Genomic DNA, 115,343 nt, shown 5'->3' on the forward strand with positions numbered 1-115,343 from the left:
TGATTCGTACATCGACTTTGACCGGCACGTGGCCGCCGACCCGATAAAACTCGCCGTCAGCCAGCACGCGCAGCAGGCGCGTCTGGGTGTCGGCCGGCATGTCGCCAATTTCATCGAGGAACAGGGTGCCGCCGTCCGCCTGCTCAAAGCGCCCGCGCCGCAGGTTGGCCGCGCCGGTAAAGGCGCCTTTTTCGTGGCCGAACAGCTCTGACTCCATCAGGTCCTTGGGGATTGCCGCCATGTTCAGTGCAATAAACGGCGATGCTGCCCTTGGGCTGTGGCGGTGAAGGGCGTGGGCGACCAGCTCTTTGCCGGTACCCGACTCGCCGTTGATCAGCACGGTAATGTTGGAGTGGCTCAGGCGACCAATGGCACGGAACACCTCCTGCATCGCCGGTGCTTCGCCGATGATTTCCGGGGTGCGGGTCAGGCTGGGTGCCACATCCATGCCCTGTTGCTCCTGGGCATGCTGGTTGGCACGTTTGACCAGTGATACGGCTTCGTCAACGTCGAAAGGCTTAGGCAAGTACTCGAAGGCCCCGCCCTGATAAGACGCAACGGCGCTGTCGAGGTCCGAGTGGGCGGTCATGATGATGACCGGCAGGCGAGGGTACTGCTCGCGAATCTGCGCGAGCAGGTCCAGGCCGCTGGCCCCAGGCATGCGGATATCAGAGATGATTACATCCGGCTGCTGCCGGGACAAACGACCCATGACGCCATCAGCGCTGTCGAAGCTCTGGGTGGTCATGCCTTCCTGCTGCAAGGCTTTCTCCAGAACCCAGCGGATGGAGCGATCGTCATCGACGATCCAGACAGTTTCACTACGGCTCATGAGGACATGGCTCCTTGTTCCAGCGGCAGGAAGATCGAAAAGTTGGTGTGACCAGGGTGGCTGTCACACTCGATCAGCCCTTGGTGCTGGCTGATGATGTTCTGGGTAATGGCCAGGCCCAGCCCGGTTCCGTCGGGACGGCCGCTGACCATTGGATAAAAGATGGTTTCCTGCAGTTCGGCGGGAATGCCCGGGCCGTTGTCGATGATTTCGACCTTGGCCACCAGGCGATGGCGTGTATGGCCAATGGTGAACTGGCGCATGGCTCGGGTACGCAGGCTGATACGGCCCAGGCGCAGTTCGTTCTGGGCGCTGATGGCCTGCATGGCGTTGCGAACGATGTTGAGCACGGCCTGGATCATCTGCTCGCGATCGATCAGGACGTCCGGCAGGCTTGGGTCATAGTCCCGCACCAAGGTGATGCAGCCTTGGCTTTCTGCTTCGACCAGGCTACAGACCCGCTCCAGCACTTCATGGATGTTGGTCATGGCCAGTGACGGCAGCTTGTTCGAGCCCAGCATGCGATCAACCAGGTTGCGCAGGCGATCTGCCTCTTCAATGATGACGTTGGTGTAGTCCTTCAGGCTTTCTTCGGGTAACTCGCGAGCCAACAACTGTGCCGCGCCGCGAATACCGCCAAGCGGGTTCTTGATCTCGTGGGCCAGGCCACGGACCAGCATCTTGGTGGTCTCTTGTTTGGAGAGCTGAGCCTCCTCCTTGGTGATCCGCAGCAAGCGGTCCCGCGGATGGACTTCAAGCAACAGCAGGGTCTTTCCGTTGCTCAGGATGGGCGTTACCGCGTAGTCGACGGTCAGGGTCTGGCCAGCCAAGGAGGTGAGCTGGGCTTCGCGCTTGGTGAACGGGTGAGCGTGTTCCACGGCCTGGCGCAAGGAGTTCAGCGCTTCGGTCGATTCCGTGAACAGCTCGCTGATGAACTGGCCATGGCTGCGCTGACCACTGATGGCGAGCAGCATCTCCGCCGCCGGATTCATGTACTCAAGACGCAGTTCGGCATTGAGCAGAATGGTGGCAGTGGTCAGGTTGTCCAGTAGCAGTCGGTGCAGAGCATCGCTGATGGTCATGGGGCGTCGTTGACCTCTTTTGGTACATGACAACCGTGGCTGAAGCCAGGGTCGCGCGCACTGGTAATCCGCTGATACGAAGAAAATGCAAAAAACAAACCAAGGCTCCGAAAAGAAGCGGATTCGCCTGAAAAAGACCTGTATATGCCCAAAAAAGGACTACAAAGCCCTAGGCTTGCGATTTTCTTGAACCAAAATGGGCTGTGAACAGCGGATGCAGGTGGCCCATCGCACCAATATAGAGCATTGAGCCGGGATCGGTTCTGCATTAAAGGCGTTGCCCGGAAAGAGGCTTCCGAGGGCGCTTCAGGCTGCGTTTTCTGTGGGATGCAGGCTTGCCTGCGTTGGCGTCGACGGGTGTGTCGGTGAGTACGTGGTGCCTGCATCGTTGGCAAGCCAACTTCCCGCAGGGCTCAGTGCCAGGCGTCTGGGCTTTGCGTAGGTGACACGTCAGAAACAAGAAAGGCCTCCCGAGGGAGGCCTTTCTTACGCCGCTTGCGCGAGCGTCACGGGATTAGCAGCTGTAGTACAGCTCGTATTCCAGTGGGTGTACGAAGGTGCGAACCTTGATTTCTTCTTCGCTTTTCAGGGCGATGTAGGCGTCGATGAAGTCGTCGCTGAAAACGCCGCCTTTGGTCAGGAACGCACGGCCCTTGTCCAGCTCTTCCAGGGCTTCTTTCAGGCTGCCACAAACCTGTGGGATTTCCTTGGCCTCTTCAGGCGGCAGGTCGTACAGGTTCTTGTCGGCGGCATCGCCTGGGTGGATCTTGTTCTGGATACCGTCCAGACCTGCCATCAGCAGCGCTGCGAAGCACAGGTATGGGTTGGCAGCCGGGTCCGGGAAGCGCGCTTCGATACGACGGGCTTTCGGGCTGGAAACGTATGGAATACGGATCGAGGCAGAGCGGTTGCGCGCCGAGTAGGCCAGCATTACTGGGGCTTCGAAGCCTGGGACCAGACGCTTGTAGGAGTTGGTCGAAGGGTTGGTGAAGCCGTTCAGTGCCTTACCGTGCTTGATGATACCGCCGATGAAGTACAGGGCGGTGTCGGACAGGCCGGCATAGCCTTCGCCGGAGAAGGTGTTCTTGCCTTCTTTGGAGATGGACATGTGAACGTGCATGCCCGAACCGTTGTCACCGTACAGTGGCTTCGGCATGAAGGTAGCGGTACGGCCGTAAGCGTCGGCAACGTTGTGTACGCAGTACTTCAGGGTCTGAACTTCGTCGGCTTTCTTCACCAGGGTGTTGAAACGCACGCCGATTTCGTTCTGGCCGGCAGTTGCCACTTCGTGGTGGTGAACTTCGATGACCAGGCCCATTTCTTCCATGGCATTACACATGGCAGTACGGATTTCGTGGTCATGGTCGAACGGAGGAACTGGGAAGTAACCGCCTTTGACGCCTGGGCGGTGACCTTTGTTGCCGCCTTCGACGTCCTGGTCGGACATCCACGAACCTTGTTCGGAGAAGATCTTGAACATCGAGCCCGAGATGTCGGACTTGAATTTCACTTCGTCGAAGATGAAGAACTCTGGCTCCGGGCCGACCAGTACGGTGTCACCGATAGCGGTGGACTTCAGGTACTCCTCGGCACGCTTGGCGATGGCGCGTGGGTCGCGGTCGTAGCCTTGCATGGTCGAAGGTTCGATGATGTCGCAAACGATGATCAGCGTTGGCTCTTCGGTGAACGGATCGAGCACGGCAGTATCGTCGACCGGCATCAGGATCATGTCGGACGCTTCGATGCCTTTCCATCCAGCGATGGAGGAGCCGTCGAACATCTTGCCGGCTTCAAAGAAGTCTTCATCCAGCGCATCACGGGCTGGCATGGTCACGTGGTGCTGAGTGCCTTTGGTGTCAGTGAAGCGCAGATCAATCCATTTAACGTCATGATCTTTGATGAGTTGAACCGACTTCGACATAGTGTCCTCCGGGTGGGGTAGAGCTTGCCTGTGCAGCCCTTGAATTTGGGTGATGCCGGGCGCGAATAGTCCGCCAAGGCAACCTGCCTCACAAGGGAGCAAATTGCATGCCAGTGCCCCGACTTGGGTTTTTTGCCCCAAACATAGGCGTTTGCGCCGTAAATACTGAAAAAGCGGATTTTTTTCGCACTCTTATGATGCGATTTTTAATCAAGATGACCTGTTTTGGTGCGTTAGATGCCGTCCGTACAATAGTTGGTCAAACCTTGAGCAATTTCCGCTATAATCCGCGCCCCCCTTTTTCGCTTGGCACATTGCACGCAGTTTTTCATGAAACTAATCGTCAAGATTTTCCCAGAGATCACCATCAAGAGCGGCCCGGTGCGCAAGCGCTTCATTCGCCAGCTCTGCCGCAACATTCGTGTCGTGCTCAAGGACCTCGATCCAGAGCTCGTGGTCAAGGGTGTCTGGGATAATCTCGAGATCATCACTCGCCTGGACGATGAAAAAGTGCAGCGCGAGATGATCGAGCGTCTGTCCTGCACGCCGGGCATTGCGCATTTCCTTCAGGTCGACGAATACCCGCTGGTCGATTTCGACGATATCGTCGCCAAGTGCAAGCTTCATTATGGTGCGCAGCTGGCCGGCAAGCATTTTTCGGTTCGCTGCAAGCGTGCCGGCAAGCACAGCTTCACCTCCATGGATGTCGATCGTTATGTTGGCAGCCAACTGCGCCAGCAGTGCGGCGCCGCCGGGATCGATCTGCGCAACCCTGAAGTGGTGGTGCGTCTTGAGCTGCGTGATGAGCGCCTGTTCGTGGTGCACAGCCAGCACCCGGGCATCGGCGGCTACCCGCTGGGCGCGCTGGAACAGACCCTGGTGCTGATGTCGGGTGGTTTCGACTCTACCGTGGCGGCCTATCAGATGATGCGTCGCGGCCTGATGACCCATTTCTGTTTCTTCAACCTCGGTGGCCGTGCTCACGAGCTTGGCGTAATGGAAGTCGCGCACTTTCTCTGGAAAAAGTACGGCAGCAGCCAGCGTGTGCTGTTTGTCAGCGTGCCGTTCGAAGAAGTGGTCGGCGAAATTCTCGGCAAGGTCGGTAACAGCTATATGGGCGTTACCCTCAAGCGTATGATGTTGCGTGCTGCAACCCGCATTGCCGATCGCCTGGAAATCGACGCACTGGTGACCGGTGAGGCGATTTCCCAGGTCTCCAGCCAGACCCTGCCGAACCTGGCAGTGATCGATTCGGCGACCGAGAAACTGGTGTTGCGCCCGCTGTTGGCCAGCCACAAGCAGGACATCATCGATCAGGCCTACCAGATCGGGACCGCCGAGTTCGCCAAGCACATGCCAGAATACTGCGGCGTGATTTCGGTGAACCCGACTACCTGTGCCAAGCGTCACCGCGTCGAAAGCGAAGAGCGCAGTTTCGACATGGCGGTGCTGGAGCGTGCGCTGGAGCGTGCCCGCCTGATCTCGATCGACAATGTCATCGATGAGCTGGGCCAGGATATTCAGATTGAAGAAGTCAGCCAGGCGTTGGCCGGGCAGGTGGTGATCGACATCCGTCACCCCGACGCCCAGGAAGACCAGCCACTGGTACTCGACGGTATCGAAGTTCAGGTGCTGCCGTTCTATGCCCTGAACAGCCGTTTCAAGGAACTGGATGCTACCCGCCAGTACCTGCTTTATTGCGACAAGGGCGTAATGAGCCGCCTGCATGCCCACCACTTATTGAGCGAGGGACATGCCAATGTGCGTGTTTATCGCCCGGCATAAGACGCCAGGGCTGTATGGCGGCAGCATCCGCCACCGCCCTCCCGACCGGCGGGCCCGTTGAGCGTTTTTCATTCATATTCGCCGCCTAAACTGGCGGCAACCCGAATCCTCTGCTCGAGATACACAAGTGATCGAAAATCTCCGTAACATCGCCATCATCGCCCACGTTGACCATGGTAAAACCACCCTGGTAGACAAACTCCTGCGTCAGTCCGGCACTCTGGAGCGCAACGAGCTCAACGACGAGCGCGTGATGGACTCCAACGACCAGGAAAAAGAGCGCGGCATTACCATTCTGGCGAAGAACACCGCCATCAACTGGAACGGCTACCACATCAACATCGTGGATACCCCCGGCCACGCCGACTTCGGTGGCGAAGTTGAGCGCGTAATGTCGATGGTCGACTCCGTGCTGCTGCTGGTTGACGCTCAAGACGGCCCTATGCCGCAAACCCGTTTCGTGACCAAGAAGGCCTTCGAAGCCGGCCTGCGTCCAATCGTGGTCATCAACAAGGTTGACCGTCCAGGCGCGCGTCCTGATTGGGTTCTGGACCAGATCTTCGACCTGTTCGACAACCTCGGTGCTACCGATGAACAGCTGGACTTCAAAGTCGTCTACGCCTCGGCCCTGAACGGCATTGCCGGTCTGGACCACACCGACATGGCGGAAGACATGACCCCGCTGTACCAGTCGATCGTCGACAACGTACCCGCGCCTTCCGTTGACCGTGACGGCCCGTTCCAGATGCAGATCTCTGCCCTGGACTACAACAGCTTCCTCGGTGTTATCGGCGTTGGCCGTATCGCCCGTGGTCGCGTCAAGCCGAACACCCCGGTTGTAGCCATCGACGTTGACGGCAAGAAGCGCAACGGCCGTATCCTGAAGCTGATGGGTCACCACGGTCTGCACCGCGTTGACGTTGAAGAAGCACTGGCGGGCGATATCGTTTGCGTCAGCGGTTTCGACGAGCTGTTCATCTCCGACACCCTGTGCGACCCACTGAACGTCGAAGCGATGAAGCCACTGACCGTTGACGAACCAACCGTTTCGATGACCTTCCAGGTCAACGACTCGCCGTTCTGCGGTAAGGAAGGCAAGTTCGTCACCAGCCGTAACATCAAGGAACGTCTGGACAAAGAGCTGCTGTACAACGTTGCACTGCGCGTTGAAGAAGGCGACTCGGCTGACAAGTTCAAGGTTTCCGGCCGTGGTGAGCTGCACCTGTCGGTTCTGATCGAAACCATGCGTCGTGAAGGCTTCGAGATGGCTGTAGGCCGTCCTGAAGTAATCATCCGTGAAGTCAACGGCGTCAAGCAGGAGCCGTTCGAGAACGTCACCATCGACATCCCTGAAGAAGCTCAGGGCAAGGTCATGGAAGAGATGGGTCTGCGTAAAGGCGACCTGACCAACATGTCGCCGGATGGTAAAGGTCGTGTGCGTCTGGAGTACAACATTCCAGCCCGTGGTCTGATTGGTTTCCGTAACCAGTTCCTGACCCTGACCAACGGTGCAGGCATCCTGACCTCGATCTTCGATCGCTACGACACCATGAAGTCCGGCCACATGTCCGGCCGTCAGAACGGTGTACTGGTATCGGTTGAGACCGGCAAGGCACTGACCTACTCCCTGGAAACCCTGCAGGCACGTGGCAAGCTGTTCATCGAGCACGGTCAGGACATCTACAACGGTCAGATCGTTGGTCTGAACAGCCGTGACAACGACCTGGGCGTCAACCCTACCAAGGGCAAGAAGCTCGACAACATGCGTGCTTCGGGTAAAGACGAAACCATCGCTCTGGTTCCACCGGTTCGTTTCACCCTGGAACAGGCTCTGGAGTTCATCCAGGACGACGAGCTGTGTGAAGTTACGCCGAAGTCGATCCGTCTGCGCAAGAAGATCCTCGACGAAGGCGAGCGTACCCGCGCTGCCAAGAAAGCCAAGGCTAACTAAGCTCGGCTAAATGAAAACGCCCCCGGTCGAAAGGCCGGGGGCGTTTTTTTATGTGCGTTTGTCGCCAGCCAGGCCGACGACTACCCGTTGGTAGCGCTTAGCGCGCTGGAGGCTTTGGCTTGTAGGCGCAATAGCCCGGCCGAGGGCCGATTTTCGGGTGGTTGCGGCAGGTGTCCGGGCGCTTGTCGTAGATGGTGCAGAGGCGGCTCTTGCGGTCCAGGTACAGGCAATCGTCGTTGCTCATCCGCGCCAGGGTGAAGATGCCCGACTTCTGATTGAAGCGCTCGACAATCCCTTCCTTTTGCAGCCGCTTGGCAACGTTCTTCGGCGGCTCGTCCTTTTCAAATTCGTCGACCACCCCGATACGGATCAAGTCCTTGATGCGCACTTCCACTGGCAGGGTGCAGCAACTGGACATGCAGCCTCCACACATGTGGCTGGCATATTTTTGCCAGGTATCCAGGCGGTCTAGTTCAGCTGCTGCGATCAGGGTCGGTTTCATCGGGTTCGACTTTCGGCGGTCATACGGGCGCGCGATGATACCGGGGTTGGTGAAAGAATGAACAACCATTTGCCGGTTTTTCTCGATGAAAGTTTCTGGCGTCACGCAGAAAACCACGAACCAGGGCTGTCGGTCTGTGCTGGAGCGTCTAGGCTGATAGATCGCACCCGAACGTCAACCTGCTTGAGGACGACGAATGTCTCAGGAAACGCTTGCTCGTGACGAAGAGGTGGCGGCCTTCCGCGCCGCTGTATTGGCCAAACTGACGTATGCGGTTGGCAAGGACCCGGAGCACGCTTTCGACCATGACTGGTTTGAAGCCATTGCCCTGGCGGCCCGTGATCATATGGTCAACCACTGGATGGACCATACGCGGGAGATCTACCGAAGTAACCAGAAACGGGTCTATTACCTGTCACTGGAGTTCCTGATCGGTCGCCTGCTGTATGACAGCCTGAGCAACCTGGGCTTGCTTGACGTTGCACGTGAAGCCTTGACCGGGTTGAACGTTGACCTGGAGCGTATTCGCCTGCTCGAACCGGATGCTGCCCTTGGCAATGGTGGCCTGGGGCGCTTGGCAGCCTGTTTCATGGAAAGCATGTCAACGCTCGGTATTGCGGCGCACGGCTACGGCATCCGTTATGAGCACGGTCTGTTCCGTCAGGCGGTCGTCGATGGCTGGCAACAGGAGCAGACTGAAAACTGGCTGGATTTCGGTAACCCCTGGGAATTTGAACGGGCCGAAGTCATTTACCCCATCAGTTTTGGTGGCAGCGTGGAGACCGTCAAGCAGGCTGACGGATCTTCCCGGCAAGTATGGTGGCCGGCCGAGACGGTACGCGCGGTGGCGTACGACACGCCGGTCGTCGGTTGGCGTGGCGCCAGTGTGAACACGTTGCGCCTCTGGCGGGCGCGGGCGCTGGAAGAACTGCACCTGGAGCGCTTCAATGCCGGTGACCACTTGGGTGCCGTGGCTGAGGTGGCGCGCGCCGAGAGCATTTCGCGGGTGTTGTACCCTGCCGACAGCACCGAAGCCGGTCAGGAGTTGCGGTTGCGCCAGGAGTACTTCTTCGTTTCGGCCTCGCTGCAGGACCTGCTGCGCCGCCACCTGAACATGCATGATGACTTCCTTAACCTGCCCAAGCAGGTGGCGATCCAGCTCAACGATACCCACCCCTCGATTGCCGTGGCTGAGTTGATGCGGCTGTTGGTCGATCAACACGAAGTGCCTTGGGATACCGCCTGGCAGTTGACTGTCGATACCCTGGCCTACACCAATCACACGCTATTGCCCGAAGCGCTGGAAACCTGGCCGGTGGGCCTGATGGAGCGGATGCTGCCACGGCACATGCAGATCATTTACCTGATCAATGCCTTCCATATCGACGCCCTGCGGGCCAAGGGCATCCATGATTTCGATGTACTGCGGGCGGTCTCGCTGATTGAAGAGGACAACGGGCGCCGTGTGCGCATGGGTAATCTGGCGTTTCTAGGGTCACACAGCGTCAACGGTGTTTCGGCGCTGCATTCCAAGCTGATGCGCAGCACGGTGTTTGCCGAACTGCACAAGTTGTACCCCGACCGGATCAACAACAAGACCAACGGCATCACCTTTCGCCGCTGGCTCTACCAGGCCAATCCACGCTTGACCGGCATGATGGTGGAGGCACTCGGTGCCGACTTGCTCGACAATCCGGAGACACGTTTGAGGGGGCTTGAGCCTTTCGCTGAACAGGCCGGCTTCCGCAAGCGTTTCGCCGAGCAGCGCCTGCACAGCAAGCGGGTACTGGCGCAAATGATTCAGGACCGCTTGGGTATCACCATCAGCCCTGAGGCGATGTTCGATGTGCAGGTCAAGCGCATCCACGAGTACAAGCGCCAACTGCTCAACCTGTTGCATACCGTGGCGCTGTATCAGGCGATCCGTGCCGAGCCCGAGACCAACTGGGTGCCAAGGGTGAAACTGTTCGCGGGCAAGGCGGCAGCCAGCTACCACCAGGCCAAGCTGATCATCAAGCTGGCCAACGACATTGCCAAGGTGGTCAATAACGATCCGACGGTGCGGGGCCAGCTCAAGGTCGTATTCCTGCCCAACTACAACGTCAGCCTGGCGGAGAGCATCATTCCGGCGGCAGACTTGTCCGAGCAGATCTCCACTGCTGGTTATGAGGCGTCTGGCACCAGCAATATGAAGTTCGGCCTCAATGGCGCCTTGACCATCGGCACGCTGGATGGCGCCAACGTCGAGATGTCCGAGCAGGTCGGTGCCGAGCACATGTTTATCTTTGGCCTCACCGCCCAGCAGGTCGAGGCACGCAAGCGCAGTGGCGATTTCAGCGCCCATGCCACTGCAGCCGCCTCACATCGCCTCAATGATGTGCTTCATGCCATTCGTGGCGGAGTGTTTTCGCCGGATGATCCATCGCGGTACGTCGGGTTGATCGACTCGCTGCTGGCCTATGACCGCTTCCTGGTGTGCGCTGATTTTGACGCCTACTGGGAGGCGCAGCGGCGCGTAGAGGCGTTGTGGCGCGAACCTGAGCTGTGGTGGCGTTCGGCGGTACTCAACAGTGCGCGCATGGGCTGGTTCTCTTCGGATCGGACCATTCGCGAGTACGCCACCGAGATCTGGCATGCGCTGGAGTGAGTGGCTGCATGTGGCCCGAGGGGGTGAACTCTCGGGCCAATGTGCCGTCTGATCAGACGAGCCCGTCCTATTGCTCGCTAGCGCTTCACTCTCCCTGTAAACTGCGTGGGTTTTTTACTACCCCCTTCCTTCGGAGCCTTACATGTCCCGCGTTACCCTGAGTCGCTATTTGATTGAGCAGACCCGCAGCAACAGTACCCCTGCCGATCTGCGCTTCCTGATCGAAGTGGTGGCGCGTGCGTGCAAGGAGATCAGCCACCACGTCTCCAAAGGCGCCCTGGGCGGCGTCCTCGGCAGCATGGGCACTGAAAACGTGCAAGGCGAAGTCCAGAAGAAACTGGACGTGATTTCCAACGATATCCTGCTTGAGGCCAACGAGTGGGGCGGCCACCTGGCCGGCATGGCGTCCGAGGAAATGGACAACGCCTACCAGATCCCGGGCAAATACCCGAAGGGTGCCTACCTGCTGGTGTTCGACCCGTTGGACGGCTCTTCGAACATTGACGTCAACGTGTCGGTCGGCACCATCTTTTCGGTACTGCGTTGCCCGAATGAGTACCTGAGCCAGAACGAAAGCCTGAACGAGAAAGCCTTCCTGCAGCCAGGCACCAAGCAGGTTGCTGCCGGTTACGCGATCTATGGCCCGCAGACCATGCTGATCCTGACCCTGGGTGATGGCGTCAAAGGCTTCACCCTGGATCGCGAGCTGGGCAGCTTCGTCCTGACTAACGAGAACATCAGCGTGCCGGAAAGCACCGCCGAGTTCGCCATCAACATGTCCAACCAGCGTCACTGGGAAGCCCCGGTACAGCGCTATGTCGGCGAGTTGCTGGAAGGCGAAACCGGCCCGCTGAAAAAGAACTACAACATGCGCTGGATCGCGTCGATGGTTGCCGATGTGCACCGCATCCTGACCCGTGGCGGCCTGTTCATGTACCCACGTGACTCCCGCGAGCCTTCCAAGCCGGGCAAGCTGCGCCTGATGTACGAAGCCAACCCGATGTCGTTCATCATCGAGCAGGCCGGTGGTGCTGCCACTGACGGTCATCAGCGTATCCTCGACATTCAGCCAGACAGCCTGCACCAGCGCGTTGCAGTGTTCCTCGGCTCCAAGCAGGAAGTCGAGCGCGTGACCGGCTACCACAAGGAGTAATTCCATGCTCGCACCTTGGCAGCCGTTACTGGAGTGGTGGTTCGGTTGGGGCACCAGTCCTCAAGACGTGGCTGACGAGAAGAGCACCTTGTGGTTCGGCAAGCACCACGATGCCGAGGCGCATGAGCGCTTCGGTGATCTGGTCGAGCAGGCACTGGCTGGCGGCCTGGATGAGTGGTTGCAAAGCCCTCAGGGCTGGTTGGGCCTTGTGTTGTTGCTGGATCAACTGCCGCGGATGATCTATCGCGATACGCCGCGAGCCTTCGATGGCGACCGGCGCGCACAGGTGCTGGTGATGCAGGGCCTGGACAAGGCCTGGGATTATCAGCTGTTGCCGATCCAGCGGGTGTTCATCCTGCTGGTACTGGAACATGCCGAAGTGCTGGACTGGCAGAATATCTGCGTCGAGCGTTACCGGCTGTTGCTGGCGGCCCAGCCTGAGTCTGATCGTCGCCTGTTCGAGGGTTTTCTCGATTATGCCGAGCAGCATCAGCGCGTCATAACCCGTTTCGGGCGCTTCCCGCACCGCAACCTGGTACTCGGTCGGCCCAGCACCGACGAGGAAATGGACTTCCTGCTGGAGCCGGGCTCTCGGTTCTAAGGCACATCGCCGGCCTGGCCGGCGATGCAGCGCTCTTTAGATCCTGAAACTGCCGACCAGATGTTTCAAGCGTGTGGCCTGGTGTTCCAGGTCATTGCACGCCTGCAGAGTGGTTTGCAGGTTTTGCACCCCTTCCTGATTCAGCGTGTTGATCTCGGTGATGTCGACGTTGATCGACTCCACCACGGCGGTCTGCTCCTCGGTGGCCGTAGCGACCGATTGATTCATGCCATCGATCTCGCTGATCCGCTGGGTCACACTGCCCAGGCGCTCACCGGCCTGATTGGCGATACCGACACTGCGTTCACTCTGGCTCTGGCTTTCGGTCATGGTGTTGACCGCATCCCGCGCCCCGCTCTGCAGTTCTTCGATGATCCGTTGTACCTGCTGCGCTGAGTCCTGGGTGCGATGGGCAAGGTTACGCACTTCATCGGCCACCACCGCGAAACCACGCCCGGCTTCACCGGCACGCGCTGCTTCGATGGCAGCGTTAAGCGCCAACAGGTTGGTCTGCTGGGAAATGCCACTGATGACGTCGAGGATTTGCCCGATGTTCACCGTGTTGGCGTTCAGGGTTTCGATATTGCCGCAGGAGTCGCTGATCTTCGTCGACAGCTGATTCATCACCGAAATGGTTTGATCAACCACCTGCTGACCGTCTTCGGCCAGGTTGCGCGCTTCGCTGGAGTGTTGCGACGCTAGCGCGGCGTTTTGCGCGATCTCCTGTGCGGCGGCGCCGAGCTGGTTGATGGCCGCAGCAACACTGTTGGTCCGGCTGGCCTGCTGGTCGGCATTCTGAATCGAGGCGTTCGAGGCGCTGACCACGCGGGTGGCTACTTCATTGACCTGACCGGTAGCCGAGGACACTTCGCGGATCGACTCGTGGATACGTTCGACAAAGCGATTGAACGACTGCCCCAATGCACCGAATTCGTCCTGAGCATGGATGCGCAGCCGCTTGGTCAGGTCGCCTTCACCTTCGGCAATGTCGTGCATCGCACGGCCCATCACATGCAACGGCTCCATCAGCACGCGAATCAGCATGCCGAGCAGGCCGATGATGATCAGCACGGCAATCGCCATGGCAATCATCGCCGAGGTGCGGAACTCGCCGAGCATGGCAAAGGCCGCCTCTTGGTCCAGTTCCAGTGCGACGTACCAGTTGACCGACGGAATGCCGCTGACCTGTGTGAAACTGATGAACTTCTTGTGCCCATTGACTTCAACCTCCTTGAGCCCGCTGCCAATAGTCGGTGCACCTTGTGGGTACACATCGGCCAGTGTCTTCAGGTTCAACGAGCTGTCCGGGTGGATCAGGATCTTGCCGTCGCTGCCGACGATGAACGCGCGGCCATGCCCATCGAAGTTCAAGGCGTTGATGATCGAGCTGATGGTGTCCAGGCCTGTATCGGCACCCGTCACCCCAACCCGCCGGCCATCATGCTGCACCGGGGTCGCAATGGTAATGACCAGCTTGCCCATGGAGGCCGATACATAGGGCTCGGTGATAATGGTGCTGTTGGCGTTGCTGGCAGCCTTGTACCAGCCACGGGCGCGTGGGTCATAGTCGGCAGCACGGTTTCCGGCAGGCACTGACAACATGCTGCCATCCTCGCCGCCGAAGTAGGTCATCAAGAAGTTATCGCCATAGACCGGCAGCTCAATGCTGCGCGTCAGGCTGTCTTTTTGGGTGCCGTCCACGGCAATTTGCTGAGCCAGAGAATTCAGGATCTGAATACGGCTGCCTAGCCAGTTCTGGATGTTGCTGGTGGTCAGGCTGCCCAGTTCCTGCATCGATGCTTCGGTGCTGTCGCGCAGGGCCTCGCGTTGCCGGTAATCGTTGAACAGGATGAAGCCGGAGAAGGCGACGACGACCACAAGGGCGGCAGCGAGAAGGATCTTGTGGCTGAACTTCAGGTTTTTGGTCATTACGAGGTCTTTTTACGCAAGGCGAATCAATGGTGAGGGCGCGGCAAAAGGTCGCAGCGCACTCTAGGTGTCGTCCAAGCGGCAAAAAAGATTAATGCTCATTTCACCTGAGCCGACCAACGTCATCGATCAATGTTCTACTGCGGGGAACCACAGGGGCTTTTCCCCTTCTAAGCTGATGGCAGGCTATCCGCCCAGCCCCCTCATGTTCAGGAGTGACCTTTCATGTCGTTGCGTTCCCTCGCTCTGTTGTCCTTGTGCGTGTTTCTGACTGCGTGCAACAAAATCAATCAGGAAAACTACTCACGGCTCAAGGCGGGCATGGCAAAGGTCGACGTTGAAAAGCTGCTCGGCAAGCCAACTGATTGCTCAGGTGCGTTGGGCATCTCCAGCTGCACCTGGGGTGACAAAGACACCTTCATCAGTATCCAGTTTGCGGGTGACAACGTGTTGATGTACTCAGGACAGGGGCTCAAATGAAACGACTCTCTCACCTGCTGGGATTGAGCGCGGCTTTGCTTCTTGGCGGTTGCGCGCACTCTGATAGCGGGCCACTGCCGCCCAAGACAGTCGAGCGTGTCGACCTCAAGCGCTACCAGGGCACGTGGTATGAACTGGCGCGTTTGCCCATGTTCTTCCAGCGTGATTGTGCGCAATCTGAAGCGCATTACAGCCTCAAGCCAGATGGCAATGTCGGCGTTCTCAATCGCTGTCGCACGCTAGAAGGGGAATGGCAGGAGGCAAGCGGTACCGCCACGCCACAGGTGCCAGGCAAGACCGACAAGCTCTGGGTCGAGTTTGATAACTGGTTCTCGAGACTGCTGCCGGGCGTCGCCAAGGGCGACTATTGGGTGCTGTACCTCGACGATGACTACCAGACCGCACTGGTTGGCAACCCGAACCGGCGTTACCTCTGGCTGCTCTCGCGCAAGCCGACGGTGCCGGCCTATGAGCGCGAAAGCCTACTGGCCAAGGCACGCCAGCAGGGGTACGACACGACGCGCTTGATTTGGCGGGTGTCTGATCGGGATATTGCCAGGCAGCCGTGATTGCTTGCCTGGCTGGCCCCTCAACTCCAGCCTCAGCCCAACAGTTCTCTCAGCACACGGGTAAAGGCCTGGGCGGTCTGTTCTTCGGCGGCATGATGGCCTTGGCGTACCACCCATTTGCCGTTGACCATCACATCGCGGACCTGACGATCGCCTCCGGCAAACAGCCAGCGATTGAGGATGCCGTCGCCCTTGGCCGTTGCCAGGTAGGGGTCGTTGCCGTCGAGCACCAGCCAGTCGGCGCGGTGACCTTCTGCCAGCGAGCCCACCGGTTGCCCCAGCGCTTGTGCTCCGCCACTGAGGGCTGCATCGAACAGCGTGCGCCCGACCATCGGCTGCTCCGCGCGGTAAAGCCGGTTGCGTCGCTGGTCGCGCAGGCGTTGGCCGTATTCGAGCCAGCGCAGTTCTTCCACCACGCTGAGCGAAACATGGCTGTCCGAGCCAATACCCAGGCGACCGCCACGGGCCAGGTAGTCGACTGCAGGGAAGATGCCGTCGCCCAGATTGGCTTCGGTGGTCAGGCACAATCCAGCTACCGCGCCGCTGGCCGCCATCAGCGCGACTTCGTCGGCTTCGGCGTGGGTGGCATGGACCAGGCACCAGCGCTGATCAACCTCGGTGTTCTCGTACAACCATTGCAGTGGGCGTCGGCCGCTCCAGGCCAGGCAGTCGTCGACTTCTTTCTGTTGCTCGGCAATGTGTATGTGCACAGGGCCGTGTGGGTCGCTGGCGGCCATGACCTGAGCGATCTGTTGCGGGGTGACGGCGCGCAGCGAGTGGAAGCACAGCCCCAAATGTTGCGCGGGTTGCTGCGCCAGCAGCGGTGCCAGGCGCTCGTGTAGTCGCAGATACTGCTCGGTGTTGTTGATAAAGCGGCGCTGCCCATCGGTGGGCGCTTGGCCACCGAAACCTGAATGGCTGTAGAGCACGGGGAGCAGGGTCAGGCCGATGCCGCTGTGGCTGGCAGCCTGGCTGATACGCTGGGACAGTTCAGTCGGGTCGGCATAGGGATTGCCATCAGCATCGTGGTGCACGTAGTGGAACTCGGCGACCGAGGTGTATCCGGCCTTGAGCATCTCGATGTACAACTGGCGTGCAATCACTTCCAGTTGTTCCGGGCTGATCTGGCCGACCATGCGGTACATCAGTTCGCGCCAGGTCCAGAAGCTGTCATTGGGGTTGCCAACCACTTCAGCCAGGCCGGCCATGGCGCGCTGGAAGGCATGTGAGTGCAGGTTTGGCATACCCGGCAGCAGTGGGCCTGCCAAGCGTTCGGCGCCCTCGGCCGAGGAATCGGTATGGACGCGGCCGATTCGGCCGTCGGTACCGACCTCGATGCGGACATTGTTGGCCCAGCCGGTAGGCAGCAAAGCACGTTCGGCAAAGAAGACGGACATCGACACGGCACCTCGTTTTGTTTATTTGTATATACATATACAGACGTTTGCCTGCTGGGTAAACTCCGGCAATCTATGGAGTACTCATTTTGAACAAGGATCTCGACGTGCCGACACCACCTGTCTCCGCGCTGGTTGCCCAGATGGGCGAGGGGCCGGCGCCGCTGTATGCCCGGGTCAAGCAAATGATTGCCCAGCAAATCAAGAACGGTAGCTGGCCGCCGCACCACCGTGTGCCGTCGGAAAGCGAACTGGTTAGTGAGCTGGGCTTCAGTCGCATGACCATCAACCGCGCACTGCGCGAGCTGACAGCCGAGGGGCTGTTGGTGCGCATGCAGGGCGTCGGGACCTTTGTTGCCGAGCCCAAGACCCGTTCCGCATTGTTCGACGTCAATAACATTGCAGACGAGATCGCCGCGCGGGGGCACAAACACACCTGCAAGGTGGTGACCCTGGCTGAAGAGGCCGCCGGCTCCGAGCGGGCGCTGGCACTGGATATGCGCGAAGGTCAGCGGGTGTTCCATTCATTGATCGTGCATTACGAGAACGACATTCCGGTGCAAATCGAAGACCGCTTCGTCAATGCCCAGGTTGCACCGGACTACCTCAAGCAGGATTTCACCGTGCAGACCCCTTATGCCTACCTGTCCCAGGTGGCACCCCTGACCGAGGGCGAGCATGTGGTCGAGGCGATTCTGGCTGAGCCGGAGGAATGTCGCCTGCTGCAGATCGAGCAGGGCGAGCCGTGCCTGCTGATTCGACGTCGCACGTGGTCCGGCCGTCAGCCGGTGACGGCGGCACGTTTGATTCACCCTGGTTCCCGTCATCGTTTGGAAGGACGTTTCAGTAAATGAGTCAGATGCAGGTACTTCGCGCGGTCAATTACCCCCGCATGCCCTGGAAGAATGGTGGTGGCAGCACCGAAGAAATCGCCCGTGACGCCGGAGAGGGGCTTGAGGGCTTTGGCTGGCGCCTGTCGATTGCCGATATTGCCGAGTCGGGTGGCTTCTCCAGCTTTGCCGGATACCAGCGGATCATCACCGTGCTGCAAGGTGATGGCATGGTGCTGCAAGTCGATGGCGAGGCAAGTCGTGCACTGCTGCCCTTCGATGCCTTCATGTTCTCGGGTGAAAGTCAGGTGAGCTGCCGCTTGTTGGGTGGGCCGATCCGCGATTTCAACCTGATCTATGCGCCGCAGCGTTACCGCGCTCGCCTGCAATGGCTTGAGGGTGAGAGTCGTCTCTTCAGTTCGGCGCAGACGCTGTTGGTCTTCGCTGCTGGCGAGCAGGTTCGCGCCGCGCTGGGCGGGCATGCGGTGCAGACGCTGTCACGCCACGACTGCCTGCAGGTCGAAGGAAACGCGGGGTTGCAGGCGCTTGAGCTGAGTGGTCACTGCTGCCTGATCGAGCTGAGCCACTGCTGAGATTGTTACCGCGGTTACTGATGAGTTGCGCGCGGGTGTGTTACTGATTGACCCAAGGTGGTGCAACGCCACCTTGTCTGACGGCGTTGTTCTGCACCCTTGTCCCCCTCCCATACGTTTTCTTTTGCTGCCAGAACCCCGGATTTCTTGCGCTGCGTTGGCCTTGGCGTGCCTCTGTGGCAGTTCGTCGGAGAAGTTGGCACTTCAATTGCCTATGCTTGTACATACAAGTAAATATGTGTTTGTATGAGTGTGCATGGCAGCCCTGCTGCCATCCCGAATTTGCCTGCCACCACTGGCACGCTCGCCCACAGCCTGGGTTGGGCGGGATCGATCGCTTGAGGAGCCGTTACCGTGACTGACAAGAATATGAACAAATTCCGTGACGTCGAAATTCGCGCACCGCGCGGCACTACGCTGACCGCCAAAAGCTGGCTGACCGAAGCGCCGCTGCGCATGCTGATGAACAACCTCGACCCTGAAGTCGCGGAAAACCCGAAAGAGCTGGTGGTGTACGGCGGCATTGGCCGTGCGGCGCGTAACTGGGAGTGCTACGACAAGATCGTCGAGAGCCTGACCAACCTGAACGACGACGAAACCCTGCTGGTGCAGTCCGGCAAGCCGGTCGGCGTGTTCAAGACCCACGCCAACGCCCCACGCGTGTTGATCGCCAACTCCAACCTGGTACCGCACTGGGCCACGTGGGAGCACTTCAACGAACTGGATGCCAAGGGCCTGGCCATGTACGGCCAGATGACGGCTGGCAGCTGGATCTACATCGGTAGCCAGGGCATCGTTCAAGGCACCTATGAAACCTTCGTCGAGGCCGGCCGCCAGCACTACAACGGCAGCCTCAAGGGCAAGTGGGTACTGACCGCCGGCCTGGGTGGCATGGGTGGCGCGCAGCCGCTGGCCGCAACCCTGGCCGGTGCCTGCTCGCTGAACATCGAATGCCAGCAGAGCCGCATCGACTTCCGCCTGAGCACCCGCTATGTCGACGAACAGGCCAACGACCTGGACGACGCCTTGGCGCGCATTGCCAAGTACACCGCTGAAGGCAAAGCCATCTCCATTGCCCTGCACGGTAACGCGGCTGAAATCCTGCCTGAACTGGTCAAGCGCGGTGTGCGTCCAGACATGGTCACCGACCAGACCAGCGCCCATGACCCGCTCAACGGCTACCTGCCAGCAGGCTGGACCTGGGAGCAGTACCGTGACCGCGCACAAACCGAGCCGGCTGCCGTGGTCAAGGCGGCCAAGCAGTCGATGGCCGTACACGTGCAGGCCATGCTCGATTTCCAGAAGCAGGGCATTCCGACCTTCGACTACGGCAACAACATCCGTCAGATGGCCAAGGAAGAAGGCGTAGAAAACGCATTCGACTTCCCAGGCTTCGTACCGGCCTATATTCGCCCGTTGTTCTGCCGTGGTATCGGCCCGTTCCGCTGGGCGGCCCTGTCGGGTAACGCCGAAGACATCTACAAGACCGACGCCAAGGTCAAGGAACTGATCCCGGACGATGCGCATCTGCATAACTGGCTGGAAATGGCCCGTGAGCGCATCAGCTTCCAGGGCCTGCCAGCACGTATCTGCTGGGTTGGTCTGGGGCAGCGCGCCAAGCTGGGTCTGGCCTTCAACGAGATGGTTCGCCGCGGCGAGTTGTCGGCACCGATCGTGATTGGTCGTGACCACCTGGACTCCGGCTCGGTGTCGAGCCCGAACCGCGAAACCGAATCGATGATGGATGGCTCCGACGCTGTGTCCGACTGGCCATTGCTCAACGCACTGCTCAACACCGCCAGTGGCGCGACCTGGGTCTCGCTGCACCACGGCGGCGGTGTCGGCATGGGCTTCTCGCAGCACTCCGGCATGGTCATCGTCTGTGACGGTACCGACGAGGCCGCCGAGCGAATCGCTCGCGTTCTGACCAACGACCCGGCCACTGGCGTGATGCGCCATGCCGATGCCGGTTATCAGATCGCCATCGATTGCGCCAAGGAACAAGGCCTGAACCTGCCGATGATTACGCGCTGATTGGCGCGCAATGGTTGATACTGAATTAACGACAGGCGTAATCGCCTCTCTGTAGCGGAGCAACAACGTGACTGAATTGACCCTGAAGCCTGGCACCCTGACCTTGGCTCAGCTGCGTGCCATCTACAAGAACCCGCTGAAACTGAAGCTGGATGCCAGCGCCGACCAGCAGATCGACGACAGCGTTGCCTGCGTCGAGCAGATTCTTGCGGAAAACCGTACCGCCTACGGCATCAACACGGGTTTTGGCCTGTTGGCGTCGACCCGTATCGCCAGCCATGACCTGGAAAACCTGCAGCGCTCGCTGGTGCTGTCTCACGCCGCAGGTGTCGGCGAGCCGATCTGCGATGAGCTGGTGCGCCTGATCATGGTGCTCAAGGTCAACAGCCTGAGCCGTGGTTTCTCGGGCATCCGCCGCAAGGTTATCAATGCGCTGATCGCGCTGATCAACGCGGAGGTTTACCCGCACATCCCGCTCAAGGGTTCGGTGGGGGCATCCGGTGACCTGGCGCCGCTGGCGCATATGTCGCTGGTTCTGCTGGGCGAGGGCAAGGCTCGTCATAAAGGCCAGTGGCTGTCGGCGACCGAAGCACTGGCAGTAGCCGGGCTTGAGCCGCTGACCCTGGCTGCCAAGGAGGGCCTGGCCCTGCTCAACGGTACCCAGGCGTCCACGGCCTATGCGCTGCGTGGCCTGTTCCAGGGTGAAGACCTGTTCGCAGCGGCCATGGCCTGTGGTGGCCTGACCGTTGAAGCCGTGCTCGGTTCGCGTTCACCTTTCGACCCGCGGATTCACGCCGCTCGTGGTCAGCGCGGTCAAATCGACGCAGCAGCCTGCTACCGTGACCTGTTGGGTGACGGCAGTGAAGTCTCGGCGTCCCATGAGCATTGCGGCAAGGTCCAGGACCCATACTCGCTGCGTTGCCAGCCTCAGGTCATGGGGGCTTGCCTGACCCAGTTCCGTCAGGCGGCCGAAGTACTGGTCATCGAAGCCAACGCCGTATCGGACAACCCACTGGTATTCGCCAAAGAGGGCGACGTGATTTCCGGCGGCAACTTCCACGCCGAACCGGTGGCCATGGCTGCCGACAACATGGCCTTGGCCATTGCCGAGATCGGCTCGCTGAGCGAGCGCCGTATCTCGCTGATGATGGACAAGCACATGTCGCAGCTGCCACCGTTCCTGGTGGCCAATGGTGGGGTCAACTCCGGCTTCATGATCGCGCAGGTCACGGCAGCAGCGCTGGCCAGCGAGAACAAGGCCCTGGCCCACCCGCACAGTGTCGACAGCCTGCCGACCTCGGCCAACCAGGAAGACCACGTGTCGATGGCGCCGGCTGCTGGCAAGCGCCTCTGGGAAATGGCTGACAACGTTCGCGGCATCCTCGCCGTGGAATGGCTGGCCGCCTGCCAGGGCCTGGACCTGCGTGAAGGGCTGAAGACCTCGCCGAAGCTGGAAACGGCTCGTCAACTGCTGCGCAGCAAGGTCGCTTATTACGAAAAGGACCGGTTCTTCGCGCCGGACATCGAGGCAGCCAGCGCCTTGCTGGCTGAAGGGCACTTGAACGGTCTGCTGCCGGCTGGCGTTCTGCCGAGCCTCTGATCCGTTGGGCTGATATCGCCTTTGCCGTACGGGCCCGAAAGGGCTCGTACCGCTTTTCGCCTACAAAAATAATCAGGACCGCGAAATGCAATCTCAATCGCAAGGACTCAAACGCGGGCTAACGGCTCGCCATATTCGTTTCATGGCCCTGGGCTCGGCCATTGGTACGGGCCTGTTCTACGGCTCTGCTTCGGCGATCCAGATGGCGGGCCCGGCAGTGCTGCTGGCCTACCTGATCGGCGGTGCTGCCGTCTTCATGGTCATGCGCGCCCTGGGGGAAATGGCCGTACACAACCCGGTTTCGGGCTCGTTCGGTCAATATGCCTCCACCTATCTGGGGCCGATGGCCGGGTTTGTGCTCGGCTGGACCTACGCATTTGAAATGGTCATTGTCTGTTTGGCCGACGTGACGGCCTTCGGCATATACATGGGCTTCTGGTTCCCCGAAGTCGCGCGCTGGATCTGGGTGCTGGGTATTGTCTTCCTGATCGGCGGGCTGAACCTGTGCAACGTCAAGGTCTACGGCGAGATGGAGTTCTGGCTGTCGCTGCTCAAGGTCGTTGCCATCGTCGCGATGATCCTGGCCGGCTTCGGCATCATGCTCTTCGGGCTGGGCAGCGCCAATGGCGACACGGTCAGTGGTATCGCCAACCTGACGGCCCACGGCGGCTTCATGCCCAATGGCGTGAGCGGCCTGATCGCCTCGTTTGCTGTGGTGATGTTTGCCTTTGGCGGTATCGAGATCATCGGTATCACTGCCGGTGAAGCGAAAGACCCTCAGCGCGTGCTGCCCAAGGCGATCAATGCTGTTCCGCTGCGGATACTGCTGTTCTATGTGCTGACCCTGTTCGTCCTGATGTGCCTCTACCCGTGGCCGCAGATCGGTACCCAAGGTAGCCCGTTCGTACAGATTTTCAGCAATCTGGGGATCGGTTCGGCTGCAGCTGTACTGAATATTGTGGTGATCTCGGCGGCGGTATCGGCGATCAACAGCGATATTTTTGCCGCTGGGCGCATGATGTACGGCTTGGCTCAGCAAGGTCAGGCACCGAAGGGGTTCGCCAAGGTTTCCCGTCAAGGTGTGCCATGGATGACCGTACTGGTCATGGGTGTGGCACTGCTGAGCGGCGTCGTGCTGAACTACCTGATCCCGGAAAACGTCTTCCTGCTGATCGCCTCCATTGCCACGTTCGCCACGGTATGGGTCTGGCTGATGATCCTGGTGACCCAGGTCGCCATGCGTCGCAGCATGAGCCGTGAAGAAGCCGCACAACTGAAGTTCCCGGTACCGTTCTGGCCCTATGGTCCAGCGGCAGCGATCGCCTTCATGGTGTTCATCTTCGGTGTGCTGGGTTATTTCCCGGATACACAGGCAGCGCTGCTCGTCGGCGTGGTCTGGGTGGTGTTCCTGGTTGCCTCTTACCTGCTCTGGTGCAAGCCGCGCGTGGCTGTGGCGCCTGCTCAGGTATTGTCCAACACTCAACGATAGTCACGGAGACGGTGCATGAAAACCCTCTGGCAGCACTGCCATGTGGCAAGCATGGCGCAAGGTGTTTACTCGATCATCGAGGATGCGGCGATTTTGACGTCCGGCGAGCGGATCGAATGGATCGGCCCGCGCCAGTCCCTGCCGGTCACGGCAGATGCCAGGGTGGTCGAGCTTAACGGTGCCTGGGTAACCCCGGGCCTGATCGACTGCCACACCCATACCGTGTTCGGCGGTAACCGCAGTGGCGAGTTCGAGCAACGCTTGCAAGGTGTCAGCTATGCCGATATCGCCGCCCAGGGTGGTGGTATCGCCAGCACCGTGCGCGCTACGCGCGCCGCTACGGAAGAACAGTTGTACGCCAGCGCTCGGCAACGCCTGCAGGCCTTGTTGCGCGATGGCGTGACCACCGTCGAAATCAAGTCCGGGTATGGCCTGGACCTAGCCAGTGAGCGCAAGTTGCTCCGGGTCATTCGTCGGCTGGGCGCTGAGTTGCCGGTGACGGTGCGCGGTACCTGCCTGGCGGCGCACGCCATGCCGCCGGAGTTCGCCGGTCGGGCAGACGACTACATTGAACACATCTGCACTGAAATGCTCCCGGCTCTGGCCGCTGAGGGGCTGGTCGACGCCGTGGATGCGTTCTGTGAATACCTGGCGTTTTCCCCGGCCCAGGTCGAGCGGGTGTTTATAAAAGCCCGTGAATTGGGCCTGCCGGTCAAATTGCATGCCGAACAACTGTCGTCGCTGCACGGCTCCAGCTTGGCGGCGCGCTATCAGGCATTGTCGGCGGATCACCTGGAGTTCATGACCGAGGAGGACGCCATCGCCATGGCGGCAGCCGGCACCGTTGCGGTGCTGTTGCCCGGCGCTTTCTACTTCCTGCGTGAAACCCAGCTGCCGCCGATGGACGCTTTGCGCAAGCACGGTGTGAAGATCGCCATCGCCACCGACCTCAACCCCGGGACCTCGCCAGGGCTGTCGTTGCGTCTAATGATGAACATGGCCTGTACGCTGTTCCGCATGACGCCGGAAGAAGCCCTGGCCGGGGTGACCCTGCATGCTGCCCGCGCCCTTGGGCTGGGCGACAGTCACGGGTCGCTGGAAGTGGGCAAGGTCGCCGATTTCATTGCCTGGGACATCGAGCGTCCTGCCGACCTGTCCTATTGGTTGGGCGGCGACTTACCCAAGCGGGTCATTCGCCATGGCCTTGAAACCCATTTTTGAAGAGCGTCTTTATGGATAAGGTTCTGAACTTTCACCAAGGCACCTTGCCGCTATTGATCAGCATGCCCCATGCCGGCGTGCGTTTGACACCGGCAGTCGAGGCCGGCCTGATCGAACCGGCACGCAGCCTGCCGGATACCGATTGGCACATTCCACGGTTGTATGACTTTGCGGTGAGCATGGGCGCCAGCATTGTTTCCGCCGAATATTCGCGGTTTGTCATCGACCTCAACCGTCCAGACGATGACCAGCCGCTGTATACCGGTGCCACCACCGGGCTGTACCCGGCCACCCTGTTTGACGGTACGCCGTTGTTCAAGGACGGGCTGACGCCATCGGCCCGCGAGCGAGCTGACTATCTTGAGCGTATCTGGCGCCCGTATCACGACACCTTGCGCCAGGAACTGGCGCGTCTGCGTGAGCAGTTCGGCTACGCGCTGCTGTGGGATGCCCACTCGATCCGCTCGCACGTCCCGCACCTGTTCGACGGCACGCTGCCGGACTTCAACCTGGGCACGTTCAATGGGGCCAGCTGCGACCCGCAACTCGCCGAGCAGTTGCAAGCGGTGTGCGCTTGCGCCGAGGGTTACAGCCATGTGCTGAACGGGCGCTTCAAGGGTGGGCATATCACCCGTCACTATGGTGACCCGGCCAGGCACATTCATGCGGTACAGCTGGAGTTAGCGCAGACTACCTATATGGAGGAAGTCGAGCCGTTCCATTATCGCGAGGATCTGGCGCAACCCACCCAGCAGGTGCTGGAACGCCTGCTCAACGCAGCAGTGGCCTGGGGCAAGGCGCACTACGCAGTGTGAACGGTTTTATGCGGTGTCAGATGTTGCGGGGGGCATGCTCAAAGCGCAATTCGGGTTTATGATGCCCAACGGCAGAATAATTCCCCCACACGGAGTGCGTAATGCAGACCTTGTACCCGCAGATCAAACCCTACGCCCGACACGATCTGGCCGTGGAGGCGCCGCATGTGCTGTATGTTGACGAGAGCGGTTCGCCCGAGGGGTTGCCGGTGGTGTTTATCCACGGTGGGCCGGGAGCAGGGTGTGATGCACAGAGTCGCTGCTATTTCGACCCGAACCTGTACCGCATCATTACCTTCGATCAGCGCGGCTGCGGGCGCTCGACACCGCATGCCAGCCTTGAGAACAACACCACCTGGCATTTGGTCGAGGACCTTGAGCGCATTCGCAAGCACCTGGGTATCGACAAGTGGGTGGTGTTCGGTGGCTCCTGGGGGTCGACCCTGGCCTTGGCCTATGCCCAGACTCACCCCGAACGCGTACAGGGTTTGATCCTGCGCGGTATCTTTCTGTGCCGCCCGCAGGAAATCGAGTGGTTCTACCAGAGTGGCGCCAGCCGCTTGTTCCCTGACTACTGGCAGGACTACATCGCGCCGATTCCGGCCGAGGAACGCGGCAACCTGGTCCAGGCTTTCCACAAGCGCCTGACCGGCAATGATCAAATTGCCCAGATGCATGCCGCCAAGGCCTGGTCGACCTGGGAAGGGCGTACCGCTACCCTGCGGCCCAACCCGTTGGTCGTCGACCGCTTCTCCGAGCCTCAGCGCGCGTTGTCTATTGCGCGGATCGAATGCCATTATTTCATGAACAATGCATTCCTTGAGCCCGACCAACTGATTCGCGACATGCCGAAGATCGCCCACCTGCCTGCAGTGATCGTGCATGGTCGTTATGATGTCATCTGCCCATTGGATAATGCTTGGGAGCTCCATCAGGCCTGGCCAAACAGCGAGCTGAAGGTGATTCGCGATGCAGGGCATGCGGCGTCTGAGCCGGGTATCACCGATGCGCTGGTGCGTGCTGCCGACCAAATGGCCCGGCGTTTGCTGGACTTGCCACTGGAAGAAGCGTGAAGGGCCTGTTGCAGCGCGTGCGTAGCGCACGCGTTGAGGTGGGCGCAGAGATTGTCGGGGCGGTCGACCAGGGATTGCTGGTGCTGGTTGCAGTCGAGCCGGGCGATACCCGCGCCCATGCCGACAAGCTGCTGCACAAACTGCTCAATTACCGCGTGTTCAGTGATGAGCAGGGCAAGATGAACCTGTCGCTCAAGGACATTCAGGGCGGCTTGCTGCTGGTCTCGCAGTTCACCCTGGCGGCTGATACACAGAGCGGATTGCGCCCGAGCTTCTCCAGCGCTGCACCACCGGCGCTGGGTGCCGAGCTTTTCGAGTACTTGTTGGGGCAGGCGAGGGCGTTGCACGGTACAGTTGAAAGCGGGCGTTTCGGTGCCGACATGCAGGTACATCTGGTCAATGATGGCCCCGTAACATTTATGTTACAAATATAAGGCTGAAAACCTCCTTTTTTGCAGGAAAAAAGGGGGGTTCTAGCAGAAATAGTTGTGTTGCCCTGATGCGTTGTAGCGCTGCCTGCTAGATAATCGCGCGCTACCAAGATCGGCGTTCGCCGATTTGTTTTACTTTAACTTGAGAACTGTCTGACGCCGTTTAGGGAATCATTACGCCCTTTCGGAGTCCGAACAGTGCTCGCCAACCCGGCAAACGATGGCTGGCCGTTGGTTCTTTGATCTGTTTTCGGCGAGGGTTGCTCGTGATTGTAAGTCCCTGTAATGCACCAAGAACTCCTGGCAATCGGCTGCGCAAGGCTCTGGCAGCCGGCTCGGCGCTCGTCTGCCTGCTCGGCGCAGGCCAGCTCTGGGCGTTCAACCTTGACGATGTAGCGGCCAAGGCGAAGGATCTTGCCGGGCAGAAGTACGAGGCGCCGAAGAGCAACCTGCCAGCAGTGTTCCGCGAAATGAAATTCGCGGACTACCAGCAAATTCGCTTCCGCGAGGACAAGGCCGAGTGGGCCAAGGCCAAGACGCCGTTCAAGCTGTCCTTCTATCACCAGGGCATGCACTTCGACACCCCTGTGACGATCAACGAGGTTGTCGGCAGCAAAGTCCACGAAATCAAGTACGACGCCAGCCGCTTTGACTTCGGTGACCTGAGTTTTGACAGCAAGGCCACTGAAAAGCTCGGTTACGCCGGCTTCCGCGTGCTGTACCCGATCAACAAGGCTGACAAGCAAGACGAAATCATGACCTTGCTGGGCGCCAGCTATTTCCGCGTGGTCGGCAAGGGGCAAGCCTATGGCCTGTCTGCCCGTGGTCTGGCTATCGACACGGCACTGCCGTCTGGCGAAGAGTTCCCACGCTTTACTGAGTTCTGGATCGAGCGTCCAAAGGCGACCGACAAGCAACTGGTCATCTATGCGTTGCTCGACTCGCCACGTTCCACCGGTGCTTACCGTCTGACCCTGCGTCCGGGTAGCGACACCATCGTTGACGTCAAGTCCAAGGTGTTCCTGCGTGACCGTGTCAGCCGCCTGGGCATTGCCCCGCTGACCAGCATGTTCCTGTTCGGTGGCAACCAGCCATCGAAGGTGCTCAACTACCGTCCTGCCCTGCACGACTCTGAAGGCCTGTCGATTCATGCCGGCAACGGCGAATGGCTGTGGCGCCCGCTGAACAACCCGAAACACTTGGCCGTCAGCAACTTCAGCGTGGAAAACCCACGTGGTTTTGGCCTGTTGCAGCGTCAGCGCGAGTTCAGCCAGTTCGAAGACCTGGATGACAACTACCATAAGCGCCCAAGCGCCTGGATCGAGCCTGTTGGCGACTGGGGCAAGGGCACGGTCGACCTGGTGGAAATTCCAACTGCCGATGAAACCAACGACAACATCGTTGCGTTCTGGAGCCCGGAAAAACTGCCTGAGCCTGGTACTGCTGCCGAGTTCGAGTACCGCCTGCACTGGACCATGGATGAGTCCGAACTGCATTCGCCGAAGCTGGGTTGGGTTAAGCAGACCCTGCGTTCGACCGGTGATGTCAAGCAATCCAACCTGATCCGTCAGCCTGACGGTAGCGTGGCCTTCCTGGTCGACTTTGAAGGCCCGGTGCTCAAGGCGTTGCCGGAAGACACCGCTGTACGTAGCCAGGTCAGCCTTGGCGACAACGGTGAGCTGGTCGAGAACAGCCTGCGCTACAACCCGGAAATCCAGGGCTGGCGCCTGACCTTGCGGTTCAAGGTCAAGGACCCGAACAAGTCCACTGAAATGCGTGCTGCGCTGGTACGTGACGTTCCTGTTGAGCCGGCCAAGCCGACCAAGCAGGAAAAAGCCGCTGCCAAGCAGGCCAAAGACAAGGCCGAGAAAGCGGCCGCACAGCCAGCCGCCGATGCGGCATCCACCACCACGGCTCCGGCCACGACCGAACAAGTCCTGACCGAGACCTGGAGTTATCAGTTGCCTGCCGATGAGTAAACACTCTGCACAACCAGGGTCGCTGAGCGAATACCTGGAACACCTGCCACTGAGCGACGAGCAGCGGGCCGAACTGGCCAGCTGCACCTCGTTCAGCGAGCTGCATCAACGCTTGTCCGCACAACCGTCTGCCGGGGAGGCCGAGGCCGCCCAGGCGTCGGTTGCAGGTCGCCTTACCTTGGGTACGGCTGAGGAACTGGAGGAGGCCGAGATGCTCGGCCTCGATGCCAGCGGTCGGTTGTGCCTGAAGGCTACCCCGCCAATTCGTCGCACTCGGGTGGTTCCTGAGCCGTGGCGGACCAATATCCTGATTCGCGCCTGGCGTCGTTTGACCGGCCGGACAAACGCCCCTGCGCCCGAAAAGCGCGAGCTACCGGCTGCACGCTGGCGCTGGGTCGGTTCGGTGCGCCGCTACATCCTGCTAACGCTGATGCTGGGGCAGACAATCGTCGCCGGTTGGTACATGAAAGGCATCTTGCCTTATCAGGGCTGGTCATTCGTCGACCTCGACGAGGTCCTGAACCAGCCGCTGCTGACCACCGTCCAACAGGTCTGGCCGTATGCATTGCAGACCAGCATCCTGGTCTTGTTCGGTATCCTCTTCTGCTGGGTATCCGCGGGTTTCTGGACGGCCTTGATGGGCTTCCTTGAGCTGCTGACCGGGCGCGACAAGTACCGTATCTCTGGCAGCAGCGCTGGCAACGAGCCGATTGCGCCGCAGGCGCGTACTGCGATCGTCATGCCGATCTGTAACGAAGATGTCCCGCGTGTATTTGCAGGGTTGCGGGCGACCTTCGAGTCGGTGGTTGCGACGGGCGATCTCGACCGTTTCGATTTCTTTGTGCTCAGTGACACCAACGACACCGATATTGCCGTGGCCGAGCAACAGGCCTGGCTGGAGGTTTGCCGCGAGGCCAAAGGCTTTGGGCGGATCTTCTATCGCCGCCGTCGTCGCCGTGTGAAGCGCAAGAGTGGCAACCTGGACGACTTCTGCCGCCGTTGGGGTGGGGACTACCGTTACATGGTGGTACTCGACGCCGACAGCGTAATGAGTGGCGAATGCCTGACCAGCCTGGTGCGGTTGATGGAAGCCAATCCGGACGCCGGTATCATCCAGACCGCGCCAAAAGCCTCGGGCATGGACACGCTGTATGCACGCATGCAGCAGTTCGCCACCCGCGTCTATGGCCCGCTGTTCACTGCCGGACTGCACTTCTGGCAGCTCGGCGAGTCGCACTACTGGGGGCACAACGCAATTATCCGGATGAAGCCATTCATCGAGCACTGCGCCTTGGCGCCGTTGCCGGGTAAGGGTGCCTTCGCCGGTGCGATCCTCTCCCACGACTTCGTCGAGGCCGCACTGATGCGGCGTGCGGGGTGGGGCGTGTGGATTGCCTACGATCTTCCGGGCAGCTACGAAGAACTGCCGCCTAACCTGCTCGACGAGCTCAAGCGCGACCGGCGCTGGTGCCACGGCAACCTGATGAACTTCCGTCTGTTCCTGGTCAAGGGCATGCACCCGGTACACCGTGCGGTGTTCCTCACAGGTGTGATGTCCTACCTGTCGGCGCCGCTGTGGTTCTTCTTCCTGGTGCTGTCGACGGCGCTGCTGGCAACCAACACCTTGATGGAGCCGCAGTACTTCCTCGAGCCACGTCAGCTCTACCCGCTCTGGCCTCAATGGCACCCGGAAAAAGCCATTGCGCTGTTTTCGACGACCATTGTGCTGTTGTTCCTGCCCAAGTTGCTCAGCATCATTCTGATCTGGGCCAAGGGCGCCAAGGAATTTGGCGGTCGCTTCAAGGTGACGCTGTCGATGCTGCTGGAGATGCTGTTCTCCATGCTGCTGGCACCTGTGCGGATGATTTTCCACACCCGTTTCGTGCTGGCCGCGTTCCTGGGCTGGGCGGCAACCTGGAACTCGCCACAGCGTGACGACGACTCCACGCCATGGAGCGAGGCTGTTCGCCGGCATGGCCCGCAAACCCTGCTGGGCGTTGCCTGGGCACTGTTGGTGGCATGGCTGAACCCGAGCTTCCTCTGGTGGCTGGTACCGATTGTCGGTTCGCTGATGCTGTCGATTCCGGTTTCGGTGATCTCCAGCCGGGTCAACCTGGGCCTGCGCGCCAAGGATGAACGCCTGTTCCTGATCCCTGAGGAATACGCGACACCGCATGAGTTGCTGGCGACTGATCAGTACACCCATGAAAACCGTTGGCATGCACTGAATGACGGTTTTGTCCGGGCAGTGGTCGATCCACAGCAGAATGCCCTGGCCTGTGCCCTGGCGACGGCGCGTCATGGTGTTGCCGCACCGATCGAGGCCCTGCGTGCCGAGCGTATCGCCAAGGCGTTGGAGGTTGGCCCTGGCGCACTCGACGGCAGTACCCGATTGGCACTGCTCAGTGACCCGGTAGCGTTGTCACGCTTGCATGAGCGTGTCTGGGCCGAGCAGAGTGCCGCCTGGCTGGACGTCTGGCGGCAATCGATTGCCAGCAACCCGCATTCGCCGTTGTTGCCGTTACACCCGCAGTCGCAGGAGCTGTCATCGCTGGCTAATGCCTGATCGTTGAACTGCGCTGCAACCATCGCCGACAAACCTGAGTGCCCTACATGGGGCTTGGGCTTGCCGGCGATGTCGTTTCTGCCGACAACACATAACAAAGTGCTTATCGCCTATATGTGCCTTGCGGCGCATGGGGTAGCATCGCGCACTTCGATACAGTGCGTCGTCCATCAGGGCGATCTGCGATCACAATAAAATTCGAGCTTTCCTGTTGGGGGATCTGGTGATGATGAAAAAGTACCTGTCGATGCTGCTGGCCGGCGTCGCAGCACTGGCTACAGTGGCAACGGCCCAGGCCGGGGCAATTGACGACGCAGTCAAGCGCGGCACCCTGCGCGTGGGTATGGACCCTACCTACATGCCGTTCGAGATGACCAACAAGCGTGGCGAAATCATCGGCTTCGAAGTCGACCTGCTCAAGGCCATGACCAAGGCCATGGGCGTCAAGCTGGAGCTGGTGTCCACCAGCTATGACGGTATCATCCCGGCGCTTCTGACCGACAAGTTCGACATGATCGGCAGCGGCATGACCCTGACCCAGGAACGCAACCTGCGTCTGAACTTCAGCGAACCCTTCATCGTGGTCGGCCAGACCCTGCTGATCCGCAAGGAGCTCGCAGACAAGGTCAAGTCGTACAAAGACCTGAACACCGACGAGTACCGTATCACCTCCAAGGTGGGTACTACCGGTGAACTGGTCGCCAAGAAGCTGATCGGCAAAGCCAAGTATCACGGCTACGACAACGAGCAGGAAGCCGTGATGGACGTGGTCAACGGCAAAGCCGATGCGTTCATTTACGATGCCCCCTACAACGTGGTTGCGGTGAACAAGGCCGGTGCTGGCAAGCTGCTGTTCCTGGACGAGCCGTTCACCTATGAGCCGCTGGCCTTCGGCCTGAAGAAAGGCGACTACGACAGCATCAACTGGATCAACAACTACCTGCACCAGATCCACAACGACGGCACTTACAAACGTATCCATGACAAGTGGTTCAAAGACACCGCTTGGCTCAAGGACATGGAATAAGGCCGTCGTTCGACTGGCTTGAAACCTGACGCGCAGGCTAGCCCTGCGCGTTCGCTTTTACGGAACTACCTTTCGTGATTAAACACAAGAAAGCTCAGTGGCCTTGGCACGGGCTGACCGCATTGGTGTTGGTCGGCCTGGCCGTCAGCCTGTATTACGCGACCTCGGTGATTTCCTACGAGTGGCGCTGGAGTCGGGTGCCACAGTATTTCGCTTACCAGGCTGAAGAAGCGCAGCGCGCGGCCGGCTACGGCAAGGTCGAAGCCATTGTGCAGCAGGGCAGCATGGCCAAGGTCACCCTGCGCGACGAAGACGGCGGCGAACAAGTGCTGGACGTCGAGCAGAACAGCCTGCAGCTGTCCAAGGGCGACGATGTTGCTGAAGGCGATCTGGTGGGTGTCACTCGGCACTGGACCGCAGGGCCGCTGGCCTGGGGCCTGTGGACCACCGTATGGATTTCGCTGGCCTCCGGTGTGCTGGGCCTGCTGGTCGGCCTGGTGGCCGGTTTGTGTCGGCTCTCGAACAACCCGACCCTGCGCGACCTGTCGACGGTGTACGTCGAGTTGGTGCGTGGTACGCCGTTGCTGGTGCAGATCTTCATTTTCTATTTCTTCATCGGCACGGTGCTCAACCTGTCTCGAGAGTTCGCCGGGGTGGCGGCCCTGGCGCTGTTTACCGGTGCCTACGTGGCCGAGATCGTGCGTGCGGGGGTTCAGTCGATTGCCCGTGGTCAGAGTGAAGCCGCCCGCTCGCTGGGGCTGAGCGCGAGCCAGTCGATGCGCCATGTGGTGCTGCCACAGGCATTCAAACGTGTCCTGCCGCCGCTGGCAGGGCAATTCATCAGCCTGGTCAAAGACACGTCGCTGGTCTCGGTCATTGCAATCACCGAATTGACCAAAAGTGGCCGTGAGGCAATTACTACCTCGTTCTCGACCTTCGAGATCTGGTTCTGCGTTGCCGGCCTGTACCTGCTGATCAACCTGCCGCTGTCGCATTTCGCCAGCCGGCTTGAGCGGAGGCTCGCGCAAAGTGATTGAAGTTCGCGATCTGGTAAAAGTCTTCGATACCCGTGGTCAGGTGGTACGAGCTGTCGACCACGTCAGCACCGACGTAGCCAAGGGCGAAGTATTGGTAGTGCTCGGTCCTTCGGGGTCGGGCAAGTCGACCTTCCTGCGCTGCCTCAATGGCCTGGAAAGTTTTGATGAGGGCTCGGTGGCCATTGACGGCTTGCAGTTGAACGACCCGAAGACCGACATCAACGCCTATCGTCGTGAAGTCGGCATGGTGTTCCAGCACTTCAACCTGTTCCCGCACATGACCGTGCTGGAGAACCTGTGCCTGGCACAGAAGGTGGTGCGCAAGCGCAGCAAGCAGGAGCGCGAGGCCAAGGCGCGGGCATTGCTGGAGAAGGTCGGTATCGGTCAGAAGGCCAACGAGTACCCCTCCAGGCTCTCGGGTGGCCAACAGCAGCGCGTGGCGATTGCCCGGGCACTGTCGATGGACCCGAAGGTGATGTTGTTTGACGAGCCGACCTCGGCACTCGACCCGGAAATGGTCGGTGAAGTGCTGGACGTCATGAAGACCCTGGCTGTGGAAGGCATGACCATGGTCTGCGTCACCCACGAGATGGGCTTTGCCCGCGAAGTTGCGGACCGGGTGCTGTTCTTCGATCACGGCAAGCTGCTGGAGGACTCGCCACCCGAGGCGTTCTTTACCTCGCCAAAGGACCTGCGTGCCCAGGCGTTCCTGCGCCAGGTGCTGTAGCGCTTGTGTCATGGGCGCTGGTTCGCCAGCCCCCATGCTCGGGTCATTCCTTGCGCAAGGCTCAGATGCCGAATCGGCCGACCATCGTCGTCAATTGATTGCCCAGTTTCTGTAGCTCCACGCTCGATCGGGTGATCTGTGTGCTGGCCGATGCGGTTTCCTCGGCAACATCGCGCACATTGATCACGTTGCGGTTGATCTCCTCGGCGACTGCGCTTTGCTCTTCGCTGGCTGTCGCGATCTGCTGGTTCATGCCCTGGATGTTCGAGACGCTGTGAGCGATCTGGGCCAGGGCCGCGCCAGCTTTTCTGCTGAGGGCAACGCTGTCCTGGGTCAGGTTCCTGCTGCTGTCGAGCAGTTCAACGACCTGAGCGGTACCGTTGTGAAGGTTGGCGATCAGTTCCTCGATTTCCTCGGTGGACTGCTGGGTGCGTTGTGCCAACCCTCGTACCTCATCGGCAACTACGGCGAAGCCTCGTCCAGCCTCACCTGCCCGGGCCGCCTCAATGGCGGCATTGAGTGCCAGCAGGTTGGTCTGCTCCGAGACCGACTTGATCACATCCAGAATGCTGCCAATGCGCTCGCTTTCCTGCGCCAACTTGCCCATTGCCTGGATTGAACGGTTGACTTGATCCGCCAGCTGTTCGATTTGTGCGACGGCTTCCGCGACGACCTGATCGCCCAGTTGGGCCTGATGGTCGGCATCACAGGCTGCAGCCGAAGCCTGTTCGGCATTGCGAGCCACCTCCTGTACCGTTGCGGCCATCTGGTTCATGGCGGTCGCCACCTGATCGGTTTCCTCCTTTTGGCTGCTGACACCGCCGTGTGTCTGAGCGGCTACTGCCGAAAGCGTTTGTACGGCGTCCGACAGCTGGGAAGTGCTATGACCAATACCGCCGATCAACTCGCGCAGGCTTAAGGTCATGCGGTGCATGCTGCGTTGCAACTGGCCCATTTCATCCCGGCGCGTCACCTCGCTATCGCCGCTCAGGTCACCCTGAGCAATCCGTGCGGCCAGCTCAAGGGTGTGTCGCAGGGGCGTGGTGATCTGCAGGGTGATAATCCACGCAGCCAGAATACCGACCAGCAGTGCCAGCGCGGAGACGCTGCTGAGGGCGGCTTGCGCGGTGTGCGCCTCTTGCTCTTGAACACTGAGTTGATGGTCTGTCAGGCGTTGGCCGACTTCACGCATCTGCTTGCCAAGGGTTTCCAGATCATTCTGTACATTTTCGACTGCAATGGCTGCATTACGGTACTGATCCAGCGCCTGGCCATAGCGGCTCAGTGCTGAGCCGCTCGCCTGCAGTGCCGAGGTGTCCGTCAGCCGGAGTTGAGCCAGTGCCGTGCCCAACTGACCGAGTGCCGACTCGGCAGCGGTCATCGCCTGCTTGCCGACATTGGCAAAGGCACTGGTAGGGTTGGACATGTAGGCTGGCACCTGACGTTGCTGACTGACATTGTCGATCTGCCGCCCCAGGTTTTCCAGCAGCGTCAGCGCCTTGGAGCGAGCCGTCTGGTTATGCTCCGTATCCTGCAGGAGCAGGAGCTGCTTCTCGATGGCATCAATCGTGTCGAGAACTTGCTGCTCCTGAACCTCCAGCGCTTGAAAGTGCGTCATGCGCAACGTGACGGCTTTTTGCAGGGTGTCGAAGTCGCGCTGGTAGGCGTGCACGAGCTGTTGCTCGTCGTTCAGCAATTTCAGTTCTACGGGGTCGTCGAACTGCGGCAGCATGAGCTCCAGCATGTGCTGCATGTCGTTCAAGGCCTTGAGTACCTGGCCCTTGCTCTCATCGTCAGCCAACACCCGGAAGGTGATGCGCTCGGCGCGCAGATCCTTGTTGAGCTCACTGAGTCGGGCAATGCTGGACAGTCGCTTTGAGCTCTCAATGGCATCACCCAGCGCGGTCCAACCGAACAGGGTTATGGCCAGTGTCAGCGACAGAACCATGGCAAAACCGGCGGCGAGTTTGAGCTTGACGCTCAGGTTGCTAAGCAGGCGGGACAAGGGTCCGAACATGGCGGTTCTCCTGAATGATGAAGGGCTTCGCACCTGAAGGGGGAGGCGCGGCCATTGTGCTCATCGGCCGGAGAACGAGGACCTGAACCTGTGAGTGATGTAGGAAATTTCGCCTAAGTTTGCGTGAAATTGGAGTTTTTTACGTTATTTGTAGGGCTTTTCTTTCATGCATACATGCGCGCGCCGCCCGAGGCCAGAAAGCCAGGGGCGGCGCGCGTTTACAGGGTGTTTAATGACTACAGGCGAAACTTGCCGACAAGCGTCTGCAGGTGAGTGCCCAGGCGCGCCAGCTCGACGCTGGAGGCTGCGGTCTCTTCACTGGCAGCGGAGGTCTGGTCAGAGACGTCACGCACATTCATCACGCTGCGGTTGATCTCTTCTGCCACGGCGCTCTGTTGTTCTGCCGCGGCTGCGATCTGCTGGTTCATCGACTGGATGGACGACACGGTACGGGTGATCGTCTCCAGCGAGGTGCCGGCACGACGGGTCAGTTCGACGCTGCTTTCGGTCAGGCCACGGCTGCTGTCCATCACGCTGGCCGCTTGCTGGGTGCCATGTTGCAAGCTGGCGATCAACGCTTCGATCTCCTCGGTCGAGTGCTGTGTGCGTTGTGCCAGGCTGCGCACTTCGTCGGCCACTACGGCAAAACCACGCCCGGCTTCACCTGCTCTGGCAGCCTCGATGGCTGCGTTGAGGGCTAGCAGGTTGGTTTGCTGGGCCACGGCCTTGATCACGTCGAGGACACTACCGATCTTGTCGCTTTCGGTCTTGAGCTGGCTCATGGCTTCGCTGGAGTGTTCCACTTCGGCCGCCAGTCGCTCGATCTGGGCGATGGCCTCGCCCACCACCCGATCTCCTTCGCGGGCCTGCTGGTCGGCCATTACTGCCGCTTCGGAGGCTTCCTCGGCGTTGCGTGCCACTTCTTGCACGGTTGCGGCCATCTCGTTCATGGCCGTTGCGACCTGATCGGTTTCAACCTTCTGGTTGTTGACCCCAGCGCTGGTCTGCTCAGTGACAGCCGACAGCTGTTCGGCCGCGCTGGCAATCTGCGTAACCCCGTCGCCGATACCGCCGATCAGTTCGCGCAGGTTGTGGGTCATGCGTTGCATGCTGTGTTGCAACTGGCCCAGCTCGTCGCTGCGTTCGACGTTGACGTGTTGGCTCAGGTCGCCGTCGGCAACACGGTCGACCACGGTCAGCGTATGGCGCAAGGGCACGATGATTTGTCGCGTGATGACCCAGGCGGCGATAACACCCAGCAGCAGTGCCAGGCCTGTGGCGAGCGTGAGCATCAGCTTGGCGTGCTGCGACTCGTCATCGCGCTGCTGGGTTTGCGACAGCGTCAGCTCGCGACTCAGGTCGAGCAACACCTGGCCCTGCTGTGCCATGCGCTGCAGGGCGTGTTCGCTGGCCAATTGGGCGTCACGGTAGAGGCCAACGGCTGCTCGGTAGCCGGCTAGCGCCTGGCCGGCGTTGGTCAGTGACTCAGTGTGCTCGGTCGGCAATTTGTCGATCAGGGCGTTGAGCTGGGCTGCGGCCTGATCGATGGCGGCGGTGGCGGTTTGTTCAAACTCTGGCTTGCCGCTGTAGGTGTAGCCGCGCACTTGAAAGCGCGCATTCTGCAGCAGCTTGTCAACGGTCATTGCGCTGTTGAACTGGCTCAAGCTTTCACTTTTGAGCAATTGCTGCTCAATCTGCTCGAGCAGGCCGGCAGCGCGGTCAGCGCTCGTACCCAGTTGCCCACGGCTATGCTCGCGATCTTGTGCCGCCTGTTTGAGGTCGGTAAAGGCTCGCTGGTACTCGGCTACGGCATCGATCTGGCGACTGAGGCGGTCGTTGTCCTGGCTGTCGTTGATGCGCTTGCGCACCTGCTGCAGGTTGTCATCCAGGGCCGCCAAGGCTTTTTCTACATTGGCTGCTGCCTCTGCCGTGCGCTCTTTTTCATAGTTCAGGCGCTGATTGCGTAGCTCCTGGGTCTGCTGGCTCACGCGGGAGATTGCTGCAAGCTTGTCGCCGCGGTCGATAACCCCCTGCAAGCCCTGCCAGCCGGTGAAGGTGATGATCAGGGTTAACAGCAGCACCAGGCCAAAGCCAATCCCGAGTTTCAGGTTAACGCTGAGATTGCCGAGTTGATGGGAGAACCAACGGTACATGGTGCGACTCCTTGCCAGCGGTCGAGGCGATTCATTGTTCTAATGCCAATGCATCGGCCTCGATCATTGAACCTGAAGTCAGAAAAGTCTGGCGAGCAATGCGGTTACTGCCGTTTCCACGCGTAGGATTCGGTCACCGAGCTGTACCGGCGTCAGGCCTGCCTTGTTCAGTAGGTCGATTTCATAGGGGATCCAGCCACCCTCCGGGCCAATGGCCAGGGTTACCGGCTCGTCCAGGCCACGTGGGCAGGGGGGATGATTACCGGGGTGACCGACCAGCCCGAGGGTGCCGGCACTGATGGCCGGCAGGCGATCTTCGACAAACGGCTTGAAGCGCTTCTCGATGATCACTTCGGGCAGCACGGTGTCGCGTGCCTGTTCAAGGCCGAGAATCAACTGCTCGCGAATGGCGTCGGGCTCAAGGAACGGCGTTTGCCAGAAGCTCTTCTCGACCCGGTAGCTGTTGACCAGGATCAGTTTCGGTACGCCCATGGTCGCAACGGTCTGGAACACACGGCGTAGCATCTTGGGACGAGGCAGTGCCAGCACCAGGGTGAGCGGCAGCTTGGCCGGTGGCGGCTGGTCGAAGGTGACCTGCAACTCCGCCTCATGCCCTTCCAGTCGCAGTACCTGAGCCTGGCCCATTTGCCCGCCAAGCCGGCCAACCCGCAGGTTGTCACCGACCGCTACCCGGTGAATTTCCTGCATGTGGGTAAAGCGGCGGTCGCCCAGCACCACCCGGTCAGCCGCAACGAAGTCGGCTTCCTCAAGTAACAGCAGGTTCACGCTTGGGTCGCTGGCGGCTGGTCGTTGTGGTCTTGCTCGGGTGCCTCAGGGTGTTCGCTGCGCTTGCGGATCAGGCCGCCGAACAGTACGCCAATCTCGAACAGCAGCCACATGGGCACTGCCAGCAGCGTCTGCGAGAAGATATCTGGCGGGGTCAGGATCATGCCTACGACGAAGCAGCCGATGATCACGTAAGGGCGTATCTTCTTCAGGTACTTGACGTCGACCACGCCGATCCAGACTAGCAGCACCACCGCCACCGGAATTTCAAAGGCAACGCCGAAGGCGAAGAACAGGGTCATGACGAAGTCCAGATAACTGGCGATGTCCGTCATCATCGAGACGCCTTCCGGTGTCGCGCTGGCAAAGAAACCGAAAATCAGTGGGAACACCAAAAAGTAGGCGAATGCCATGCCGGCATAGAACAGCAGGATGCTCGATACCAGCAGGGGCACGGCGATGCGCTTTTCGTGGCGATACAGGCCGGGCGCGATAAACCCCCAGATCTGATGCAGGATCAGCGGGATCGCCAGAAACAGCGAGACGATCATGGTCAGCTTGAACGGCGTCAGGAACGGCGAGGCCACATCGGTGGCGATCATCGTTGCGTTGGCCGGAAGGTGTGCGCGTAACGGTGCCGACACCAGGGTGTAGATCTGCTGCGCGAAGGAGAACAGCCCGGCGAAGATCAGGAAGATGGCCGCAACACAACGCAACAGGCGTGTGCGCAGTTCAGTGAGGTGTGAAACCAGCGGCATTGGCTGGTCGTTTTCCGGGATATCGCTCATGGTGCTCGCGGCGGTTGTGGCGAATCGTTGAGAGGCGCAGGCGCAGCCGGTGCGTCCGTGGCAGCTGGCGTCAGGCTCGGCGCTGGCTGTGCGGGGCTGCTTTCAGCCGGTGGCTGGAAAGGCTGGGGCGCTACGCTCTGCGGATTGAGGATCTTGCGTGCTTCTTGCTCCATCGAGAGGATGTGCTCGTTGTGCAACTGGCGACGAATTTCGTCGGCGCCGATCTCACGCTCCACTTCCTGCTTGATTGAATTGAAGCTGCGCTTGAGCCGCCCGATCCACAGGCCCGCAGTGCGCGCCGCGCCGGGCAGGCGTTCTGGGCCAAGTACCAGCAAGGCAACCAGGCCGACGAGCAGCAGCTCGGAGAAGCTGATCCCGAACATGGGTTAGTCCTTCCGGACCGGTTCTTGCCGGACGGGCTCTTCGACCTTGTGTGCCTGGCCGTCGATGGTTTGCGATGAGTGTGCCTGGGTAGGTTGGGCAGGCGCTGCGTCGGCGGGCTTGTCTTCCTCGTTCATGGCCTTGCGAAAGCCCTTGATCGATTCGCCCAGGTCGCTGCCGAAGTTCTTCAGCTTCTTGGTGCCGAACACCAGCACCACGACGACCAACAGTACGATCCAGTGTTTCCAGTCAAAAATACCCATGGTGCACTCCTTCGAATTTATTCAGTCAGATCTGGCTTGCGCGCAGCTTTTTCGGCGTGCCCGGACAGGCCAAAGCGACGGTCCAGTTCGTCCAGTACCGCTTGGGGGTGCTGTCCCAACGAGGCCAGCATTACCAGGCTATGGAACCACAGGTCTGCGGTTTCGTAGATGACATCGCTGTAGTCGCCACTGGCAGCAGCATCCTTGGCAGCAATGATAGTCTCGATCGATTCTTCGCCGACCTTTTCCAGGATTTTGTTCAGGCCCTTGTGGTACAGGCTGGCGACGTAGGAGCTGTCGGGTGCTGCGCCTTTGCGCGCCTCCAGCACTTCGGCCAGACGGGTCAGGGTGTCGCTCATGTCAGTGTCCTGCGCTGTAGATGGCTTGTGGATCCTTCAGAACCGGGTCGACGGTTTTCCATTCGCCGTTCTCGAAGACACGATAGAAGCAGCTTTCACGGCCGGTATGGCAGGCGATATGGCCCAACTGCTCGACCATCAGGATGATCACGTCGGCGTCGCAGTCCAGGCGCATTTCGTGCAGTTTTTGCACGTGCCCCGACTCCTCACCCTTACGCCACAGTTTGCCACGCGAACGCGACCAGTAGATGGCACGCTGCTCAGCGGCAGTCAGGGTCAGTGCTTCGCGGTTCATCCAGGCCATCATCAGTACGCGCCCGGTCTTGTGGTCCTGGGCGATCGCCGGTACCAAACCGTCGCTGTTCCAGTTGATCTCGTCCAGCCAGTCTTTCATGAAAAACTCCAAAACCACACTCGATCTTATGTCGAATGTTTTCGCTAGTTTGCCAGCCAGGTGTCTGGCTGGCTATCGACGCACGATCAGGTAGAGCCCGGCGGCGAGCATCAGCCAGGCCGGCCAGGCCGCGGGAGCACTGAGGCTGATGGCACCCGCGGCGAGGGTTGCGCCACCGGCGAGCAGGCCGGCGCCCAAAAGGCGCAGCGCCCAGCTGTCGGTGTTCTGGCGCCGGGCCGTTGATTGCTCGCTGGCATGCGGTTGCGACAGGCGTTCGAGCAGGTCGCGGGCCATACCGGCCAGATGGGGTACCTGTTCAACCTGGTTGTGCAGGTTCTGCAGCAACGATTTCGGGCTGACGCGATCACGCATCCAGCGCTCCAGGAACGGCTGTGCGGTGCTCCACAGGTCTAGCTCGGGGTAGAGCTGACGGCCCAGGCCTTCGATGTTCAGCAGGGTTTTCTGCAGCAGTACCAACTGAGGCTGGACTTCCATGTTGAAACGCCGGGCTGTCTGGAACAAGCGCATCAATACCTGGCCGAAGGAGATGTCCTTCAGCGGTTTCTCGAAAATCGGCTCGCATACGGTGCGGATCGCCGCCTCGAACTCGTTCAGCTTGGTGTGCGCAGGCACCCAACCCGAGTCGATATGCAATTGCGCGACGCGGCGGTAGTCACGCTTGAAGAACGCGAACAGGTTGCGCGCCAGGTAGTCCTGGTCTTCGGGGGTCAGGCTGCCGACGATGCCGCAGTCGATGGCGATGTACTTCGGGCTCCACGGCTTCACGGTACTGACGAAGATGTTGCCGGGGTGCATGTCGGCATGGAAGAAACTGTCGCGAAATACCTGGGTAAAGAAGATCTCGACGCCGCGCTCGGCGAGCATCTTCATGTCGGTGCGCTGATCGGCCAGGGTCGCCAGGTCTGTAACCTGAATGCCGTAGATGCGCTCCATGACCAGCACTTTCGGCCGGCACCAGTCCCAGTACACCTGCGGAACGTACATCATTTCCGAACCTTCGAAATTGCGCTTGAGCTGGCTGGCGTTGGCTGCCTCGCGCAACAGGTCGAGTTCGTCGTAGATGGTCTTTTCGTAGTCGCTGACCACTTCCACGGGGTGCAGCAGGCGGGCGTCGGATGAGAGCCGCTCGGCGGCACGGGCAATCAGGAACAGCCAGGCCAGGTCTTGGGCAATGATGGGTTTGAGGCCCGGGCGTACGACCTTGACCACCACTTCTTCGCCACTTTTCAGCTGCGCCGCATGTACCTGGGCCACAGAGGCCGAAGCCAAGGGCTCGACGTCGAAGCGCCTGAACACTTCGCTGATTTTCGCCCCGAGTTGTTCCTCGATCATGGCGATGGCTTTTTGCGGATCGAACGGCGGTACGCGGTCCTGCAGCAACATCAGCTCATCGGCAATGTCTTCGGGCAGCAGGTCGCGGCGGGTCGACAATAACTGACCGAACTTGATGAAGATCGGCCCCAGATCCTGCAACGCCAGGCGCAGGCGTGCGCCACGGCTCAGCGCCACGGGCTTGCGTGGCAGCCAACGCCAAGGCATGACGAAACGCAGCGCCATCAGCCAGCAGGGCAACGGCAGGGCGAACAGCAGGTCATCGAGACGGTAGCGGATTACGACGCGCTGGATGCGCAACAGACGGCGGACGGCAAGCAGCTTCATGCGTTATCGCTGGATTCAAGGGATCGGGCAAGGCGCTCAATACGCGCCTCGAGACGTTCTATATCGACTTTGAGTGTGTCGAGCTCGCTGAAGCGCACCTCTGCTTCGCGCTGCCCAACCAGTGTCCGGGCCTCTTCGGCCAGGTACTCGGCGATGTTCTGGTTGAGGCTGGACAGGCCTTGGCGGGTCCACTGGGCGCGGCTGCGCAGGTGACCGCTGATCAGTTGCGTAGCCACCGGCCCGAGCCAGCGGGAGACTTCATACTCCCAGTCCAGTTCAAGGTCTTGTAGCACTGCGACCAGGTCCAGCAGTGCTCCACTGTCACCGTCGAGTTCGACCTCCGGGCTGTGCAGCACGGCGGTCTTGTCCTTGCTCATGGCCAGGCGCATCAGGCTTGAAGCCGGTGCACGCAGGGTGCAGTCGGCGTCGTTTGCCCAATGCGCGGCGAACAGCAGGCCTTCATCGCTGGGCAGGATGAACAACTGCAGCGCTGGCTGGCGACAGTCGATGGCAATCACCTTGCCCTCGAGCCGTGCCAGGCGTGGCAGTGCCGTGCTGTCCAGGCGCAAAACACGGTTGACCCCGTGTTCGACACTGGCGAGAAGGCCGCTCAGCAACATCAGGGTTTGATGCCGCGGTGCAGGGCAACGATGCCGCTGGTCATGTTGTGATAGGTCACGCGGTCAAAACCGGCTTCAACCATCATCGCCTTGAGGGTTTCCTGATCCGGGTGCATGCGGATCGATTCGGCCAGGTAGCGGTAGCTCTCGGCGTCGTTGGTGATCAGCTTGCCCATCAGCGGCATGAAGGCGAACGAATAGGCATCGTAAACCTTGGACATCACCTTGTTGGTCGGCTTGGAGAACTCCAGCACCAGCAGACGGCCACCGGGCTTGAGCACTCGCAGCATGGAGCGCAGGGCGTCTTCCTTGTGGGTGACGTTGCGCAGGCCGAAGGCGATGGTGACGCAGTCGAAATGGTTGTCCGGGAAGGGCAGCTTTTCGGCATCGGCCTGGACGAACTCGACGTTGCCAGCCACACCCAGGTCGAGCAGCCGATCACGCCCGACCTTGAGCATCGAGGCGTTGATGTCGGCCAGTACGACCTGACCGGTCGGGCCGACCAGGTGGGAGAACTTGCGGGTCAAATCGCCGGTACCGCCGGCGATGTCGAGGACGCGGTTACCGCTGCGAACGCCCGACAGTTCAATGGTGAAGCGCTTCCACAGGCGGTGCATGCCGCCGGAAAGCACATCGTTCATCAAGTCATACTTACCCGCCACCGAGTGGAAAACCTCAGCGACCTTTTCCGCCTTCTGGCTTTCCGGCACGCTCTGGTAGCCGAAGTGAGTGGTGGTTTCGGCGTTTTCGCCTTTGCGCTGATCGTTCATATCGCTGTCACCGGAAAAAATTACCGCCATTCTAGGGCGTGCGGCGTGATTTGTCTTGGCGGGCTGTGTCGCAGGAGGGGGGCGGGCTAATATAGGCCGCCAGTATGCCTTCTTAGCCAGGATTGATTGAATGACCCAGATCAGCGTTGAACGTAGACACAGCCTAGGCCGCGAGGCGGCCCGGCAGAAGGCCGAAGCCCTGGTGGAGCGCCTGGCCCGGGAGTATGACCTCAAGGCACAGTGGGAAGGCGACACTGTCCAGGTCAAGCGCAGTGGCGCCAATGGCAGCATTCAGATCGGTGACGACAGCATTCGCGTCGAATTGAAACTGGGGATGATGCTGTCGATGATGGGCGGGACCATCAAGGCTGAAATCGAGCGGGCGCTGGACAAGGCCCTGGCCTGACATCTCGGTGCTCTTCGCCTGCAACGCCGGTACCTGTCATCGTCACAGGCGTCGGCTTTGCCGCCAAGGGCGTAGTGCGGTTATCTCGCCTTAGGGTGAGCATTCTAATTTTTCCCCCTACCTTGTGCACAAGCCCCGACCTCGTGGGCAGTTTCTCCATTTCCGCGATCAACGTGAGGTGCAGAGCATGGCCAAGGTTTCCCTGAAGCAAAAAGAGCATGCCCAGAGCGGCACGCTGGGTGAGGTGCGCGGTTACGCGCGCAAGATCTGGCTGGCAGGCCTGGGAGCCTATGCCCGGGTCGGGCAGGAAGGTGCCGACTATTTGAAAGAGTTGGTCAAGGCGGGCGAAGGTATCGAAAAACGCGGCAAAAAGCGTATCGACCATGAGCTCGACGCGGCCAACAGCCAGATCGATTCGGTCAAGGATGAGATCAGTGGCGTCAAAGGCAAGGTCGAAGTGCAGCTCGATAAAATCGAGAAGGCATTCGACACGCGCGTCGCCAGCGCCTTGAATCGTATCGGCATTCCGTCTAAACATGACGTGGAGACACTTTCTGCCAAGCTCGATGAGCTGACAGCATTGCTCGAACACGTTGCACGTAAACACTAAGGAGAGCGGGATGGCTGGCAAGAAGAAAGTAGAAAAAGAAGGCAGCTCCTGGGTCGGCGAGGTCGAAAAGTACTCCCGTCAGATCTGGCTGGCAGGCTTGGGCGCTTACTCAAAGATCAGCAACGATGGCAGTAAGTTGTTCGAAACCCTGGTCAAGGATGGCGAGAAAGCCGAGAAGCAGGCCAAGACCCGGGTCGACGAGCAGGTAGATGCTGCAAAGAGTTCGGCAAAGTCCGCGAAATCACGGGTTGGCGATGTGAAGGAGCGGGCGCTGGGCAAGTGGAGCGAGCTCGAAGAAGCCTTCGACAAGCGCCTGAACAGTGCGATTTCGCGTCTGGGGGTGCCTAGCCGCAATGAGGTCAAGGCACTGCATCAGCAGGTCGATACCCTGACCAAGCAGATCGAGAAGCTCACCGGCGCCTCGGTCAAGTCGGTTTCGGCCAAACCTGCTGCGGCCAAGCCTGCCACTGCCGCCAAGCCACTGGCCAAGGCCGCGCCGAAAGCCGCTGCCAAATCTACAGCCAAACCCGTAGCCAAGGCTGCAGCGGCTAAACCGGCTGCCAAGCCTGCAGCTGCAAAAGCCGCGGCCAAGCCTGCTGCTGCCAAGCCGCCCGTGGCAAGAAAACCGGCCGTGAAAAAGGCACCGGCGACCAAGCCTGCTGAAACCGTGAACGCCGCTCTGGCCGCCACGCCAGCAGCAAGCGCGGCGCCAGCCCCGGTCAGCGGTACGCCGTCGGCGACCCCGGCATCTACCAGCCAGGCCTGATCGAGGCGGCTGTCGACAAGCGCCCGGCCTGTGTGCCGGGCGTTTTCAGTTCTGGCCGGTGAGGCTGTCAATCGTCCAGATAACGCAGCGCGAGCTGTTCGGCCGCATGCCGTGGCGCAGGCTCAAGGTGCGGTGCGACCAGCATCATCACCTGATAGACGACGATGCCGACCTGGCTGTCGCGAGCCAGGATGCGCTGGTAATCCATCGAGAACAGCAGGGTCAGGGTGATCTGCTCGACCAATTGGCCGAGGGTGCGCGTGTCGCCCTTGATCTGGCCTTGCGCCTTGAGGCTGGACAGCAGGGCGGCTAGGGTGCGCTTGAGCGCGTTGAGCAGGTTGCGGATACCGCGTGCCAGGCGTGGCAGGCGTCCGGCCAGGTTCGACAGGTCCTGGAACAGGAAGCGGTACTGGGCCATGCGTTCGACGATCAGGTGCAGAAACAGCCAGTAGTCCTCGGCATCCAGGCGCAGGTCGACCGGTGGATCGAGCAGCGGCGTCAGTTCTTCCTCGAAACGCTCGAACAGCCCGAGTACCAGGGGCTCCTTGCCATGGAAGTGGTAATACAGGTTGCCCGGGCTGATGCCCATTTCATTGGCGATCTCCAGAGTCGAGACGTTGGGTTCACCCTGTTGGTTGAACAGTTGCAGGGCACACTCAAGGATACGGTCGCGGGTTTTCATCCGTTCTTCTTGTTCAGCGCACCAGCACGTAGGTGCCGGGTGCGGGGTCCATGGGGGGAAAGTTTGGGTTGCCGAGTACATTCAGGGTTTCGCGTTGCGTCCCGGAGCGTTTCTGTATCCATTCCAGCCACGTCGGCCACCAGCTGCCATCGACCTGCTTGGCGTCATAGAACCAGGCGCGTGGGTCACTGCTCAGTTTCGGGTTTTCCATGAACCAGGCCTTGGGATTGCCCGGCGGGTTGATGATGCTCTGGATATGCCCGCTGTTGGCCAGCAGGAAGCGCCGTTCACCGCCGAGCAGCAGGGTCGAGCGATAGACCGCATCCCATGGGGTGATGTGGTCGTTGTCGCCGGCCACGGTGAAGCTGTCGAGCGTAACCTTCTGCAAGTCGATGGGGGTGCCGCACACTTCCAGGCCAGCGGCGTGGGCTAGCGGGTTGTGCTTGTAGAAGTCCAACAGGTCGCCGTGCAGCGCGGCGGGCAGGCGGGTGCTGTCGTTGTTCCAGTAGAGGATATCGAACGCCGGTGGCGACTTGCCCAGCAGGTAATTGTTGATCCAGTAGTTCCAGACCAGATCGTTGGGGCGCATCCAGGCGAACACGCGGGCCATTTCGCGCCCGTCGAGTACGCCGTGCTGGTAGGAGCGTCGTTTGGCGGCTTCCAGGGTCTGTTCGTCGATGAACAGGCTGGCCGGGCTGTCGAATTGGCTGTCGAGCAGGCTCACCAGGTAGGTGGCGCTGTGTACCCGACGCAACTGGCGCTTGGCTTGCAAATGGCCCTGTAGCGCGGCCATGGTCAAACCACCTGCGCAGGCCCCCATGAGGTTCACGTCTCGGCTGCCGCTGATGGCTCGGCAGGCGTTGGTGGCTTCTTCCAGGGCCTGCACATAGCTGGACAGGCCCCACTCACGGTGGCGCGGGTCTGGGTTGCGCCAGCTGATCATGAACACCTGCAGGCCGTTCTTGAGCATGTACTGGACGAAGCTGTTGTGCGGGCTGAGGTCGAAGATATAGAACTTGTTGACCTGGGGCGGCACCACCAGCAAGGGCCGGGCGTACTGTTTCTCGCTTATCGGCTTGTACTGGATCAGCTCCAGCAGTTCGTTGCGAAACACCACGGCGCCGGGTGTGGTGGCCAGTGTCTTGCCGACCTCAAAGGCCTCCCGGTTGACCTGCCGGGGCATCCCGTCATTGTGCCGCAGGTCATCAAGCAGATGGTTCAGGCCACGCAGCAGGCTCAGGCCGCCGGTGTTAAACAGCTCCTTCACCGCAAGCGGGTTGAGCAGTGAGTTGCTCGGGGCCAGGGCATCGTTGATCAGTGAAAACAGGAAGTGCGCACGGGCGCGGTCGTCATGGCTCAGTTGGCTGCCGTCGATCCACTGGCTTGTCTGCTTCTGCCAGCTCAGGTAGGCCTGCAGGCCACGCCGATAAAAAGGGTTTTGGCGCCAGGTCGGATCGTTGAAGCGCTCGTCGCGAGGGCCGGGTTGATGAGGTGTATCGCCCAGCAGCACCCGACCCAACTGTCCGCCCAGAGCCAGCATGTGTTTGGCTGTGTACAGCGGGTGGCGCAAACCATGGCGACTGACACTGCGCAAGGTCGAGATCAAGTCGCGGCCGCGCAATCCGGTGATCGCGTTCTGCGCGTTGATATAGGTGGCGGGGGCCGGTGGTACGCCCTTCGCGGGTCTGTCTTTCATCAGGCAACACTCCGTCGTCAAGCCATCAACACACTCATCCATGCAAGTGCGGCACCAACTGCGCTTCGCGGTTCTGGCGGAGCCTTTCTCCCACGCACGCAAGCGACAGGCCAGGGCACCGCTCAACCGCCAGGTGCAGGCCGAGGATGCATCACGGCCCGCTGGCGCTCCTGCTGGAGGAAATTCATGATGATCGGTGCGACGGCCTCGGCCCGGGTGACAAGGAACAGATGGCCGTCGTCGATTATGTGTAGCTGGGCATTGGGAATTCGCCAGGCCAGCAGGCGCATATTGATCAGTGGGATCAAGGGGTCGTCGTCACCGGCCAGCACCAGGGTTGGCTGCTGGATCTTGTGCAGCCAGTGGATGCTGGTCCAGCCAAGCCCGGCGAACAGTTGCCAGTAATAGCCCAGCTTGCCCGAAGAGCGCACCTTGGCCGCGTGTGACAAGGCCAGGTCCGGGTCGCGGCGAAATGCACCGCCATAAATGTCCGGGGCAATGCGGATGACATGGGAGGGCTGTATGTAGCGCCTCGGGCTGGCCATCAACCACAGCACCTTGGGCTTGCCGGGGACCATGACCGCACCGGCAGCGGTCGCCGCCAGTACCAGTTTCTTGCAGCGTTCCGGGTAGTCATGGGCGAACTGTTGCGCCAGAGCGCCACCCCAGGAAACCCCGATGACATTGACCTGGCCATAGTCCAGGTAATCGAGCATGCGTGCGGTCAGTTTGGCCAGGCCTGGAAAGCGGTACGGGCGGCGCGGGGTGGAGGAGCCGCCGACACCGGGCACGTCAAAGGCGATCACTTCCAGGTCCGGGTCCAGCGCCTGGATGAATGGAAACACCAGTTCCAGGTTGGCCCCAATGCCGTTGAAGATCAGCAAGGGCGTCAAGTGCGATTTGCCGGGGCGAACTGCCGTTCGGATGGATTGACCATCCAGATCGACAGTTCTGAAAACGTACGGTTGCGGCATGCGCGAGCCCCTGTGATGGATAAAGCGCCGTGCCCCTCGGCAGGCCACGGCGGCGGGTGTATCAACGCTCGTGAACGTAGGTGCCCGGTGCGGCTTCGCCTGCGCTGTAGGCCTTGCTGCCAAGGCGTGTCGGTGCTTTTTTCAGCTCTCCCGAGCGCTCTGTCAGCCAGTTTTGCCAGTGCAGCCACCAGGAGTCTGGGTGCTTGATGGCGTTTTCCTGCCATTCGCTGGCCTGTGACAACAGCTCACCTCCCGTCAGGTAGCGTGCCTTGGGGTTGCCCGGCGGGTTGAGGATGCTCTGGATATGGCCGCTATTGGACAGCACGAACTCCACGTTGCCGCCGAACAGCTGTGCGGATCTGTAGCAGGACTGCCACGGTGTGATGTGGTCGGCAGTACCGGCGACGTTGTAGATGTCGCTGGTGACCTTCTTCAGGTCGATAGGGGTACCGCACACTTCCAGTGCATCGGCGCGGGTCAATGGGTTGTTCTTGAACATTTCGATCAGGTCGCCGTGAAAGGCGGCTGGCAGGCGCGTGGTGTCGTTGTTCCAGAACAGGATGTCGAACACGGGAGGTTCATTGCCCAGCAGGTAGTTGTTGACCCAGTAGTTCCAGATCAGGTCGTTGGGCCGCATCCAGGCGAATACCTTGGCCATGTCGCGGCCTTCCAGCACGCCGGCCTGGTAGGAGTGTCGCTTGGCGGCTTCCAGGGTCTGCTCGTCGACGAACAGTGCTACCTGATTGTCGAGGGTGGTGTCGAGTACGCTGACCAGCAGGGTCAGGGCATTGACCTTGTTCTCGCCCAGCGCCGCATAATGGCCGAGCAGCGCGGTGCACGTAATCCCACCGGAGCAGGCGCCGAGCATGTTCAGGTCTTTGCAGCCGGTAATCGCCAGCACGGCGTCGACGGCTTCTTTCAGTGCATCAATGTAGGTCGACAGGCCCCATTCGCGTTGAGCCTTGGTCGGGTTTCGCCAACTGACGATAAAGGTCTGCACGTTGGAGCGCAGGCAGAAGCGTGCCAGGCTTTTCTCCGGGCTCAGGTCAAAGACGTAGAACTTGTTGATCTGCGGCGGTACCACCAGCAGCGGGCGTTCAAGCACTTGCTCGGTGGTTGGCTGGTACTGGATCAGCTCCAGTACTTCGTTGCGGAACACCACGGCGCCTTCGGTGGTGCCCAGGTTCTTGCCAACCTCGAAGGCGTCCATGTTGACCTGGCTGGGCATGCCGCCGTTGTTCACCAGATCCTTGGCCAGGTGGGACAAACCATCCAGCAGGCTCTTGCCGCCCGTTTCGAAAAAGCGCTTCACCGCAGCCGGGTTGGCAGCCGTATTGCTCGGGGCCATGGCTTCGGTCATCAGGTTGATGACGAAGTGGCCACGGCTGATGTCCTGTTCCGACAGATTGCTGTCGTCGATCCAGTCGTGCAACTCCTTGCGCCAGGCCAGGTAGGTCTGCAGGTAGCGGCGATACAGCGGGTTCTGGCTCCAGGCCGGGTCGTTGAAGCGACGATCATCGCTCTCCGGTTGCAAGCTGGACTTCCCGAAGAGGACATCCTTGAGTTCCATGCCGAAGTGCGCGACATGCTTGGCACTGTGCAGCGGCTGGCGGATGGCCTGGCGCAGCACCATACGGGCAGAAGTCAGCAAATCCTTACGGCGCAAGCCCACTACAGGGTTTAAGCCCAGGGTGTTTTCCGAGGCTTGGCGCTGCAGGTCATCGTTGTTCTTGTTGCTCATCTACGACGCTCCGTTGTCCTGAGACGAGTACCGGTTTTGGCTGTGGCGGTGGCACAGGAGAGGCCGGTACTACTGCTCGGGTGACCAGTGATAACGAACTGCGTACAGCGTGTCTGGATGAAAACGAAGGCGCGTCGTGCGGGTGGTCTTTGCGTGAGAAGACAGCCTGCGCTCGCTCGCGACTTCGGCATCTCGACTAGAGCCTGCAAAAAAACCGATGCAGGGAACTTGCCAGATCCATTGGTAACCCGACGTTAAGGTGTTGCGCACGCCAGCCATCCATTGGCTGTGCAGAGGCATTCAAGCAGATCAAATTAGAAAATGCGCTCTAAAACGCAAGAGTGCCTGATTAGAGCATCAGTTTGATGACAGACTCGGAAGGGTCGCGGGATTTGCCGGCTTTGGCCAGTTCCTCCAGGTACTCGGCCCAGAGCTGTTCCTGGCGCAGGCACAGTTGCTCAAGGTATTCCCAGGTGAACAGACCGCTGTCGTGGCCGTCATCGAAGGTCAGTTTCAGTGCGTACTGGCCGGCTGGTTCGATCGCGCTCAGGCCGACCCCGAGCTTGCCGAATTGCAGGATGGGGCTGCCGTGGCCCTGGACCTCGGCGGAGGGGGAGTGCACGCGCAGGAACTCGGCGGGCAGGTGGTAGACCTCGTTGGGCCCATAGCTGAGGCTCAGGGTCTTGGAGGCTTTGTGCAGATTGATTGCGGTGGGGAGTCGAGTCATAAGCGATCAGGGCCGCGAACGGCCCTGCCTGTAAGAGGGTGAGGCTTACAGAATATAACGAGACAGGTCTTCGTTCTGCGCCAATTCGCCCAGGTGGCTGTTGACGTAGTCGGCGTCGATCTGGATCGGTGTTTCGCTGTGGGCACTGGCCAGGTCGCCAGCGCTGAACGACACCTCTTCCAGCAGGCGCTCCAGCAGCGTGTGCAGGCGACGGGCACCGATGTTCTCGGTCTTCTCGTTGACCTGCCAGGCGATCTCGGCAAGGCGCTTGATGCCTTCCGGGGTGAACTCGATGTTCAGGCCTTCGGTCTTCAGCAGTTCGCGGTACTGTTCGGTCAGCGACGCATGTGGCTCACTGAGAATGCGCTCGAAGTCTTGCGGGCTCAGGGCCTTGAGTTCGACACGAATCGGCAGGCGGCCTTGCAGTTCGGGAACCAGGTCGCTTGGCTTGCTCAGGTGGAACGCACCCGAGGCGATGAACAGGATGTGGTCGGTCTTGACCATGCCCAGCTTGGTGTTCACCGTGCAGCCTTCAATCAGCGGCAGCAGGTCGCGTTGCACGCCCTCACGGGATACATCGGCACCGCCGACGTTGCCACGCTTGGCGACTTTGTCGATTTCGTCGATGAACACGATGCCGTGCTGCTCGACGGCTTCCAGGGCCTTGGCCTTGAGTTCTTCTTCGTTGACCAGGCGCCCGGCTTCTTCGTCGCGCACCAGCTTCAGGGCTTCCTTGACCTTGAGCTTGCGGCTCTTGCGCTTGCCCTTGCCCATGTTGGCGAACAGGTTCTGCAACTGGTTGGTCATCTCTTCCATGCCCGGCGGCGCAGAAATGTCGACGCCCATCGCCTCGGCGACTTCGATCTCGATTTCCTTGTCGTCCAGTTGGCCTTCACGCAGGCGCTTACGGAACAGCTGACGGGTGTTGGAGTCCTGGCTCGGGGCGGCGTCTTCGTTGAAACCTGTGCGGGCCGGTGGCAGCAGGGCGTCGAGGATACGCTCTTCGGCGGCGTCCTCTGCGCGATGGCGCACGCGCACCATTTCCTGTTCGCGCAGCAGCTTGATGGCGGCATCGGCCAGGTCGCGGATGATCGACTCGACGTCTCGGCCCACATAGCCGACTTCAGTGAACTTGGTCGCTTCGACCTTGATGAACGGTGCGTTGGCCAGCTTGGCCAGACGCCGGGCGATTTCGGTTTTACCGACGCCGGTCGGGCCGATCATCAGGATGTTCTTCGGGGTCACTTCGACGCGCAGCTCAGCAGGCAGCTGCATCCGGCGCCAGCGGTTGCGCAAGGCAATGGCGACAGCGCGCTTGGCATCGTCCTGGCCGATGATATGGCGGTTGAGTTCGTGGACGATTTCGCGGGGGGTCATGGACATGGTGATAGGTGGTCCTTTAACGATGAGTTCAGCGTGGAAAAGCCCAGCGATGAAATGCTGGGCGCCAGAACAGCTGGTTACTCCGCCAGGTCCTCTTCCTCGATGGTCAGGTTGTGGTTGGTGAATACGCAGATATCGCCGGCGATACCCAGGGCCGTCTCGGTGATTTCGCGGGCCGACAGGTCGGTCTTCATCAGCAGCGCGCGTGCGGCGGCCTGGGCAAAGTTGCCGCCGGAGCCCATGGCAATCAGGCCATCTTCCGGCTCGACCACGTCACCGTTGCCGGTGATGATCAGCGAGGCATCTTTGTTAGCGACCGCTAGCATGGCTTCCAGGCGGCTCAGGGAGCGGTCGGTACGCCACTCCTTGGCCAGTTCGACGGCAGCGCGGATCAAGTGGCCCTGGTGCTTTTCCAGCTGGCCTTCAAAACGCTCGAACAGGGTGAACGCATCGGCGGTGGCGCCGGCGAAGCCAGCGAGCACCTGGCCATGGTACAGGCGACGAACTTTCTTCGCGTTGCCTTTCATCACGGTGTTGCCGAGTGAAACCTGGCCGTCGCCGCCCATGACGACTTTGCCGTGGCGACGTACTGAAACGATGGTGGTCAAGGGGAGAGTCTCCACGCAGCGGGGCGAAAATGCCGATGCAGACTCATATGGGGGTGATGACGGGTATTTCAACTGCTACGGATGAGCGGTTGTTTTGCTGGCGGGTCTTGCCGGCTTCCCATGTGCCGTCTCAGGCGAGTCGGTCAGGGGGCGCTACGGTCTTACGCTGTCGTTGGCTTAAAAAAGAACCCCCGCTAAAAAGCGGGGGTTCTTCAGCAGCCTGAGGTGTCAGCAGGCTCAGGCTTCGTGGCTGATATGCCCGTCGACCAGGGTGTAACGTACGGCGCCTGGCAGGCAGTGGCCGATGAACGGGCAGTTTTCACCCTTGGAGCGCCATTGTTCGCCCGCGACAGTCGAGGCCTTCGGATCGAACAGCACCAGGTCGGCGGCTGCCCCCACCTTCAGTTCACCAACCGGCAGGCGCAAGGCGTGCGCCGGGCCGCTGGACAGGCGCTGGAGCAGGGTTTTCAGGTCCAGCAGGCCGTCTTCGACCAGCGTCAGGGCCAGCGGCAGCAGCAGTTCGACACTGCTGATACCTGGTTCGGTGGCGCCGAATGGTGCCAGCTTGGCATCACGTTCGTGAGGCTGGTGATGGCTGGAAATGGCCTGGATTACACCGGCTTTCACGGCCTCGCGCAGGCCTTCGCGGTCGGCCCGGGTGCGCAGCGGCGGCTGGACGTGGTAAAGGCTGGAGAAGTCCACCAGCGCTTCATCGGTGAGGATCAACTGGTACAGGGCGACATCGGCGGTCACGGGCAGGCCACGGGCCTGGGCCTGGGCAATCAGCTCGACGCCGCGGGCGCTGGTCAGTTGGCTGAAGTGTGCGCGCACGCCGGTTTGTTCAACCAGCAGCAGGTCACGCGCCAGCGCCACGGTCTCGGCGGTTTCGGGAATACCCGGCAGGCCGAGGAAACTGGCCATTGCGCCTTCATGGGCGAGGCCGCCCTGGGCCAAGTCGCGGTCCTGGGAGTGGAAGATCACCGTCAGGTCGAAGGTGGCGGCGTATTCCAGTGCGCGGCACAGGGTGCGGGTGTTGGCAAAGCCGCTCAGGCCATTGCCGAAGGCCACGCAGCCCGCATCTCGCAGGGCTATCAGTTCGGCCAGTTGCTCGCCTTCCAGGCCTTTGCTCAAGGCGCCGATCGGGAATACTTTGGCATGCCCGGCTTCACGGGCGCGGTCGAGAATCAGCTCGGCGACTGCCGAGGTATCCAGTATTGGCTTGGTCCGTGGCGGGCAGCACAGGCTGGTGACGCCACCGGCTGCAGCAGCACGGGTTTCACTGGCAATGGTGCCTTTGCGGCTGTAACCCGGCTCACGCAGGGCGACGCTGAGGTCGACGAGGCCCGGAGCAGCCACCAGGCCTTGGGCATCCAGGCTGCGCGCAGCGTTGAAGCCGGCCGGGGCGGCGCCGATGGCAACGATCTTGCCCGCGTCGATGTGCAGGTCGTTGACCTGGTCCAGGCCGCTGACCGGGTCGATGATCCGGGCGCCGAGAATGCTGAGGGTCACTGGGCGTTCTCCTGCTCGAATTGACGTTGTGCGGTCTGGCCGCTCATGGCCATGGACAGTACGGCCATGCGCACGGCAATGCCGTAGGTGACCTGATTGAGGATGACCGAGTGGGCACCATCGGCCACGGCCGATTCGATCTCGACCCCACGGTTGATCGGCCCCGGGTGCATGACGATGGCGTCCGGTTTGGCGCCGGCCAGGCGCGCGGTGGTCAGGCCGAACAGGCGATAGAACTCGCCCTCGCTCGGCAGCAGGCCACCCTGCATGCGCTCACGTTGCAGGCGCAGCATGATCACCACGTCGACGTCTTTCAGGCCTTGCTCCAGGTCGGTGTAGACCTTCACGCCGTACTGCTCGATGCCCACTGGCAGGAGGGTTTTCGGGCCGATCACGCGGATGTCCGGGCAGCCCAGGGTTTTCAGCGCGAGCATGTTCGAGCGGGCGACCCGCGAGTGCAGGATGTCGCCAACGATCGCCACCGAGAGGTTCTCGAAGCTGCCCTTGTGCCGACGGATGGTCAGCATGTCGAGCATGCCCTGGGTCGGGTGTGCGTGACGGCCGTCGCCACCGTTGATGATCGCCACGTCCGGGCACACGTGCTCGGCAATGAAGTGTGCGGCACCGGAGTCGGCATGACGGACCACGAACATGTCGGCCGCCATGGCCTCGAGGTTGCGCAGCGTGTCGAACAGCGTCTCGCCCTTGCTGGTCGAGGAGGTCGACACGTTCAGGGTGATCACGTCCGCCGAGAGTCGCTGGGCAGCCAGCTCGAAGGTGGTACGGGTACGGGTGGAGTTCTCGAAGAACACGTTGCACACGGTTTTACCGCGCAGCAATGGGACCTTTTTCACGGCCCGGGCACCGACTTCCAGGAAGGAGTCGGCGGTATCGAGGATTTCGGTCAGCAGTTCGCGGGGCAAACCGTCGAGCGAGAGAAAGTGGCGCAGCTGGCCCTGATCATTGAGCTGCAGCGGGCGCTTGGCGTCGATTGGCGTCATCGCGGGGGACTCTTAAAGTGCGGAAACGGTGGCGAGGTCCTGGCGCTCTAGGGCGAGCGGGGCGGGGCCGAGCAATTTTACCCGTTCATGGGCAGCCAGGGACAGGGTTGCACCGACCACATTCGGACGGATCGGCAGTTCGCCAGCGTCCAGGTCGAGCAGGCAGACCAGGGTGACACTGGCTGGACGGCCGTAATCGAACAGTTCGTTGAGGGCGGCGCGGATGGTACGACCGCTCATCAACACGTCATCCACCAACACCAGGTGCTGGCCTTCGATCTCGAAGGGCAGCTCTGACGGGCGCACTTGCGGGTGCAGGCCGTTCTGGCTGAAGTCGTCGCGGTAGAACGATACGTCCAGTGTGCCGAGCGCGGCGTCCTGTTGGCCAAGGGCTTCAAGCAGTGCCTGGGCAACCCATACACCGCCCGTGCGGATGCCAATGTAGCGCGGCTCGGTGATGTTACGGCGGGCCAGATGCGCCTGCAGGTCGCTGGCCATCTGCCGGATCAGTTCGGCGGGGTTGGGTAGGCTCATGCTTGCTCCTCAAGAGGCCGGGCGCTAATACGGTCCGGCTTGAATCCGTGATCAGGGTTGCATCAGCCCGGCATTGGCTTCCAGCCACCCTTGCAGCAGCAGGGCGGCGGCAATGGCGTCGACCGGGTTGTCGCGGTAGCTGCCGCGCTGACCGCCACGGGCCATGCGCTCGCCCTTGGCTTCAAAGGTGGTCAGGCGTTCATCGTGGGTATGCACAGGCAGGTTGAAGCGGCCATTCAGGCGGCGGGCGAATTTCTCGGCGCGGGCGCTCATTTCGCTGGGCGTGCCGTCCATGTTCAACGGCAGGCCGACGACAATTGCATCGGGCTGCCATTCCTTGATCAGTTTTTCCACCTGGGCCCAGTCCGGTACGCCGTTCTGCGCTTTCAGCGTGCACAGTTCGCGGGCTTGCCCGGTGATCATCTGGCCAACGGCCACGCCAATCTGTTTGCTGCCATAGTCAAAACCCAGCAGGAGCCTTGGTGCACTCATCAGGCGTGCCCCGCCTGGCTGGTCAGCAGGCTGAGGTTGATCCCCAGGCTGGCGGCGGCCGCTTCAAGGCGCAGGTCACTGGCCAGGCCGAAGATGATCTCGGGATCGAATGGGCAATTGAGCCAGGCATTGTCCGCGAGCTCTGCCTCAAGCTGCCCGGCTTCCCAGCCGGCATAACCCAGGGTGATAAGGCTGTTTTCCGGGCCTGTACCGTCGGCAATGGCGAACAGGACGTCCTGCGAGGTGGACAGCGACAAGCCTTCGAGCTCGATGGTTGCCTGGTAGGTCGGGCCGCGGCTGTGGAGCACGAAACCGCGGTCGGTCTGTACCGGGCCACCCATGTAGATGGGTATCTGCAGGCAGCGCGTTGGCGTTTCGGTGTCCGGTCGCAGTTGCTCGAGGATATCGGCCAGGTTCAACTCCTGTGGCCGGTTGACCACCAGGCCCATGGCGCCGCTCTCGTTGTGTTCGACGATGTAGGTCAGGGTCTGGGCAAAGTTCGGATCGGCCATGTGCGGCATGGCAATCAGAAACTGGTGCTTGAGGTAGGTCGGGGCGATGTTCTTCATGACCCTTAGTGTGGCGTTGAGGCGCCCTACTGACAAGCCTGAGGCACGCCCTTTAATTGCTCGAAAGGCGGTCGCCGCGGGCGAAGCGCCAGGTACGGATGATCTCCAGCCGGTCGATGTCGGCAAGATCCCCGGTGAAGGGCGCAAATGGCGCCGCCAGGCGCACGATACGTTGTGCTGCCTGATCGAGCAGCGGTTGCCCGGACGACTCCAGTACCAGCACCTCATAGAGCGAGCCGTCGCGGTTTATCGAGACCATCAGGCGCAGGCTGCCATAGATCTGCTGGCGGCGCGCTTCGTCGGGGTAATTGAGGTTGCCAATGCGCTCGACCTTCTTGCGCCATTCCTCTTTGTACCAAGCGCCTTTGTCGCGCATGGTCGAGGCTGCATTGAGCCGATGAATGCGTGGGCGCTTGGCGTAGGCTTGCTGTTCATGGGCCAGTTCGGCCTCAAGGCTGGCGATCTGGCTGGACAGTTCCGAGCTGTCGAATTCCGGTACTGCCACCTTGGGTTTTGGTTGCGGTTTGACTTCCTTGGGCCGGGTTTCGACTTTCTGCGGTTTGGCGGCCTGGGTGGTGACCACAGCCTTGGGTGGTGTCGGCTGCGGCAGCACTTCCTGCCGTGCGGCAGGCGGTGGCGTTACCTTGTTGATCGTGCTGTCCTGGAAGGGCGCCAGTTCAGTGGTCTTGGGCACCGCTTTCTTGTCCAGGGTGCCGCTGCCTTTCTGGTTGTCCTGAGCCAGGAAGTCCGCTTTCTTTGGTGGCGCTTCACTCTTGAAGGTGGCCAGGGTGATTTCCAGGGTCCGCCGAATTTCTTCGGGTTTGGCAAAGGTAAAGCTCAGGCCCAGGATCAGCGCCAAGTGCAGCAGCGCCGCCAGAAAAAGGGTAAAGCCGAGCCGGTCCGCCGGGCGAACGCGGGGCGGGGCAAAATCGGCGGGGATGTCGGCGGGGAGCGTCATGGGTTATCCAGCAGCCGGGGTGAAACCGGCAAAGCGGGCGGCCAGGTCGAAAAAAGGACCGGCATCATAACCCACTCTGCGTAGTTTCCCTGCCTCGACTGTCAGCGTGCCTTGAGCTTGCGATCAATGGCGTCCATCAACTGCACGCCAATCCGGGTACCGAAGGCGTTATCGATTTCGCGGATGCAGGTCGGGCTGGTGACGTTGATTTCGGTCAGGTGCTCGCCAATCACGTCCAGGCCGACAAACAGCAGGCCTTTCTCGCGCAGGGTTGGGCCGACCTGTGCGGCGATCCAGCGGTCGCGCTCGGTCAACTCGCGGGCTTCGCCACGTCCGCCGGCAGCCAGATTGCCGCGTGTTTCACCGCTGGCCGGAATCCGTGCCAGGCAGTAGGGCACTGGCTCGCCGTCGATCATCAGGATGCGCTTGTCGCCATCCTTGATGGCCGGCAGGTAGGCTTGCGCCATGATCTGCTGGGTGCCATGGGCCGTCAGTGTTTCAAGGATCACCGACAGGTTGGGGTCGCCCACGCGGTGGCGGAAAATCGACGCACCGCCCATGCCGTCCAGCGGCTTGAGGATGACGTCACCGTGCTCGGTGGCAAAGTCGCGCAGGATATCCGGGCGGCGGCTGACCACGGTCGCCGGCGTGCAGTGCGGGAACAGGGTGGCGAACAGCTTTTCGTTGCAGTCACGCAGGCTCTGTGGGCGGTTGACCACCAGCACGCCCGCGGCCTCGGCCTGCTCCAGCAGGTAGGTGCTGTAGACGAACTCCATGTCGAAGGGCGGATCCTTGCGCATCAGGATGACGTCCAGGTCGCTCAGGGCGCCGTCGGTTTCCGCTTCCAGGTCGAACCAATGCTCGGGGTCGGCAAACACGCGCAGTGGGCGCATCCGTGCCCGGGCCTGGCCCTCGCGTTGGTAAAGATCCTGCTGCTCCATGTAGAACAGCGACCAGCCGCGTTCCTGGGCGGCCAGCAGCATGGCCAGCGAGCTGTCCTTCTTGTAGGAGATGCGCGCAATGGGGTCCATGACAATCCCGAGGCGAACGCTCATGGGGTATATCCTCTCGGCGGCAACGGGCCGCAGTGGCTCAAATGAAAAGTGGCGTCAGGGTGGCGCCGGCGACGCTGGCGGTCAAGCGGAAAACGCATCGTGGGCGACCCCGGCGCAGGCCGATGGAATGCACCTTGAGAGTGTGCTAAAAAGGCCTGGCATGTGGCCTGCACGGCCCTTCCAGGCGATGGTAGAGCAATTATGGGACAGTCCGAAGCGGCATTGAAGGTGATGGTCATCGACGACTCGAAGACGATTCGTCGTACCGCGCAGATGTTGCTCGGCGAAGCCGGTTGCACCGTCATTACCGCCACTGACGGTTTTGACGCCCTGGCCAAGATTGTCGACCACCATCCCGATATCATTTTCGTCGATGTGTTGATGCCGCGCCTGGACGGTTACCAGACCTGCGCAGTGATCAAACACAACAGTATGTTCAAGGATACGCCGGTGGTCATGCTGTCATCCCGTGATGGGCTGTTCGACAAGGCCCGCGGCCGGGTTGTCGGCTCTGATCAGTTTTTGACCAAGCCTTTCAGCAAGGAAGAACTGCTGGACGCGATCAAGGCGCATGTGCCGGGTTTCGCCGCAGAAGCACAACACGCACCCTGATGCTGCGCACCTGGCGCGGCATCCTTTCCTTCGATGGGGAATAGCATGGCCCGAGTTCTGATCGTCGATGATTCGCCGACTGAAATGTACAAATTGACCGGAATGCTCGAAAAACACGGGCATCAGGTGCTCAAGGCTGAAAATGGCGCCGACGGTGTGGCACTGGCGCGCCAGGAAAAGCCCGACGCGGTACTGATGGACATCGTCATGCCGGGCATGAACGGCTTCCAGGCGACCCGCCAACTGAGCAAGGACCCTGAGACCAGTGGTATCCCGGTGATTATCGTGACCACCAAGGATCAGGAAACCGACAAGGTCTGGGGCACGCGTCAGGGCGCCCGCGACTACCTGACCAAGCCGGTGGATGAGCAGACCCTGATCAAGACCCTCGACGGCGTACTCAAGGGTTGACCACCCGGCCCAAGGGCGAGTCGCTGACGGCATTTGAACTGCTGTTGGACATCGACCGCCGCTGCCGCCTGTTGGCGGCCGACCTGCCGTTACAGGAGACCCGCCTGCAGAGTTGGAGCGGGATCGGCTTTCGTATCGCTGAACAGTGGTTTGTCGCGCCGATGCAGGAAGTCGCCGAAGTGCTGCAGGAGCCCCGCCTCAGCCGTATCCCCGGGGTCAAGCCCTGGGTGCTTGGCGTCGCTAACCTGCGTGGGCGGCTATTGCCGGTGATGGACCTGTGTGGGTATTTCGGCCTGGCCCAGAGCGGTTTGCGCAAGCAGCGCCGCGTACTGGTGCTGGATCACCAGGAGGTGTTTGCCGGGCTGCTGGTCGATGAAGTTGCCGGTCTGCAGCACTTTCCGCTGCGCAGCCTGGACCTTTCCGTGCCGTCGCCGCTGTTGGCCGGGGCAGGGCCATTTGTTCAGGGCCACTTTCAACGTGAGCGTTGCTGGGGAATCTTCAGTCCATTTGCCCTGTCGCAGGCAACGGGCTTTCTCGATGTGGCGCTGTAAAGGAATGTCGAACCCGTGACCAAGACCTTTCCCTCGGTACAAGGCTCTCGCAGCAGCGCGCAGATTGCCGTGCTGTTTATCGTGCTGATCCTGTCGATCATCCTGTTGTTCGCCAATTTCGCCTACCTCAATACCCAGGCCAATTACGACAAGCAGTACATCGGGCATGCCGGCGAGTTGCGCGTGTTGTCCCAGCGTATTGCCAAGAACGCCACTGAAGCGGCTGCGGGCAAGGCTCGGGCCTTCAAGTTGTTGAGTGATGCACGCAATGACTTTGAGCAGCGTTGGGGCTATTTGAAGAAGGGCGATCACGCCACTGGCCTGCCCTCCGCTCCGCCTGCCGTGCGCAGCGAAATGGAGGCCGTGCTGAGTGACTGGGAAAACCTGCGCAAATACACCGATACGATCCTGGCCAGTGAGCAGACCGTGTTGTCGCTGCACCAGGTGGCGGCAACCCTGTCCGAGACGGTTCCGCAGTTGCAGGTCGAGTACGAGAAGGTCGTGGAGATCCTCCTCAAGAACGGCGCCCCGGCCAGCCAGGTCGCGGTAGCCCAGCGCCAGGCGCTGTTGGCCGAACGCATTCTCGGCTCGGTCAATACAGTGCTGGCCGGCGATGACACCTCCGTTCAGGCCGCCGATGCCTTTGGGCGCGATGCGACGCGCTTTGGTCAGGTCCTTGAGGGCATGCTGGCGGGCAACCCGTCGATTCAACTGACCCGTGTTCAAGACCCCGATGCCCGTGCTCGCCTGACTGAAATCGCGGAACTGTTCCAGTTCGTCGCGGGCTCCGTGGACGAAATTCTCGAGACGTCCCCCGAGTTGTTCCGGGTGCGTGAAGCGGCCAGCAACATTTTCAACCTGTCGCAGACCTTGCTCGATGAGGCCTCGCGCCTGGCCAATGGCTTCGAGAACCTGGCCGCAGGGCGCACGCTGGACACCGTTGGCGGCTACGCGTTGGGTCTGCTGGCACTGGCCTCGATTATTCTGATCGGCCTGGTGATGGTGCGTGAAACCCATCGCCAACTGCATGAGACGGCAGAAAAAAATGAGCGCAACCAGCAGGCAATCATGCGCCTGCTGGATGAAATCGAAGACCTGGCCGACGGCGACCTGACCGTCACTGCCTCGGTCACCGAGGACTTTACCGGAGCGATTGCCGACTCGATCAATTACTCGATCGACCAGCTTCGCGACCTGGTGGCGACGATCAACCAAAGTGCCGAGGAAGTTGCCAGCGCGGTGCAGGATACTCAGACCACAGCCCGTCAGTTGGCCAAGGCGTCCGAGCACCAGGCTCAGCAGATCAGTGATGCGTCGATGGCCGTCGGTGACATGGCTGAATCGATCGATCGGGTTTCGACCCACGCCTATGAGTCGGCCAAAGTGGCTGAGCGAGCGGTGGCGATTGCCAACAAGGGCAACGAGGTGGTTCACAACACCATCCACGGCATGGACAACATCCGTGAGCAGATTCAGGACACCGCCAAGCGCATCAAGCGCCTTGGCGAGTCTTCTCAGGAAATCGGCGATATCGTCAGCCTGATCGATGACATTGCCGATCAGACCAACATTCTTGCGCTCAACGCTGCGATTCAGGCGTCCATGGCCGGTGAGGCTGGACGCGGTTTCGCCGTGGTCGCTGATGAAGTGCAGCGCTTGGCTGAGCGTTCGTCTTCGGCGACACGGCAAATCGAGGCGCTGGTGCGAGCGATTCAGGCCGATACCAACGAAGCCGTGATTTCCATGGAACAGACCACCGCCGAGGTGGTCCGTGGTGCTCGCCTGGCCCAGGATGCCGGGGTGGCCCTTGCAGAAATCGAAGGGGTGTCGCAGACCTTGGCCGAGCTGATTCTGAGCATCTCCGATGCCGCCCAGCTGCAAACGTCTTCGGCCGGGCAGATCTCCCATACCATGGCGGTGATTCAGCAGATCACCTCGCAAACCTCGTCCGGCTCGACCGCGACGGCCGAGAGCATTGGCAATCTGGCCCGTATGGCCAGTGAAATGCGGCGTTCGGTGTCGGGCTTTACCTTGCCGCCGGCTCGCTGACCCTGACTACTGGAGGGCTTATGGTTGATCGTCACGCTACTGTTGCCCTGGTCTGGGTCAATGCCGCCATTGCCGAGTGCCTGGGTGCTGCGCGCAAGTCGCTGGAGCATTTTGCCGCTGAACCGGGGGATATCGAGGTACTGGCCGACGTTGTCGAGCCGATACATCAGGTTGTGGGTTGTTTGCAGATGCTCGAATTGCAGGGGGCTGTGCTGCTGGCCGAGGAGGTGGAGCAACTAAGCCTGGCCTTGCAGCAACGGCGCGTGGCCGCCCGCGGTGAAGCGCTGGGCGCCTTGTTCCGGGGGCTGGATCAGTTACCCCTGTACCTGGAGCGTCTGCGTGCTGCCGGGCGTGACCTTCCGTTGGTGCTCCTGCCGCTGCTCAACCCATTGCGTACGGCTCGCGGTGCCGAGCCACTGCTGCAACCCCCGTTGAATGATGTGCCGCCGAGCGAGCCTGACGTTGCCCAGGGGCAAGGCAACCTGGAGTTGTCCCTGAGTGGGCTGCGCGACCGCTTGCAGGTCGGCTCGGACCGTGATGCCTTGCGTTCGGTGGTCGCCGCTGTCTGTGAAGACTTGCGATGGGCCAAGGAGCGCCTGGACCTCTTTGTGCGCGGCGACCGTCAGCAGGTCGATGAGCTGGAGGCGCTGCTGGCGCCCTTGCGACAGACGGCCGATACCCTCGCGGTGCTTGGTTTTGGCCAGCCGCGCCGGGTCATCATCGATCAGGTTTCGGTCTTGCAGGGGCTGGCACGCGGGCAGCGCGCCCCGGACGATGCCGTATTGATGGATGTGGCGGGTGCGTTGCTGTATGTCGAGGCGACGCTGGCCGGCATGGTCGGTTCGATTGATTCGCCTGGGCAGGCCCAGCCGCCGGGTGCCGATCTGGCTGAAGTACGCCAAGTGGTCTTTGATGAATCTCATGGGGTGCTGCAGCAAGCCAAGGAACTGATCGCCGATGCCTTGGAGGGCGGTTGGGAGCGCCAGCGCCTGGAGCCACTGCCTGGGTTGTTCACGCAAGTTCGTGGTGCCTTGGCGATGCTCATGCTGCCACGTGCGTCGCGCCTGTTGCGCTACTGTGGCGACTATGTCGAAAGCCGCTTGCTCGGCAGTGAGCAACTGCCGGATGCCAGTGCCCTGGAGCCTTTCGCCGATGCCATCTGCAACCTTGAATGTTACCTGCAGTACCTGAGCGCTGATCCTCAGGCGCAGGTCGAGCGCTTCCTTGAGCAGGCTGAGTGTAGTTTCACGGTGCTGGGGTATGTGCTTGAGTCGCCGCGTGCCGAGACGTCGGCGCCGGTCGAGGCAGCCGACGCGACGATCGATGACGAGCTTCGCGAGGTGTTTCTCGAAGAGGCCGAGGATGTTCTTCAGCACTTGAATGAGCAGTGGGTCCAGTGGCGCCGTGATACGCGCTTGCGACCGGTGTTGGTCGAGCTGCGTCGAGGCTTTCATACCCTCAAGGGTAGCGGGCGGATGGTGCATGCACTGGTCGTGGCTGAACTGGCGTGGTCGGCAGAACATCTGCTTAACCGCATGCTCGAAGGCCGTGTGGCGCCGGGGGAGCCGGTACTGGCAAGCCTGGAACAGGCGTTGGCGCTGTTTCCAGCGTTACTGGCCGAGTACGCCGAAGGCCGGCCACTGATGAACGAGACGGTGGAGCAGTTATCACTGCACTTGCATGCCTTGGCCATGAACGATGTACCGCAGACCGACAACGCCGAGGCCATTGACCCGCAGTTGCTGGAGATCTTCCGCAATGAAGCGCAGGCCCATTTGGCCAGCCTTGATGCGTTCCTGCAGAGTGCCGATGAGCAACTGCCGTTGCTGGTCAGTGACGACCTGCAACGGGCCCTGCACACCCTCAAAGGCAGCGCGGCAATGGCGGGGGTGGTGCCGATTGCTGAGCTGGCGGCTGCCCTTGACCTGCTCGTACGTGAGTACAAGGCTCATCAATTGGGTGTTGATCTGGACGAGATCTACCTGCTGCAAACCGCTGATGCCTTGTTGCACCGGGGCCTGGAGCAGCTCGACAGCACACCGTTGGCACCGATCATGGGTGCCGAGCTGCTGATCGAACAGGTAGATCAGGTGGTGAAGACCCGTTTGCGTGCCTTGCTGGAGGCGCCTAGTGCAGGCCTGCGGGTCAAGCGTGACCCACAGTTGATTGCCAGCTTCCTGGCGCAGGGCATGGACATTCTGCTTGATGCCGAGTCGTTGCTGCTGCGTTGGCAGGAACACCCCGAGCAGCGTCAGGAGCTGAGCGCCCTGCTCGACGAATTGACCACGCTGGGGCAGAGCGCACACCTGGCGGACCTCTGGCAGGTGGATGAGCTCTGCGAGGCCTTGCTCGATCTCTACGGCGCTGTTGAGGAAAGCAGTGTTGTGGTCAGCCCGCGTTTCTTCGAGGAGGCGCAGCATGCCCATGAGGCGCTGATCGGCATGCTCGACCAGATCGCTGCGGGCCAGGAAGTTCAGGCCAGCCCTGAGCACCTGCGCGCCTTGCGTGAACTGTTGGAGGAGGGGCTGGACCCTGCCGCCATGGGCCTGGTTCGTAGCGCCGGCGGGCAGTCGCAGGTGCATGAGTTGGGTGAGGCGACGGCGGCCCTGGCCGAGCAGTTACCCGACGAAACGCTGGTGCAATTGTTCCTCGAAGAGGCCGTGGATATTCTCGAGGGGGCTGATCAGACCCTGGCACGCTGGCGTGTCGAGCCTGAAAACAGCGCCGCGCTGTCATCGCTGCAGCGCGATTGGCATACCCTCAACGGTGGCGCCCAGATGGCTGGCGTCAGTGCCGTAGCCGAACTGGCCCAGGCACTGGAAAGCTTCTATGAGGGCCTGGTGGATCGGCGTTTCAATGCATCGCCAGCGCTGTTTGAACTGCTGCTCGACAGTCACGCATTGTTGGCCCGGATGCTCGACCAGTTACAACAGGGCCAGATGCCGCTATCGGCGCTTGACGCGCTCACGGCCTTGCGTGAGTTCCGCCAGGAGGAAGCCGGGCCTGCGCCGGTTCAGCCGGTGACACAGAAGCCGGCAGAAGAGGGCGACAAGGAGCTGCTGGAGATTTTCCTGGAGGAAGGTTTCGATATCGTCGAAAGCTCTGGGGCAGCCTTGTTGCGCTGGCAGGCTGAGCCACGCAATACGCTGGAAGTGGAGAACCTGTTACGCGATCTGCACACCCTGAAAGGGGGCGCGCGGATGGTCGAGATCGCACCGATTGGCGACCTCGCCCATGAACTGGAGTTTCTGTTTGAGCAGTTGGCCGCCGGTCAGCTTCAGCCCAGTGCGGCGCTGTTCAGCCTGCTGCAGAATTGCCATGACCGCTTGGCACACATGCTCGATGCAGTGCGCCTGCAGCAACCGCTGCCTGCCCCCACCGCACTGATCGACTACATCCGTAATTTCACCAGTGCTGCGGTCAGCGAAAGCCAACCACAAAGCGACAGCGTGGTAGCCGAGGCGCCTGCCCCGACGCCTGAACGACCGGCGGCTGACCAGGTGAAAGTGGCTGCTGAGCTGCTCGACGACCTAGGCAACCTCGCCGGTGAGAATTCCATCATTCGCGGGCGTATCGAGCAGCAGGTGAATGATGCGCAAACGGCGCTGGGTGAAATGGAAACCACGCTGGAGCGGATGCGTGACCTGTTGCGTCGGCTCGACAGCGAAACCCAGGGCCGCGCGCTCGGTGCGCAGCCGAGCGAAGGCGAACCGCTGGGTTATGAAGAGTTCGACCCGCTGGAAATGGACCGTCACTCGCAATTGCAGCAGTTGTCCCGTGCGTTGTTTGAGTCGGCTTCGGACCTGCTCGACCTGAAAGAGACCTTGAGCGTACGCGCCCACGAGGCGCAGGCCCTGTTGCAGCAGCAGGCACGGGTGAATACCGACCTGCAGGAAGGCCTGATGAGTACGCGCATGGTGCCGTTCGAGCGCATGGTACCGCGCCTGCAGCGAGTGGTTCGCCAGGTCGCCAGCGAGTTGGGCAAACAGGTCGAGCTAGTGGTTGGCAATGCCGAAGGCGAGTTGGATCGCAGCGTGCTTGAGCGCATGGTCGCACCGTTGGAACACATGTTGCGCAACGCAGTCGACCATGGCCTGGAGCCCCGGGAGGTGCGCCTTGCCGCAGGCAAGCCGGAGCAGGGGCTGATTGCCTTGAACCTGCTGCATGAAGGCGCCGATATCGTCATCGAGATGTCGGACGACGGTGCCGGTGTGTCGTTGGAGGCCGTGCGCCGCAAGGCCATCAAGCGCGGGCTGCTGGACCCGGGCGCCGAGATCAGTGATCACGAGGTCATGCAGTTCATTTTGCAGCCAGGGTTCTCCACCGCTGAAAAAATCACCCAGATCTCCGGTCGAGGGCTGGGGATGGACGTGGTACATGAGGAGGTCAAGCAACTGGGCGGGTCGATGATCATTGACTCGATCCCGGGTAAAGGTGCGCGCTTTCTGATTCGCTTGCCGTTTACTGTGTCGGTCAACCGGGCGTTGATGGTGCACAGTAGCGATGAGCAGTATGCGATCCCGCTGAACACCATCGAGGGTATCGTCCGGGTGCCTCCGGCCGAGCTCGAAGCCTGTTATCAGCTGGATCCTCCGCGTTATGAGTACGCTGGGCACCGTTATGAACTGCACTACCTGGGGGGGCTTCTGGAGGATCTGCCGCCACCTCGCTTGCTCGGCCAGACCCTGCCCCTGCCCGTGCTGTTGGTGCATTCTCAAGAACAGCAGTTTGCGGTTCAGGTCGATGCCCTGTCCGCCAGTCGCGAGATCGTGGTCAAGAGCCTGGGGCCGCAGTTCGCTTCGGTTCAAGGGCTGTCCGGGGCGACCATCCTGGGGGATGGGCGAGTGGTGCTGATTCTCGACTTGCTCGCCCAGTTGCGCGCGCAGCAGTCGCGCCCCGCCCAACAGCCAAGTGCCGAGCGTGGCTCACTGCATACGTTGGCCGAGCGTACCGTCATGCGCCCACCGCTGGTGTTGGTCGTGGATGACTCGGTGACCGTGCGCAAGGTCACTGGGCGCCTGCTTGAGCGCCACGGCATGAACGTCTTGACCGCCAAGGATGGCGTCGACGCCATGGCGTTGTTGCAGGAGCACCGCCCGGACGTGGTCTTGCTCGACATCGAAATGCCGCGCATGGATGGCTTCGAGGTCGCGACCCGGGTTCGCCAGGACCCGCGGCTCAAGGACCTGCCGATCATCATGATCACGTCGCGTACCGGGCAGAAGCACCGTGACCGGGCGATGGCCATTGGCGTGAATGAATACATGGGCAAGCCGTATCAAGAGTCGGTGCTGCTGCAGAGTATTGCCCAGTGGAGTACGCACAATGCTTGAACAACCCGTCCGCAACGGGGGGCGTAGCAGCCTGACCGGTCTGCTACTGCCGCTGAGTGATCGCTGCCTGGTGTTGCCGAACGTCGCGGTGGCCGAGCTGATTGGCTATCGTCCTGGCATGCAGGTGTTGGAGGGTTTCGACTGGCACCTGGGGTGGATCGACTGGCGCAATCAGCGCTTGCCTCTGATCAGTTTCGAGGCCGCGTGTGGCGGCTCAACACAGGTGGGCGAGCGGGCACGGATCGTCGTGCTCAACTCGCTGGGCGACAGCCGCCTGCGCTTCATGGCGTTGCTGGTGCAGGGTATCCCGCGCTCCTGCAAGCTGGACAGCCAGCTCAACTACGTTGATGTGCCGTTGGCCCCGCTGGAGTTGGCGGCCGTGCAGGTCGGTGAGTTGGTGGCGCGGGTGCCGGATCTGGTCGCCTTGGAGCGTCTACTACTAGAGGCGGGGGTGGTTTGAGGCGAATGCCTGTGTAGCATGAGCCTGCAAGAGGACCTTGGAGGACAGCGCCACATGTACCATGGTGAACGCTTCAATGCATGGACCCACCTCGTCGGCGCGCTACTGGCCGCTGTCGGCGCGACATTGCTGATAGGGATTGCCGTACTGCAAGGCGACCCCTGGAAAATTGTCAGCCTGACGATCTACGGCTTCACCTTGCTGTTGCTGTACAGCATCTCCACGCTTTATCACAGCGTACGCGGCAAGGCCAAAACGGTCATGCGCAAGCTTGATCATCTGTCGATCTACCTGCTGATTGCGGGCAGTTACACGCCATTCTGCCTGGTCAGTTTGCGTGGCCCCTGGGGCTGGAGCCTGTTTGGCACCGTCTGGGGGCTGGCAGTGATCGGTATGCTGCAGGAAATCAAACCGCGCTCCGAGGCGCGGGTGATGTCGATCGTCATCTACGCGGTGATGGGATGGATCGTGCTGGTCGCGGTCAAACCGCTACTGGCCAGCCTGGGCACTGCGGGGTTTGCCTGGCTGGCCGGTGGTGGGGCGTTCTACACCATCGGGATCATCTTCTTTGCCTATGACAGCCGCTTTCGCCATTGGCACGGCATTTGGCATCTGTTCGTCATCGCTGGCAGCCTGATGCATTTTGTCGCGGTGTTTTTCTACGTGCTTTAGAAATCACCCCACAGTTGTTGGGCAACGGCCAGTGCTACCACGGGTGCGGTTTCCGTGCGCAGGACCCGTGGGCCCAGGCGTGCGGCGTGGAACCCGGTGCTCTTGGCCTGTTCCACTTCCGCCTCCGAGAGGCCGCCTTCGGGGCCAATCAAGAAGGCCAGGTGCTCGGGTCTGGCGTGGCTGACCATTGGCTCGGCGACCGGATGCAGGACCAGCTTCAGCGTTTCGTCGCGTTGCTTGAGCCAGTCGGCCAGCAGCATAGGGGCATGAATGACCGGCAGGCGTGAGCGACCGCACTGTTCGCAGGCGCTGATCGCTACCTGGCGCCAATGGGCCAGGCGCTTGTCGGCGCGCTCGTCCTTGAGGCGGACTTCACAGCGCTCGCTGACAATCGGGGTGATTTCGTTGGCACCCAGCTCGGTGGCCTTCTGGATTGCCCAGTCCATCCGCTCGCCGCGTGACAGGCCTTGGCCCAGATGGACGTGCAGCATCGACTCGGCTTGGCCCGGCAGGGTTTCGCTGAGCACCACGCGCACGTTTTTCTTGCCGACTTCCAGCAACTCGCCGAGGTATTCCTGGCCGCTGCCGTCAAACAGCTGTACAGCGTCGCCAGTGGCCATGCGCAGTACGCGGCCGATGTAATGGGCCTGGGCTTCAGGCAGGTCATGCTCGCCAAGGCTCAGCGGGGCATCAATGAAAAAACGGGACAGTCTCATGTCGGTCTCTGAATCAAAACGGGCGATTGGCGCATTGCTCACCCCCGAAGGCCGGTAGGGCCGGCCCCCAGGGTGTGCGCTAGCCCGGATCGCGGAAGTCAGGGTGGAAGTTACTGGGCACGGCAACGCTCAGGCTGTCACGCGTGGCGAGGTCGATGCCTTCACTGGCGACTTCGGCAAGGAAATCGATTTGTTCCGGGGTGATGACATACGGCGGCAGGAAGTACACCACGCTGCCCAGTGGGCGCAGCAGTGCGCCGCGGCTCAGCGCGTGCTCGAAGACTTTCAGGCCGCGCCGTTCCTGCCACGGGTAAGGCGTCTTGCTGGCCCTGTCCTGAACCATCTCGATGGCCAGGGTCATGCCCGTCTGGCGCACTTCGGCCACATGCGGGTGATCGGCCAGGTGTGCCGTGGCGCTGGCCATGCGCTGGGCCAGGGCCTTGTTGTTCTCGATGACGTTGTCTTGCTCGAAGATATCCAGGGTCGCCAGGGCCGCCGCGCAGGCTAGCGGGTTGCCGGTATAGCTGTGCGAATGAAGGAACGCGCGCAGGGTCGGGTAATCGTCGTAGAACGCGTTGTACACCTGATCGGTGGTCAGGCAGGCGGCCAGCGGCAGATAGCCGCCGGTCAGGGCCTTGGACAGGCAGAGGAAATCTGGCCGGATGCCAGCCTGCTCGCACGCGAACATCGTTCCGGTGCGGCCGAAGCCTACGGCGATCTCGTCGTGGATCAGGTGAACCCCGTAGCGGTCACAGGCTTCGCGCAACAGCTTGAGGTACACCGGATGGTACATGCGCATGCCACCGGCACCCTGAATCAAGGGCTCGACAATGACTGCCGCGATGGTCGCATGGTGTTCGGCCAGGGTCTGCTCCATGGCCGCGAACATCGTGCGCGAATGCGCCTCCCAACTGACCCCTTCTGGGCGCAAATAGCAGTCTGGGCTTGGTACTTTGATCGTATCGAGCAACAGCGCCTTGTAGGTTTCGGTGAACAGCGGGACGTCACCGACCGACATGGCCGCGATGGTTTCGCCGTGGTAGCTGTTGCTCAGGGTGACGAAGCGCTTTTTCTCCGGCTGGCCTTGGTTCAGCCAGTAGTGAAAGCTCATTTTCAGTGCGACTTCGATGCAGGAAGACCCATTATCGGCGTAAAAACACCGATTGAGTCCGTCAGGCGTGAGCTTGACCAGGCGCTCGGAAAGTTCGATGACCGGTTGGTGACTGAAACCGGCCAGAATCACATGCTCAAGTTGATCGACCTGATCCTTGATGCGCTGGTTGATGCGTGGGTTGGCATGGCCAAACACATTCACCCACCAGGAACTGACCGCATCCAGGTAGCGTTTGCCTTCAAAATCCTCGAGCCAGACGCCTTCGCCGCGCTTGATCGGGATCAGCGGCAGTTGCTCGTGGTCTTTCATCTGGGTGCAGGGGTGCCACAGGACCTTGAGGTCACGTTGCATCCACTGTTGATTCAGGCCCATCGGCTCTCTCCTGGCGATGCGTATTCGGGTATGCGCGCAAGCCTATGCAAAGCGTTGGAGGAGAACAACCCATAGTGCGTGATCCTGCCCTGGCTCGCTGGCGAGGCCGACAATGCTGGCGTATCCTTCACGCAGCTTTCTTGGGGTGTTCACCCCCCACTTCTATCTGCCTTTGATCCGGAGTTCGCCAAATGTCTGCTGGTTGGCTGCGCGCGTGCGCGTTAGTAATGATTGGGCTGTTCAGTACGGGGGCATTGGCGGCCGCCAAGCAGCCGACGGCGATTGTCGTCGGCGGTGGCCTGGCGGGCCTGACCGCTGCCTATGAATTGCAAAGCAAGGGCTGGCAGGTGACCTTGCTGGAAGCCAAACCCAGCATGGGTGGGCGTTCAGGCCTGGCCACCAGCGAGTGGATTGGCAACAGCAAGGCACAGCCGATCCTCAACAAGTACCTGGACACCTTCAAGCTCAGCACCCTGCCGGCGCCCGAGTTCGTTCGTACGCCGGGCTACCTGATCGACGGCGAGTACTTCAGCGCTGCGGACCTGGCAACCAAGCAGCCGGCCACCGCCGAGGCCATCAAGCGTTATGAGAAAACCCTCGACGACCTGGCCCGTTCGATCAACGACCCGGAAAACCCGGCGGGCAATAGCACCCTGTTCGCCCTGGATCAGATGAACGTCGCCACCTGGCTGGACAAGCTGCAACTGCCCGCTACCGCGCGGCAGTTGATCAACCAGCAGATCCGTACCCGTTATGACGAACCATCGCGCCTGTCGCTGTTGTATTTCGCCCAGCAGAATCGAGTCTATCGTGGCGTCAACGACCGTGACCTGCGTGCCGCCCGCCTGCCTGGCGGCAGCCCGGTATTGGCCCAGGCGTTCGTCAAACAGCTGAAAACCATCAAGACCAGTTCGCCGGTCACGGCGATCAGCCAAGACAAAGACGGTGTTACCGTCAAGGTCGGCAGTGTCGGTTACCAGGCGGATTACGTGGTCCTGGCCGTGCCATTGCGGGCGTTGGCCAAGATCCAAATGACGCCGGGCCTGGACAACCTGCACCTGGCGGCGATCAAGGGCACCAACTACGGCTGGCGCGATCAGCTGATGCTGAAGTTCAAGACGCCAGTCTGGGAAAGCCGTGCGCGGATGTCCGGTGAAATCTACAGCAACACCGGCCTTGGCATGCTCTGGATCGAACCTGCGCTGAAGGGCGGTGCCAACGTAGTGATCAACCTGTCGGGTGACAACGCTCGCCTGCTTCAGGCGTTCGGCGACAAACAGATGGTCGATCAGGTGTTGATCCGCCTGCACGCGTTTTATCCACAGGCGCGAGGAGCGTTTACCGGCTATGAGGTGCGTCGTTACAGCACCGACGCGGGTACTGGCGGCTCCTACCTGGCGTTTGGTCCGGGGCAGATCAGCAAGTACTGGCGCCTGTGGGAGCGCCCTATGCAGCGCATCGCCTTCGCGGGTGAGCACACCGATGCGCTGTACCCCGGCACGCTCGAAGGTGCCCTGCGCAGCGGTCAGCGCGCGGCCAACCAGGTACAGGACCTGGCTGCGGGTAAAACCGTCGACCCGCTTAAAGCCGCAGCCGTTGGCGCTGCAGCTGCAACGGCAGGCGCCGTTGCAGCCAAGGAGAGCAAGCCAGGCTTCTTCTCGCGTCTGTTCGGTGGCGCTGACAAACCGGCAGCACCACCTGCGGTGAAGGCTGTGCAGGCTGCTCCAGCGCCGGCTCCAGTGGCTGCACCTGCCCCAGTGGCGCCGCCTGTGGCTCCTGTAGCGAAAGAGGAACCGGCCAAGGTTGCGCCCGCCAAGGCTGCCCCTGCCAAGGCTACGCCGTCGAAGAAGCCGGTAGCCAAGAAGACAGCAGCCAAGCCGGCACCGGTGAAAAAAACCGCTGCCAAGGCTGAGCCCGTGAAGAAAAAGACCACCAACACTCAGGCCAGCGCTCAGTAGCCTGTTACCGATGTAGCGGCCGGCTCGTTCAAGAGCCGGCCTTGCCGGCAATCCCCATGCCGGCCTCGTTCTGATGCCTCTCCACACCCGTTGCCATTAGCGCTAGTGCCTAGCGTTAATCTTTCCTTAATGCCAGCGTTCCACGCTAACAATCGTTTTTCTCGATATTTCAAAGCGAAATTTTCCGCTTTAATTCGATAGATAACTCGTTAGTCTTGGCAACAGTTCTTACAGGGAAATTCGGCAATGCAGTTGCGAAACTCATCTTCTCGCTATGGCTTGGTCAGTGTTGTCATGCACTGGGGCGTGGCATTGGCAGTGTTCGGCCTGTTCGGCCTGGGCCTATGGATGGTCGGCCTTGATTACTACAGCGCCTGGCGTCACACCGCGCCCGATCTGCACAAGAGTATCGGCTTGACTGTGTTGGCGATCATGTTGCTAAGGGTCATTTGGCGCTTTGTCAGCCCGCCACCGCCGACGTTGGCCAGTTACAGCACATTTACCCGGGTTTCTGCCAAGGCTGGCCACAGTCTCCTCTATCTGGGCCTGTTCGCTGTTCTGATCAGTGGCTACCTGATCTCCACCGCGGATGGCGTGGGCATTCCGGTATTCGGCCTGTTTGAGGTCCCTGCATTGCTCAGCAATCTGCCTGATCAGGCGGACCTTGCCGGCGAAATCCACTTCTACGTGGCATGGGGCGTGGTGATCTTTGCCGGTTTGCATGCCCTGGCGGCGTTTAAACACCACTTTATAGACCGTGACGCGACCCTTGTCCGCATGCTGGGCCGCAAAGCTTGATGTTCAACCTAACCTGCAAAAAGGATACAGACGCATGTTGAAAAAGACTTTTGCCGCACTGGCGCTTGGTACTGCACTGCTGTCGGCTGGTCAGGCCATGGCTGCTGATTACAAAATCGACAAAGAAGGCCAGCACGCTTTCGTCGACTGGAAAATCAGCCACCTTGGCTACAGTTTCATCCATGGCACCTTCAAGGACTTTGACGGTACCTTCAGCTGGGACAGCGCCAAGCCAGAAGCCAGCAAAATTGCCGTTGACCTGAAAACCGCCAGCCTCGACAGCAACCATGCCGAGCGTGACAAGCACATCCGCAGCAAGGACTTCCTCGACGTCAGCAAATTCCCTGATGCCAAGTTCGTCTCTACCAGCGTCAAGTCGACCGGTGAAAAAACTGCTGATGTCGCGGGTGACCTGACCCTGCACGGCGTGACCAAGCCGGTAGTGTTCAAGGCAACCTTCAACGGCGAAGGCAAAGATCCATGGGGCGGCGAGCGTGCTGGCTTCAATGCCACCACTACGCTGAACCTGAACGATTTCGGCATCAAGGGCCCGGGCCCAGCTTCGCAGACCCTGGACCTGGACATCTCGCTGGAAGGCGTGAAGCAGAAGTAATCGGGTTACTGCACCAACAAAAACGCCGCCCCATGGGGCGGCGTTTTTGTTGGCGTCTGAATCAGCGGTTACGCGTCAGCAGCGCCGGTTTTTCGCCACGTGGACGGCTTGGCAGTTGTTCCAACTGCTCGGCGGTCGGGAAGCGATCCACTTTGGATTCCTTGTGGATGATCTTCGGTTGCGGCTGACCTTCACGAGGGTTGCGTACGGCCGGTTCCTGGCGCGAAGACTCTTCGCGGGCAGGGCGACGGTTGCGGTTGGCACCGTCACGGCGTGGCTGGCCGTCACGGCCACCCGAGCCCGCACCGTTACGTGCACCGCCACGCTTCTCGCCGTTGGCGCCTGCATTGGCTGCACCACCGCTACGAGGGTTGTTGCTACGGCCCTGGCCACCGCGTGGCTGGGTAGCCCCGCCGTTGCTGTTTGCTGGAGCGCCTGGGCGACGGTTGCGGCCCTGGCCACCCTTGTTCTGGTAAGGGCTGACGTAGTCGGCACGGTTGCCAAAATTATCGACTTCGTCGTCCAGGAATTCTTCCGGATCGCGGTTGGCGGGCACTGGAGGAATAGCCGATTGGCCAGCGGCTTGAGCCGGGCGGGGTTTCTTGTCGCGTGGCTTGCGTTCCTGGCGTCCACCAGCGGCCTTTTCAGCGGACTTCTCGCCGGCCTTGTCCTTTTCCTTGCCTTTATCCTTACCCTTGTCCTTGCGGCCACCGCTGCCGGTGTTGGTGCCATCGGCACGCTGGCCACGGCCAGTGCGTGGGGTGTTTTGTGGACGCTCGCGGGTTTCGGGTTTCTCGGCCTCAATGGCCGAAGCATCGAAGCCCATCAGGTCGCCGTCGGCGATTTTCTGGCGGGTAACGCGCTCGATGCTCTTGAGCAGTTTCTCTTCGTCGGGTGCGACCAGCGAGATGGCCTCGCCCGAGCGACCGGCACGACCGGTACGGCCGATGCGGTGTACGTAGTCCTCTTCAACGTTCGGCAGCTCGAAGTTGACTACGTGAGGCAGTTGATCGATGTCCAGGCCGCGTGCGGCGATGTCGGTGGCGACCATGACCCGTACAGTGCCGGCCTTGAAGTCGGCCAAGGCTTTGGTTCGAGCATTCTGGCTCTTGTTGCCATGGATGGCGGCGGCGGTCAGGCCGTGCTTCTCCAGGTACTCGGCCAGGCGGTTGGCGCCATGCTTGGTGCGGGTGAAGACCAGTACCTGTTCCCAGGCGCCGACGGTGATCAAGTGGGCCAGCAGCGCACGCTTGTGGCCGGCCGGCAGGCGATAGACCCGCTGCTCGATCCGCTCGACGGTAGTGTTCGGCGGGGTGACCTCGATACGCTCCGGGTTGTGCAGGAGCTTGTCGGCGAGGTCGGTGATGTCTTTGGAGAAGGTGGCCGAGAACAGAAGGTTCTGGCGCTTGGCCGGCAAACGGGCCAGGACCTTCTTCACATCGTGGATGAAGCCCATGTCGAGCATGCGGTCGGCTTCGTCCAACACCAGGGTTTCGACGTGCGACAGGTCGACGCTGCCTTGACCGGCGAGGTCCAGCAGGCGGCCAGGGCAGGCCACCAGTACATCGACACCGCGGGCCATGGCTTGCACCTGCGGGTTCATGCCAACACCACCGAAGATGCACGCGCTGATGAAATTCAGGTCACGGGCATAGGTTTTGAAGCTGTCGTGTACCTGTGCGGCCAGTTCACGGGTTGGCGTCAGCACCAGAACACGTGGTTGGCGCGGGCCGTGACGCTGGGATTTGTCGGGGTGGCCGCCGGGAAACAGGCGTTCAAGGATTGGCAGTGCGAAACCGCCGGTTTTGCCAGTACCTGTCTGCGCCGCCACCATCAGGTCGCGACCTTGCAACACGGCGGGAATCGCCCGCTGTTGCACCGGAGTGGGCTGGGTATAGCCCGCAGCCTCGATAGCGCGGACTAGAGCCTCGGAGAGACCGAGGGAAGCAAAGGACATGAGAAATCCTGTTCTAGTGGGGGCTGAGCCCATTGGGATGATCTTGCCTGGCGCGACGGGCATCTGCAGATGCTATCGCGTCCGGTCCTGCTTGGCCTTCAATGTGCATCCGGGAGCGGCGAGCGGGTGTCTAAACGCGCGGTTCTACCGGTCAGGATGGCTGTTTCAAGGTCGAGCGTCCGGGCGTAAGCCTGGCGGGAATGCCCGAGTATAACAGAGCATTCAGTGAGTGCTGCGTTCCTGCTGCTCAACGGCGGGCTGATTTTTTATTGCGGCACTGTCATAACGGGCTGACAGCGCGGCATAGGCAGGCTCCTTCTTGAAGCGCCGTAGCTCAGCCGCGAAGCGTTGCGCCAGAAGGTCCATGCCGACATTTCGACGTACGGCGAGGTACTGATGCTGTTGGCTGACGACCAAGGGCAGCTCACCGACCTCCTGCTCCAGGCCCAGGGTGGCAATCAGGTAGCGGCCGACCCGACGATCAGTGATCAGCAGGTCAATACGGCCAAGTTGCAGTTTGCCGAAGTTGGCCTCGTGGCTGGGGGCGGGCTCGCGGTTGAACGCGGTTGACTCCGTGAAGGTCGGGTCGTAGGTGTAGCCGGGCGAAGTGCCGACAGTAAGCCCCTTGAGGTCGTCCAGGCTGTTCACCACGTGCGGGCGAGCCTTGGCATAGAACAGCGCGAACTCTACGGTCGACAGCGGTTCGCTGGGGTAAAACAGCAGGCTGTCACGCTGACGGGTCTGGAAAATATCCAGCACGCCGTCTGCCTGCCCCTGTTCCAGCATGTTCAGGCAGCGCTTCCAGGGCAGGAACTGCCACTCCACCTCGACACCCAGGCGCCTGAAGACTTCGGCCGTCACCTCGTAGTCGATCCCCTTGATCTCCTCTCCTTCCTGGTAGGCATAGGGTGGCCAAGGGTCGGTAACAATACGCAGCTTTTCGCCCAGGGCGAAAGTGCTCAGGCAAGCTAGAAACAGCGCTGTCAGTAGACGGGCGAAATCGAACATGTCGGCAGAGTACGACGACCGGTTCAGGATGACCAGTGGTGACTGCGTCTGGATTCAGTCCTGCAGCTTCAGCAGCAGGTGCTGTTGAACGCTTGGGTGCTGTTTGCCCAGTGCCAGACGCAGCGCCGGTTGCTGCAGCCAGCGCTTCAACTGTTCGCGGGTCAATGCTCGGCCAAGGCGCGCCTGGACGTTCTCCAGGGCCTTGTCCCACCAGGCTGAACCGCAGGCGCGGTCGAACTCGTTGGGGTAGGCATAGCAGCCATACAGCAGTTCACGGAGGAACTGGCGTTGCTGTTCGGGCAGTGCGAGGCTCACGGTCTTGTACAGCATGCGTTGCAGTGCGGGTGGCCGTGGCAGCTTTGCGTTGACATGCGGTATGTCGGCCATGGCTTCAGGGCTGAGTGGTGCGTCGCCGTGCTTGCGCAGCCATGCCTGGATCTTGGCCCTGAACAGTTGCTTGCGGCTCCAATAGTGATGGATCAGGTCAGGGCATTCGTTGACCTTCATTGAGCGGTAAGCCGCCACTGCCAGGCAGAACTCTTCCAGCGTATAGGCGCCTTTGGCCTGCAGGTAGAACTCATCCATGTAGGCGATCGAGCGATCAAGCAGTGCTGCGTCGCTGCAGTGCAAGCCCATCACCCCTGAGTTCAGCAGCGGCATCTGGTCGTCTGCCAGATCGCGGCTGCGCAGTATCGTGGCGAGTGCCTCATACAGTGGCGCTTTGGGGTCATCCCCGTAGTGGCCGCCTATGGCATTACACAGCAAGGTACCCGGTGCTATGCGTCGAAACAGTTCAATCGGAGAACGATGGAAGAACGTATCGGTGTCGATCAGCAGCGCCAGTTCATGCTGCTCCAGCACCTGACGCAGCACGACATGTTTGCTGCGGAAATGATAACCATGGGGCTGGTTCCACTGCGTGCGGGTTTCTGCATCCAGTGTGTGGACCGTAACGGGCAGGTGACGGTATGGCTCAGGGTCATCACTGAAAACCTGTATATCAATAGCTTCGCCAGGTGTCTTGCGCAGATTGGTCAAGGCGCTGGCAATACTGAACTGGGCTTCCTGGTGGTATGTGGGGGCACCGAACACCAGGTAAACCAGTTGCGGTCGTTGAGAAGCTAGAGACATAGGCAGGGTGACAGTCCAATAGTCCAATAGAGAAAAGCACAAAGGTGCCCTAGCCTAGGCTAGAGCACCTTCAAGTTCAAATAATCGCGAGCGTGCAGTGCACTGGAAAGCGGCGCGAACGCCGCTTCGGTCAGCGTGGCAGCTTGAGGTTGTTCCAGATTGCCAGGCTTGGTTCGGCCTGGTTCAGGGTGTAGAAGTGCAGGCCCGGTGCGCCGCCTTGCAGCAGTTGCTCGCACATGCGGGTAATCACTTCTTCGCCGAAGGCCTGGATGCTCTTCGCGTCGTCGCCATAGGCTTCCAGCTGCTTGCGGATCCAGCGTGGAATCTCGGCGCCGCAGGCGTCGGAGAAGCGTGCCAGCTTGCTGTAGTTGGTGATTGGCATGATGCCCGGCACTACAGGGATATCGACGCCCAGTTGCTGCACGCGCTCGACGAAGTAGAAGTAGCTGTCGGCGTTGAAGAAGTACTGGGTGATGGCGCTGTCCGCACCCGCCTGGACCTTGCGTGCAAAGTTGGCGAGGTCGTCCTCGAAGTTGCGCGCTTGCGGGTGCATTTCAGGGTAAGCAGCGACTTCGATGTGGAAGTGATCGCCACTTTCCTTGCGAATGAACTCAACCAGGTCATTGGCGTGACGCAACTCGCCGCTGGCCATGCCCATGCCGGACGGCAGGTCGCCGCGCAGGGCAACGATGCGCTTGATGCCCGCAGCCTTGTACTGGGCGAGCAGGGTGCGCAGGTCGTTGGTGCTGTCGCCAACGCATGACAAGTGCGGGGCGGCAGGGACTTTTACTTCGCTCTCCAGCTGCAGCACGGTGTTGAGCGTGCGGTCGCGGGTCGAGCCACCGGCACCGTAGGTGCAGGAGAAAAAGTCGGGGTTGTAGGTAGCCAGCTGACGGGCAGTGGCGAGCAGTTTTTCATGTCCAGCATCGGTCTTGGTCGGGAAGAACTCGAAGCTGTAGCGACGTTCCTGAGACATGGCGAAATCCTGGTAAACCGATCAAGCAAGCCGCCCAAACGGTGCGGCTCAAGAAAAAGCCGGTGACGCTTGAGAGCGGCACCGGCTTTGGCCCATCAGTAGCGATAGGCGTGTGGCTTGAACGGACCTTCGACGGACACGCCGATGTACTCGGCCTGCTGCTGGGTCAGTTGAGTGACCACACCGCCGAAGCCGCGGACCATTTCCAGGGCTACTTCTTCGTCGAGTTTCTTCGGCAGCACTTCAACGGTCAGGCGCTCGGCTTTCTCGGCTGGCGACAGGTTGGCGAACTGCTGTTGGAACAGGAAGATCTGGGCCAGGACCTGGTTGGCGAACGAACCGTCCATGATGCGGCTTGGGTGACCGGTGGCGTTGCCCAGGTTTACCAGGCGGCCTTCGGCCAGCAGGATCAGGTAGTCGTCGTTCTGTGGGTCGAAGTCGCCGTGGCCGGTGCGGTGTACCTTGTGCACCTGCGGCTTGACCTCTTCCCATGCCCAGTTCTTGCGCATGAACGCGGTATCGATTTCGTTATCGAAGTGGCCGATGTTGCACACCACGGCGCGCTTCTTCAGGGCCTTGAGCATGTTGGCGTCGCAGACGTTGACGTTACCGGTGGTGGTAACGATCAGGTCGATCTTGCCCAGCAGGTCGCTGTCGATGCAGGCTTCGGTACCGGTGTTGATGCCGCCCTTGAATGGCGAAACCAGTTCGAAACCGTCCATGCAGGCTTGCATGGCGCAGATCGGGTCGACTTCGGTGACCTTGACGATCATGCCTTCCTGACGCAGGGACTGGGCCGAACCCTTGCCCACGTCACCGTAGCCGATGACCAGGGCTTGCTTGCCCGACAGCAGGTGGTCGGTGCCGCGCTTGATCGCATCGTTCAGGCTGTGACGGCAGCCGTACTTGTTGTCGTTCTTGCTCTTGGTGACCGAGTCGTTGACGTTGATGGCCGGGACTTTCAGTTCGCCCTTGGCCAGCATGTCGAGCAGGCGGTGTACGCCGGTGGTGGTTTCTTCGGTCACACCGTGGATTTTTTCCAGCATGGCCGGGTATTTCTTGTGCAGGATTTCGGTCAGGTCACCACCGTCGTCCAGCACCATGTTGGCGTCCCATGGCTGACCGTCCTTGAGGATGGTCTGCTCGATGCACCACTCGTACTCTTCTTCAGTCTCGCCTTTCCAGGCGAATACAGGGATGCCGGCAGCAGCGATGGCAGCGGCAGCCTGATCCTGAGTGGAGAAAATGTTGCAGGACGACCAGCGTACCTCGGCACCCAGGGCAACCAGGGTTTCGATCAGCACGGCAGTCTGAATGGTCATGTGGATGCAGCCGAGAATCTTGGCACCTTTGAGCGGTTGCTCTTCCAGGTACTTGCGGCGCAGGCCCATCAGTGCAGGCATTTCCGATTCGGCGATGATTACCTCGCGGCGGCCCCAGGCGGCCAGGGAGATGTCAGCAACTTTAAAATCGGTAAAACCTGCAGGCGTGTTTACAGCGCTCATTGAGAGCCTCCATTCGTAAGGTGCGAATGGGCGCCGTTGTGCGTTTTAGTGTCTGCAGGCAAGCCTTGCAGGACAACGCCCCATCCGAGCCTGACAGGATGAACCTGCTGCAGCGCCCCTCGGATGGGTGGCGGGAACGGTATCAAGTGCAGATGACCGTTATGAAACGATGGCGATTATAGCCATGCCGAGGCTCCTACCCAAGGCTTTCTGTCGATTAATCGAGACCATAGTCGAGGTTAAATGGAGCCGGTGCGCTGGCTCTGCCATGATTAGCGGCATCGATTGGTAAGCAAGGTCAGGAGTACAGATGAATTTCCACACTCGCAAATGGGTAAAGCCTGAAGATCTCAACCCTAACGGCACCCTGTTCGGCGGCAGCCTGCTGCGCTGGATCGACGAGGAAGCGGCGATTTACGCTATCGTCCAGTTGGGCAACCAGCGTGTGGTGACCAAGTACATGTCGGAGATCAACTTCGTCAGTGCTTCGCGCCAGGGCGACATCATCGAGCTGGGTATCACCGCGACCGAGTTTGGCCGCACCTCCATTACTCTCAAGTGTGAAGTGCGCAACAAGATTACCCGCAAGAGCATCCTCACCGTCGACAAAATGGTCTTCGTCAACCTTGGTGAGGACGGCTTGCCGGCACCGCACGGGCGCACCGAAATCAAGTACATGAAGGATCAGTTCGACACCGAGGTCAAATAAGCATTCATGCTGGCGGCTCGACCGTAAGGCCTCAGGAGGGCTGCGTGTAGCGGCTTTCCAGGCTGTCGAGCAGCGAATCGATGATGCCTTTGGCCATTTCCACTGAATGCAGGGTCGATTGGGCAAAACCACGGCCCGGCTCCTTGCAATACTCAACCATGAGCGGGCCGGTCTGGCTGGCGCACTTCAGGTACAGCGAGGCATGCACCAGTGCGTCCTCGACACTGATGCCCGGCCGCACCGCAAAGAGCTGAGGGTGCCCGGCATCGCACAGGCCGAATGGTTTCTCGGTGGTTTTGAGTTCGTGGAATTCGGGTGGATCGGGAACGATTTTTTTCATTACGTAGCTCCGTGATGAATGAAGCCGCCACGTAATGGTCGCCAAACGCATAGGGTGGCAGCTGTACGCAGGTTGGCGAACCGGAACACGGAGCAACCCGGCAGGGCCTGAGCCCTCCCGCGCACAGCTGCCATAAAGATGAGGCAGAGTTGCTCCACGATGCCGGGTCGCCAAACCCGATCGCTGATGTGTCAGCGACCTACCGAGCCTAGTGGCGAGTTTCCCCGGGAGCAATCATCCCTGAAACGACAGAATTCGTAGGATATGTCCTAGGACCCCTCGGCAGCCAGAGTGCCCTGTCACGGCGGCGCATTTTCGGTGCTTTCCTACAACAAAATGAACTGCAACCCTGTAGGCGCTGGCTTGCCTGCGATACAAGCGCCGCGAAATCACTGGTGCCGCGCCGACGTCATCGCGGGCAAGCCCGCTCCTACAAGATGAACTGCAGGCATGCGATACAAACACCGCGAACTCACTGGCACCACACCGACGCCATCGCGGGCAAGCCTGCCACACGGTTTGACCGGGGCCCGGTGGGAGCTGGCTTGCCTGCGATACAAACACCGCGAACTTGCTGGTACCGCGCCGACGTCATCGCGGGCAAGCCCGGCTCCTACACGATGAGCTGCAGCCCTGTTGGCGCTGGCTTGCCTGCGATACAAGCGCCGCGAACTCACTGGCACCGCGCCGACGTCATCGCGGGCAAGCCCGCTCCTACAAGATGAACTGCAGGCATGCGATACAAACACCGTGAACTCACTGGCACCGCGCCGACGCCATCGCGGGCAAGCCCGGCTCCTACACGATGAGCTGCAGCCCTGTTGGAGCTGGCTTGCCTGCGATGCACGCGCCGCGAACTCACTGGTACCGCGCCGACGCCATCGCGGGCAAGCCCGGCTCCTACAAGATGAGCGGCAGCCCTGTTGGAACTGGCTTGCCTGCGATACAAACGCCGCGAACTCACTGGCACCGCGCCGACGCCATCGCGGGCAAGCCCGGCTCCTACAAGATGAGCTGCAGCCCTGTTGGCGCTGGCTTGCCTGCGATACAAGCGCCGCGAACTCACTGGCACCACACCGACGCCATCGCGGGCAAGCCCGGCTCCTACAAGATGAGCTGCAGCCCTGTTGGAGCTGGCTTGCCTGCGATACAAACGCCGCGAACTCACTGGTACCGCGCCGACGTCATCGCGGGCAAGCCCGGCTCCTACACGATGAGCGGCAGCCCTGTTGGAGCTGGCTTGCCTGCGAAGTTATTGGAACTTGTAGTGGCTTGCACATCAGTGCCTCACCAAGAAGCGGTTAGTATGGTGGGCAGATGGCCAGTGATGGCTTTTCCAAGACCTGCCAAGGAACTGATACGTGCTGGCAACGACTCTGGTACTGCTTGCGGCGGTGCTCCATGCAACCTGGAATACCCTGATCAAGTTCAGTGGCGAGCGCCTGTTGGTGATCGCCAGTATGGATGCGGTGGCATTGCTGTTTGCGCTGGTCATGGTGGCCTTCGTGCAGGTGCCGCCGGCTGAGGTCTGGCCCTGGATGTTGGCCTCGGCACTGTTCGAGTTGCTTTACCGTTTTCTGTTGATTCAAGCCTACCGGGTGGGCGACCTCGGCCTGGTCTATCCGCTGATGCGTGGTTTGTCGCCCTTGGTGGTGCTGGCGCTCACCCTGACCTTTGCTGGCGAGTCGCTGAGCACCCAGCAGATTATTGGCATTTTGCTGATCCCGTGCGGCATGGCCTGCCTGCTCTGGCAGGGTGGCGGCGGTGACCGTCTGCCGTGGTCGATGCTGCCGGTGGTTGCCTTGATCGGCCTGTGTATCGGTTGCTACACCTGGCTGGACGGTACGGCGATCAAGTTATGGTCGCAGCCGCTGGACTATCTGGTCTGGTTGACCCTGATCAGTGCCTGGCCTTTCCCCGTGTTGGCCGCCGTGGCCCGTCGTGCGCCCTACGTCTTGTTCTGGCGAGAGCAATGGCGGCTCGGCCTGGCGGTTGGGTTCTGTGTGTTGTTCAGCTATGCCTTGGTGCTTTGGGCCATGCAATTGGGTTCGGTGGCAGAGGCGGCGGCTTTGCGAGAGGTCAGTGTGATTCTGGTGGTGCTGTTTGGCATGCGCTACCTGAAAGAACCTTTTGGCGGGCCTAGGCTCTTAGCTTGTGCGCTGGTCTTGATCGGCATGCTGATCATGAAACTCTGACCCGAGAAACCAAAAAAGGACCCTGCCATGACCGTAGCTTTCTGGTGTGTACTGATCGCGCTGTTCCTGCCTTATCTGTGTACCGGTGTGGCGAAGTTCGGCGGTGGTCGTTTCGGCTTGCGCGAGAATCACGACCCGCGCGCGTTTCTCGATACGCTCGAAGGGTTCGCCCGGCGCGCCCATGCCGCGCAGTTGAACAGTTTTGAGGTGACACCGGCGTTCGCCGCGGCAGTGATCATTGCCGATGTCGTCGGTAACGCAGAGCAGGTGACGCAGGACGTGCTGGCGGTGATGTTCATCACCAGCCGTCTGCTCTACATCATCTGCTACCTGGCGGACTGGGCGCTGTTGCGCTCGTTGGTCTGGGCGCTAGGCATGGGTGTGATTGCCGCGTTTTTCGTCGTATCGGCCTGATCGACCCTCAGGCCTGAGGCACGTCTGGCAATGCCGCACCCTTTGGCCAGAGCAACCAGATCTGGCCTTGTTGCTTCATGTCACCGGCCAGTTTGCCGGCTTCGCTGCCGGTACCCCAGAACAGGTCTGCACGGACCTCACCGGTGATCGCGCCACCGGTATCCTGCGCCGCGACCGGGCGCACTACCGGCGCGCCGTCCGGGCGCGTGGTCGACAGCCACAACAGGCTGCCCAGCGGGATTACCTTGCGGTCGATGGCCACGCTATAGCCGGCAGTCAGGGGTACGTTGAGTGAGCCGCGCGGGCCTTCGTTGCTGTCCGGGCGGGCGCTGAAGAACACATAGCTTGGGTTGCTTGCGAGCAGTTCCGGTACCCGCGTCGGGTTAGCCTCGGCCCAGCTATGAATAGTGCCCATGGTCACCTCTTCTTTTTTCAACTGGCCCTGTTCGACCAGCCAGCGACCCACAGGGCGATAGGGGTGGCCGTTCTGGTCGGCGTAGCCGATGCGCAACTGGCGACCATCGTCCAGCTGAATACGGCCTGAACCCTGAATTTGCAGGAATTGCAGATCCATCGGATCGGTCAGCCATGCCAACACGGGGGCGTTCACGCCTTGGCGACGGATGGTGTCGGCGGTGTCATAGGGTTTCAGGGTGCGACCTTCCAGGCGCCCGCGCAGGCGTTTGCCCTTGAGTTCCGGGTAGACGCTGTCGAGCGCGACGACCACCAGGTCATCAGGTACGCCGTAGACCGGCACGCCGGCGTGGTCGGTGCGTGTCAGGCTGCCGGGGTAGACTGGCTCGTAATAGCCGGTGATCAGGCCGTTGGCGCTGTTTTCGGCCGAGCGCAGGCTGAACACGTCAAGACGGGTCTGGAGAAAGGTACGAACCGCACCGGGTTCTGCCGCGATGTTTGCGGCAGCGTTGCAGGTGCCAGCCCAGGTGGCATCGCTCTTGAGCCGTTCGCAGGCGCTGCGCCAGGCGTTGAAGCCCGCCAGCAGGTCGCTGTCGCTTACCTGGGGCAGGTCTTTCCAGGTGGCACTGGTGTAGGTGGCTATTGCGTGCGTTTTGGGTTTTTCCGGGTTGCCGCCATTGCAACCGGCCAGCAGGGCCAGTACGGGTAGCAGCCAGTTCAGGCGGCTGAAAGTCATCTTCATGGGTGTCGATTTCCTGAGGTTGCCGCGTGCTGGGCAGCACGTGCAGCCCCTAGTGTTGATAAGGGTATTGGTCTTTGGGGGCCGTGCGAGGATACTGGCAGCCTTTTTTGTGAGCCGAAGCGATCATGATGTTCAAACGACTCTGTGTAGTACTGCTGGCCTGCATGACCCTGACCGCCTGTGGCGGTGTCGATCCGAATTCGCCGCTGGGCCAGCGCAAGGCGATCTTCAAGCAGATGCTCAAGACCAGCGAAGACCTGGGCGGCATGTTGCGTGGGCGGCTGGCGTTCGACAGCCAGAAATTTGCCGACGGCGCGCTGAAGCTTGATGGCCTGACGCACGAACCGTGGAAGCATTTTCCACAGGTGCGCGAGGAAAAGGACTCCAGTGCACGTGAAGACGTCTGGCAGAAGCAGGCGCGCTTCCAGGAGCTTGCCCGGCAGATGGAGGCCGCCACCGGTGAACTGGTCGCGGTTACCCGTCATCAGCCGCTGACGCCTGCAGAGCTGGCGGCGCCGATGCAAAAGGTTGAGCAGGCTTGCAAGGCATGCCATACCGAGTTTCGCAATCACTGATCAGTTGAGCGCAAGCACTGCATCGCTGACCGGTCGGCGATGCAGGTGACGCCGGCATGCGCCGCGGTCACTTTTCCAGTTCATCCAGCGCGTGCTGCAACTCCTTGCGCGACTCTGCCAGTTTGTCCTTGCGCTTGTTGATGCGCTCCGCGTCGCCTTTTTTCATGGCTTTTTCAAGGTCATTCTGGCGCTGGGCGACCTCGTGTCGAGCCTCCAGGACCTTTTTCTCTCGTTCCTTGCGCAGGCCGGTATCGGTGCAGTTGGCTGTCACTTCGCTCAGGGCCTTTTCCAGGCCGGCCTGTTGTTCGCTGTTGCCGTGGGCGCGAGCCTGCTCTATCTGTTCGCTGATCGCCTGGCGTTTGGCTGCGCAGCCTGTCAGGCCGGGTTGCTCTTCAGCGGCCAGCAGCGGTGCAGCCATGAAGCTACAGGCCGCGAACAGGGCAAGAGGTGAAAGCAGTTTCATAGGGGCTCCATAGGGGGCGGGACAGCAGAAGCGTTGATGCTGCCCTGAACCGAGAAATTTAGAAACCCTCGATTGCATGCTGGCGCAGTTGATCGGCCAGCATTTGCAGTTCAGGTGCCTGGAAGAATGCGCTCAGTTGGGCTGCTCGTCTGGGGCCGATACCCGCTTCCTGTTGCCAGCGCGCAGTGTCGCGTTGTGCCAGCTCCAGCCAGTTGTCACCCAGGTCGAGGTGGCTGGGCGCGGGTATGCCCAGGGCGCGGATCCAGCGGGAAAACGGCTGCTGGCGAGCCTGTGCGAAGTTTTGTTGCAAGTGTTTGCTGCTGCGTTCGCCCAGCCCCGGTATGTGTTGCAGTTGGCTGTCGGGCAGGGCTAGCCAATCAACCAGGTGGGTGACATGGCCGCTGTCGGTCAGCCGCTCCCAGGTGCCTTGGCCAACACCGGTCAGGTTCAGCCCTTGCTTGCCGCTTAGCCAGTTCAGTCGGGACAGGAACTGCGCCCGGCAGCCGGGTGTCGGTTGCCAGCAACTGAGCGGATGGTAGGCCGCAGGGTCGGGTACTTGAAGTGGCTGGCGTTGTGGGTTGCGGTGCACCACCGCATCAAGCCTCGGTATGGTCAGGCCGGCCAGGCTGATGGCAACCTGGTCACCGGGCCGGATGTCCAGTTGCTGCCAGCGCTGCAGGGAGCCAACACTCACCTGACGTATCGTTCGGTCGTCCAGTTGCACCGGAGCGACCTGAATGATCGGGTTGATGCGTCCGGTACGACCGATGCCGAACTGCACGTCGCGCACCTCCGCCAGCGCCTGTGCAAGCGGGTACTTCCATGCGGCTGTCCAGTGCGGAGGGTGGGCTTGCCAGCGTTCGGGCGGCGGGTGGCTGCCCTGGCGTAGCACCACGCCATCGCTGGCGAAGGGCAGCGGGGTGCGATACCAGTGCTCGCGCCAGTGCGCGGCTTGGCTGGCGCTGCTGATTGGCTGGCTGTACTCGCCGATCAGGGGGAAACCCAGTTCGGTCAGGCGCGCCAGGCGTTTGGCTGGATCCTGTGGGCCTGCTGGCCAGCCCCAGGCGAACAGACCGATGCGCGCACCGTCCGCGTCACTGAGTTGCTTGCGGGCCAGGCGCCCGGCGACATCGGCTCGGGCATTCAGGCTGCCGCTGTGGGCTTGCACATGGTTGTCCAGTTGCCAGTAAAGCTCGCCCTGGAGCAGCAGGTCGACGGGCTCCGGCAGTGTCTGGTTCACAGCGCTGAGTACGGGGATGTGCCGGCTCCAGTCGTGCCCGTGGGTGCCGTCGCCGCGACTGATGAGGTGTACCAGTCGGCCTTGGCGGTAGATAAGTGTGGCTGCAACGCCATCGACTTTGGGCTGCACCCATACATCGTCCTTTGCCATAAGCCAGGTACGCACGGCGGATTCATCGGGCAACTTGTGCAGGCCTGTGTGTGGGACCGGATGCGCGATGGGGCCGCTTGCACTGCTCAGCGGGTTGGCGGCCGGTGTGTCGAGGGCAAAGCAGCGCTGCCACTGCTGCAGTCGTGCACGGCTCTGGTCATACAGTTCGTCATCGACCTCGGACCGGCCTTGGCCATGGTACTGCTCGTCCCAGGTGGTGAGGCGGCGTTGCAGGTGTTCTATCGCTTGGCGAGCATCGGGTTGCGACCACTCGGGGCAGGTGCTGGCCTCAAGGGTGCCGGTACTGAGCAGCATCAGCAGAAAGGAAAACAGTAGTGCAGGCATGGCGAGCATCCTTGCTCGGCGGGAGGAATACAAAGCCTAGGAAAGTTGCAGCGGCCAATGCGCTTGAAGTTGTCAGTACATATGTATCTGTGGTGCACAAAAAAGCCCCTGCCAGTTACCCGGCAGGGGCTTTGGGGGGAAGCAGAGTACTTACAGACCGGCAGCGGCGCGCAGGGCGTCGGCGCGGTCAGTGCGCTCCCAGGTGAAGGTGGTGAAGGTGTCGTCACCGACTGTCTTCAGCTGCGGAGTACGGCCGAAGTGACCGTAGGCTGCAGTTTCCTGGTACATCGGGTGCAGCAGGTCGAGCATGGTGGTGATTGCGTAAGGACGCAGGTCGAAATGCTCGCGAACCAGTTGGATGATCTTGTCATCGCTGATTTTGCCGGTGCCGAAGGTGTTCAGCGAGATCGACGTCGGCTGAGCGACGCCAATCGCGTAGGAAACCTGAATTTCGCAGCGATCGGCCAGGCCTGCGGCGACGATGTTCTTGGCCACGTAGCGGCCGGCGTAGGCGGCGGAACGGTCAACCTTGGATGGGTCTTTACCGGAGAATGCGCCACCACCGTGACGGGCCATGCCGCCGTAGGTGTCGACGATGATCTTGCGACCGGTCAGGCCGCAGTCGCCTACCGGGCCGCCGATGATGAAGCTACCGGTCGGGTTGATGTGGTACTGGGTGCCTTTGTGCAGCAGTTCGGCAGGCAGGGAGTGCTTGACGATCAGCTCCATCACAGCTTCCTGCAGGTCCTTGTGGGAGACTTCAGGGTTGTGCTGGGTGGACAGGACGACGGCGTCGATACCGACGACCTTGCCGTCTTCGTAACGGCAGGTGACCTGCGACTTGGCATCCGGACGCAGCCATGGCAGCAGGCCGGATTTGCGGGCTTCGGCCTGGCGCTGGACCAGACGGTGAGAGAAGCAGATCGGTGCTGGCATCAGCACGTCGGTTTCGTTGCTGGCGTAGCCGAACATCAGGCCCTGGTCGCCCGCGCCCTGGTCTTCCGGCTTGCTGCGGTCAACGCCCTGGGCGATGTCCACGGACTGTTTGCCGATGATGTTCATCACAGCGCAGGTGGCGCCGTCGAAGCCGACGTCGGAGCTGTTGTAGCCGATGTCGATGATGACTTTACGAACGATTTCTTCGAGGTCGACCCAGGCCGATGTGGTGACTTCGCCAGCAATGATCGCTACGCCGGTTTTCACCATGGTTTCGCAAGCGACACGGGCGTATTTGTCCTGGGCGATGATTGCGTCCAGTACGGCGTCCGAAATCTGGTCGGCGATTTTGTCCGGATGCCCTTCAGACACAGACTCGGACGTGAAAAGGGAGTATTCGCTCATCTCGACGGGTTCCTAAATATTTACCGATGGTGAGTGTCGCCAGTCGGTCGCTGAAAATGGCGGACCTGAATCTGGAAACCATTACGTAAGCCCACATAGAGGCTGTCCCCGGGAGCCAGTCCCGCAGCATTGGCCCAGCGGGCCAGGTCGTCCTGCTCAAAGCCCAGCCAGAGATCACCGCAGGCCTCTCTGGCCCAACTCTGGTCGTGGCTGCACAACTCTGTAACCAACAGGCTGCCGCCTGGTTTGACACGGGTGGCCAGTTGCCGCAGGGCATCGGCCGGAGCACTGAAGTGGTGCAAGACCATGTTCAGCACCACGCAGTCGGCGTCGACATCCGTTGCACTGAGTGCATCGGCCAACTGCAGGTTTACGTTAGCCAGACGCTCGCGCTGGCACACCTGACGCGCCAGTTCGAGCATGGTCGGGCTGTTGTCCAGGGCGGTTACCTGCTCGAAACGCTTGGCCAGTTCGGGTAGGAACTCGCCATCGCCCGGGCCGACTTCAAGCGCGCTGGCGCCGGGGGCGAAGCTTAGCTTGTCGAGCAGGCTCAGCAGGCTCTCGCGGTACTGTGCGAGGCCAGCGATCAGGTCCTGCTGGGCACGAAACTTTTCTTCTACACGCTGGAAAAAATCCTGGCTGGTGGCCGCGCGGCGTTGTTGCACGAGGGCCATACGTGCCTGCACCTCGGCCGGCAACGACAGGCTGTCCACTTCTTCCAGCAGCGCTGCATGCAGCTTGCCACCCAGGCGAAGGCTGTCGGGCAGGGCGCGGCGGTAGAAGATGGCATTGCCTTCACGGCGTGTGGCGACCAGTGTGGCTTGAGCCAGTACCTTCAAGTGGTGGCTCATGCCGGACTGGCCGATCGCGAAGATCTGCGCCAGTTCCAGTACGCCAAACGAATCGTTGGCCAGTGCACGCAACACATTCAGGCGCAGCGGATCGCCGCCGGCCTTGCACAGGGCCGCCAGCTCGTCGCTTTGCTCATGGCGGACTGACGGCACGCGTAGGTTCATGGGGCGGCAGTCTAGTCAGCGACCTCCGCTGTCGCAAGCGCAATATCAAAAAGTTTTGATATTGCGCGATGAGTGGGCTGTGCAAAGGCATGTCCGGCGACAAATTCGGCTGTTTGACCGGGCGATTCGCCAAAACCAACCTCAATCACAGGAAAATCACCCGACAGCGACCATCCGTCATTGCCCCCGAGCCTGTGACTGGGCGAAAATGGCCGCCTTTTTCTGTCCCGTTACTTATTCAAGCCCCAGGAGATAAGCGATGCCCAGCCGTCGTGAGCGTGCCAACGCCATTCGTGCCCTCAGCATGGATGCCGTGCAAAAGGCCAACAGCGGCCACCCAGGTGCCCCTATGGGCATGGCGGATATCGCCGAAGTTCTTTGGCGTGACTACCTGAAGCACAACCCGAGCAACCCGGCTTTTGCCGACCGCGACCGCTTCGTGCTGTCGAACGGCCACGGTTCGATGCTGATTTACTCGCTGCTGCACCTGACCGGCTACGACCTGTCGATCGACGACCTGAAGAACTTCCGTCAGTTGCACAGCCGTACCCCGGGCCACCCGGAGTATGGATACACCCCAGGTGTCGAGACCACCACCGGCCCGCTCGGTCAGGGCCTGGCCAACGCCGTGGGCTTCGCCATTGCCGAGAAGGTGCTGGGCGCCCAGTTCAACCGTGAAGGCCACAACGTCGTCGACCACCACACCTACGTTTTCCTGGGTGATGGCTGCATGATGGAAGGTATTTCCCATGAAGTCGCTTCCCTGGCCGGCACCCTGGGCCTGGGCAAGCTGATTGCCTTCTACGATGACAACGGCATCTCCATCGATGGTGAAGTCGAAGGCTGGTTCACGGATGACACGCCGAAGCGTTTCGAAGCCTACAACTGGCAGGTGATCCGCAACGTCAACGGTCACGATGCCGACGAGATCAAGACCGCCATCGAGACCGCTCGCAAGAGCGATAAGCCAACCCTGATCTGCTGCAAGACCATCATCGGTTTCGGTTCGCCGAACAAGCAGGGCAAGGAAGACTGCCACGGTGCTCCACTGGGTAACGACGAAATCGCCCTGGCGCGCAAAGAGCTGAACTGGAACCACGGTCCATTCGAGATCCCGGCCGACATCTACGCCGAATGGGACGCCAAGGAAGCCGGCAAGGCTGTTGAGGCCGAATGGAATGCTCGTTTTGACGCCTATGCCGCAGCCTTCCCTGAACTGGCCAGCGAACTGAAACGTCGCCTGAGCGGTGAACTGCCGGCCGATTTCTCGGAAAAAGCCGCTGCCTACATCGCCGACGTTGCGGCCAAGGGCGAAACCATCGCCAGCCGCAAGGCCAGCCAGAACGCACTGAATGCCTTCGGCCCGTTGCTGCCTGAATTCCTTGGCGGTTCGGCTGACCTGGCCGGCTCCAACCTGACCCTGTGGAAAGGCTGCAAGGGTGTCAGCGCTGAAGACGCCAGCGGCAACTACATGTTCTACGGCGTACGTGAATTCGGCATGAGCGCCATCATGAATGGCGTGGCCCTGCACGGTGGTTTCGTGCCGTACGGCGCGACCTTCCTGATCTTCATGGAATACGCCCGCAACGCTGTGCGCATGTCGGCGCTGATGAAGAAGCGTGTGCTGTATGTGTTCACCCACGACTCCATCGGCCTGGGCGAAGACGGCCCGACCCACCAGCCAATCGAGCAACTGGCCAGCCTGCGCTGCACGCCGAACCTGGACACCTGGCGCCCGGCCGATGCGGTCGAGTCGGCGGTGGCCTGGAAGTTCGCCGTTGAGCGTAACGACGGCCCTTCGGCACTGATCTTCTCGCGTCAGAACCTGCCACACCAGCCACGCGATGCGGCTCAAGTGGCGGATATCGCGCGTGGCGGTTATGTGCTCAAGGACAGCGTTGGCGAGCCAGAGCTGATCCTGATCGCCACCGGTTCGGAAGTGGGCCTGGCCGTTCAGGCCTACGACAAACTGACCGAGCAGGGCCGCAAGGTCCGTGTGGTATCGATGCCTTGCACCACCGTGTTCGACGCCCAGGACGCTGGCTACAAGCAAGCCGTTCTGCCAGTCGAAGTTGGCGCACGTATCGCCATTGAAGCTGCTCACGCGGACTTCTGGTACAAGTACGTGGGCCTGGAAGGTCGCATCATCGGTATGACCACCTTCGGCGAGTCGGCCCCTGCGCCAGCCCTGTTCGAAGAATTCGGCTTCACCCTGGAGAACATCCTGGGCACCGCCGAAGAGCTGCTGGAAGACTGATCGCGTTGCCCTGTGGGGGCTGGTGTCGGCGTTTCGCCGGCAAACCAGCGCCCACAGGGGCATCGAGATTCCTGTGGGCGCTGGCGTGCCAGCGATTGAACGCACCGCGTTTTCCACAGGCTGCAGAATAACGCTTCTGTTCCGTGAGCATTCTATGTCCCAACCGCGCCCTTATAGAGTTGCACTCAACGGCTATGGCCGTATTGGTCGTTGTGTCTTGCGTGCTTTGTTCGAGCGCGGGTCGAAGGCCGGTTTCGAGATCGTCGCCTTGAACGATCTGGCTGATCAGGCCAGCCTCGAGTACCTCACGCGCTTTGACTCCACCCATGGACGTTTCCCCGGTGAGGTGAAGGTCGACGGCGATTGCCTGCACATCAACGGCGACTGCGTGAAAGTACTGCGCAGTGCAACCCCGGAAGGTATCGACTGGGCTGCACTGGATATCGATCTGGTGCTGGAGTGCTCCGGTGCCTATAACACCCGCGCCGATGGCCAACGGTTTCTGGATGCCGGTGCGCCACGTGTGCTGTTTTCCCAGCCGATGGCGAGCGAGGCAGATGTCGACGCCACCATCGTCTATGGCATCAACCAGGGCTGCCTGACCGGGCATGAGCGTCTGGTCTCGAACGCATCCTGTACCACCAACTGCGGTGTGCCGCTGTTACGGGTGCTGGATGAGGCCTTTGGCCTTGAGTATGTGTCGATCACGACCATTCACTCGGCGATGAACGATCAGCCCGTCATTGATGCCTATCATCACGAAGACCTGCGCCGCACGCGTTCGGCCTTCCAGTCCGTGATTCCGGTTTCCACGGGCCTGGCGCGAGGTATCGAGCGCCTGTTGCCGGAACTTGCCGGTCGAATCCAGGCCAAAGCGGTACGGGTGCCGACGGTGAACGTTTCGTGCCTGGATATCACCCTGCAGACCTCGCGCGACACTGATGCCGCGCAGGTCAATCAGGTACTCCGTGAAGCAGCCTTGAGTGGCCCGCTGCACGGCCTGCTGGCCTACACTGAATTGCCGCATGCCAGCTGCGACTTTAACCATGACCCGCATTCGGCCATTGTCGATGCCAGCCAGACCCGTGTTTCCGGCCCCCGGCTGGTGAACCTGTTGGCCTGGTTCGACAACGAATGGGGTTTCGCCAACCGTATGCTCGACGTCGCCGGTCATTACCTGCGTGTCGCCGACCCCACTTGCACCACTCGCAAACAGCCCTGAAGGACTGCATTCATGACCGTTTTGAAGATGACCGACCTCGATCTGCACGGTAAGCGCGTACTGATCCGCGAAGACCTCAACGTTCCTGTCAAGGACGGTGTGGTTGCCAGCGATGCGCGTATCCTTGCTTCGCTGCCGACCATCAAGCTGGCCTTGGAAAAGGGTGCGGCCGTGATGGTTTGCTCTCACCTGGGGCGTCCGAGCGAAGGCGAATTTTCCGCCGAAAACAGCCTTAAGCCGGTTGCCGACTACCTCAGCAAGGCGCTGGGTCGCGATGTACCGCTGATCGCCGATTACCTCGATGGCGTTGAGGTCAAGGCCGGTGACGTTGTGCTGTTCGAGAACGTGCGCTTCAACAAAGGTGAGAAGAAGAACGCCGATGAACTGGCCCAGAAGTACGCCGCCCTGTGCGACGTCTTCGTCATGGATGCGTTCGGTACTGCTCACCGCGCCGAGGGTTCGACCCACGGCGTTGCCAAGTTCGCCAAGGTCGCGGCGGCGGGCCCTCTGCTGGCCGCTGAGCTGGACGCGCTGGGCAAGGCGCTGGGCGCCCCGGCCAAGCCAATGGCGGCCATCGTTGCCGGCTCCAAGGTTTCCACCAAGCTGGACGTACTGAACAGCCTGAGCCAGATCTGCGATCAACTGATCGTCGGTGGTGGCATCGCCAACACCTTCCTGGCGGCAGCGGGCTACAAGGTCGGCAAGTCGCTGTACGAACCTGATCTGGTTGAAACCGCCAAAGCCATTGCGGCCAAGGTCAGCGTGCCGCTGCCGGTGGATGTGGTGGTTGCCAAGGAATTTGCCGAAAGCGCTGCTGCCACCGTCAAGGCCGTTGCTGACGTTGCCGATGACGACATGATCCTCGATATCGGGCCGAAAACCGCTGAGCACTTTGCCGAGCTGCTGAAGTCCTCCAAGACCATTCTCTGGAACGGTCCGGTTGGCGTCTTCGAGTTCGACCAGTTCGGTAATGGCACCAAGGTACTGGCGCACGCCATCGCCCAGAGCGAAGCGTTCTCCATTGCCGGTGGTGGCGACACCCTGGCCGCTATCGACAAGTATGGTGTCGGTGCTGATATCTCCTACATTTCTACTGGCGGTGGTGCCTTCCTCGAATTCGTCGAGGGCAAGGTCTTGCCGGCGGTCGACATGCTGGAACAACGGGCCAAGGCCTGAATCGTTCAGTGCCTGGCAAAGGGAGCAGCCTGATGGTCAAACTATTGCCTGTGGTGATCCTGGCGGCAGTGCTGAGTGGCTGCTCCAGCACCGCCGCGCCTGAGGCGAACCAGGCGGGTGTGTCGAAGGGCGGCTGCTACCAGTCTGAATGGCAGGCCGAAACCGCGCCGGTCATCAGTAAAAGGCTTGGCCCGGATGGCCTGGAAAAGTATGACGACGAGCATCAGCGTCAGGCGCATGGTTGCCCTTGAGTGATTCAGTGATTCAATGCAACCCGCTGACCGTGTTGTGGTCTTAGAGGACATGTGATGAAACGCGTTCTGGCCCTGATGGGCTTGGCGACATTGGCAGGCTGCGTGAGCAATCCTCAGCCGGTTGCGGGTAACTGGACACGCTGGGTGTGCGACAGTCAGGCAGAAGTGTTCTGGCGCCTTGCCGATAGCCACCAGCAGTCCATGGATGTTCGACTGGGCGGCGGCGATCGGGTCTATCGGCTCAAGCCTGAGCCGGGGGCTTCCGGAGCGCTGTACAGCGATGGTGTATTGGCCTTCCACACCCAAGGTAACGAAGGCCTGGTGTACTGGGTAGCAACCAACGATTTGATAGGACGGGGCTGCAAGGCACCGTGACTGGCCGGGCCAGCGTGCGCTGGTCCACACTACTTGAATAGCAGCCGCCGCTACGGCAGGCTTGCACGATTAACGACCCTCGTCGGGAGAGACACATAACATGGCACTCATTAGCATGCGCCAGATGCTGGACCACGCCGCTGAATTTGGCTACGGCGTTCCAGCTTTCAACGTCAACAACCTTGAGCAAATGCGCGCCATCATGGAAGCGGCCGACAAGACCGACTCCCCGGTGATCGTCCAGGCCTCGGCCGGTGCCCGTAAATACGCTGGCGCCCCATTCCTGCGTCACCTGATTCTGGCCGCAATCGAAGAATTCCCGCATATCCCGGTGTGCATGCACCAGGACCACGGCACCAGCCCGGATGTCTGCCAGCGTTCGATTCAGCTGGGTTTCAGCTCGGTCATGATGGACGGCTCGCTGGGTGAAGACGGCAAGACGCCAACCGACTACGAGTACAACGTTCGCGTTACTCAGCAGACCGTGGCCTTGGCTCACGCCTGTGGCGTTTCCGTAGAAGGTGAGCTGGGCTGCCTGGGCTCGCTGGAAACCGGTATGGCTGGCGAAGAAGACGGCATCGGTGCAGAAGGCGTGCTGGATCACAGCCAGATGCTGACCGACCCGGAAGAAGCGGCAGACTTCGTCAAGAAGACTCAGGTCGATGCCCTGGCCATTGCCATCGGCACCAGCCACGGTGCCTACAAGTTCACCAAGCCGCCAACCGGTGACATCCTGGCAATCGAGCGTATCAAGGAAATCCACAAGCGCATTCCTAACACCCACCTGGTGATGCACGGTTCTTCTTCGGTTCCGCAAGAGTGGCTGGCGATCATCAACCAGTACGGCGGTGAGATCAAAGAGACCTACGGCGTACCGGTTGAAGAAATCGTCGAAGGCATCAAGTACGGCGTGCGCAAGGTCAACATCGACACTGACTTGCGTCTGGCCTCTACCGGTGCGATGCGCCGTCACATGGCGATGAACCCAAGCGAGTTCGACCCACGCAAGTTCTTCGCCGAAACCGTCAAGGCCATGCGTGACGTCTGCATCGCCCGCTACGAAGCCTTCGGTACTGCCGGTAATGCCTCGAAGATCAAGCCGATCTCCCTGGAAGGCATGTTCCAGCGTTATGCCAAAGGTGAGCTGGCTGCCAAGGTCAACTAAGCCCGGTAACCCGGAAAACCCGCAGCGATGCGGGTTTTTTGTTTTTGCGAGCCAAGCACAGGACCGTGTTGGCTCGTTCGGACAGACCGTTAGTCGGTGAGCGCCCGTTTCATTACGTGATCACGGGATGCTGGCTTCAGATTTATGGCTGCCACGACTAGAGTTAGGTTCAGATTTCAGCCGAAGTAGAGATCGGTCTCATAAGAGAAGCAGCATGGATTGCGCGCATACTCAGCATCAAAACGGCAACTCGGTGTTGCTGGTCGTTGATGATTACCCTGAAAACCTGATCAGCATGCGGGCGCTGTTGGCCCGACGAGACTGGCAGGTACTGACGGCAAGCTCCGGGAGAGAAGCGCTGAGCGCGCTGCTCGAGCATGAAGTGGACCTCGTACTGCTTGATGTGCAAATGCCGGAGATGGATGGATTCGAAGTGGCCCGCCTGATGCGTGGCAGCCAGCGTACACGCATGACCCCGATTATTTTCCTGACAGCCAATGAGCAGTCCCAGGCGGCTGTGCTCAAGGGCTATGCCAGCGGGGCTGTTGATTACCTGTTCAAGCCTTTTGACCCGCAAATTCTCAAGCCCAAGGTGCAGGCACTGCTTGAACAGCAGCGCAATCGCCGTGAGCTGCAACGCCTGAGTCGCGATCTGGAGACGGCGCGCGCTTTCAATGCGTCGGTGCTTGAAAATGCCGCTGAAGGCATTCTGGTCGTGGCCGAGAATGGCCTCATCGAATTTGCGAATCCGGCGATTTCACGCTTGCTTGAAATGCCCGTCGAGCGTTTGCAAGGTGTGGGTCTGCTGACCTTCCTGCAGACGCCAGAGGCTACCCTGTGGCGCGATTCAGCGTTCTACCAGGCTTACCAGAGCCGTGAAATCTACCGCCTGCATGATGCTGTGCTGCGTACTGGAACCGGCCAGTTGCTGCCGGTGGCATTGTCCTGCGCGCCACTGCCTGGCGAGCAGCAGGCGATGGTTGTGACGGTGCTGGACATGTCAGTGGTGCGCAGCCTGCATCAGCAGCTTGAACATCAGGCGGTCACTGATCCGTTGACCGGCCTGCTCAATCGCCGGGGGTTCTGTCAGGCGGCGGAAAGCGTGTTGCTGCGCAGTGAGCATTCCCCAAAGGCGCAGGCCCTGATGTACCTGGACCTGGATGGCTTCAAGCGCGTCAACGATACGCTGGGTCATGAAGCCGGCGACCGGGTGTTGCATTGGGTGGCCGAGCAACTGAAGGATTGCCTGGGGGCGCATGCGATCCTCGGGCGCATGGGCGGTGATGAGTTTACCGCCCTGCTTGATGCGCTGGACTACCCGGAGCAGGCGGCTCGTTTCGCGGAAAGGCTGATCGAACGGATGTCGATCTGCCAATTGATCGATGGCATGGAAGTCACCTTGGGTGTCAGCATCGGCATTGCCACGTGTCCTGATTGCGACACAGGCCTTGCCGGGCTGCTGCGTGCTGCCGATGCTGCCATGTACGCGGCGAAACAGGCGGGTCGTCAGCAGTACCGCTATTACGATCAGGAGCTCAATGGGCGTGCACGTTCGCGCTTGATGCTCGAAGACAGCGTGCGTGATGCTATCGAGAACCACGATTTCAACCTGGTCTATCAGCCGCAGGTTGCATTTGCCGATGGCCGCTTGCGAGGCTTCGAGGCGCTGTTGCGCTGGCAGCACCCAAGTGTTGGCGATGTGCCGCCAGGGTTGTTCATTCCGTTGCTGGAGGAGGCGCGGCTGATTACCCGGCTGGCCAGTTGGATCTATCAGCAGGGTGCCGCGCAGCGCAAGGCCTGGGGGAATGTGTTGGGGGCTGAGGTTGTGTTGAGTATCAGCCTGAGTCGGGCCCAGTTCTCGATGCCGAACCTGGCCGAAGAGCTCGGGCGGGTCATTCAGGGCCATGGCCTGATACCGGCGCAGTTGGAGGTCGAGGTTGCTGAAACCTCGTTGAATTTCAGTAACGATATCGCGCTCAAGCAATTGCAGCGCCTGCGGCAATTGGGGGTGCGGGTGGCGCTGGACGACTTTGGCGCTGGCGACTGTTCATTGCGCATGCTGCGCGATTTGCCGATAGACACCCTTAAACTCGACCGTCATCTGGTCGCCAGGTTGCCCGAGTCGACGATGGATGCAGTACTGGTTCGCGCCGTCATTGAGTTGTGCCGGCAGTACGGCATCAGCGTGATTGCCGAGGGGGTCGAGTCACGTGCTCAGGCCGACTGGCTTCAGGCCAATGGGTGTGAGTACGTCCAGGGCTTTTTGGTGGCGCACCCATTGACGACCGAGGATGCGGGGGCTTTTCCGGCGTTTTTTGACTGGCAGCACCGGTAGTTGGTTACACTGCGTCTTTATCTATTCAGCTGTAGCCATGACCGTCCTCAAGTACCTGCAAGCCTACCCCGCCAACCTGCAAGATCAGGTGCGCCAGATGATCGCCAGCAACCGCCTGGGTGATTATCTGGCGCAGCGCTATAGCGAGCGGCATCAGGTGCAGAGCGACAAGGCGTTGTACGCCTATGCCCAGGCCATCAGGCAGGAGTACCTGCGCAATGCGCCGAACCTGGACAAGGTCCTGTTCGACAATCGGCTCGACCTGACACACCGGGCACTGGGTTTGCACACGGCGGTGTCGCGGGTGCAAGGTGGCAAACTCAAGGCGAAGAAAGAGATACGTATTGCCTCGTTGTTCAAGGAGGCGGCCCCGCAGTTTCTGCGCATGATCGTGGTGCATGAGCTGGCGCATTTCAAGGAGGCCGAGCACAACAAGGCCTTCTATCAGCTCTGTGAGTACATGCAGCCAGGCTACCATCAACTGGAGTTTGACCTGCGTGTTTACCTGACCTGGCGGGAGTTGCCTGCCCAGGCCTGACTGACAAGGATTTGCCGATGGATGTGAGCAAGACCAAGACCAGCTTCTACCGCCGCCTTTACGTTGCCTGGTTGATCGACAGCCAGACCGCCAGCAGCGTTCCCGCCCTGATGGAGGCCACTGGCATGCCACGGCGTACCGCTCAGGACACGATTGCTGCGTTGAGTGACCTGGACATCCTCTGCGAGTTCGAACAGCAGGCTGGGGCGCGCAATCATGCCGGGCATTACCGTATTCGTGACTGGGGAGCGATTGATCCTCAGTGGGTCCTCCAGCACCTGGGGCACATCCGCGAGGTGCTGGGTTATCCCTGATACCGCTGCGCAGGCGACTGCGCCATGCGCCGTGGAGGTCAGTGGCTAGCGGCGCATGCCGACATGCGCAATACCGTCCTCCAGGTAGGCCTCACCTGCGACCTTGAAGCCATGACGGGCGTAGTAGTCCTGCAGATGTGCTTGTGCTGACAGGTACACCGGCACGTCGGGCCAGAGCTGCTCGGCATGCTTCAAACCTTGCTCCATCAGTTCATGCCCCAGGCCTTTTGCGCGTGCGTGCGGTGCGATCAGCACCCGACCGATCACCACGTCACCGCCCTGCGACGTGGGGTCGAGCAGGCGCAGATAAGCCACCAGCGTGTCGTCCTGCCATGCCATCAAGTGGCAGGTGTCACTGGCCAGGTCCTCCCCGTCGATGTCCAGATAGGGGCATTTCTGTTCAACGACGAATACTTCCGAGCGCAGTTTGAGGATGGCGTAGAGCTGTTCCTTGCCAAGGTCCGAGTGGTGTTTGCAGAGCCATTCGATGGGCATGATAGGCCTCGTCCTGATGTCAATGACTCATCATGGCAGAGCACTGTGCCCACGACGAGACTGAAGTTGCGGCGGATTGTGTCTGTTGTGCGCCCGATCAACGGTGCAGGCAAATAGCTATTATTTCTGCTGCCCGAGCCCTTCATCTTTGTGTAATCTGAATTCGCCTTCTAGAGTTCTGGCACTAGGTGCATTTTCAGGCAGTTGGACATTGGCGCGGGCAGGGTGCTCGCTAAGGGATTTGAGCATGTCTGTATTGCTTCGAGTCTTGGTTTTGCTTGGAATGCTTTGCGCAACATCCCCCCTGATCGCGGCGGACAAGCTCAGGCTTGTGGCGGATGCCTGGCCTCCGTTCACCGATGCCAGCCTGCAAGGGGGCGGGCTGGCTACGGCGATTGTTACCACAGCGCTCAAGCGTGCCGGCTATGAAAGCGAATTTGAGCAGGCCCCTTGGGCGCGGGCATTGATGGGCGTTGGCGAGGGCCGTTACGACATCCTGGTCAATGCCTGGTACAACGACTCACGTACTCGGATCGGGGAATTTTCGGCCGGGTACCTGACCAACCGCATACGCTTGCTCAAGCGCAAGGATGAAGCGATTACCTTCCAGACCCTGGCGGATTTGTATCCCTATCCGATCGCAGTCGTTCGTGACTATGCATACTCCCTCAGCTTCGATGCCGATAGCCGCTTGCAGAAGGTCCCTGTGCGCAGCTTTTCGGTGGCGGTGCGAATGCTGGCAGCAAGCCGGGTAAGCTTGACCCTTGAGGACGAGTACGTCGCTCGTCATTTTCTCAAGCAGGAACCTGCGCCTGTTCGCGACAGCGTTGAGTTTTTCGGCAAGCCGCTCAGCGAAAACAGTCTGCACATTCTGGTCAGCCTGAAAAACCCTCGTCACCAGCAAATCGTTGCCGCGTTCGATCAGGCTATCGTGGCGATGCAGGCCGATGGCAGCTATGCCCGCCTGCTCAAACAGTACGGTTTGTGATCAGGCCGCAGACTCTTTGATCAGATGCGCCGCCAAGGTGCGCAGCGGGCCCAGTTGGCGGCAGATCAAGGCCAGCTGGGTTTGGACCAGACGTTGGGTTTCGTCGATTTCCTCCGGTACCTGTTCCAGTCTGCTGGCGAGGGCTTCCTCGTCATCGCTGTGAATCGCGACGGGTAGTTTGGTCGACAGGCCGACGGCGATTTCATCGAGGCTGTCTGCCAGGCGTGCCCCGGCCCCTTCGACCAGCTCGGTACGTGCCTCGGCCGCCAGGACGCTATCGCGATGGGCGCCGAGGCCTGAAAGGTAGCTGAGCAGGGTGTGCGACAACACCAGGAATCGAAAACCGACATCCGCCTCCTTTCGGAAATGCCCGGGCTCCATCAGCATGTTGGCCAAGGTGGTCGACAGCGCCGCATCGGCGTTGTGGGCGTTGCGGCGCGCCAGGCGGTAGGCCAGGTCGTCGCGCTTGCCGTTGGCATACTGTTGGAGGATCTGGCGCAGGTAGATGCTGTTGCAACTCAGGGTATTGGCCAGCACCTTGTTCAACCGCCGCCCCTGCCAGTCTGGCAGGAACAGGAAGACTGCGAGGATGGCGATCAGGCTGCCAATCAACGTATCGAACAGGCGTGGCAGGAACAGCCCGTAGCCGTCACCGATCTGGTTGAAACAGAACAGCACCATCAGGGTGATCGCTGCCGTGGCCAGGGTGTAGCGGGTGGTTCGATAGACGAAAAACACCACGCCGGCGACAACCGCGAACATCGACTGGATCAGTGGGTTGGGGAACAGGTCGAACAATGCCCAGCCAACGGTAAGGCCAATTCCCGTTCCAATGATCCGCTGCACCAGCTTGCGTCGCGTGGCGCCATAGTTGGGCTGACAGACGAACAACGTGGTGAGGATGATCCAGTAGCCCTGGGTGGGGTGGATCAGGTGCACCATGCCATAACCGATCGACAGTGCCAGCGGCAGGCGCAGGGCGTGACGGAACAGCAATGACGTGGGCGTCAGCTGTTGGCGTAGCCGATTCCAGACATCCGCCAGGCTGTGGGGCGAGCGGTCGAGCAGGCTGGAGTCACTATTGTCAGCCAGTTTGTCGGGGTTGCTCGCGTCGCTGAGCAGACGGTCCAGTGTGGCCAGGTTGGCCGCCAGGGCGCGAAGCGAACGGAGCAGGCCGCGCCAGGCTGGGTTGTTTTGACTGCGCAGGTGCTCGAGTGAGGCGTGCAGGTCTTCCTGGGCCTGGGCAAAGCCTGTGTCGTAGGTGAATGGCTGACGCAGCTGGATCGATTCTGAAAGCTGTTGGCAGGCCACGCCCTGTTGGCGCAACAGGCGTTGGCAGCGAAACAGGACATCGCTGTGGAAGAACGCCTCGGCCAATGCGTTGTACGGGTAGTGCGACGAGCTGGCGCGCTCGTGGATGTCCTGGGCGAGGAAGTACAGTTTCAGGTAGCGACTGACTTTAGAGCCAGGGCGACCATTGCCGACCCGGTGCAGAATGATTTCCTTGGCGGCATTGAGCGCGGCCACCACCCGACCGTTCTGTTGTGCCAGTTCAAGGCGTCGTGCTTCGACATCCAGCTGACGAATCGGCTCGAACAACGTGGACTTGAGCTTGAGGTAGCGGCTCAGCTCGCGAAACAGCCGGGCCAGGCTTTGCTGCACAGGCTGGTTGGAGAACAGGGCCTGCCAGAGAACCGAGAGCAGGCCGTACCAGGCAGCGCCGGCCACCAGCAGCAAGGGTTCGTGCCAGAAGTCGGTGACTTCGCCGCCGCGCTGGTCTACACCGATCATGGTGTACACCGAGAGAATCAGCGTCGCCGAGGCGATCGCGCCGTAGCGTTCGCCCAGTGCGCCGAGCATGGTCAGGCCGAAGGCCGCCAATGCCATGGCGCAGACAAACACAACGGGGTAAGGGAACAGCATCTCTACCGACAGCGCGGCGACGGTAAAGCAGACCAGGGTAACGGCCAGGGCGTTGAGTCGGCCTTGCCAGCTGTCATCGGTTTCTGCCAGGGCGCTGGCAATAATACCGAGGAACAGCGGGATCAGCAGGCCCATTTCGTCCCGGTACCAACACAGCGCCATGCTTCCGGTCAGGGCGATCGATACCCGGATGCTGTAGCTGAATTTATCCAGAGCCCAGAGGCGACGCAGTGAATGGCGCAACGATGTGGATGACATGGCGGGAGTCAGGCCTGCAGGGCAGTGATCGAAATTGAGCGGGTCGCGACGGCAAGCTGCCGTCGCGGTAATGTCCCAGCAAAATTTGTTCCGTGATGCGCCGATTCTACCGCGAAGGTTAGACGAATTGTGCGGCGGCGTAGGCCGAAGCCCACGCCCACTGGAAGTTGAAGCCACCGAGGTGGCCGCTGACATCCAGCACTTCGCCAATGAAATACAGGCCAGGACTCTTGAGTGACTCCATGGTTTTGGAGGACACCTCGCGGGTGTCGACGCCGCCCAGGGTCACTTCGGCAGTGCGGTAGCCTTCAGTACCGGCGGGAACCAGTTGCCAGGCGCCGAGTTTCTCCGCGACCTGAGCCAGTTCAGCCGGGGTGTACTGTTTCATTGGCTTGGACACGAACCACTGCTCGGCCAGCAGGTTGGCCATTTTCTTGGTGAAGAGTTCACCGAGCAGGGTTTTCAGCTCGCTGTTGGGGCGTTCGGCTTGCTGCTGTTGCAGCCAGGTCAACGCGTCGTGATCCGGCAGCAGGTTGATTTCCAGCGTATCACCGGCTTCCCAGAACGAGGAAATCTGCAGGATCGCCGGGCCGCTGAGGCCGCGGTGGGTGAACAGCAGGTTTTCGCGGAAGCTGACGCCGTTGCAGCTGGCGATACAGTCGACCGAGGTGCCGGACAGCTCGGTGCAGAGCGCCTTGAGCTGGTCGGTGATGGTGAAGGGCACCAGGCCTGCGCGGGTCGGCAGTACGCTGTGACCGAACTGACGCGCCACCTGATAACCAAAGCCGGTCGCCCCCAGCGTCGGGATCGACAAGCCGCCGGTGGCGATCACCAGCGACTGGCATTGCAGCTTGCCTGCACTGGTTTCCAGCAAATAGCCGCTTTCGAGTTTTTCGATCTGATCGATGCGGGTGTTCATGTTCAGTTCGGCGCCTGCGGCGTCGCACTCGGCCAGGAGCATGTCGAGGATGTCGCTGGATTTATGGTCGCAGAACAGCTGACCGAGTTTCTTCTCGTGGTACGGCACGCCATGCTTGCTGACCATCTCGATAAAATCCCACTGGGTGTAACGTGCCAGCGCGGATTTGCAGAAATGCGGGTTCTGCGAGAGAAAATTGCTCGGCTCGGTGTACATGTTGGTGAAATTGCAGCGCCCACCACCCGACATCAGGATTTTCTTGCCCGGTTTGTTGGCGTGGTCGAGCAATACAACCTGGCGGCCACGCTTGGCGGCGGTCAGGGCGCACATCAGGCCGGCGGCGCCTGCGCCGATGATGATGACTTCGGTGGAACGCACTGCAAAATCCTCGGGGTAGAAAGCTGAAACCGTGTCGTCCTGTCGCCAGCCAAGCCGGCTCCCGCAGGGGCGGGAGCCGGCTTGGCGGGTAATGGGATCAGACGATCCGCACGCGCAACGAGCGCCCTTTGATCTTGCCGCTGTTCAGGCGCTGCAAGGCCTGTTTGGCGACCGCGCGTTCCACTGCGACAAAGGCCTGGAAGTCGAAGATCGCGATCTTGCCGACCTGAGTGCCTGGCAAACCGGCATCACCGGTCAGGGCACCCAGAATGTCGCCCGGACGCAGTTTGTCCTTGCGGCCGGCAGCGATGCACAGGGTGCTCATGACCGGCAGCAGCGGGGCGCCGCCCTGGGGCTTGAGGCTGTCGAGCTGTTCCCAGCGCAGCGGCGCCTTTTGCAGGGCTTCGATCGCTTGGGCGCGATGACCCTCGGCAGGCGCCACCAGGCTTACGGCCAGGCCTTTCTCGCCTGCGCGTCCGGTACGGCCGACGCGGTGCACATGAATCTCGGCATCACGGGCCAGTTCGACGTTGATGACCATGTCCAGGGCGTCGATGTCCAGGCCGCGGGCGGCGACATCGGTGGCGACCAGGACCGAGCTGCTGCGGTTGGCGAACAGGGTCAGGACCTGATCGCGGTCGCGCTGTTCCAGGTCGCCGTGCAGGGCCGCGGCGACGATGCCTTTGGCCTGCAGGTGCTCCACCACTTCCTGGCACTGCTGTTTGGTAAAGCAGAACGCCACGCAGGACTGTGGGCGGAAATGCCCGAGTACGCGGGTTACGGCTTCCAGGCGCTGTTCCGGATCAATTTCGTAGAAGCGTTGTTCGATCTGGTTGTCGGCGTGCAGGGCTTCAACCTTGACCTGCTGCGGGTCACGCATGAAGGCTGCCGACAGTTGCTTGATGCCGGCCGGGTAGGTTGCCGAGAACAGCAAGGTCTGACGGCGTTTCGGCGTTTGCCCGATGATGTCGGCGATGGCGTCGTAGAACCCCATGTCGAGCATCCGGTCTGCTTCATCGAGTACCAGGGTGTTGAGCCCGTCGAGCACCAGGGTGCCTTTGCTCAGGTGCTGCTGAATCCGCCCCGGGGTACCGACGATGATGTGCGCGCCGTGTTCCAGCGAGGCGATCTGCGGGCCGAGCGAAACCCCGCCGCAGAGGGTCAGGATCTTGATGTTGTCTTCGGCACGGGCCAGCCGCCGCAGTTCCTTGGCGACCTGGTCGGCCAGCTCACGGGTTGGGCACAGCACCAGGGCCTGGCAGCCGAAGTAGCGTGGGTTGATCGGGTTGAGCAGGCCGATGCCGAAAGCGGCGGTCTTGCCGCTGCCGGTCTTGGCCTGGGCGATCAGGTCCATGCCCTTGAGAATCACCGGCAGGCTCTGGGCCTGAATCGGGGTCATCTGGGCGTAGCCGAGGGCGTTCAGGTTGGCCAGCATGGCGCTGGACAGCGGCAGGGTATCGAAGGCGGTGGCAATGGTGGTCACGAGGCGGGCCTGCAAAACAAAATGTCGCGCAGTGTACCAGCCTCGTGGCCATTCGCCCTAAGGCTCGATTTCAGGTTCCAGACGACGGGCACGCCTTCCGTCCGTCTTTGACAGCTGCATGAAGATCGCTGCGGCCAACATGGCCATCAGGCCGATGGTCAGGAAGGTCAGTTGGAACGCACCCAGTGTGCTTTCCACCCCTTCGGCACTGCCCGCTGCAGTGAACCCGCCCAGCAGCGCACCGGCACAGGCGACACCCAGGCTCAGCGACAGTTGCGCCACCACGGAAAGCAGGCTGTTGCCGCTGCTGGCGCTGGCATCGTCAAGGTCGATCAGGGTCACGGTATTCATGGCGGTGAATTGCAGCGAGTTGACGGCCCCAAGCAGTGCCAATTGGACCAGCAGCACGGCGTAGGGCGTCTGTTCATCGACCAGTCCCATGCTGGCTAGCAGCACGCCCAGCAGCAGGGTGTTGCCGGTGAGGATCGTACGGTAGCCGAGGCGCTCGATCAGGGGTTGGGCCACCGACTTGGCCAGCATCGCTGCGGCCGCCAGCGGAATCATGCTCATGCCGGCTTCTGAGGGCGAATAGCCCAGCGCGACCTGCAGCAGCAGTGGCACCAGAAAAGGCAGGGCGCCACTGCCCAGGCGGGCGAACAGGTTGCCAAGAATACCCACCGAAAAGGTCCGGGTGCGAAACAACCGGGGCGAGAACAGCGGGTCCTCCGTACTGCCGGCGCGCAGCCAATAGGCTGCCAGGCAGGCCATGCCGGCGAACAGCAGCAACATCACCCGCAAGTGCGGCAGGTGCAGCTCGCCCAAGCCCTCCATGGCAATGGTGATCAGCACCATTGCCGCGCCGAACAGCAGGAAACCCATGCCGTCGAAGCGTGTGCGCTCGGTACCGCGCAAGTCGGGGATGAATTTCCACACGGCATAGCAACCCACCGCCCCGACGGGCAGGTTGAGCAGGAAGATCCAGTGCCAGCTGAGTATTTCCACGAGCCAGCCGCCCAGGGTCGGCCCCAACAGTGGGCCGAGCAGGCCGGGAATGGTGATGAAGCTCATGATCCGCACCAGCTCGGAGCGTGGGTAGGCGCGCAACACCACCAGGCGTCCGACGGGCAGCATCAGCGCGCCGCCCAGGCCCTGGATCACCCGTGCGGCGACCAGCATCCCGAGGCTGTCGGCCAAGGCGCAGAGCAGCGAGCCGATACTGAACAGCAAAATCGCGCCGAAAAAGATCCGTTTGGTGCCAAAGCGGTCGGCGATCCAGCCCGACGCGGGAATCAGCAAGGCCACAGTGAGCATGTAGGCGATGATGACAGACTGCATGCGCAGGGGGTCTTCGGCCAAGTCGCGGGCCATGGCGGGCAGGGCAGTGTTGAGGATGGTGCCGTCGAGTGACTGCATGAAGAAAGCGATGGCCACCACCCAGGGAATCCAGCGGGCGGTGGTGCTGTCTAGGGGCGCGCGATCAGGCATAGGGCCTCTCTCCGAGGTGGGGCCTTATCGCCGGTATTGCCGGCGATAAGTAGCTATCACAGGGTCAGCGTCAGGCATTTGACCAGCGCGCCCGGCAGGTGCGTAGAGCGGGTCTGGCGTTGGTCATAGGTGCTGGTCGACAGGATCAGCTCGCGGTCGCAGGTCAGTGCTTCCAGCTGCGTACCGAGCAGGCTGTAGACGCTGTCGTCAAAGCGCATGGTGCTGACCGGTGCCTGGATTTTCCCGTCCTCAACCCAGAAGGTCGCGAAGCGGGTCAGGCCGGTCATGCGCGCTGCTGGCAGGTCTGAGTAGTTCAGGTACCAGAGGTTGCTGATGTACAGGCCCGTGCCCAGTTGGGCGAGGATTGCATCCGCCGCCAGTTCGCCGGGGGCCATGCTCAGTGCGCAGGGTGACTCATCGCTGTCGGCGCCATTGGCCAGCAACTCGAACTCGGCTGCACTGCGGGCACCGACCAGTCGTTGATGGGCCTTGCCCTGTGCGATCAGCGAGAGGTCGCTGCGCGGGTAGCCTTCCTCGGAGAACGCTGGGCTGAGCGAGCCGCTGACCTGTTCGGCGATGCCGATCAGCGGGCTCAACTGTGCATCGCTGGCGTAAAGACGTTGTAGCGGGCTGTCCTTGTTGGCGATGGCCTGGGCGGAAAAACCACCCCAGCAGAGCATGCCGATGATTTCGTCCAGCGCTGCGGGCGCCAGGTAGGCACGGTACTGGCCGGGTGCGAGGACCTTGAGTGGGCGGTCCAGGTAGTCCAGTTGCTCGCGGGCCTGATGCAGGCGCAAGGCCAATGTCGCGGCGTCCCAGCATTGGCCGGCATAGTTGGCTTTGACGGCCTGCCCGTTGGCATGGAACAGGCTCCAGTCGAAGTTGAAGCTGTTGGCCTGATGCCAGCCAAAGGCGCCAAATGAGCTGGCGAAGCCTCGGCAGATCGGGCCTGCGGCGTAGATCCCGACCAGGTCCAGCCCCGTGGCACCTGCGGCGATCTGGGCGAGTACCTCGGCGGTGTCTGGCAGAGGCGTGTTCTGCACGTTGTGGCTATGCCAGACGGCCTCGTTCAGTTTCAGGTAGGGGTCGACCGGGATCAGCGGCAAGGTCTGTCGCAGTTGTGCCAGGGCCTGCTGCAGGCGTTGGAGGTCAACGTCGCTGTCCCCGCTGAGGGTGAGTTGAAAGTCGGCCTGACGTCCGCTGTCGATCAGTTTGAGGCTGGTGCTGGCCTGCGCGACGTTGCCGGCCTGGCGGACCTGGGCATGGTTGAAACGAATGAACTGCGACTGCTCGGCGCTGTAGCTCAGGGTGAAGTGTTCGGGGGCGCGTACGGCATCGCGCAGGCTGTTCACCAGGCGTTGGAAATGTTCCAGGTAGGCCATCAGGCATCTCCTCCGAATACGTCGATCTGGCTGAACACGCAGGCCGGTGAGGCATGCCCGACCCGAATCACCTGGTTGGGTTCGCCCTTGCCGCAGTTAGGTGTGCCGAGTACCTGGAAGGTGCTGGCATCGCCCACGGCGCTGAGGTTGCGCCAGAACTGTGCTGAAACGCCCCGATAATTTGGATTCTTGACCACGCCCTTGAGCTCGCCGTTTTCGATCAACTGGCCCCACTCGCAGCCGAACTGGAACTTGTTGCGCGCATCGTCGATGGACCACGAACGGTTGGTTTTCATCAGAATGCCGTGTTCGATGCCGCTGATCAGTTGCGCCAGGCTCTGTTCGCCCGGCTCGATATTGAGGTTGGCCATGCGGTCGATCGGTGCACGGTTCCAGCCACAGGCGCGGCTGTTGGCAACGCCATCGAGGCCGGAGCGGAACTGCGACAACGCACTGCCCAGGGGGCGTAGCAGCAGGCCGTCACGGATCAGGAAGGTCTTGTGTGCCGGCGTACCATCATCGTCATGGGCATAGCTGGCCAGTTGTTCCGGGATATCGGGATCGAAGGTGACATTCAGCAACGTGGAGCCGTACTGTAAATGGCCGAAGTCGCTGGCGTTGACGAAGCTGGTGCCTGCGTAGTTGCGCTCGTCACCGAGGATGCGGTCCATTTCAAGTGGATGGCCGATGGACTCGTGGATCTGCAGCATCATCTGGTCGGGCATCAACAGCAGGTCGCGCACGCCGCTGGGCGTATTGGGTGCCAGCAGCAGTTGCAGCGCCTGGTCGGCGACCAAGGCGCCGGCACCTATCAGCCCGCAACGCTCGATCACATCGAACCCGCCCTGCTGGCCGAAATTTTCCCGGCCCAGGCTGCGGCTTTGGCTGTCCTGGCCGTCAAAGGCGGTGACCCCGAACCCTGGATAAACGAAGCGCTGGGCCTGGCGCAGCTGCGCGCCAGCGTTGTTCAGGTAAATCTGTTCGACCGTGGTGATGCCCAGGCTGGCCTGCCAATTCACCAGGCGCGAGTCCGCCGGTACGCTGGCTGATTCGCTGGCCAGTAGCGCATAGCAGTCGCTAAGGCTGGGAAACGGCTGCGCAAGGTTGGGGGAGCAGTAGTCGGCCTGAGCGCTGGTCACCGGCTGCTGGCTCAGGTTGAGCAGGGCGTGGCCGTTGATGCTTCGGGCCAGTGTTTCGGCCTGCTCCAGCGCGCGTTGCAGGCCCGCCTGGGACAGGTCGGCGGTTGCTGCATAGGCTTCCACGCCGTTGAGGCGTACTGTCAGCATCGCCCCTTCATCGCAACCCAGGCTGGGTGGCTCGGCGACGTTCTTGCGTACCGACAGGTGTTGTCGGGACTCCTGCACATAGCGCAGCGAGAAGAATTCGGCGGTGCTGCGCAAGGCTGCGAAGCGCTGGCGCAGCAATGCGGTGACATCGAACATGGGTGAACCTCCGTGCGCGCGGTGGCTCCCCCTCAGAACCACTCGTGATGCGCGCTCATTATGGCAGCCCGTTACTTTCCGGGTGAGGAAAAAGCGCGCTGTGCATTGAGTGCCTTTTTTGGGGTTTGGGATGCGTCCTACTTGCCGCTGGGATGCGGACTACATCAAAGGGATTGTTCGATCTGGCTTGATGGCAAACCAATACGTCTCTAGGTCGCAGCCGTGCAAATCGAAATACGCGAACTTCAACTTACGTCAGCGTGTCACGTTCGGCCGAAGCGCCAATGTGGGCAGAAGAAAGGTTTGTACTGAATGAGCGCAAAAGACAGTGGCTGCAAGTCGACGGTGTGGTTTGCATGGGGATGGTTTGATGTTCTCTACATCGCGTTGTACGTGACGACAAATCTACGGCACGACAAAGTGCCGTACCTGGCCGCGTGGGAAATGACATTGGCTTATTGGGGTGACCTGGGGCCTGCCCAAGCGCTGAAGCTCGTGCTGAATTGGGTGCTGCAGGTGTCGTTATTTGTTAGCTGTTTTTTATTCTTGGCCCAGCGAGATGCCGCGAGGTGGGTTGGCTACTTGCAGATGCCCTTGAGGATTTTTTTCATTGCGCCTTCAGTGTCGGTTTTAGTGCTGGGTGCTCAATTTTTTCCGGACCGTAGCACGGTGTTAATGGTGGTGTTGGCTATTGCGTCTGAACTAATGAAATTCTGGAGTCTTCGCACGTTTGGTGGGCGCGCTGCAGCTTGATGATAAAGCCAACCCCCACTGGGGTTGGCGCCAGCCCGCTGTGGCGGTCACTGTCTTTGGCTTGAAAAACAAACCCCCGCTAAAGAGCGGGGGTTTGTCAGCTGTCTGAGGTGCGCGAACGCGCCTCTTTTGCTTGTTTGGGTGCGAATCGCTTAGCCGATGGTCATCAGGCTCGCGTTACCACCCGCTGCAGCGGTGTTGACGCTCAGTGCACGTTCGATCACCAGGCGCTCCAGAGCAATCGTGGTTTCGCCCGAGGACAGGCCCTGGACGCCGACGATGGCACCGGCACGCTTGGCCACCTGCTCGCAAACGCTGCGCAGTTGGTCGGAGTCGCCGTGGTGCAGAACAGCGTCGAATACGACGTCGTCCTTGTTCCACTCGGCCACCAGCTTGATGCGGGCTTGTACGTCTTTTGGCAGGCGAGTGCGCAGGGTTTTGCCCAGTGCATTGTCTGGCCATACCGCCGAACTACCGACCGCCAGTACCGCCGCCAGTTGTGTCAGCAGGTCAGCTTCGCCTTCGGCCAGGCACAGTACATGCTCGCGTGGCAGTATGGTGTAGCTGTTGCGCTCGCCGGTCGGGCCGGTGAGGACGCGTGTGATCCCGCTTTGCGACTGCTCGGCAAACTGCTCGCAGAGTGCGCCCAGCTCGACCATCTGGTTGCTGCCAGCCCAGGCTTTCAGGGCCTGCAGTGGCTTGGTCAGGCTGTCGTGCATCTGGGTGTCTGGCGTGTTTTCGCCGTCGGTACGCTTGAACGATTGTTCGATGGCGTTGGCCGGACGGGTCGACAGCAGGCGGTACAGGTACAGCGGGCCACCTGCTTTCGGGCCGGTGCCCGACAGGCCTTCACCGCCGAACGGTTGTACACCGACCACGGCGCCGACGATGTTGCGGTTGACGTAGACGTTGCCGGCGTTGACGCTGCCGACGACCTTGGCAATGGTCTCGTCGATACGGGTGTGCACGCCCAGGGTCAGGCCGTAACCGGAGCCGTTGATCTGGTCGATCAGTTGGTCCATCTCCTTGCGCTTGTAGCGCACGACGTGCAGTACCGGGCCGAAGATCTCGCGTTGCAGCTCATCGAAGCTTTCCAGCTCGATCAGTGTCGGCATGACGAAGGTGCCGCGTTTGCATTCTTCGGTATCGGCGATAGCCACTTGATAGACCGAGCGGCCTTTCTCGCGCATGCCCTGGATGTGCTTCTCGATGCCGGCCTTGGCTTCGGCGTCGATCACCGGGCCAATGTCCACGGACAGACGTTCCGGGTTGCCCATGCGGTATTCCGCCATGGCGCCCTTGAGCATTTCGATCACGCGGTCAGCCGAGTCTTCCTGCAGGCACAGCACGCGCAGTGCCGAGCAACGTTGACCGGCGCTGTCGAAGGCCGACGTCACCACGTCCATGACCACTTGTTCGGTCAGTGCCGAGGAGTCGACGATCATGGCGTTCTGGCCACCGGTTTCGGCGATCAGCGGAATCGGACGGCCCTGGTTGTCGAGACGACCGGCGATGTTGCGTTGCAGCAGACGCGCGACTTCGGTGGAACCGGTGAACATGACACCTTTGACGCGCTCGTCACCAACCAGGCGGGCACCGACGCTTTCGCCGCGGCCTGGCAGCAGTTGCAGCACGCCTTCTGGAATGCCGGCTTCGAGCAGCAGGCGTACCGCTTGCGCTGCGACCAGCGGGGTTTGTTCGGCAGGCTTGGCCAGTACCGGGTTGCCTGCGGCGAGCGCAGCTGCCACCTGACCGCTGAAGATTGCCAGCGGGAAGTTCCACGGGCTGATGCAGACCACTGGGCCCAGTGGGCGGTGGGCGTCGTTGC

Annotated in this window: 100 protein-coding genes, 4 pseudogenes and 1 riboswitch (2 of these 105 running past the window's edge); of the genes and pseudogenes, 49 read left to right on the plus strand and 55 right to left on the minus strand. The window is 61.0% G+C overall.

Features of this window, described 5'->3' with window-relative positions; all coding sequences use genetic code 11:
• The 3 genes from ntrC to glnA all read right to left on the minus strand — a co-directional run.
• A protein-coding gene (gene ntrC / locus UIA24_RS04055) for a nitrogen regulation protein NR(I) (RefSeq protein WP_099773352.1) crosses the window boundary here: on the minus strand, nt 1-832 show its 5' portion. The gene continues 605 nt to the left of window position 1, outside the view; the window shows 832 of its 1,437 coding nt (coding positions 1-832); it begins with the start codon at nt 830-832; the stop codon falls past the left edge of the window.
• Complete coding sequence (gene glnL / locus UIA24_RS04060; RefSeq protein WP_330522245.1) at nt 829-1,914, minus strand: nitrogen regulation protein NR(II); 1,086 nt, start codon at nt 1,912-1,914, stop codon at nt 829-831. The genes ntrC and glnL overlap by 4 nt, the downstream gene beginning before the upstream one ends.
• A 514-nt stretch (nt 1,915-2,428) precedes the next feature.
• Nucleotides 2,429-3,835 carry a glutamate--ammonia ligase gene (glnA, locus tag UIA24_RS04065; protein WP_065761549.1) on the minus strand — a complete coding sequence of 469 codons (1,407 nt, stop codon included), beginning with the start codon at nt 3,833-3,835 and terminating at the stop codon, nt 2,429-2,431.
• A 330-nt stretch (nt 3,836-4,165) separates the two neighbouring features.
• Between glnA and thiI the strand changes: the two genes are divergently transcribed.
• Together thiI and typA are read left to right on the plus strand one after the other, a co-directional pair.
• Nucleotides 4,166-5,620 (plus strand): tRNA uracil 4-sulfurtransferase ThiI, encoded by a 1,455-nt coding sequence (thiI, locus tag UIA24_RS04070; protein ID WP_102052678.1) that lies wholly within the window; start codon nt 4,166-4,168, stop codon nt 5,618-5,620.
• Nucleotides 5,621-5,747: 127 nt separating this feature from the next.
• Nucleotides 5,748-7,571 carry a translational GTPase TypA gene (gene typA / locus UIA24_RS04075; RefSeq protein ID WP_099773353.1) on the plus strand — a complete coding sequence of 608 codons (1,824 nt, stop codon included), beginning with the start codon at nt 5,748-5,750 and terminating at the stop codon, nt 7,569-7,571.
• A 97-nt stretch (nt 7,572-7,668) separates the two neighbouring features.
• Here the strand turns inward: typA and UIA24_RS04080 are convergent, their stop codons facing one another.
• A complete protein-coding gene (locus UIA24_RS04080) occupies nt 7,669-8,073 on the minus strand; it encodes a YkgJ family cysteine cluster protein (RefSeq protein WP_065760654.1) in 405 nt (134 codons plus the stop codon).
• A 196-nt stretch (nt 8,074-8,269) separates the two neighbouring features.
• Here UIA24_RS04080 and UIA24_RS04085 point away from each other — a divergent pair, with 196 nt between their 5' ends.
• The 3 genes from UIA24_RS04085 (at nt 8,270) to UIA24_RS04095 (ending at nt 12,474) form a co-directional block, all read left to right on the plus strand.
• Nucleotides 8,270-10,720: a glycogen/starch/alpha-glucan phosphorylase gene (locus UIA24_RS04085; protein WP_102052679.1), complete on the plus strand. Its 2,451-nt coding sequence runs from the start codon at nt 8,270-8,272 to the stop codon at nt 10,718-10,720.
• Nucleotides 10,721-10,862: 142 nt separating this feature from the next.
• Nucleotides 10,863-11,873 carry a class 1 fructose-bisphosphatase gene (locus tag UIA24_RS04090; protein ID WP_065760634.1) on the plus strand — a complete coding sequence of 337 codons (1,011 nt, stop codon included), beginning with the start codon at nt 10,863-10,865 and terminating at the stop codon, nt 11,871-11,873.
• Between the two features lie 4 nt (nt 11,874-11,877).
• Nucleotides 11,878-12,474: a DUF924 family protein gene (locus UIA24_RS04095; protein WP_065760635.1), complete on the plus strand. Its 597-nt coding sequence runs from the start codon at nt 11,878-11,880 to the stop codon at nt 12,472-12,474.
• A gap of 36 nt (nt 12,475-12,510) precedes the next feature.
• On the opposite strand, the gene UIA24_RS23180 is transcribed toward UIA24_RS04095, so the two are convergent.
• Both UIA24_RS23180 and UIA24_RS23185 read right to left on the minus strand, forming a co-directional pair.
• Entirely contained in the window at nt 12,511-13,341 is an 831-nt protein-coding gene (locus UIA24_RS23180; protein ID WP_371918252.1) for a methyl-accepting chemotaxis protein, read from the minus strand.
• A 24-nt stretch (nt 13,342-13,365) separates the two neighbouring features.
• Nucleotides 13,366-14,403, minus strand: a pseudogene (locus tag UIA24_RS23185) (cache domain-containing protein); the annotation flags it as partial.
• A gap of 225 nt (nt 14,404-14,628) precedes the next feature.
• Here UIA24_RS23185 and UIA24_RS04105 point away from each other — a divergent pair.
• Nucleotides 14,629-14,883, plus strand: coding sequence for a hypothetical protein (locus tag UIA24_RS04105; protein ID WP_065760637.1), 255 nt, complete (start codon nt 14,629-14,631; stop codon nt 14,881-14,883).
• Nucleotides 14,880-15,452, plus strand: coding sequence for a lipocalin family protein (locus tag UIA24_RS04110; RefSeq protein WP_330522247.1), 573 nt, complete (start codon nt 14,880-14,882; stop codon nt 15,450-15,452). Before UIA24_RS04105 ends, UIA24_RS04110 begins: the two co-directional genes overlap by 4 nt.
• Nucleotides 15,453-15,484: 32 nt before the next feature.
• Here UIA24_RS04110 and UIA24_RS04115 read toward each other — a convergent pair whose 3' ends face one another.
• Nucleotides 15,485-16,849, minus strand: a complete 1,365-nt coding sequence (locus UIA24_RS04115) for a formimidoylglutamate deiminase (protein ID WP_330522248.1) — start codon at nt 16,847-16,849, stop codon at nt 15,485-15,487.
• A 143-nt stretch (nt 16,850-16,992) separates the two neighbouring features.
• On the opposite strand from UIA24_RS04115, the gene hutC reads away from it, so the two are divergent.
• The 14 genes from hutC to UIA24_RS04185 all read left to right on the plus strand — a co-directional run bounded on the left by hutC (nt 16,993) and on the right by UIA24_RS04185 (nt 34,271).
• Nucleotides 16,993-17,703 (plus strand): histidine utilization repressor, encoded by a 711-nt coding sequence (gene hutC / locus UIA24_RS04120; protein ID WP_176717445.1) that lies wholly within the window; start codon nt 16,993-16,995, stop codon nt 17,701-17,703.
• The gene (locus UIA24_RS04125) at nt 17,700-18,272 is read left to right on the plus strand and encodes a HutD/Ves family protein (RefSeq protein WP_102052683.1); all 573 of its coding nucleotides are present in this window, start codon (nt 17,700-17,702) and stop codon (nt 18,270-18,272) included. Before hutC ends, UIA24_RS04125 begins: the two co-directional genes overlap by 4 nt.
• A gap of 369 nt (nt 18,273-18,641) precedes the next feature.
• The gene (gene hutU / locus UIA24_RS04130) at nt 18,642-20,306 is read left to right on the plus strand and encodes a urocanate hydratase (RefSeq protein ID WP_176717446.1); all 1,665 of its coding nucleotides are present in this window, start codon (nt 18,642-18,644) and stop codon (nt 20,304-20,306) included.
• Nucleotides 20,307-20,373: 67 nt separating this feature from the next.
• On the plus strand, nt 20,374-21,906 hold the full coding sequence (gene hutH / locus UIA24_RS04135) for a histidine ammonia-lyase (protein ID WP_330522249.1): 1,533 nt from the start codon (nt 20,374-20,376) through the stop codon (nt 21,904-21,906).
• An 85-nt stretch (nt 21,907-21,991) separates the two neighbouring features.
• Nucleotides 21,992-23,395 carry an amino acid permease gene (locus tag UIA24_RS04140; protein ID WP_330522250.1) on the plus strand — a complete coding sequence of 468 codons (1,404 nt, stop codon included), beginning with the start codon at nt 21,992-21,994 and terminating at the stop codon, nt 23,393-23,395.
• A 15-nt stretch (nt 23,396-23,410) separates the two neighbouring features.
• Complete coding sequence (gene hutI / locus UIA24_RS04145; RefSeq protein WP_099773360.1) at nt 23,411-24,616, plus strand: imidazolonepropionase; 1,206 nt, start codon at nt 23,411-23,413, stop codon at nt 24,614-24,616.
• 11 nt (nt 24,617-24,627) lie between these two features.
• Nucleotides 24,628-25,431 (plus strand): N-formylglutamate deformylase, encoded by an 804-nt coding sequence (hutG, locus tag UIA24_RS04150; RefSeq protein ID WP_330522251.1) that lies wholly within the window; start codon nt 24,628-24,630, stop codon nt 25,429-25,431.
• A gap of 101 nt (nt 25,432-25,532) precedes the next feature.
• Nucleotides 25,533-26,504 carry a prolyl aminopeptidase gene (pip, locus tag UIA24_RS04155; RefSeq protein ID WP_102052686.1) on the plus strand — a complete coding sequence of 324 codons (972 nt, stop codon included), beginning with the start codon at nt 25,533-25,535 and terminating at the stop codon, nt 26,502-26,504.
• Entirely contained in the window at nt 26,501-26,938 is a 438-nt protein-coding gene (gene dtd, locus UIA24_RS04160) for a D-aminoacyl-tRNA deacylase (RefSeq protein ID WP_330522252.1), read from the plus strand. Before pip ends, dtd begins: the two co-directional genes overlap by 4 nt.
• A gap of 263 nt (nt 26,939-27,201) precedes the next feature.
• Nucleotides 27,202-28,914 carry a glucan biosynthesis protein G gene (locus tag UIA24_RS04165; protein WP_330522253.1) on the plus strand — a complete coding sequence of 571 codons (1,713 nt, stop codon included), beginning with the start codon at nt 27,202-27,204 and terminating at the stop codon, nt 28,912-28,914.
• Entirely contained in the window at nt 28,907-31,480 is a 2,574-nt protein-coding gene (gene mdoH, locus UIA24_RS04170) for a glucans biosynthesis glucosyltransferase MdoH (protein WP_330522254.1), read from the plus strand. The genes UIA24_RS04165 and mdoH overlap by 8 nt, the downstream gene beginning before the upstream one ends.
• A gap of 229 nt (nt 31,481-31,709) precedes the next feature.
• A complete protein-coding gene (locus UIA24_RS04175; RefSeq protein ID WP_176717448.1) occupies nt 31,710-32,507 on the plus strand; it encodes a transporter substrate-binding domain-containing protein in 798 nt (265 codons plus the stop codon).
• A gap of 74 nt (nt 32,508-32,581) precedes the next feature.
• On the plus strand, nt 32,582-33,544 hold the full coding sequence (locus UIA24_RS04180; RefSeq protein WP_065760651.1) for an amino acid ABC transporter permease: 963 nt from the start codon (nt 32,582-32,584) through the stop codon (nt 33,542-33,544).
• Nucleotides 33,537-34,271, plus strand: a complete 735-nt coding sequence (locus UIA24_RS04185) for an amino acid ABC transporter ATP-binding protein (RefSeq protein ID WP_065760652.1) — start codon at nt 33,537-33,539, stop codon at nt 34,269-34,271. Before UIA24_RS04180 ends, UIA24_RS04185 begins: the two co-directional genes overlap by 8 nt.
• Before the next feature lie 183 nt (nt 34,272-34,454).
• On the opposite strand, the pseudogene UIA24_RS23190 reads toward UIA24_RS04185, so the two are convergent.
• From UIA24_RS23190 to ubiE, 13 genes and pseudogenes are all read right to left on the minus strand, one after another.
• Nucleotides 34,455-35,205 (minus strand): annotated as a pseudogene (locus tag UIA24_RS23190) (methyl-accepting chemotaxis protein); the annotation flags it as partial.
• Nucleotides 35,188-36,288 (minus strand): annotated as a pseudogene (locus UIA24_RS23195) (methyl-accepting chemotaxis protein); the annotation flags it as partial. The pseudogenes UIA24_RS23190 and UIA24_RS23195, both read right to left, overlap by 18 nt.
• A 236-nt stretch (nt 36,289-36,524) precedes the next feature.
• Complete coding sequence (locus tag UIA24_RS23200) at nt 36,525-37,397, minus strand: methyl-accepting chemotaxis protein (RefSeq protein ID WP_442963004.1); 873 nt, start codon at nt 37,395-37,397, stop codon at nt 36,525-36,527.
• Nucleotides 37,380-38,441 (minus strand): annotated as a pseudogene (locus UIA24_RS23205) (methyl-accepting chemotaxis protein); the annotation flags it as partial. The pseudogene UIA24_RS23205 and the gene UIA24_RS23200, both read right to left, overlap by 18 nt.
• Nucleotides 38,442-38,519: 78 nt before the next feature.
• Nucleotides 38,520-39,227, minus strand: coding sequence for a 16S rRNA (uracil(1498)-N(3))-methyltransferase (locus UIA24_RS04200; RefSeq protein ID WP_330522257.1), 708 nt, complete (start codon nt 39,225-39,227; stop codon nt 38,520-38,522).
• Nucleotides 39,224-40,015: a twin-arginine translocase subunit TatC gene (tatC, locus tag UIA24_RS04205; RefSeq protein ID WP_065761271.1), complete on the minus strand. Its 792-nt coding sequence runs from the start codon at nt 40,013-40,015 to the stop codon at nt 39,224-39,226. Before tatC ends, UIA24_RS04200 begins: the two co-directional genes overlap by 4 nt.
• Nucleotides 40,012-40,398 carry a Sec-independent protein translocase protein TatB gene (gene tatB / locus UIA24_RS04210; RefSeq protein ID WP_099773364.1) on the minus strand — a complete coding sequence of 129 codons (387 nt, stop codon included), beginning with the start codon at nt 40,396-40,398 and terminating at the stop codon, nt 40,012-40,014. Before tatB ends, tatC begins: the two co-directional genes overlap by 4 nt.
• Before the next feature lie 3 nt (nt 40,399-40,401).
• On the minus strand, nt 40,402-40,659 hold the full coding sequence (locus UIA24_RS04215) for a twin-arginine translocase TatA/TatE family subunit (protein ID WP_065761269.1): 258 nt from the start codon (nt 40,657-40,659) through the stop codon (nt 40,402-40,404).
• Between the two features lie 17 nt (nt 40,660-40,676).
• Entirely contained in the window at nt 40,677-41,018 is a 342-nt protein-coding gene (locus tag UIA24_RS04220; protein ID WP_065761268.1) for a phosphoribosyl-ATP diphosphatase, read from the minus strand.
• A gap of 1 nt (nt 41,019) precedes the next feature.
• Complete coding sequence (hisI, locus tag UIA24_RS04225; protein WP_065761267.1) at nt 41,020-41,412, minus strand: phosphoribosyl-AMP cyclohydrolase; 393 nt, start codon at nt 41,410-41,412, stop codon at nt 41,020-41,022.
• A gap of 72 nt (nt 41,413-41,484) precedes the next feature.
• The gene (gene ubiB, locus UIA24_RS04230) at nt 41,485-43,092 is read right to left on the minus strand and encodes a ubiquinone biosynthesis regulatory protein kinase UbiB (protein ID WP_330522258.1); all 1,608 of its coding nucleotides are present in this window, start codon (nt 43,090-43,092) and stop codon (nt 41,485-41,487) included.
• A complete protein-coding gene (locus UIA24_RS04235; RefSeq protein WP_065761265.1) occupies nt 43,089-43,712 on the minus strand; it encodes a ubiquinone biosynthesis accessory factor UbiJ in 624 nt (207 codons plus the stop codon). The genes ubiB and UIA24_RS04235 overlap by 4 nt, the downstream gene beginning before the upstream one ends.
• Nucleotides 43,712-44,482: a bifunctional demethylmenaquinone methyltransferase/2-methoxy-6-polyprenyl-1,4-benzoquinol methylase UbiE gene (gene ubiE / locus UIA24_RS04240; RefSeq protein ID WP_065761274.1), complete on the minus strand. Its 771-nt coding sequence runs from the start codon at nt 44,480-44,482 to the stop codon at nt 43,712-43,714. The genes UIA24_RS04235 and ubiE overlap by 1 nt, the downstream gene beginning before the upstream one ends.
• Before the next feature lie 130 nt (nt 44,483-44,612).
• On the opposite strand from ubiE, the gene UIA24_RS04245 reads away from it, so the two are divergent.
• The 3 genes from UIA24_RS04245 to UIA24_RS04255 all read left to right on the plus strand — a co-directional run bounded on the left by UIA24_RS04245 (nt 44,613) and on the right by UIA24_RS04255 (nt 46,264).
• Entirely contained in the window at nt 44,613-44,888 is a 276-nt protein-coding gene (locus UIA24_RS04245) for a polyhydroxyalkanoic acid system family protein (protein ID WP_065761264.1), read from the plus strand.
• A gap of 187 nt (nt 44,889-45,075) precedes the next feature.
• The gene (locus UIA24_RS04250) at nt 45,076-45,498 is read left to right on the plus strand and encodes a phasin family protein (protein ID WP_065761263.1); all 423 of its coding nucleotides are present in this window, start codon (nt 45,076-45,078) and stop codon (nt 45,496-45,498) included.
• Nucleotides 45,499-45,508: 10 nt separating this feature from the next.
• A complete protein-coding gene (locus UIA24_RS04255) occupies nt 45,509-46,264 on the plus strand; it encodes a phasin family protein (RefSeq protein WP_099773366.1) in 756 nt (251 codons plus the stop codon).
• Nucleotides 46,265-46,331: 67 nt separating this feature from the next.
• Here the strand turns inward: UIA24_RS04255 and UIA24_RS04260 are convergent, their stop codons facing one another.
• From UIA24_RS04260 to gshB, 14 genes are all read right to left on the minus strand, one after another.
• Entirely contained in the window at nt 46,332-46,946 is a 615-nt protein-coding gene (locus UIA24_RS04260; protein ID WP_065761261.1) for a TetR/AcrR family transcriptional regulator, read from the minus strand.
• 13 nt (nt 46,947-46,959) lie between these two features.
• Entirely contained in the window at nt 46,960-48,642 is a 1,683-nt protein-coding gene (gene phaC, locus UIA24_RS04265) for a class II poly(R)-hydroxyalkanoic acid synthase (protein ID WP_330522259.1), read from the minus strand.
• A 122-nt stretch (nt 48,643-48,764) separates the two neighbouring features.
• A complete protein-coding gene (gene phaZ, locus UIA24_RS04270; protein ID WP_065761259.1) occupies nt 48,765-49,616 on the minus strand; it encodes a poly(3-hydroxyalkanoate) depolymerase in 852 nt (283 codons plus the stop codon).
• 61 nt (nt 49,617-49,677) lie between these two features.
• On the minus strand, nt 49,678-51,357 hold the full coding sequence (phaC, locus tag UIA24_RS04275; protein WP_330522260.1) for a class II poly(R)-hydroxyalkanoic acid synthase: 1,680 nt from the start codon (nt 51,355-51,357) through the stop codon (nt 49,678-49,680).
• Nucleotides 51,358-51,706: 349 nt separating this feature from the next.
• Complete coding sequence (locus UIA24_RS04280; protein WP_330522261.1) at nt 51,707-52,084, minus strand: DUF971 domain-containing protein; 378 nt, start codon at nt 52,082-52,084, stop codon at nt 51,707-51,709.
• A gap of 45 nt (nt 52,085-52,129) precedes the next feature.
• On the minus strand, nt 52,130-53,467 hold the full coding sequence (gene hslU, locus UIA24_RS04285) for an ATP-dependent protease ATPase subunit HslU (RefSeq protein ID WP_099773368.1): 1,338 nt from the start codon (nt 53,465-53,467) through the stop codon (nt 52,130-52,132).
• Nucleotides 53,468-53,544: 77 nt separating this feature from the next.
• Nucleotides 53,545-54,075: an ATP-dependent protease subunit HslV gene (gene hslV / locus UIA24_RS04290; RefSeq protein WP_065761255.1), complete on the minus strand. Its 531-nt coding sequence runs from the start codon at nt 54,073-54,075 to the stop codon at nt 53,545-53,547.
• Between the two features lie 237 nt (nt 54,076-54,312).
• Entirely contained in the window at nt 54,313-55,584 is a 1,272-nt protein-coding gene (locus UIA24_RS04295) for a dihydroorotase (protein WP_330522262.1), read from the minus strand.
• On the minus strand, nt 55,581-56,585 hold the full coding sequence (locus tag UIA24_RS04300; RefSeq protein WP_065761896.1) for an aspartate carbamoyltransferase catalytic subunit: 1,005 nt from the start codon (nt 56,583-56,585) through the stop codon (nt 55,581-55,583). The genes UIA24_RS04295 and UIA24_RS04300 overlap by 4 nt, the downstream gene beginning before the upstream one ends.
• A 12-nt stretch (nt 56,586-56,597) precedes the next feature.
• Complete coding sequence (gene pyrR, locus UIA24_RS04305) at nt 56,598-57,119, minus strand: bifunctional pyr operon transcriptional regulator/uracil phosphoribosyltransferase PyrR (protein WP_065761897.1); 522 nt, start codon at nt 57,117-57,119, stop codon at nt 56,598-56,600.
• Between the two features lie 51 nt (nt 57,120-57,170).
• Complete coding sequence (ruvX, locus tag UIA24_RS04310) at nt 57,171-57,611, minus strand: Holliday junction resolvase RuvX (protein ID WP_163935928.1); 441 nt, start codon at nt 57,609-57,611, stop codon at nt 57,171-57,173.
• On the minus strand, nt 57,611-58,180 hold the full coding sequence (locus tag UIA24_RS04315; RefSeq protein WP_330522263.1) for a YqgE/AlgH family protein: 570 nt from the start codon (nt 58,178-58,180) through the stop codon (nt 57,611-57,613). The genes ruvX and UIA24_RS04315 overlap by 1 nt, the downstream gene beginning before the upstream one ends.
• Before the next feature lie 52 nt (nt 58,181-58,232).
• Nucleotides 58,233-59,138, minus strand: a complete 906-nt coding sequence (locus UIA24_RS04320; RefSeq protein WP_099773369.1) for an energy transducer TonB — start codon at nt 59,136-59,138, stop codon at nt 58,233-58,235.
• 101 nt (nt 59,139-59,239) lie between these two features.
• A complete protein-coding gene (gene gshB, locus UIA24_RS04325) occupies nt 59,240-60,193 on the minus strand; it encodes a glutathione synthase (protein ID WP_065761333.1) in 954 nt (317 codons plus the stop codon).
• Between the two features lie 201 nt (nt 60,194-60,394).
• On the opposite strand from gshB, the gene pilG reads away from it, so the two are divergent.
• Genes pilG through trhA form a run of 7 tightly spaced genes read left to right on the plus strand, consistent with a single transcriptional unit; the run spans nt 60,395 to nt 70,281 of the window.
• Nucleotides 60,395-60,805, plus strand: a complete 411-nt coding sequence (pilG, locus tag UIA24_RS04330) for a twitching motility response regulator PilG (protein WP_330522264.1) — start codon at nt 60,395-60,397, stop codon at nt 60,803-60,805.
• A 45-nt stretch (nt 60,806-60,850) separates the two neighbouring features.
• A complete protein-coding gene (gene pilH / locus UIA24_RS04335; protein ID WP_065761330.1) occupies nt 60,851-61,216 on the plus strand; it encodes a twitching motility response regulator PilH in 366 nt (121 codons plus the stop codon).
• Nucleotides 61,213-61,767: a chemotaxis protein CheW gene (locus tag UIA24_RS04340; protein WP_065761329.1), complete on the plus strand. Its 555-nt coding sequence runs from the start codon at nt 61,213-61,215 to the stop codon at nt 61,765-61,767. Before pilH ends, UIA24_RS04340 begins: the two co-directional genes overlap by 4 nt.
• Before the next feature lie 15 nt (nt 61,768-61,782).
• Nucleotides 61,783-63,816, plus strand: coding sequence for a methyl-accepting chemotaxis protein (locus UIA24_RS04345; RefSeq protein ID WP_065761328.1), 2,034 nt, complete (start codon nt 61,783-61,785; stop codon nt 63,814-63,816).
• Between the two features lie 20 nt (nt 63,817-63,836).
• Nucleotides 63,837-69,149 carry an Hpt domain-containing protein gene (locus UIA24_RS04350; RefSeq protein WP_330522265.1) on the plus strand — a complete coding sequence of 1,771 codons (5,313 nt, stop codon included), beginning with the start codon at nt 63,837-63,839 and terminating at the stop codon, nt 69,147-69,149.
• Nucleotides 69,142-69,609, plus strand: coding sequence for a chemotaxis protein CheW (locus UIA24_RS04355; protein ID WP_330522266.1), 468 nt, complete (start codon nt 69,142-69,144; stop codon nt 69,607-69,609). Before UIA24_RS04350 ends, UIA24_RS04355 begins: the two co-directional genes overlap by 8 nt.
• A gap of 54 nt (nt 69,610-69,663) precedes the next feature.
• Nucleotides 69,664-70,281 carry a PAQR family membrane homeostasis protein TrhA gene (trhA, locus tag UIA24_RS04360; RefSeq protein ID WP_330522267.1) on the plus strand — a complete coding sequence of 206 codons (618 nt, stop codon included), beginning with the start codon at nt 69,664-69,666 and terminating at the stop codon, nt 70,279-70,281.
• On the opposite strand, the gene UIA24_RS04365 is transcribed toward trhA, so the two are convergent.
• Together UIA24_RS04365 and UIA24_RS04370 are read right to left on the minus strand one after the other, a co-directional pair.
• Entirely contained in the window at nt 70,278-70,997 is a 720-nt protein-coding gene (locus UIA24_RS04365; protein ID WP_065761325.1) for a 16S rRNA (uracil(1498)-N(3))-methyltransferase, read from the minus strand. The two genes, trhA and UIA24_RS04365, sit on opposite strands and share 4 nt — an antisense overlap.
• Before the next feature lie 79 nt (nt 70,998-71,076).
• Nucleotides 71,077-72,483 carry an adenosylmethionine--8-amino-7-oxononanoate transaminase gene (locus tag UIA24_RS04370; protein ID WP_330522268.1) on the minus strand — a complete coding sequence of 469 codons (1,407 nt, stop codon included), beginning with the start codon at nt 72,481-72,483 and terminating at the stop codon, nt 71,077-71,079.
• 191 nt (nt 72,484-72,674) lie between these two features.
• On the opposite strand from UIA24_RS04370, the gene UIA24_RS04375 reads away from it, so the two are divergent.
• From UIA24_RS04375 to UIA24_RS04385, 3 genes are all read left to right on the plus strand, one after another.
• Nucleotides 72,675-74,441 carry a flavin monoamine oxidase family protein gene (locus UIA24_RS04375; protein ID WP_102052697.1) on the plus strand — a complete coding sequence of 589 codons (1,767 nt, stop codon included), beginning with the start codon at nt 72,675-72,677 and terminating at the stop codon, nt 74,439-74,441.
• A 246-nt stretch (nt 74,442-74,687) separates the two neighbouring features.
• Nucleotides 74,688-75,239: a cytochrome b gene (locus UIA24_RS04380; protein WP_102052698.1), complete on the plus strand. Its 552-nt coding sequence runs from the start codon at nt 74,688-74,690 to the stop codon at nt 75,237-75,239.
• 34 nt (nt 75,240-75,273) lie between these two features.
• On the plus strand, nt 75,274-75,852 hold the full coding sequence (locus tag UIA24_RS04385) for a YceI family protein (protein WP_099773375.1): 579 nt from the start codon (nt 75,274-75,276) through the stop codon (nt 75,850-75,852).
• Between the two features lie 61 nt (nt 75,853-75,913).
• Here UIA24_RS04385 and UIA24_RS04390 read toward each other — a convergent pair whose 3' ends face one another.
• The 5 genes from UIA24_RS04390 to ahcY form a co-directional block, all read right to left on the minus strand.
• A complete protein-coding gene (locus UIA24_RS04390) occupies nt 75,914-77,809 on the minus strand; it encodes a DEAD/DEAH box helicase (RefSeq protein WP_330522269.1) in 1,896 nt (631 codons plus the stop codon).
• Between the two features lie 222 nt (nt 77,810-78,031).
• Complete coding sequence (locus UIA24_RS04395) at nt 78,032-78,817, minus strand: substrate-binding periplasmic protein (protein ID WP_102052700.1); 786 nt, start codon at nt 78,815-78,817, stop codon at nt 78,032-78,034.
• Between the two features lie 54 nt (nt 78,818-78,871).
• Nucleotides 78,872-79,948 (minus strand): hypothetical protein, encoded by a 1,077-nt coding sequence (locus UIA24_RS04400; RefSeq protein WP_330522270.1) that lies wholly within the window; start codon nt 79,946-79,948, stop codon nt 78,872-78,874.
• Between the two features lie 130 nt (nt 79,949-80,078).
• Complete coding sequence (metF, locus tag UIA24_RS04405; RefSeq protein ID WP_099773379.1) at nt 80,079-80,924, minus strand: methylenetetrahydrofolate reductase [NAD(P)H]; 846 nt, start codon at nt 80,922-80,924, stop codon at nt 80,079-80,081.
• 95 nt (nt 80,925-81,019) lie between these two features.
• Nucleotides 81,020-82,429 (minus strand): adenosylhomocysteinase, encoded by a 1,410-nt coding sequence (gene ahcY / locus UIA24_RS04410; protein ID WP_102052702.1) that lies wholly within the window; start codon nt 82,427-82,429, stop codon nt 81,020-81,022.
• Nucleotides 82,430-82,450: 21 nt separating this feature from the next.
• Nucleotides 82,451-82,556: riboswitch (S-adenosyl-L-homocysteine riboswitch) on the minus strand.
• A 183-nt stretch (nt 82,557-82,739) separates the two neighbouring features.
• On the opposite strand from ahcY, the gene UIA24_RS04415 reads away from it, so the two are divergent.
• Entirely contained in the window at nt 82,740-83,138 is a 399-nt protein-coding gene (locus tag UIA24_RS04415) for an acyl-CoA thioesterase (RefSeq protein WP_065761755.1), read from the plus strand.
• 31 nt (nt 83,139-83,169) lie between these two features.
• On the opposite strand, the gene UIA24_RS04420 is transcribed toward UIA24_RS04415, so the two are convergent.
• Nucleotides 83,170-83,478 carry a DUF3077 domain-containing protein gene (locus UIA24_RS04420; protein WP_099773380.1) on the minus strand — a complete coding sequence of 103 codons (309 nt, stop codon included), beginning with the start codon at nt 83,476-83,478 and terminating at the stop codon, nt 83,170-83,172.
• Between the two features lie 1,361 nt (nt 83,479-84,839).
• Between UIA24_RS04420 and UIA24_RS04425 the strand changes: the two genes are divergently transcribed.
• Entirely contained in the window at nt 84,840-85,673 is an 834-nt protein-coding gene (locus UIA24_RS04425) for an EamA family transporter (protein WP_099773381.1), read from the plus strand.
• Nucleotides 85,674-85,700: 27 nt separating this feature from the next.
• On the plus strand, nt 85,701-86,087 hold the full coding sequence (locus UIA24_RS04430) for an MAPEG family protein (RefSeq protein WP_065760274.1): 387 nt from the start codon (nt 85,701-85,703) through the stop codon (nt 86,085-86,087).
• A gap of 7 nt (nt 86,088-86,094) precedes the next feature.
• Here UIA24_RS04430 and mltA read toward each other — a convergent pair whose 3' ends face one another.
• Nucleotides 86,095-87,243 carry a murein transglycosylase A gene (gene mltA, locus UIA24_RS04435; RefSeq protein WP_102052703.1) on the minus strand — a complete coding sequence of 383 codons (1,149 nt, stop codon included), beginning with the start codon at nt 87,241-87,243 and terminating at the stop codon, nt 86,095-86,097.
• A gap of 125 nt (nt 87,244-87,368) precedes the next feature.
• On the opposite strand from mltA, the gene UIA24_RS04440 reads away from it, so the two are divergent.
• Nucleotides 87,369-87,818, plus strand: a complete 450-nt coding sequence (locus tag UIA24_RS04440; RefSeq protein WP_102052704.1) for a c-type cytochrome — start codon at nt 87,369-87,371, stop codon at nt 87,816-87,818.
• 67 nt (nt 87,819-87,885) lie between these two features.
• On the opposite strand, the gene UIA24_RS04445 is transcribed toward UIA24_RS04440, so the two are convergent.
• From UIA24_RS04445 to UIA24_RS04460, 4 genes are all read right to left on the minus strand, one after another.
• A complete protein-coding gene (locus tag UIA24_RS04445) occupies nt 87,886-88,281 on the minus strand; it encodes a DUF1090 domain-containing protein (protein WP_102052705.1) in 396 nt (131 codons plus the stop codon).
• Nucleotides 88,282-88,339: 58 nt separating this feature from the next.
• Nucleotides 88,340-90,016 carry an NAD-dependent DNA ligase LigB gene (gene ligB, locus UIA24_RS04450; RefSeq protein WP_330522271.1) on the minus strand — a complete coding sequence of 559 codons (1,677 nt, stop codon included), beginning with the start codon at nt 90,014-90,016 and terminating at the stop codon, nt 88,340-88,342.
• Between the two features lie 150 nt (nt 90,017-90,166).
• Nucleotides 90,167-91,357 carry a methionine adenosyltransferase gene (metK, locus tag UIA24_RS04455; RefSeq protein ID WP_065760279.1) on the minus strand — a complete coding sequence of 397 codons (1,191 nt, stop codon included), beginning with the start codon at nt 91,355-91,357 and terminating at the stop codon, nt 90,167-90,169.
• A gap of 20 nt (nt 91,358-91,377) precedes the next feature.
• A complete protein-coding gene (locus tag UIA24_RS04460; protein ID WP_065760280.1) occupies nt 91,378-92,373 on the minus strand; it encodes an ArsR/SmtB family transcription factor in 996 nt (331 codons plus the stop codon).
• 259 nt (nt 92,374-92,632) lie between these two features.
• Between UIA24_RS04460 and tkt the strand changes: the two genes are divergently transcribed.
• From tkt to UIA24_RS04505, 9 genes are all read left to right on the plus strand, one after another.
• On the plus strand, nt 92,633-94,630 hold the full coding sequence (tkt, locus tag UIA24_RS04465; RefSeq protein WP_099773384.1) for a transketolase: 1,998 nt from the start codon (nt 92,633-92,635) through the stop codon (nt 94,628-94,630).
• Between the two features lie 154 nt (nt 94,631-94,784).
• Nucleotides 94,785-95,852: an erythrose-4-phosphate dehydrogenase gene (gene epd / locus UIA24_RS04470; RefSeq protein WP_330522272.1), complete on the plus strand. Its 1,068-nt coding sequence runs from the start codon at nt 94,785-94,787 to the stop codon at nt 95,850-95,852.
• Between the two features lie 12 nt (nt 95,853-95,864).
• On the plus strand, nt 95,865-97,028 hold the full coding sequence (locus tag UIA24_RS04475) for a phosphoglycerate kinase (RefSeq protein ID WP_065760283.1): 1,164 nt from the start codon (nt 95,865-95,867) through the stop codon (nt 97,026-97,028).
• Nucleotides 97,029-97,060: 32 nt separating this feature from the next.
• Complete coding sequence (locus UIA24_RS04480) at nt 97,061-97,279, plus strand: hypothetical protein (RefSeq protein ID WP_065760284.1); 219 nt, start codon at nt 97,061-97,063, stop codon at nt 97,277-97,279.
• Nucleotides 97,280-97,336: 57 nt separating this feature from the next.
• Nucleotides 97,337-97,657, plus strand: a complete 321-nt coding sequence (locus tag UIA24_RS04485; protein WP_099773386.1) for an MliC family protein — start codon at nt 97,337-97,339, stop codon at nt 97,655-97,657.
• Between the two features lie 100 nt (nt 97,658-97,757).
• Nucleotides 97,758-98,822, plus strand: coding sequence for a class II fructose-bisphosphate aldolase (gene fba, locus UIA24_RS04490; protein ID WP_065760286.1), 1,065 nt, complete (start codon nt 97,758-97,760; stop codon nt 98,820-98,822).
• A 214-nt stretch (nt 98,823-99,036) separates the two neighbouring features.
• Entirely contained in the window at nt 99,037-101,157 is a 2,121-nt protein-coding gene (locus UIA24_RS04495) for a putative bifunctional diguanylate cyclase/phosphodiesterase (RefSeq protein WP_330522273.1), read from the plus strand.
• A 37-nt stretch (nt 101,158-101,194) separates the two neighbouring features.
• Entirely contained in the window at nt 101,195-101,695 is a 501-nt protein-coding gene (locus UIA24_RS04500; RefSeq protein WP_330522274.1) for a YgjP-like metallopeptidase domain-containing protein, read from the plus strand.
• 17 nt (nt 101,696-101,712) lie between these two features.
• The gene (locus UIA24_RS04505) at nt 101,713-102,009 is read left to right on the plus strand and encodes a winged helix-turn-helix domain-containing protein (RefSeq protein WP_330522275.1); all 297 of its coding nucleotides are present in this window, start codon (nt 101,713-101,715) and stop codon (nt 102,007-102,009) included.
• Nucleotides 102,010-102,054: 45 nt separating this feature from the next.
• On the opposite strand, the gene UIA24_RS04510 is transcribed toward UIA24_RS04505, so the two are convergent.
• The gene (locus UIA24_RS04510; protein WP_330522276.1) at nt 102,055-102,504 is read right to left on the minus strand and encodes a GNAT family N-acetyltransferase; all 450 of its coding nucleotides are present in this window, start codon (nt 102,502-102,504) and stop codon (nt 102,055-102,057) included.
• A 247-nt stretch (nt 102,505-102,751) separates the two neighbouring features.
• Here UIA24_RS04510 and UIA24_RS04515 point away from each other — a divergent pair, with 247 nt between their 5' ends.
• Nucleotides 102,752-103,492 (plus strand): substrate-binding periplasmic protein, encoded by a 741-nt coding sequence (locus tag UIA24_RS04515; RefSeq protein WP_330522277.1) that lies wholly within the window; start codon nt 102,752-102,754, stop codon nt 103,490-103,492.
• Here UIA24_RS04515 and yccS read toward each other — a convergent pair whose 3' ends face one another.
• The 6 genes from yccS to UIA24_RS04545 form a co-directional block, all read right to left on the minus strand.
• The gene (yccS, locus tag UIA24_RS04520) at nt 103,493-105,673 is read right to left on the minus strand and encodes a YccS family putative transporter (protein ID WP_330522278.1); all 2,181 of its coding nucleotides are present in this window, start codon (nt 105,671-105,673) and stop codon (nt 103,493-103,495) included. It abuts the gene before it with no gap.
• A gap of 118 nt (nt 105,674-105,791) precedes the next feature.
• Nucleotides 105,792-106,970, minus strand: a complete 1,179-nt coding sequence (locus UIA24_RS04525; RefSeq protein WP_065760293.1) for an NAD(P)/FAD-dependent oxidoreductase — start codon at nt 106,968-106,970, stop codon at nt 105,792-105,794.
• 97 nt (nt 106,971-107,067) lie between these two features.
• The gene (gene dbpA, locus UIA24_RS04530) at nt 107,068-108,405 is read right to left on the minus strand and encodes an ATP-dependent RNA helicase DbpA (RefSeq protein WP_330522364.1); all 1,338 of its coding nucleotides are present in this window, start codon (nt 108,403-108,405) and stop codon (nt 107,068-107,070) included.
• A 105-nt stretch (nt 108,406-108,510) separates the two neighbouring features.
• Nucleotides 108,511-109,938 carry a multidrug transporter subunit MdtD gene (mdtD, locus tag UIA24_RS04535; protein ID WP_065760294.1) on the minus strand — a complete coding sequence of 476 codons (1,428 nt, stop codon included), beginning with the start codon at nt 109,936-109,938 and terminating at the stop codon, nt 108,511-108,513.
• Between the two features lie 56 nt (nt 109,939-109,994).
• Nucleotides 109,995-111,320: a TldD/PmbA family protein gene (locus UIA24_RS04540; RefSeq protein WP_442963002.1), complete on the minus strand. Its 1,326-nt coding sequence runs from the start codon at nt 111,318-111,320 to the stop codon at nt 109,995-109,997.
• Nucleotides 111,320-112,762: a TldD/PmbA family protein gene (locus UIA24_RS04545; RefSeq protein WP_102052346.1), complete on the minus strand. Its 1,443-nt coding sequence runs from the start codon at nt 112,760-112,762 to the stop codon at nt 111,320-111,322. The genes UIA24_RS04540 and UIA24_RS04545 overlap by 1 nt, the downstream gene beginning before the upstream one ends.
• A 312-nt stretch (nt 112,763-113,074) precedes the next feature.
• On the opposite strand from UIA24_RS04545, the gene UIA24_RS04550 reads away from it, so the two are divergent.
• Nucleotides 113,075-113,515, plus strand: a complete 441-nt coding sequence (locus UIA24_RS04550) for a hypothetical protein (RefSeq protein ID WP_330522279.1) — start codon at nt 113,075-113,077, stop codon at nt 113,513-113,515.
• Between the two features lie 152 nt (nt 113,516-113,667).
• Here UIA24_RS04550 and putA read toward each other — a convergent pair whose 3' ends face one another.
• Nucleotides 113,668-115,343 carry the 3' portion of a trifunctional transcriptional regulator/proline dehydrogenase/L-glutamate gamma-semialdehyde dehydrogenase gene (putA, locus tag UIA24_RS04555; RefSeq protein ID WP_330522280.1) on the minus strand. 2,278 nt of this gene lie beyond the right edge of the window, so only the last 1,676 of its 3,954 coding nucleotides appear in the window; the start codon falls outside the window, past its right edge; it ends in the stop codon at nt 113,668-113,670.

It is taken from the genome of Pseudomonas sp. AL 58 (assembly GCF_036348395.1).
Taxonomy (GTDB): domain Bacteria; phylum Pseudomonadota; class Gammaproteobacteria; order Pseudomonadales; family Pseudomonadaceae; genus Aquipseudomonas; species Aquipseudomonas defluvii.

Coding starts and splice junctions, on each gene's coding strand:
- glnL (WP_330522245.1), bottom strand. CDS start 1,914: ATGACCATCAGCGATGCTCTGCACCGACTGCTACTGGACAACCTGACC.
- glnA (WP_065761549.1), bottom strand. CDS start 3,835: ATGTCGAAGTCGGTTCAACTCATCAAAGATCATGACGTTAAATGGATT.
- thiI (WP_102052678.1), top strand. CDS start 4,166: ATGAAACTAATCGTCAAGATTTTCCCAGAGATCACCATCAAGAGCGGC.
- UIA24_RS04080 (WP_065760654.1), bottom strand. CDS start 8,073: ATGAAACCGACCCTGATCGCAGCAGCTGAACTAGACCGCCTGGATACC.
- UIA24_RS04085 (WP_102052679.1), top strand. CDS start 8,270: ATGTCTCAGGAAACGCTTGCTCGTGACGAAGAGGTGGCGGCCTTCCGC.
- UIA24_RS04090 (WP_065760634.1), top strand. CDS start 10,863: ATGTCCCGCGTTACCCTGAGTCGCTATTTGATTGAGCAGACCCGCAGC.
- UIA24_RS04095 (WP_065760635.1), top strand. CDS start 11,878: ATGCTCGCACCTTGGCAGCCGTTACTGGAGTGGTGGTTCGGTTGGGGC.
- UIA24_RS04105 (WP_065760637.1), top strand. CDS start 14,629: ATGTCGTTGCGTTCCCTCGCTCTGTTGTCCTTGTGCGTGTTTCTGACT.
- UIA24_RS04110 (WP_330522247.1), top strand. CDS start 14,880: ATGAAACGACTCTCTCACCTGCTGGGATTGAGCGCGGCTTTGCTTCTT.
- UIA24_RS04115 (WP_330522248.1), bottom strand. CDS start 16,849: ATGTCCGTCTTCTTTGCCGAACGTGCTTTGCTGCCTACCGGCTGGGCC.
- hutC (WP_176717445.1), top strand. CDS start 16,993: ATGGGCGAGGGGCCGGCGCCGCTGTATGCCCGGGTCAAGCAAATGATT.
- UIA24_RS04125 (WP_102052683.1), top strand. CDS start 17,700: ATGAGTCAGATGCAGGTACTTCGCGCGGTCAATTACCCCCGCATGCCC.
- hutU (WP_176717446.1), top strand. CDS start 18,642: ATGAACAAATTCCGTGACGTCGAAATTCGCGCACCGCGCGGCACTACG.
- UIA24_RS04140 (WP_330522250.1), top strand. CDS start 21,992: ATGCAATCTCAATCGCAAGGACTCAAACGCGGGCTAACGGCTCGCCAT.
- hutI (WP_099773360.1), top strand. CDS start 23,411: ATGAAAACCCTCTGGCAGCACTGCCATGTGGCAAGCATGGCGCAAGGT.
- hutG (WP_330522251.1), top strand. CDS start 24,628: ATGGATAAGGTTCTGAACTTTCACCAAGGCACCTTGCCGCTATTGATC.
- pip (WP_102052686.1), top strand. CDS start 25,533: ATGCAGACCTTGTACCCGCAGATCAAACCCTACGCCCGACACGATCTG.
- mdoH (WP_330522254.1), top strand. CDS start 28,907: ATGAGTAAACACTCTGCACAACCAGGGTCGCTGAGCGAATACCTGGAA.
- UIA24_RS04175 (WP_176717448.1), top strand. CDS start 31,710: ATGAAAAAGTACCTGTCGATGCTGCTGGCCGGCGTCGCAGCACTGGCT.
- UIA24_RS23200 (WP_442963004.1), bottom strand. CDS start 37,397: ATGCAACGCATGACCCACAACCTGCGCGAACTGATCGGCGGTATCGGC.
- tatC (WP_065761271.1), bottom strand. CDS start 40,015: ATGAGCGATATCCCGGAAAACGACCAGCCAATGCCGCTGGTTTCACAC.
- tatB (WP_099773364.1), bottom strand. CDS start 40,398: ATGTTCGGGATCAGCTTCTCCGAGCTGCTGCTCGTCGGCCTGGTTGCC.
- UIA24_RS04215 (WP_065761269.1), bottom strand. CDS start 40,659: ATGGGTATTTTTGACTGGAAACACTGGATCGTACTGTTGGTCGTCGTG.
- UIA24_RS04220 (WP_065761268.1), bottom strand. CDS start 41,018: ATGAGCGACACCCTGACCCGTCTGGCCGAAGTGCTGGAGGCGCGCAAA.
- hisI (WP_065761267.1), bottom strand. CDS start 41,412: ATGAAAGACTGGCTGGACGAGATCAACTGGAACAGCGACGGTTTGGTA.
- ubiB (WP_330522258.1), bottom strand. CDS start 43,092: ATGAAGCTGCTTGCCGTCCGCCGTCTGTTGCGCATCCAGCGCGTCGTA.
- UIA24_RS04235 (WP_065761265.1), bottom strand. CDS start 43,712: ATGTTGCTGAGCGGCCTTCTCGCCAGTGTCGAACACGGGGTCAACCGT.
- ubiE (WP_065761274.1), bottom strand. CDS start 44,482: ATGAACGATCAGCGCAAAGGCGAAAACGCCGAAACCACCACTCACTTC.
- UIA24_RS04245 (WP_065761264.1), top strand. CDS start 44,613: ATGACCCAGATCAGCGTTGAACGTAGACACAGCCTAGGCCGCGAGGCG.
- UIA24_RS04250 (WP_065761263.1), top strand. CDS start 45,076: ATGGCCAAGGTTTCCCTGAAGCAAAAAGAGCATGCCCAGAGCGGCACG.
- UIA24_RS04255 (WP_099773366.1), top strand. CDS start 45,509: ATGGCTGGCAAGAAGAAAGTAGAAAAAGAAGGCAGCTCCTGGGTCGGC.
- UIA24_RS04260 (WP_065761261.1), bottom strand. CDS start 46,946: ATGAAAACCCGCGACCGTATCCTTGAGTGTGCCCTGCAACTGTTCAAC.
- phaC (WP_330522259.1), bottom strand. CDS start 48,642: ATGAAAGACAGACCCGCGAAGGGCGTACCACCGGCCCCCGCCACCTAT.
- phaZ (WP_065761259.1), bottom strand. CDS start 49,616: ATGCCGCAACCGTACGTTTTCAGAACTGTCGATCTGGATGGTCAATCC.
- phaC (WP_330522260.1), bottom strand. CDS start 51,357: ATGAGCAACAAGAACAACGATGACCTGCAGCGCCAAGCCTCGGAAAAC.
- UIA24_RS04280 (WP_330522261.1), bottom strand. CDS start 52,084: ATGACTCGACTCCCCACCGCAATCAATCTGCACAAAGCCTCCAAGACC.
- hslU (WP_099773368.1), bottom strand. CDS start 53,467: ATGTCCATGACCCCCCGCGAAATCGTCCACGAACTCAACCGCCATATC.
- UIA24_RS04300 (WP_065761896.1), bottom strand. CDS start 56,585: ATGACGCCAATCGACGCCAAGCGCCCGCTGCAGCTCAATGATCAGGGC.
- pyrR (WP_065761897.1), bottom strand. CDS start 57,119: ATGAGCCTACCCAACCCCGCCGAACTGATCCGGCAGATGGCCAGCGAC.
- ruvX (WP_163935928.1), bottom strand. CDS start 57,611: ATGAGTGCACCAAGGCTCCTGCTGGGTTTTGACTATGGCAGCAAACAG.
- UIA24_RS04315 (WP_330522263.1), bottom strand. CDS start 58,180: ATGAAGAACATCGCCCCGACCTACCTCAAGCACCAGTTTCTGATTGCC.
- UIA24_RS04320 (WP_099773369.1), bottom strand. CDS start 59,138: ATGACGCTCCCCGCCGACATCCCCGCCGATTTTGCCCCGCCCCGCGTT.
- gshB (WP_065761333.1), bottom strand. CDS start 60,193: ATGAGCGTTCGCCTCGGGATTGTCATGGACCCCATTGCGCGCATCTCC.
- pilG (WP_330522264.1), top strand. CDS start 60,395: ATGGGACAGTCCGAAGCGGCATTGAAGGTGATGGTCATCGACGACTCG.
- pilH (WP_065761330.1), top strand. CDS start 60,851: ATGGCCCGAGTTCTGATCGTCGATGATTCGCCGACTGAAATGTACAAA.
- UIA24_RS04350 (WP_330522265.1), top strand. CDS start 63,837: ATGGTTGATCGTCACGCTACTGTTGCCCTGGTCTGGGTCAATGCCGCC.
- UIA24_RS04355 (WP_330522266.1), top strand. CDS start 69,142: ATGCTTGAACAACCCGTCCGCAACGGGGGGCGTAGCAGCCTGACCGGT.
- trhA (WP_330522267.1), top strand. CDS start 69,664: ATGTACCATGGTGAACGCTTCAATGCATGGACCCACCTCGTCGGCGCG.
- UIA24_RS04365 (WP_065761325.1), bottom strand. CDS start 70,997: ATGAGACTGTCCCGTTTTTTCATTGATGCCCCGCTGAGCCTTGGCGAG.
- UIA24_RS04370 (WP_330522268.1), bottom strand. CDS start 72,483: ATGGGCCTGAATCAACAGTGGATGCAACGTGACCTCAAGGTCCTGTGG.
- UIA24_RS04375 (WP_102052697.1), top strand. CDS start 72,675: ATGTCTGCTGGTTGGCTGCGCGCGTGCGCGTTAGTAATGATTGGGCTG.
- UIA24_RS04380 (WP_102052698.1), top strand. CDS start 74,688: ATGCAGTTGCGAAACTCATCTTCTCGCTATGGCTTGGTCAGTGTTGTC.
- UIA24_RS04385 (WP_099773375.1), top strand. CDS start 75,274: ATGTTGAAAAAGACTTTTGCCGCACTGGCGCTTGGTACTGCACTGCTG.
- UIA24_RS04390 (WP_330522269.1), bottom strand. CDS start 77,809: ATGTCCTTTGCTTCCCTCGGTCTCTCCGAGGCTCTAGTCCGCGCTATC.
- UIA24_RS04395 (WP_102052700.1), bottom strand. CDS start 78,817: ATGTTCGATTTCGCCCGTCTACTGACAGCGCTGTTTCTAGCTTGCCTG.
- UIA24_RS04400 (WP_330522270.1), bottom strand. CDS start 79,948: ATGTCTCTAGCTTCTCAACGACCGCAACTGGTTTACCTGGTGTTCGGT.
- metF (WP_099773379.1), bottom strand. CDS start 80,924: ATGTCTCAGGAACGTCGCTACAGCTTCGAGTTCTTCCCGACCAAGACC.
- ahcY (WP_102052702.1), bottom strand. CDS start 82,429: ATGAGCGCTGTAAACACGCCTGCAGGTTTTACCGATTTTAAAGTTGCT.
- UIA24_RS04415 (WP_065761755.1), top strand. CDS start 82,740: ATGAATTTCCACACTCGCAAATGGGTAAAGCCTGAAGATCTCAACCCT.
- UIA24_RS04420 (WP_099773380.1), bottom strand. CDS start 83,478: ATGAAAAAAATCGTTCCCGATCCACCCGAATTCCACGAACTCAAAACC.
- UIA24_RS04430 (WP_065760274.1), top strand. CDS start 85,701: ATGACCGTAGCTTTCTGGTGTGTACTGATCGCGCTGTTCCTGCCTTAT.
- mltA (WP_102052703.1), bottom strand. CDS start 87,243: ATGAAGATGACTTTCAGCCGCCTGAACTGGCTGCTACCCGTACTGGCC.
- UIA24_RS04440 (WP_102052704.1), top strand. CDS start 87,369: ATGATGTTCAAACGACTCTGTGTAGTACTGCTGGCCTGCATGACCCTG.
- UIA24_RS04445 (WP_102052705.1), bottom strand. CDS start 88,281: ATGAAACTGCTTTCACCTCTTGCCCTGTTCGCGGCCTGTAGCTTCATG.
- ligB (WP_330522271.1), bottom strand. CDS start 90,016: ATGCCTGCACTACTGTTTTCCTTTCTGCTGATGCTGCTCAGTACCGGC.
- metK (WP_065760279.1), bottom strand. CDS start 91,357: ATGAGCGAATACTCCCTTTTCACGTCCGAGTCTGTGTCTGAAGGGCAT.
- UIA24_RS04460 (WP_065760280.1), bottom strand. CDS start 92,373: ATGAACCTACGCGTGCCGTCAGTCCGCCATGAGCAAAGCGACGAGCTG.
- tkt (WP_099773384.1), top strand. CDS start 92,633: ATGCCCAGCCGTCGTGAGCGTGCCAACGCCATTCGTGCCCTCAGCATG.
- epd (WP_330522272.1), top strand. CDS start 94,785: ATGTCCCAACCGCGCCCTTATAGAGTTGCACTCAACGGCTATGGCCGT.
- UIA24_RS04475 (WP_065760283.1), top strand. CDS start 95,865: ATGACCGTTTTGAAGATGACCGACCTCGATCTGCACGGTAAGCGCGTA.
- UIA24_RS04480 (WP_065760284.1), top strand. CDS start 97,061: ATGGTCAAACTATTGCCTGTGGTGATCCTGGCGGCAGTGCTGAGTGGC.
- UIA24_RS04485 (WP_099773386.1), top strand. CDS start 97,337: ATGAAACGCGTTCTGGCCCTGATGGGCTTGGCGACATTGGCAGGCTGC.
- fba (WP_065760286.1), top strand. CDS start 97,758: ATGGCACTCATTAGCATGCGCCAGATGCTGGACCACGCCGCTGAATTT.
- UIA24_RS04495 (WP_330522273.1), top strand. CDS start 99,037: ATGGATTGCGCGCATACTCAGCATCAAAACGGCAACTCGGTGTTGCTG.
- UIA24_RS04500 (WP_330522274.1), top strand. CDS start 101,195: ATGACCGTCCTCAAGTACCTGCAAGCCTACCCCGCCAACCTGCAAGAT.
- UIA24_RS04505 (WP_330522275.1), top strand. CDS start 101,713: ATGGATGTGAGCAAGACCAAGACCAGCTTCTACCGCCGCCTTTACGTT.
- UIA24_RS04510 (WP_330522276.1), bottom strand. CDS start 102,504: ATGCCCATCGAATGGCTCTGCAAACACCACTCGGACCTTGGCAAGGAA.
- UIA24_RS04515 (WP_330522277.1), top strand. CDS start 102,752: ATGTCTGTATTGCTTCGAGTCTTGGTTTTGCTTGGAATGCTTTGCGCA.
- yccS (WP_330522278.1), bottom strand. CDS start 105,673: ATGTCATCCACATCGTTGCGCCATTCACTGCGTCGCCTCTGGGCTCTG.
- dbpA (WP_330522364.1), bottom strand. CDS start 108,405: ATGCTGGCCAACCTGAACGCCCTCGGCTACGCCCAGATGACCCCGATT.
- mdtD (WP_065760294.1), bottom strand. CDS start 109,938: ATGCCTGATCGCGCGCCCCTAGACAGCACCACCGCCCGCTGGATTCCC.
- UIA24_RS04540 (WP_442963002.1), bottom strand. CDS start 111,320: ATGGCCTACCTGGAACATTTCCAACGCCTGGTGAACAGCCTGCGCGAT.
- UIA24_RS04545 (WP_102052346.1), bottom strand. CDS start 112,762: ATGTTCGATGTCACCGCATTGCTGCGCCAGCGCTTCGCAGCCTTGCGC.
- UIA24_RS04550 (WP_330522279.1), top strand. CDS start 113,075: ATGAGCGCAAAAGACAGTGGCTGCAAGTCGACGGTGTGGTTTGCATGG.